This window comes from Citrobacter sp. Marseille-Q3906 (assembly GCF_916618775.1).
Classification (GTDB): domain Bacteria; phylum Pseudomonadota; class Gammaproteobacteria; order Enterobacterales; family Enterobacteriaceae; genus Citrobacter; species Citrobacter murliniae.
The window spans coordinates 230,687-346,029 of the sequence record NZ_CAKAKA010000003.1 but is presented as its reverse complement, the minus strand read 5'-3'; the positions used below and the strand labels follow the sequence as shown (position 1 = coordinate 346,029).

107 protein-coding genes, 1 tRNA gene, 1 other RNA gene, 1 pseudogene and 1 riboswitch (2 of these 111 running past the window's edge) are annotated in these 115,343 nt (G+C 52.2%); of the genes and pseudogenes, 54 read left to right on the top strand and 56 right to left on the bottom strand.

What is annotated here, in order from left to right:
* Positions 1–42 carry the 3' end of an NAAT family transporter YhgN gene (gene yhgN, locus LG384_RS18985; RefSeq protein ID WP_045448493.1) on the top strand. 552 nt of this gene lie to the left of the window's left edge, so 42 of the gene's 594 nt are visible here — the last part of the coding sequence; the start codon falls outside the window, past its left edge; it ends in the stop codon at positions 40–42.
* Between the two features lie 106 nt (positions 43–148).
* Here yhgN and gntU read toward each other — a convergent pair whose 3' ends face one another.
* The 5 genes from gntU to LG384_RS18960 form a co-directional block, all read right to left on the bottom strand.
* Positions 149–1,489, bottom strand: coding sequence for a gluconate transporter (gntU, locus tag LG384_RS18980; RefSeq protein ID WP_225761383.1), 1,341 nt, complete (start codon positions 1,487–1,489; stop codon positions 149–151).
* The gene (gntK, locus tag LG384_RS18975; protein ID WP_225761382.1) at positions 1,489–2,019 is read right to left on the bottom strand and encodes a gluconokinase; all 531 of its coding nucleotides are present in this window, start codon (positions 2,017–2,019) and stop codon (positions 1,489–1,491) included. Before gntK ends, gntU begins: the two co-directional genes overlap by 1 nt.
* Positions 2,020–2,160: 141 nt before the next feature.
* Positions 2,161–3,156 carry a gluconate operon transcriptional repressor GntR gene (gntR, locus tag LG384_RS18970; RefSeq protein WP_045448499.1) on the bottom strand — a complete coding sequence of 332 codons (996 nt, stop codon included), beginning with the start codon at positions 3,154–3,156 and terminating at the stop codon, positions 2,161–2,163.
* A 130-nt stretch (positions 3,157–3,286) separates the two neighbouring features.
* Complete coding sequence (gene yhhW, locus LG384_RS18965) at positions 3,287–3,982, bottom strand: quercetin 2,3-dioxygenase (protein ID WP_045448501.1); 696 nt, start codon at positions 3,980–3,982, stop codon at positions 3,287–3,289.
* Between the two features lie 123 nt (positions 3,983–4,105).
* Positions 4,106–5,143, bottom strand: coding sequence for an oxidoreductase (locus LG384_RS18960; protein WP_225761381.1), 1,038 nt, complete (start codon positions 5,141–5,143; stop codon positions 4,106–4,108).
* A 459-nt stretch (positions 5,144–5,602) separates the two neighbouring features.
* Here LG384_RS18960 and yhhY point away from each other — a divergent pair, with 459 nt between their 5' ends.
* Positions 5,603–6,091, top strand: coding sequence for an N-acetyltransferase (gene yhhY / locus LG384_RS18955; RefSeq protein WP_225761380.1), 489 nt, complete (start codon positions 5,603–5,605; stop codon positions 6,089–6,091).
* Between the two features lie 45 nt (positions 6,092–6,136).
* On the top strand, positions 6,137–7,021 hold the full coding sequence (locus tag LG384_RS18950; protein ID WP_225761379.1) for a hypothetical protein: 885 nt from the start codon (positions 6,137–6,139) through the stop codon (positions 7,019–7,021).
* 47 nt (positions 7,022–7,068) lie between these two features.
* On the opposite strand, the gene ggt is transcribed toward LG384_RS18950, so the two are convergent.
* Positions 7,069–8,814 (bottom strand): gamma-glutamyltransferase, encoded by a 1,746-nt coding sequence (gene ggt / locus LG384_RS18945; RefSeq protein ID WP_225761378.1) that lies wholly within the window; start codon positions 8,812–8,814, stop codon positions 7,069–7,071.
* Positions 8,815–8,931: 117 nt separating this feature from the next.
* On the opposite strand from ggt, the gene LG384_RS18940 reads away from it, so the two are divergent.
* A complete protein-coding gene (locus tag LG384_RS18940; RefSeq protein ID WP_045448511.1) occupies positions 8,932–9,375 on the top strand; it encodes a DUF2756 family protein in 444 nt (147 codons plus the stop codon).
* Here LG384_RS18940 and ugpQ read toward each other — a convergent pair.
* The 10 genes from ugpQ to livK form a co-directional block, all read right to left on the bottom strand.
* On the bottom strand, positions 9,372–10,115 hold the full coding sequence (ugpQ, locus tag LG384_RS18935) for a glycerophosphodiester phosphodiesterase (RefSeq protein WP_048222942.1): 744 nt from the start codon (positions 10,113–10,115) through the stop codon (positions 9,372–9,374). The genes LG384_RS18940 and ugpQ overlap by 4 nt on opposite strands.
* Positions 10,112–11,182: a sn-glycerol-3-phosphate import ATP-binding protein UgpC gene (locus tag LG384_RS18930; protein ID WP_045448515.1), complete on the bottom strand. Its 1,071-nt coding sequence runs from the start codon at positions 11,180–11,182 to the stop codon at positions 10,112–10,114. The genes ugpQ and LG384_RS18930 overlap by 4 nt, the downstream gene beginning before the upstream one ends.
* Before the next feature lie 2 nt (positions 11,183–11,184).
* Positions 11,185–12,030 carry a sn-glycerol-3-phosphate ABC transporter permease UgpE gene (gene ugpE / locus LG384_RS18925; RefSeq protein WP_045448517.1) on the bottom strand — a complete coding sequence of 282 codons (846 nt, stop codon included), beginning with the start codon at positions 12,028–12,030 and terminating at the stop codon, positions 11,185–11,187.
* Positions 12,027–12,914, bottom strand: coding sequence for a sn-glycerol-3-phosphate ABC transporter permease UgpA (gene ugpA / locus LG384_RS18920; protein ID WP_045448518.1), 888 nt, complete (start codon positions 12,912–12,914; stop codon positions 12,027–12,029). Before ugpA ends, ugpE begins: the two co-directional genes overlap by 4 nt.
* Positions 12,915–13,014: 100 nt before the next feature.
* Complete coding sequence (gene ugpB, locus LG384_RS18915) at positions 13,015–14,331, bottom strand: sn-glycerol-3-phosphate ABC transporter substrate-binding protein UgpB (RefSeq protein ID WP_225761377.1); 1,317 nt, start codon at positions 14,329–14,331, stop codon at positions 13,015–13,017.
* 304 nt (positions 14,332–14,635) lie between these two features.
* On the bottom strand, positions 14,636–15,349 hold the full coding sequence (gene livF / locus LG384_RS18910) for a high-affinity branched-chain amino acid ABC transporter ATP-binding protein LivF (protein WP_136345540.1): 714 nt from the start codon (positions 15,347–15,349) through the stop codon (positions 14,636–14,638).
* Between the two features lies 1 nt (position 15,350).
* Positions 15,351–16,118, bottom strand: coding sequence for a high-affinity branched-chain amino acid ABC transporter ATP-binding protein LivG (gene livG, locus LG384_RS18905; protein WP_003023438.1), 768 nt, complete (start codon positions 16,116–16,118; stop codon positions 15,351–15,353).
* Positions 16,115–17,392: a branched chain amino acid ABC transporter permease LivM gene (livM, locus tag LG384_RS18900; protein WP_045448520.1), complete on the bottom strand. Its 1,278-nt coding sequence runs from the start codon at positions 17,390–17,392 to the stop codon at positions 16,115–16,117. Before livM ends, livG begins: the two co-directional genes overlap by 4 nt.
* A complete protein-coding gene (livH, locus tag LG384_RS18895) occupies positions 17,389–18,315 on the bottom strand; it encodes a high-affinity branched-chain amino acid ABC transporter permease LivH (RefSeq protein ID WP_045448521.1) in 927 nt (308 codons plus the stop codon). Before livH ends, livM begins: the two co-directional genes overlap by 4 nt.
* A 104-nt stretch (positions 18,316–18,419) precedes the next feature.
* Positions 18,420–19,529: a high-affinity branched-chain amino acid ABC transporter substrate-binding protein LivK gene (livK, locus tag LG384_RS18890; RefSeq protein ID WP_200013231.1), complete on the bottom strand. Its 1,110-nt coding sequence runs from the start codon at positions 19,527–19,529 to the stop codon at positions 18,420–18,422.
* 616 nt (positions 19,530–20,145) lie between these two features.
* Here livK and panM point away from each other — a divergent pair.
* Complete coding sequence (panM, locus tag LG384_RS18885; RefSeq protein ID WP_045449824.1) at positions 20,146–20,529, top strand: aspartate 1-decarboxylase autocleavage activator PanM; 384 nt, start codon at positions 20,146–20,148, stop codon at positions 20,527–20,529.
* Positions 20,510–20,581, top strand: a pseudogene (locus tag LG384_RS18880) (hypothetical protein); the annotation flags it as partial. The gene panM and the pseudogene LG384_RS18880, both read left to right, overlap by 20 nt.
* A 159-nt stretch (positions 20,582–20,740) precedes the next feature.
* On the opposite strand, the gene livJ reads toward LG384_RS18880, so the two are convergent.
* From livJ to ftsY, 5 genes are all read right to left on the bottom strand, one after another.
* Entirely contained in the window at positions 20,741–21,844 is a 1,104-nt protein-coding gene (gene livJ / locus LG384_RS18875; RefSeq protein ID WP_225761376.1) for a branched chain amino acid ABC transporter substrate-binding protein LivJ, read from the bottom strand.
* A 270-nt stretch (positions 21,845–22,114) separates the two neighbouring features.
* Positions 22,115–22,969: an RNA polymerase sigma factor RpoH gene (gene rpoH, locus LG384_RS18870; protein ID WP_045448525.1), complete on the bottom strand. Its 855-nt coding sequence runs from the start codon at positions 22,967–22,969 to the stop codon at positions 22,115–22,117.
* A gap of 254 nt (positions 22,970–23,223) precedes the next feature.
* Entirely contained in the window at positions 23,224–24,282 is a 1,059-nt protein-coding gene (gene ftsX / locus LG384_RS18865) for a permease-like cell division protein FtsX (protein WP_045448527.1), read from the bottom strand.
* Entirely contained in the window at positions 24,275–24,943 is a 669-nt protein-coding gene (gene ftsE / locus LG384_RS18860; protein WP_006687468.1) for a cell division ATP-binding protein FtsE, read from the bottom strand. Before ftsE ends, ftsX begins: the two co-directional genes overlap by 8 nt.
* Positions 24,944–24,945: 2 nt before the next feature.
* The gene (gene ftsY / locus LG384_RS18855; RefSeq protein WP_048222954.1) at positions 24,946–26,466 is read right to left on the bottom strand and encodes a signal recognition particle-docking protein FtsY; all 1,521 of its coding nucleotides are present in this window, start codon (positions 26,464–26,466) and stop codon (positions 24,946–24,948) included.
* A 151-nt stretch (positions 26,467–26,617) separates the two neighbouring features.
* Here ftsY and rsmD point away from each other — a divergent pair, with 151 nt between their 5' ends.
* Positions 26,618–27,214 (top strand): 16S rRNA (guanine(966)-N(2))-methyltransferase, encoded by a 597-nt coding sequence (gene rsmD / locus LG384_RS18850; RefSeq protein WP_045448532.1) that lies wholly within the window; start codon positions 26,618–26,620, stop codon positions 27,212–27,214.
* Entirely contained in the window at positions 27,204–27,479 is a 276-nt protein-coding gene (locus LG384_RS18845; RefSeq protein ID WP_045448534.1) for a DUF1145 family protein, read from the top strand. Before rsmD ends, LG384_RS18845 begins: the two co-directional genes overlap by 11 nt.
* 44 nt (positions 27,480–27,523) lie before the next feature.
* Here LG384_RS18845 and LG384_RS18840 read toward each other — a convergent pair whose 3' ends face one another.
* Complete coding sequence (locus LG384_RS18840) at positions 27,524–27,883, bottom strand: DUF2500 domain-containing protein (protein ID WP_045448536.1); 360 nt, start codon at positions 27,881–27,883, stop codon at positions 27,524–27,526.
* Between the two features lie 141 nt (positions 27,884–28,024).
* Here LG384_RS18840 and LG384_RS18835 point away from each other — a divergent pair, with 141 nt between their 5' ends.
* Together LG384_RS18835 and zntA are read left to right on the top strand one after the other, a co-directional pair.
* On the top strand, positions 28,025–28,651 hold the full coding sequence (locus LG384_RS18835; protein WP_045448538.1) for a lysoplasmalogenase: 627 nt from the start codon (positions 28,025–28,027) through the stop codon (positions 28,649–28,651).
* Between the two features lie 75 nt (positions 28,652–28,726).
* Positions 28,727–30,925, top strand: a complete 2,199-nt coding sequence (gene zntA, locus LG384_RS18830; RefSeq protein WP_225761375.1) for a Zn(II)/Cd(II)/Pb(II) translocating P-type ATPase ZntA — start codon at positions 28,727–28,729, stop codon at positions 30,923–30,925.
* 50 nt (positions 30,926–30,975) lie between these two features.
* On the opposite strand, the gene tusA is transcribed toward zntA, so the two are convergent.
* The gene (tusA, locus tag LG384_RS18825; RefSeq protein ID WP_003827551.1) at positions 30,976–31,221 is read right to left on the bottom strand and encodes a sulfurtransferase TusA; all 246 of its coding nucleotides are present in this window, start codon (positions 31,219–31,221) and stop codon (positions 30,976–30,978) included.
* 168 nt (positions 31,222–31,389) lie between these two features.
* Between tusA and LG384_RS18820 the strand changes: the two genes are divergently transcribed.
* Together LG384_RS18820 and LG384_RS18815 are read left to right on the top strand one after the other, a co-directional pair.
* Positions 31,390–32,055, top strand: coding sequence for a 7-cyano-7-deazaguanine/7-aminomethyl-7-deazaguanine transporter (locus tag LG384_RS18820; protein WP_045448542.1), 666 nt, complete (start codon positions 31,390–31,392; stop codon positions 32,053–32,055).
* Between the two features lie 72 nt (positions 32,056–32,127).
* Positions 32,128–32,685 carry a DcrB family lipoprotein gene (locus tag LG384_RS18815; protein ID WP_045448544.1) on the top strand — a complete coding sequence of 186 codons (558 nt, stop codon included), beginning with the start codon at positions 32,128–32,130 and terminating at the stop codon, positions 32,683–32,685.
* Between the two features lie 3 nt (positions 32,686–32,688).
* Here the strand turns inward: LG384_RS18815 and LG384_RS18810 are convergent, their stop codons facing one another.
* Positions 32,689–33,906 carry an MFS transporter gene (locus LG384_RS18810; RefSeq protein WP_045448546.1) on the bottom strand — a complete coding sequence of 406 codons (1,218 nt, stop codon included), beginning with the start codon at positions 33,904–33,906 and terminating at the stop codon, positions 32,689–32,691.
* 132 nt (positions 33,907–34,038) lie between these two features.
* Between LG384_RS18810 and LG384_RS18805 the strand changes: the two genes are divergently transcribed.
* From LG384_RS18805 to nikR, 21 genes are all read left to right on the top strand, one after another.
* Positions 34,039–35,085 (top strand): AI-2E family transporter, encoded by a 1,047-nt coding sequence (locus LG384_RS18805; RefSeq protein ID WP_045448548.1) that lies wholly within the window; start codon positions 34,039–34,041, stop codon positions 35,083–35,085.
* Between the two features lie 452 nt (positions 35,086–35,537).
* Complete coding sequence (locus tag LG384_RS18800) at positions 35,538–35,915, top strand: hypothetical protein (RefSeq protein ID WP_144243109.1); 378 nt, start codon at positions 35,538–35,540, stop codon at positions 35,913–35,915.
* 68 nt (positions 35,916–35,983) lie between these two features.
* Positions 35,984–37,045, top strand: coding sequence for a class I SAM-dependent methyltransferase (locus LG384_RS18795; RefSeq protein WP_225761374.1), 1,062 nt, complete (start codon positions 35,984–35,986; stop codon positions 37,043–37,045).
* Between the two features lie 40 nt (positions 37,046–37,085).
* Positions 37,086–37,808, top strand: coding sequence for a beta-ketoacyl synthase chain length factor (locus LG384_RS18790; protein WP_225761373.1), 723 nt, complete (start codon positions 37,086–37,088; stop codon positions 37,806–37,808).
* Positions 37,805–38,620, top strand: coding sequence for a 1-acyl-sn-glycerol-3-phosphate acyltransferase (locus LG384_RS18785; protein ID WP_225761372.1), 816 nt, complete (start codon positions 37,805–37,807; stop codon positions 38,618–38,620). The genes LG384_RS18790 and LG384_RS18785 overlap by 4 nt, the downstream gene beginning before the upstream one ends.
* A complete protein-coding gene (locus LG384_RS18780) occupies positions 38,601–38,858 on the top strand; it encodes a phosphopantetheine-binding protein (protein ID WP_225761599.1) in 258 nt (85 codons plus the stop codon). Before LG384_RS18785 ends, LG384_RS18780 begins: the two co-directional genes overlap by 20 nt.
* A 12-nt stretch (positions 38,859–38,870) precedes the next feature.
* Entirely contained in the window at positions 38,871–39,122 is a 252-nt protein-coding gene (locus tag LG384_RS18775) for an acyl carrier protein (protein WP_005121566.1), read from the top strand.
* A 6-nt stretch (positions 39,123–39,128) separates the two neighbouring features.
* A complete protein-coding gene (locus tag LG384_RS18770; RefSeq protein ID WP_045448560.1) occupies positions 39,129–39,710 on the top strand; it encodes a hypothetical protein in 582 nt (193 codons plus the stop codon).
* Positions 39,707–41,068 carry an AMP-binding protein gene (locus LG384_RS18765; RefSeq protein ID WP_045448562.1) on the top strand — a complete coding sequence of 454 codons (1,362 nt, stop codon included), beginning with the start codon at positions 39,707–39,709 and terminating at the stop codon, positions 41,066–41,068. Before LG384_RS18770 ends, LG384_RS18765 begins: the two co-directional genes overlap by 4 nt.
* Positions 41,055–41,408, top strand: coding sequence for a beta-hydroxyacyl-ACP dehydratase (locus LG384_RS18760; RefSeq protein WP_045448564.1), 354 nt, complete (start codon positions 41,055–41,057; stop codon positions 41,406–41,408). The genes LG384_RS18765 and LG384_RS18760 overlap by 14 nt, the downstream gene beginning before the upstream one ends.
* Positions 41,399–43,090, top strand: coding sequence for a glycosyltransferase (locus LG384_RS18755; protein ID WP_048222967.1), 1,692 nt, complete (start codon positions 41,399–41,401; stop codon positions 43,088–43,090). Before LG384_RS18760 ends, LG384_RS18755 begins: the two co-directional genes overlap by 10 nt.
* 3 nt (positions 43,091–43,093) lie before the next feature.
* Entirely contained in the window at positions 43,094–43,516 is a 423-nt protein-coding gene (locus LG384_RS18750; RefSeq protein WP_045448568.1) for a thioesterase family protein, read from the top strand.
* Entirely contained in the window at positions 43,513–44,118 is a 606-nt protein-coding gene (locus LG384_RS18745) for an outer membrane lipoprotein carrier protein LolA (RefSeq protein ID WP_225761371.1), read from the top strand. The genes LG384_RS18750 and LG384_RS18745 overlap by 4 nt, the downstream gene beginning before the upstream one ends.
* A complete protein-coding gene (locus tag LG384_RS18740) occupies positions 44,087–46,405 on the top strand; it encodes an MMPL family transporter (protein ID WP_225761370.1) in 2,319 nt (772 codons plus the stop codon). The genes LG384_RS18745 and LG384_RS18740 overlap by 32 nt, the downstream gene beginning before the upstream one ends.
* Positions 46,402–46,986 (top strand): DUF3261 domain-containing protein, encoded by a 585-nt coding sequence (locus LG384_RS18735; RefSeq protein WP_048222974.1) that lies wholly within the window; start codon positions 46,402–46,404, stop codon positions 46,984–46,986. Before LG384_RS18740 ends, LG384_RS18735 begins: the two co-directional genes overlap by 4 nt.
* 1 nt (position 46,987) lies before the next feature.
* Positions 46,988–48,157, top strand: coding sequence for a beta-ketoacyl-[acyl-carrier-protein] synthase family protein (locus LG384_RS18730; protein ID WP_045448582.1), 1,170 nt, complete (start codon positions 46,988–46,990; stop codon positions 48,155–48,157).
* Entirely contained in the window at positions 48,154–48,630 is a 477-nt protein-coding gene (locus LG384_RS18725) for a 3-hydroxy-fatty acyl-ACP dehydratase (RefSeq protein WP_045448585.1), read from the top strand. Before LG384_RS18730 ends, LG384_RS18725 begins: the two co-directional genes overlap by 4 nt.
* Entirely contained in the window at positions 48,627–49,358 is a 732-nt protein-coding gene (locus tag LG384_RS18720) for a 3-ketoacyl-ACP reductase FabG2 (RefSeq protein WP_045448588.1), read from the top strand. The genes LG384_RS18725 and LG384_RS18720 overlap by 4 nt, the downstream gene beginning before the upstream one ends.
* A complete protein-coding gene (locus LG384_RS18715; RefSeq protein WP_045448590.1) occupies positions 49,355–50,584 on the top strand; it encodes a beta-ketoacyl-ACP synthase in 1,230 nt (409 codons plus the stop codon). Before LG384_RS18720 ends, LG384_RS18715 begins: the two co-directional genes overlap by 4 nt.
* Position 50,585: 1 nt before the next feature.
* Positions 50,586–51,164 carry a 4'-phosphopantetheinyl transferase AcpT gene (gene acpT, locus LG384_RS18710; protein ID WP_225761369.1) on the top strand — a complete coding sequence of 193 codons (579 nt, stop codon included), beginning with the start codon at positions 50,586–50,588 and terminating at the stop codon, positions 51,162–51,164.
* A gap of 49 nt (positions 51,165–51,213) precedes the next feature.
* Positions 51,214–51,615: a nickel-responsive transcriptional regulator NikR gene (gene nikR, locus LG384_RS18705; RefSeq protein WP_005121550.1), complete on the top strand. Its 402-nt coding sequence runs from the start codon at positions 51,214–51,216 to the stop codon at positions 51,613–51,615.
* Between the two features lie 63 nt (positions 51,616–51,678).
* On the opposite strand, the gene LG384_RS18700 is transcribed toward nikR, so the two are convergent.
* From LG384_RS18700 to LG384_RS18690, 3 genes are read right to left on the bottom strand one after another with little or no spacing between them, the layout of a single operon-like run.
* Complete coding sequence (locus LG384_RS18700; RefSeq protein WP_045448595.1) at positions 51,679–52,803, bottom strand: ABC transporter permease; 1,125 nt, start codon at positions 52,801–52,803, stop codon at positions 51,679–51,681.
* Entirely contained in the window at positions 52,803–55,550 is a 2,748-nt protein-coding gene (rbbA, locus tag LG384_RS18695; protein WP_225761368.1) for a ribosome-associated ATPase/putative transporter RbbA, read from the bottom strand. Before rbbA ends, LG384_RS18700 begins: the two co-directional genes overlap by 1 nt.
* The gene (locus LG384_RS18690; protein WP_048222983.1) at positions 55,547–56,614 is read right to left on the bottom strand and encodes an HlyD family secretion protein; all 1,068 of its coding nucleotides are present in this window, start codon (positions 56,612–56,614) and stop codon (positions 55,547–55,549) included. The genes rbbA and LG384_RS18690 overlap by 4 nt, the downstream gene beginning before the upstream one ends.
* A gap of 411 nt (positions 56,615–57,025) precedes the next feature.
* A riboswitch (M-box (ykoK) riboswitch) is annotated at positions 57,026–57,209 on the top strand.
* Between the two features lie 55 nt (positions 57,210–57,264).
* On the opposite strand from LG384_RS18690, the gene LG384_RS18685 reads away from it, so the two are divergent.
* A complete protein-coding gene (locus tag LG384_RS18685) occupies positions 57,265–58,278 on the top strand; it encodes a magnesium transporter (protein WP_045448601.1) in 1,014 nt (337 codons plus the stop codon).
* Positions 58,279–58,315: 37 nt separating this feature from the next.
* On the opposite strand, the gene LG384_RS18680 is transcribed toward LG384_RS18685, so the two are convergent.
* Positions 58,316–59,509: an NAD(P)/FAD-dependent oxidoreductase gene (locus tag LG384_RS18680; protein WP_045448603.1), complete on the bottom strand. Its 1,194-nt coding sequence runs from the start codon at positions 59,507–59,509 to the stop codon at positions 58,316–58,318.
* A 229-nt stretch (positions 59,510–59,738) separates the two neighbouring features.
* Between LG384_RS18680 and pitA the strand changes: the two genes are divergently transcribed.
* A complete protein-coding gene (gene pitA / locus LG384_RS18675; RefSeq protein ID WP_045448605.1) occupies positions 59,739–61,238 on the top strand; it encodes an inorganic phosphate transporter PitA in 1,500 nt (499 codons plus the stop codon).
* A gap of 72 nt (positions 61,239–61,310) precedes the next feature.
* Here pitA and uspB read toward each other — a convergent pair whose 3' ends face one another.
* Positions 61,311–61,646, bottom strand: a complete 336-nt coding sequence (uspB, locus tag LG384_RS18670) for a universal stress protein UspB (protein ID WP_003023371.1) — start codon at positions 61,644–61,646, stop codon at positions 61,311–61,313.
* A 393-nt stretch (positions 61,647–62,039) separates the two neighbouring features.
* Here uspB and uspA point away from each other — a divergent pair, with 393 nt between their 5' ends.
* Both uspA and dtpB read left to right on the top strand, forming a co-directional pair.
* Entirely contained in the window at positions 62,040–62,477 is a 438-nt protein-coding gene (uspA, locus tag LG384_RS18665) for a universal stress protein UspA (RefSeq protein WP_003023368.1), read from the top strand.
* A 282-nt stretch (positions 62,478–62,759) separates the two neighbouring features.
* Positions 62,760–64,232, top strand: coding sequence for a dipeptide/tripeptide permease DtpB (dtpB, locus tag LG384_RS18660; RefSeq protein ID WP_045448607.1), 1,473 nt, complete (start codon positions 62,760–62,762; stop codon positions 64,230–64,232).
* Positions 64,233–64,319: 87 nt separating this feature from the next.
* On the opposite strand, the gene LG384_RS18655 is transcribed toward dtpB, so the two are convergent.
* On the bottom strand, positions 64,320–64,823 hold the full coding sequence (locus tag LG384_RS18655; protein ID WP_048222991.1) for an Rrf2 family transcriptional regulator: 504 nt from the start codon (positions 64,821–64,823) through the stop codon (positions 64,320–64,322).
* A gap of 230 nt (positions 64,824–65,053) precedes the next feature.
* Here LG384_RS18655 and LG384_RS18650 point away from each other — a divergent pair, with 230 nt between their 5' ends.
* The gene (locus LG384_RS18650; RefSeq protein WP_225761367.1) at positions 65,054–66,253 is read left to right on the top strand and encodes an NAD(P)/FAD-dependent oxidoreductase; all 1,200 of its coding nucleotides are present in this window, start codon (positions 65,054–65,056) and stop codon (positions 66,251–66,253) included.
* A gap of 50 nt (positions 66,254–66,303) precedes the next feature.
* Here the strand turns inward: LG384_RS18650 and rsmJ are convergent, their stop codons facing one another.
* Both rsmJ and prlC read right to left on the bottom strand, forming a co-directional pair.
* Positions 66,304–67,065, bottom strand: a complete 762-nt coding sequence (rsmJ, locus tag LG384_RS18645; RefSeq protein ID WP_225761366.1) for a 16S rRNA (guanine(1516)-N(2))-methyltransferase RsmJ — start codon at positions 67,063–67,065, stop codon at positions 66,304–66,306.
* The gene (prlC, locus tag LG384_RS18640) at positions 67,066–69,108 is read right to left on the bottom strand and encodes an oligopeptidase A (RefSeq protein ID WP_225761365.1); all 2,043 of its coding nucleotides are present in this window, start codon (positions 69,106–69,108) and stop codon (positions 67,066–67,068) included.
* A 295-nt stretch (positions 69,109–69,403) separates the two neighbouring features.
* On the opposite strand from prlC, the gene LG384_RS18635 reads away from it, so the two are divergent.
* Complete coding sequence (locus LG384_RS18635) at positions 69,404–70,246, top strand: 23S rRNA (adenine(2030)-N(6))-methyltransferase RlmJ (RefSeq protein ID WP_045448618.1); 843 nt, start codon at positions 69,404–69,406, stop codon at positions 70,244–70,246.
* A 104-nt stretch (positions 70,247–70,350) separates the two neighbouring features.
* Positions 70,351–71,703: a glutathione-disulfide reductase gene (gene gorA, locus LG384_RS18630; protein WP_200011338.1), complete on the top strand. Its 1,353-nt coding sequence runs from the start codon at positions 70,351–70,353 to the stop codon at positions 71,701–71,703.
* Between the two features lie 139 nt (positions 71,704–71,842).
* On the opposite strand, the gene LG384_RS18625 is transcribed toward gorA, so the two are convergent.
* Both LG384_RS18625 and LG384_RS18620 read right to left on the bottom strand, forming a co-directional pair.
* Positions 71,843–72,400 carry a hypothetical protein gene (locus tag LG384_RS18625; protein WP_136345375.1) on the bottom strand — a complete coding sequence of 186 codons (558 nt, stop codon included), beginning with the start codon at positions 72,398–72,400 and terminating at the stop codon, positions 71,843–71,845.
* 510 nt (positions 72,401–72,910) lie between these two features.
* Positions 72,911–74,305 (bottom strand): cytochrome-c peroxidase, encoded by a 1,395-nt coding sequence (locus tag LG384_RS18620; protein WP_045448622.1) that lies wholly within the window; start codon positions 74,303–74,305, stop codon positions 72,911–72,913.
* 425 nt (positions 74,306–74,730) lie between these two features.
* Between LG384_RS18620 and LG384_RS18615 the strand changes: the two genes are divergently transcribed.
* A complete protein-coding gene (locus LG384_RS18615; RefSeq protein WP_225761364.1) occupies positions 74,731–76,380 on the top strand; it encodes an alpha,alpha-trehalase in 1,650 nt (549 codons plus the stop codon).
* Positions 76,381–76,418: 38 nt separating this feature from the next.
* Here the strand turns inward: LG384_RS18615 and LG384_RS18610 are convergent, their stop codons facing one another.
* Positions 76,419–78,008 carry an STY4199 family HEPN domain-containing protein gene (locus LG384_RS18610; protein ID WP_045448625.1) on the bottom strand — a complete coding sequence of 530 codons (1,590 nt, stop codon included), beginning with the start codon at positions 78,006–78,008 and terminating at the stop codon, positions 76,419–76,421.
* Positions 78,009–78,184: 176 nt separating this feature from the next.
* Here LG384_RS18610 and LG384_RS18605 point away from each other — a divergent pair, with 176 nt between their 5' ends.
* Both LG384_RS18605 and LG384_RS18600 read left to right on the top strand, forming a co-directional pair.
* Positions 78,185–78,724, top strand: coding sequence for a GNAT family N-acetyltransferase (locus LG384_RS18605; protein ID WP_045448627.1), 540 nt, complete (start codon positions 78,185–78,187; stop codon positions 78,722–78,724).
* 90 nt (positions 78,725–78,814) lie between these two features.
* On the top strand, positions 78,815–79,186 hold the full coding sequence (locus LG384_RS18600) for a lysozyme (protein ID WP_045448629.1): 372 nt from the start codon (positions 78,815–78,817) through the stop codon (positions 79,184–79,186).
* Here LG384_RS18600 and LG384_RS18595 read toward each other — a convergent pair.
* Complete coding sequence (locus LG384_RS18595; RefSeq protein ID WP_045448631.1) at positions 79,183–79,785, bottom strand: response regulator transcription factor; 603 nt, start codon at positions 79,783–79,785, stop codon at positions 79,183–79,185. The genes LG384_RS18600 and LG384_RS18595 overlap by 4 nt on opposite strands.
* A 369-nt stretch (positions 79,786–80,154) precedes the next feature.
* On the bottom strand, positions 80,155–80,913 hold the full coding sequence (locus LG384_RS18590) for an SDR family NAD(P)-dependent oxidoreductase (protein WP_225761363.1): 759 nt from the start codon (positions 80,911–80,913) through the stop codon (positions 80,155–80,157).
* Between the two features lie 119 nt (positions 80,914–81,032).
* Between LG384_RS18590 and LG384_RS18585 the strand changes: the two genes are divergently transcribed.
* The 3 genes from LG384_RS18585 to LG384_RS18575 all read left to right on the top strand — a co-directional run bounded on the left by LG384_RS18585 (position 81,033) and on the right by LG384_RS18575 (position 84,657).
* Positions 81,033–81,932, top strand: coding sequence for a LysR family transcriptional regulator (locus LG384_RS18585; protein WP_225761362.1), 900 nt, complete (start codon positions 81,033–81,035; stop codon positions 81,930–81,932).
* 79 nt (positions 81,933–82,011) lie between these two features.
* Positions 82,012–83,013: an inner membrane protein YhjD gene (yhjD, locus tag LG384_RS18580; RefSeq protein ID WP_045448637.1), complete on the top strand. Its 1,002-nt coding sequence runs from the start codon at positions 82,012–82,014 to the stop codon at positions 83,011–83,013.
* Positions 83,014–83,334: 321 nt separating this feature from the next.
* On the top strand, positions 83,335–84,657 hold the full coding sequence (locus LG384_RS18575) for an MFS transporter (protein ID WP_045448639.1): 1,323 nt from the start codon (positions 83,335–83,337) through the stop codon (positions 84,655–84,657).
* A gap of 45 nt (positions 84,658–84,702) precedes the next feature.
* On the opposite strand, the gene LG384_RS18570 is transcribed toward LG384_RS18575, so the two are convergent.
* Positions 84,703–86,763: an AsmA family protein gene (locus tag LG384_RS18570; RefSeq protein ID WP_225761361.1), complete on the bottom strand. Its 2,061-nt coding sequence runs from the start codon at positions 86,761–86,763 to the stop codon at positions 84,703–84,705.
* 77 nt (positions 86,764–86,840) lie between these two features.
* The gene (gene pdeH / locus LG384_RS18565) at positions 86,841–87,608 is read right to left on the bottom strand and encodes a cyclic-guanylate-specific phosphodiesterase (RefSeq protein WP_225761360.1); all 768 of its coding nucleotides are present in this window, start codon (positions 87,606–87,608) and stop codon (positions 86,841–86,843) included.
* 230 nt (positions 87,609–87,838) lie between these two features.
* On the opposite strand from pdeH, the gene LG384_RS18560 reads away from it, so the two are divergent.
* Complete coding sequence (locus LG384_RS18560) at positions 87,839–88,768, top strand: sugar kinase (protein WP_045448645.1); 930 nt, start codon at positions 87,839–87,841, stop codon at positions 88,766–88,768.
* Between the two features lie 54 nt (positions 88,769–88,822).
* Here LG384_RS18560 and LG384_RS18555 read toward each other — a convergent pair whose 3' ends face one another.
* From LG384_RS18555 to LG384_RS18540, 4 genes are all read right to left on the bottom strand, one after another.
* Positions 88,823–90,316 (bottom strand): pitrilysin family protein, encoded by a 1,494-nt coding sequence (locus LG384_RS18555; protein WP_045448650.1) that lies wholly within the window; start codon positions 90,314–90,316, stop codon positions 88,823–88,825.
* 221 nt (positions 90,317–90,537) lie between these two features.
* Positions 90,538–91,824: a C4-dicarboxylate transporter DctC gene (gene dctA, locus LG384_RS18550; RefSeq protein WP_045448651.1), complete on the bottom strand. Its 1,287-nt coding sequence runs from the start codon at positions 91,822–91,824 to the stop codon at positions 90,538–90,540.
* Between the two features lie 157 nt (positions 91,825–91,981).
* Entirely contained in the window at positions 91,982–93,988 is a 2,007-nt protein-coding gene (gene hmsP, locus LG384_RS18545; RefSeq protein WP_071829050.1) for a biofilm formation regulator HmsP, read from the bottom strand.
* A 226-nt stretch (positions 93,989–94,214) separates the two neighbouring features.
* The gene (locus tag LG384_RS18540; RefSeq protein ID WP_200042298.1) at positions 94,215–94,322 is read right to left on the bottom strand and encodes a type I toxin-antitoxin system toxin Ldr family protein; all 108 of its coding nucleotides are present in this window, start codon (positions 94,320–94,322) and stop codon (positions 94,215–94,217) included.
* Positions 94,323–94,751: 429 nt separating this feature from the next.
* Between LG384_RS18540 and megL the strand changes: the two genes are divergently transcribed.
* Together megL and LG384_RS18525 are read left to right on the top strand one after the other, a co-directional pair.
* Complete coding sequence (megL, locus tag LG384_RS18530) at positions 94,752–95,948, top strand: methionine gamma-lyase (RefSeq protein ID WP_045448656.1); 1,197 nt, start codon at positions 94,752–94,754, stop codon at positions 95,946–95,948.
* 117 nt (positions 95,949–96,065) lie between these two features.
* A complete protein-coding gene (locus LG384_RS18525) occupies positions 96,066–97,364 on the top strand; it encodes an amino acid permease (protein ID WP_045448658.1) in 1,299 nt (432 codons plus the stop codon).
* A gap of 33 nt (positions 97,365–97,397) precedes the next feature.
* Here LG384_RS18525 and LG384_RS18520 read toward each other — a convergent pair whose 3' ends face one another.
* The 12 genes from LG384_RS18520 to LG384_RS18465 all read right to left on the bottom strand — a co-directional run bounded on the left by LG384_RS18520 (position 97,398) and on the right by LG384_RS18465 (position 109,439).
* Positions 97,398–98,600 carry a sigma-54-dependent Fis family transcriptional regulator gene (locus tag LG384_RS18520; protein ID WP_225761359.1) on the bottom strand — a complete coding sequence of 401 codons (1,203 nt, stop codon included), beginning with the start codon at positions 98,598–98,600 and terminating at the stop codon, positions 97,398–97,400.
* A 176-nt stretch (positions 98,601–98,776) separates the two neighbouring features.
* Positions 98,777–99,781, bottom strand: coding sequence for a dipeptide ABC transporter ATP-binding subunit DppF (dppF, locus tag LG384_RS18515; protein WP_225761358.1), 1,005 nt, complete (start codon positions 99,779–99,781; stop codon positions 98,777–98,779).
* Positions 99,778–100,761 (bottom strand): dipeptide ABC transporter ATP-binding protein, encoded by a 984-nt coding sequence (gene dppD / locus LG384_RS18510; RefSeq protein WP_045448664.1) that lies wholly within the window; start codon positions 100,759–100,761, stop codon positions 99,778–99,780. Before dppD ends, dppF begins: the two co-directional genes overlap by 4 nt.
* A 10-nt stretch (positions 100,762–100,771) precedes the next feature.
* Complete coding sequence (gene dppC / locus LG384_RS18505) at positions 100,772–101,674, bottom strand: dipeptide ABC transporter permease DppC (protein ID WP_045448666.1); 903 nt, start codon at positions 101,672–101,674, stop codon at positions 100,772–100,774.
* Between the two features lie 9 nt (positions 101,675–101,683).
* Positions 101,684–102,703 carry a dipeptide ABC transporter permease DppB gene (dppB, locus tag LG384_RS18500; RefSeq protein WP_045448668.1) on the bottom strand — a complete coding sequence of 340 codons (1,020 nt, stop codon included), beginning with the start codon at positions 102,701–102,703 and terminating at the stop codon, positions 101,684–101,686.
* Between the two features lie 162 nt (positions 102,704–102,865).
* Positions 102,866–104,473: a dipeptide ABC transporter periplasmic-binding protein DppA gene (gene dppA, locus LG384_RS18495; protein WP_045448670.1), complete on the bottom strand. Its 1,608-nt coding sequence runs from the start codon at positions 104,471–104,473 to the stop codon at positions 102,866–102,868.
* Positions 104,388–104,624, bottom strand: coding sequence for a hypothetical protein (locus LG384_RS18490; RefSeq protein WP_162604169.1), 237 nt, complete (start codon positions 104,622–104,624; stop codon positions 104,388–104,390). Before LG384_RS18490 ends, dppA begins: the two co-directional genes overlap by 86 nt.
* 420 nt (positions 104,625–105,044) lie before the next feature.
* Positions 105,045–105,177: non-coding RNA, RtT sRNA (locus LG384_RS18485), on the bottom strand.
* Between the two features lie 32 nt (positions 105,178–105,209).
* Positions 105,210–105,286, bottom strand: a tRNA-Pro gene (locus tag LG384_RS18480).
* Positions 105,287–105,377: 91 nt separating this feature from the next.
* Positions 105,378–107,069 carry a kdo(2)-lipid A phosphoethanolamine 7''-transferase gene (eptB, locus tag LG384_RS18475; protein WP_045448672.1) on the bottom strand — a complete coding sequence of 564 codons (1,692 nt, stop codon included), beginning with the start codon at positions 107,067–107,069 and terminating at the stop codon, positions 105,378–105,380.
* 212 nt (positions 107,070–107,281) lie between these two features.
* Positions 107,282–108,484 (bottom strand): MFS transporter, encoded by a 1,203-nt coding sequence (locus tag LG384_RS18470; protein WP_045448674.1) that lies wholly within the window; start codon positions 108,482–108,484, stop codon positions 107,282–107,284.
* A 250-nt stretch (positions 108,485–108,734) separates the two neighbouring features.
* Positions 108,735–109,439, bottom strand: coding sequence for an autotransporter outer membrane beta-barrel domain-containing protein (locus LG384_RS18465; RefSeq protein WP_045448676.1), 705 nt, complete (start codon positions 109,437–109,439; stop codon positions 108,735–108,737).
* Between the two features lie 158 nt (positions 109,440–109,597).
* Between LG384_RS18465 and tag the strand changes: the two genes are divergently transcribed.
* Both tag and LG384_RS18455 read left to right on the top strand, forming a co-directional pair.
* Entirely contained in the window at positions 109,598–110,161 is a 564-nt protein-coding gene (tag, locus tag LG384_RS18460; RefSeq protein WP_200011309.1) for a DNA-3-methyladenine glycosylase I, read from the top strand.
* Positions 110,158–110,598 carry an N-acetyltransferase gene (locus LG384_RS18455; protein WP_045448678.1) on the top strand — a complete coding sequence of 147 codons (441 nt, stop codon included), beginning with the start codon at positions 110,158–110,160 and terminating at the stop codon, positions 110,596–110,598. Before tag ends, LG384_RS18455 begins: the two co-directional genes overlap by 4 nt.
* Here the strand turns inward: LG384_RS18455 and LG384_RS18450 are convergent.
* Positions 110,567–112,900, bottom strand: a complete 2,334-nt coding sequence (locus LG384_RS18450; RefSeq protein WP_225761357.1) for a molybdopterin guanine dinucleotide-containing S/N-oxide reductase — start codon at positions 112,898–112,900, stop codon at positions 110,567–110,569. The two genes, LG384_RS18455 and LG384_RS18450, sit on opposite strands and share 32 nt — an antisense overlap.
* Before the next feature lie 161 nt (positions 112,901–113,061).
* Here LG384_RS18450 and LG384_RS18445 point away from each other — a divergent pair, with 161 nt between their 5' ends.
* The 3 genes from LG384_RS18445 to LG384_RS18435 form a co-directional block, all read left to right on the top strand.
* On the top strand, positions 113,062–113,724 hold the full coding sequence (locus tag LG384_RS18445) for an OmpA family lipoprotein (protein WP_045448680.1): 663 nt from the start codon (positions 113,062–113,064) through the stop codon (positions 113,722–113,724).
* Positions 113,725–113,836: 112 nt separating this feature from the next.
* Positions 113,837–114,853, top strand: coding sequence for a LacI family DNA-binding transcriptional regulator (locus LG384_RS18440; protein WP_048223036.1), 1,017 nt, complete (start codon positions 113,837–113,839; stop codon positions 114,851–114,853).
* Positions 114,854–114,953: 100 nt separating this feature from the next.
* On the top strand, positions 114,954–115,343 hold the 5' portion of the coding sequence (locus LG384_RS18435; RefSeq protein WP_048223039.1) for a sugar phosphate isomerase/epimerase. Its footprint extends 360 nt past the window's final position; the window shows 390 of its 750 coding nt (coding positions 1–390); it begins with the start codon at positions 114,954–114,956; its stop codon lies beyond the right edge, outside the window.

Here is a 115,343-nt window from a genome sequence, read left to right as displayed (position 1 = left end):
CAGATGTTCCTGGATGGTGTGCGGATGTGGATGAAGGGGTGATGTACTCGTTTTACGCCGGGAGGCGGCTTCGCCTTACCCGGCCTACGGTGTGGATATGTGCCAGTTTGTAGGCCCGGTAAGCGCAAGCGCCACCGGGCTTTCTAACTCAGCTCAGGAGCTGAAAGGCAATCATACCGACAATTGCACCGACCGTTCCGAGGATAGTTTCCATCATCGTCCAGGTCTTCAGCGTTTGTGCTTCAGTCGCACCGGTGAATTTACCGAACAGCCAGAAACCAGCGTCATTGACGTGGCTGACCACGATAGAACCACCCGCGATGCAAATAGACAGCGCCGCCATCTGCGCCCCGGAGAAGTTCAGCTGTTCAATCACCGGCATCACCAGACCGACCGCCGTTAAGCAGGCCACCGTCGCGGAACCCTGGATGATACGAACCGCAGCCGCCAGCACAAAGCAGGTAATGGCAATTGGCAGCCCCATGCCGGTTAACGCTTCACCCAGTGCCGGACCGACACCAGAATCCACCAGCACCTGCTTGAACACGCCGCCAGCACCAATCACCAGCAGAATAATCCCCGCAGGTTGCAACGCGTGACCACAGATCTCCATCACGCGGTCCTTCGCCATACCCTGACGGATTGCCAGACCATAAATAGCGACCAGGCAGGCGACCAGAATCGCGGTGAACGGGTGACCAATAAACTCAAACCATTCGTAAGCGGTAGAACCGACCGGCACAAAGCGAGCAGCAATGGTTTTCAGGCCAACCAATACCAGCGGCAGCAGGATAAGCGCGAGACTGAAACCAAAGGACGGCATTTTGCCTTCGCCCAGATGCGGCTCGGTAATATCGTCCGGCACATGCAGTTCAACGAAACGACTGATGAAATTGCCCCACAACGGTCCGGCGATAATCATGCCAGGAATTGCCGCACACAGGCCAATCAGGATCATCCAGCCGAAATCGGCGTGCATCTGAGAGGCCAGCAGCATTGGCGCAGGCCCCGGCAGCAGAAACGCTGCAGCCGCCGCCACACCCGCAAACAGCGGGATAACCAGCTTCACGAGGTTGGTGCCCGTATGACGCGCCATAGAGAACGCCACGCTTATCAGCAGCACAATCGCAACTTCAAAGAACAGCGGCAGCGCGCAAATCAGGCCGGCCAGGCCAATCGCATAATGCGCGCGGCTGTGGCCGAAGGACTTCAGCATTTTGACGGCAATCTGATCGACCGCCCCGGTCTCATGCAAAATCTTACCGAACATCGCTCCCAGAGCGACCACAATCGCCAGGAAACCGAGTGTGCCTCCCATCCCTTTTTCCATAGTCGCAGCGATTTTATCGAGCGGCATACCGGAAAAGAGACCTGCACCTATAGAAACCACCATCAAAGCAATGAAGGCGTGCATACGCGCCTTCATCACTAAAAACAGCAGTAATAAAACGGACCCTACTGCTGTTAAAACAAGCGTTAATGTACTCACTACTTACTGCCTTGGTTAATGACCTCAATGGTGCTTGCTACCACACTGTCCAGCGGCTGATCGATATCCACCACCAGAACATCACTTTCGTTTGCACCCGGTTCTTCCAGCGTTTCAAACTGGGTCACCAGCATCTGCGTTTTGAAGAAGTGGCCTTTACGCTCCTTCAGGCGGCTTTCGATAACGTCAAACTCCCCTTTCAGATAGATGAAAGAGAGATTCGGGTTACCTTCACGCAGCAGGTCACGATAGTGTTTTTTCAAGGCAGAACAGACGATAAGCGACACTTTGTTGGTACGCTGCATCGCAAAAGCGGCGTCATTCAGCGCCTGTAACCACGGTTTACGGTCATCATCGTTTAACGGCTCACCGGAAGCCATTTTCATGATGTTGCTGCGTGGATGGAGAAAATCGCCATCAAGAAACGCGGCCTGCAGTTGATGCGCCACTTCGCTGGCGACAGCAGATTTACCGCTGCCCGATACGCCCATCAGAACGTAAACGTGGTGATCATGATTAGTCGTGCTCAAAGCGTTGCCCCCACTGGTACAAGAATCAGGAAATTGTTACGGGTAACTGTTATCGGTAACATTGTCCGACCGGATAAATGGAGAAGCAATATCCATTCGTGTCAGAAGTGTATAAGTGTGAGCTACTTCAAACTTGTTGGGCTAAATAGATCCGCCCGGTGACAAGGTGAAACCTAAATCTAACATTTTAGGGGTAACTGTTTCACCACGGATACGCGCCAGCAGACGTTCTGCGCCAATGCTGCCCATCCGTTCACGCGGCGTGAGCACACTCGCCAGGCGTGGCTCCATCACCTGCCCGATATCGTGACCGTGGAAACCAGCAATCGCCATATCATCAGGGATTTTCAATCCTAACCGCTGGCATTCAAATGCCGCCCCGACAGCCAGGTCATCGTTGGTACAAAAAACACCGTCCAGTTGCGGATATTCACGTCGCGCCTGGCGGATTAGCTCAATACCGGAGGAGTAAGAAGAGGATTGTTCCACCATCACACTGTAAGGCACCAGGTTCGCATCCCGCATTGCCTGTTCGTAGCCTCTTTGTTTGATGATAGTACGTTCATCAAGACGCGCGCCAAGATAAGCAATATGGCGATGTCCGCGAGCAATGATGGCGGCGGTCATCTGGCGAGCAGCCTCGAAGTTGTCAAAACCCACAGCGATATCAAGACACGGAGTCTGGCTATCCATCAGCTCAACCACCGGGATCCCCGCGACTTCAATCATTTTTAACGTGCGGGGAGTATGACTACGTTCGGTGAGGATCAGACCATCGATATTCCACGACAGCATCGATTCCAGACGCTCTTGTTCCATCTCGGGTTTATAGCCATAGTGCGCCAGCATAGTCTGATAACCGTGAGCGTCAGTAACGGCCTCAATACCGCGTAATACTTCAGCAAAAACCTGGTTGGTAAGAGATGGTAACAGTACGCCGATAGCGCGGCTGGTAGCGTTAGAAAGGATATCAGGAGCACGATTGGGAATATAACCCAGCTCATCAAGTGCAGCGGCAATTTTGCCCCGCAGCGCGACGGAGACCTGCTCCGGATTACGCAAAAAGCGGCTGACCGTCATTTTGGTCACACCCACGCGGTCGGCTACATCCTGAAGTACGGGTCTTTTCTTTTTCATCGTCCTGAAGTATTAAAAAGGGGATAGATATCCCCAGTTTACCACGGACGCGCGGAATTAATGACAAACGATGAAAAGCCGGATGTCGACGCTTTCGCGTTTTATCCGGCCTACAAAGGGTTACAGCACGTTAGACTGGCGGCAGGTCAAACAGTAACACTTCACTATCACTGTCGGCATGGATAGAAATCGCCTGCTCGTCCCAGATAGCCAGTCCATCACTGGTGGACGCTTTGGTTCCATTAATAGTCACATTGCCTTTTACCACCTGGATCCAGACGCGGCGTTCAGCGGCAATCTGATGCACTGACTGCTCATCTTTGACCAGCGCCCAACGGTACAGCTCCATATCCTGATAAACCTTAAGCGAACCATCGCGAGCATCCGGCGAAAGCACCAGTTGTTTGCCCTGAGCGGCATCGAAACGACGTTGCTCGTAACGCGGCGTAATACCGTTCTCCTGCGGAATGATCCAAATCTGATACAGATGCAGCTTCTCAGTATCGCTCGGATTGTACTCCGAGTGACGGATCCCCGTCCCGGCGCTCATAATCTGGAATTCACCAGCCGGAACCTGCTCTTTGTTGCCCATGCTGTCCTGATGCTCTACCGCGCCTTCGAGCACGTAGGTCAGGATCTCCATATCTTTATGGGGGTGAGTACCAAAACCCTGACCTGCGTCGATAACGTCGTCGTTAATCACGCGCAGTGCAGAGAACCCCATAAAATTCGGGTCATAGTAGTTGGCAAAAGAGAAGGTATGCCAGGAATCGAGCCAGCCATGATTAGCATGACCACGGTCGTTAGCTTTGCGTAAATAGATCATTGTGTTCACCCCCAGATGTTTTCGATGAAGTAAGTGTGGACTTAATCAGTCTGGGATCATAGAGGGTGAAAATTGACTCCTCTGTTCAAAAAATATGAACAAACCCAGAGGAGTCGGTAAATGCTATTTGGCGAGCGTTATCGTCGCAGGAGATGCCTGTTCAAACGCACGTTCGAGGATTTCCAGGTTGGTAAGAACTTCAGATTCCTTGACGTAATTGGGCGTACCGGATGTCAGTGTCTGGTACAGCGCATCATAGACGCGACCATAGTCTCCCACTTCCGGTTTCACCTCTTCTTTCACCGTCACACCTTCATCATTGACGTACTCCAGCATCCCAATGGAATCGTCGGCGGCAAAACCGGGTTCACCCGGCATGATATTCGCTTTCAGGCTGGTTTCCTGTTGGTCGATACCGTACTTCACAAACGAGCCGTTCGCACCGTGGACGATAAACTTCGGGTAGTCGATTTTCACCAGATGACTGGTTTTGACAATCGCCTTCAGATCACCGTAAAACAGTTGTGCTTCAAAGGTATCATCCGGATTCGCTTTATTGCGCAGACTACGGATGTCATACGCCACATGATCGGGGCGGCCAAACAGCGAAATAATCTGATCCATCGTGTGCACACCCAGACCATAAAACGCACCGTCCTGCGGCAACCCTGGTTTGGTTTCCGCAACAGGTCGGTAGTAGTCGAAATGGCTTTCAACCTCAACAATCTCGCCCAACTTGCCGCTCTCTATCGCTTTTTTGGCGGTAAGGAAGCAGGAGTCAAACCGACGGTTCTGATACGGAGTAACGGTGAGTCCCTTACTTTTCGCCAGTTCGAACAACACTTTCGCTTCAGCCAGCGTCGGGGTGAAAGGTTTCTCGACCAGTACACTTTTCCCTGCTTCCAGCGCACGTTTGGCGTATTCAAAATGGCTATCGGCGTGGGTGCAAACGATCACCAGTTTCACCTGCGGATCGTTTAAGATCTCGTCGAGGTCGCTGGTGAAGTGAATATGTGAATACTGGGGTGCCTGCTCTTCCGGTTTAGCATGACGACGGAAGATATGAGCAACATTCCAGCTCTCTTTACGGTTAAGGACGTATGGCAAATGGTAGCGCGTGGTGCTTTTACCAAAACCAATGAATGCGCAGTGTAAGGTCATGAGACAGTCCTTTTGAAGGTGATTGTCTACACCATAGCGCAAAGTGGGGGGAGACTGAATATTGGATTCTTTGCCAGATGTGGCGCGGCCTTATCCGGCCTACAAAACAAAAAGATCGACCATCGGCGTCGCCGTCAGTTTGTTCACGGCAAGCGCGCAGGGCCAGGAGCGTACACAGAGTATGTGAGGATTGTGAGCACAGTCCGGGATTAAGCTGGCAAGCAAACTAGTCCGAAACCCAGCCCAAAAAAAAGCCAGCGCAAGGCTGGCTAAAGTAATACTGGAAGCAATGTGAGCAATGTCGTGCTTTCAGGTTCTCCGTAGGGTTCCCCTGAACGCAGAGCAATAATAATCATTCTCATTCGCACTTGTCCACTTCTTTTTGCAAAAAAATGCAGTTGACGGCATTTTCAATCTCAGCGAGTGTAAATACACAATTAACCCTGCAGGAGATAAGGAATGAGTGAGATAGTGATACGCCACGCTGAACCGAAAGATTACGACGCAATTCGTCAGATCCATGCCCTGCCGGAGGTGTACCACAACACGCTACAGGTTCCTCATCCTTCTTTGGAGATGTGGCAGGAAAGACTCGCCGAGCGATCTGGAATTAAACAACTGGTCGCCTGTGTTGATGATATTGTCGTTGGGCATCTTTCCATTGAAGTCGCACAGCGCCCGCGCCGTAGCCACGTCGCCGATTTTGGTATCTGTGTAGATGCCCGATGGCAGAACCGCGGCGTTGCCAGCGCGCTAATTCGCACGATGATCGATATGTGCGACAACTGGCTGCGCGTCGATCGTATCGAGCTCACAGTGTTTGTCGATAATGAACCTGCTGTTGCGGTCTATAAGAAGCATGGTTTTGCAATCGAAGGCACAGGCAAGAAATACGGCCTGCGCAACGGTGAATACGTTGATGCTTACTTTATGGCGCGGGTGAAATAATTTTTTGGGCGAGTTATATCGCCCTTTATCTTGAAAGGACGCATTGTGAAAAAGGTTTTTTCGCTGGTTCTGCTGGCAGCAATCTTCCCCGGCTATGCCACGACCGTACAGAATCTGGACTCCGTACCCAGCGCCATTCACCATCCGGAAGGTAAGCAGATCTTCGCCGAACAAATGATGGGTGCGACACCTGCCAAAGGGTTTGGCGAACTTCCGCAAGGGTTGGATGTGGCCCAATGGATTGCCTGGGTTGCGCCGAATGAAGACCCCAAAAACCTGATCATGAGCGGTGCCAAAGCCTGGGGCAAAAACGGGAAATACATTGGTGTTGCCTGTTTTGCAGATAATCAGGCAGAGGCAGAACAAACCAGGAAACGCGCAGATAACGGCTGTCCGGAAAATTACAGCACCAGCCGCGTCAATAAATTATATCTCGGCGTATTTTCCTGGCAGAATCAACAGTTGCAGCCGATCGCACGTTCAGAAAAACCGCTGGACCAGCTCTCAACATGGAATAACGCTGCCGAGAAAGAGAGCAATGATGAATCGGTCAGACCGCTGGCCTATTACACCAAACTGGATCTGGCCCCTTATCGGATCGCACCCGATACCCTGGCATTCGGGGTACGCGGCGGATACTCTGATGCGTATTCCGGCGGCGGTGCCTTCTATGAAGTGCTGGAGCTCTACGCGATCAAAGATAACAGGATAATCAACGTCTTTTCCGACCTTGTTTACCAATATCAGGATCTCGCCGGAGACTGGAATCAGGATGGAACGCGACAGCACGACATCAGCGAAAGTAAATACATCCTGAAAATGCGTTCAGCAAAAACCGAGGGGTTTTATGACCTGGAACGCGTTGATCTACAGGATAAAAGCAGTCACATATTTCGCTGGTCCGAATCGCAGCAACGGTATCTCCCGTAACCGACAGATAAGGCCTACAGCGTTCCAGACGATGTAGGCCACTAACCTTAGAACCCTGCTGTTAAATCATCCACAGAGCGTGGATCGGAAGCTCCGTACAGTGCGCCGTCCGGTCCAACCATGATGCTCTGGGTGCTACCCATAGCCTCTTTCAGCACCACTTTCTGCCCCTTCTGCTCCAGCAGCTTGATAGTATCCGGGCTGAAGCCTTTTTCCACACGCAGTTCATCCGGCAACCACTGGTGGTGGAAGCGCGGCGCATTGGTGGCTTCGGCAACGTTCATTCCAAAGTCGATACTGTTCACCACCATTTGCAGCACAGTGGTGATAATTCGGCTACCGCCGGGGCTGCCAGTGACCAGCCAGGTTTTACCATCTTTGACCACGATGGTCGGTGACATCGACGACAACGGACGTTTCTTCGGACCCACGGCATTGGCATCGCCGCCTACCAATCCGTAGACATTTGGAACTCCTGGCTTGGCAGAAAAATCATCCATCTCGTTATTGAGCAAAATGCCTGTGTTACCCGCGACAATACCAGTACCAAAGGTGGTGTTCAGGGTGTAGGTCACCGCCACAGCATTACCGTCTTTATCCACCACCGAGAAGTGGGTGGTCTGGTTACTTTCATATGGGGCAAGCTTACCTGGCTTAATCTGGCTTGAAGGCCTAGCCTTATTGATATCAATCTGATCGGCAAGGGATTTGGCATAGGCCTTATCGGTGAGTGCCTGCCACGGAACCTTCACAAAATCCGGATCGCCGAGATACTCTGAACGGTCAGCGTAGGCATGTTTCTCCGCTTCCGCCATCACCTGCATGGCATCGGCACTGCCAAATCCGTATTTCTTCATATCGAAGTTTTCGAGAATATTAAGGATCTGCACGATGTGAATACCGCCAGAGGATGGAGGCGGCATCGAGAAAACCTGATACCCACGATAGTCGCCGCTGATTGGCGTACGCTCCACAGCTTTATAGGCGGCTAAGTCCTCTTTGGTCATCAGACCACCGTTCTTCTTCATCTCCGCGGCTATCTGATCGGCAATCGCCCCTTTATAAAACGCATCCGGGCCGTTCTCAGCAATCATTTCCAGGCTTTTCGCCAGGTTTGCCTGTACCAGCTTGTCGCCTTTTTTCAGCGGCTCACCGTCTTTCCAGAAAATGGCTTTGCTGTTCTCGTGGTTTGGGATCACTTCACTGCCGTAGGTCTTTAGATCGTCGGCCAGCGCATCGTTAACCACAAAACCCTCTTCGGCCAGCTTCATCGCCGGGCGCACCACTTTATTCAGCGGCAGAGTGCCATACTTTTCCAGAGCCAGCGAGAAACCCGCCACAGTGCCAGGCGTGCCGGAAGCCAGATGTGAAGTCAGCGACTTTTTCGCATCAGCGTTGCCCTGTTCATCGAGGAACATATCACGGGTTGCGCCAGCAGGCGCCATTTCACGGAAATCAATCGCGGTAGTCTTTCCGTCTTTGGTGCGCAGCAGCATAAACCCACCGCCACCCAGGTTCCCCGCCTGAGGATGCGTCACCGCCAGCGCGTAGCCAACGGCAACGGCGGCGTCTACAGCATTGCCACCCTGCTTAAGGATATCAACGCCAACCTGCGTAGCCAGCGCATCCACGGAGGCCACCATCCCCTGCTGCGCGCGCACAGGATGGAACACATCTTCCTCAACACCGTATGACACCGGTGAGGGTGTCGGCGGTGCGGCGGCAACACTAAAACAACTTCCTGAGAGCAGAGCAGCAATGGCTACCCGGCGTAAAAACGTCGGTTTTATCATCGTTATTCTCCAGATGTATGGGGTCAGCCCCCACTAAGCCTGGTGCATAACTCTGAAATAATCATCGTAACGGTGAATAAGGAGTAAACTTAAGAGATCCCCGGGAGGAGAAAAGCGATGAAACGACTCTTGATATTAGCCATGCTATTGCCGTTTGCAGGCTTTGCACAGCCCATCAACACCATGAATAACCCGAATCAACCTGGTTATCAGATCCCGAGTCAGCAGCGTATGCAGACGCAAATGCAGACACAGCAAATTCAGCAGAAAGGGATGCTCAACCAGCAGTTGCAATCGCAGACGCGTATGCAACAGCAGCATATGGAAAATCAAATCAACACCAACTCCCAGCGAGTACGTCAGTCTCAGCCAGGGGAGTTGAATTCCACCCAACAGCAAATGCTGCCCAACAACAACGGTGGGATGTTAAACGGAGCCCGTAATCCGGACAGCTCGCTGAATAAACAGCAGCAAATGCTTCCGGAGAAAAAGAACGGCGACATGCTGAGACCCTCCAACACGCCGCAGCCTAACGTTCCGTTAAAAACGATTGGGCCTTAATCGGGCTGAAAATCAGGGCCAATCACATCAATAGCATCAGTACAAATGCAGTCCACTCCCCAGCGCAACAGCTCAGCAGCGCGCTGGGGCCGGTTGACGGTATACACCAGAATCCTTAAACCCGCATCTCGCAACGCGTCCACTCTCGCCTCATCCAACAGCTTATGGTTAAGATGAATCGAGATGCAGCCCAGGCGCGCGGTGAGTTCTCGCCAGTCTTCACGCCACTCGTCAAGCAGTAGCCCACGCGGCAGTTCAGGAACAGCCAATTGCGCCGCTTCAAGGGCGTCAATCTCGAATGATGAAAGCAGCGGCGGCGTCATTTCAGCCCATAATTCACGCGCGGCGAGCGCGACGGCTTTCCCCGTGATGGTTCCGCTACCCGTGGTAGGTTTAATCTCTATATTCGCCATCATACCGTGCTGGCGACAGCGCTCAGCCACCTGTGAGAGCAACGGCAACGGCTCGCCTTTGAACTCACCGCTAAACCAACCGCCAGCATCCACACGCAGCAAATCCTGCCAGTTCAGTTCACCGGCAACGCCCCAACCGTTGCTGGTACGCTCGAGGTTGTCGTCGTGCAGTAAAAAGATCTCGCCATCCTTCGACAATTTAGCGTCAAATTCAATCATGGTATGCCCGTATCGCGCCCCCATGTCGATTGCCGCCAGGGTGTTCTCCGGAGCCAGTTTGCCGCCACCACGGTGGGCGACAATATGAGGATAAGGCCAGTTACTCATACGCGTTGTCCTGTTTCGCCATCAAAGAGATGCAAATGATTTTCTGGCAGATGCAGCCATAGCGTACTGCCAGCTGTCGGGCGATGCTGATGTGCCAGTCGCACCACCAACTTTTGCTCACCCCAACGTCCGTGTGCCAGGTTATCTGCTCCCAGCATTTCCAGCGTGTCGACTACCAACGGCACGCCGCCTTCGGCTTGCGAGCTTAGCGCAATATGCTCCGGGCGGATACCCAACGTCATTTTCCGTCCACTATAGCGACGATAGTCATGACCGGCAGGCAACGCCATGCCCCCCTCCAGTTCAAAATGGGTACCCGAGGCGCTGATGTGTCCGTCCATCAGGTTCATGGCCGGGCTACCAATAAAACTCGCCACAAAGCGGCTGGCGGGTTTTTCGTATACCTCGACCGGGGTGCCAATTTGCTCAGCGACACCTTTGTTCATCACCAGCACGCGCTGGGCAAGTGTCATGGCCTCAACCTGATCGTGCGTAACGTATAGCGAGGTGGTTTTCAGTCGGCGGTGCAGATGTTGTAACTCAAGGCGCATCTGCACACGCAGCTTGGCATCAAGGTTAGAAAGCGGTTCATCGAACAGGAATACCGCCGGATCGCGCACAATCGCCCGCCCCATCGCCACACGCTGCCGCTGACCACCGGAAAGCTCACGCGGGCGGCGTTTGAGCAGTTCACCCAGTTCAAGAATACGCGCGGCTTCTTTCACCCTCTCCGCAATATGTTCCTTGCCCATCCCGCGGATTTTTAACCCCCAGGCCATATTTTCTTCCACGCTCATATGCGGGTAGAGCGCGTAGTTTTGAAACACCATGGCAATACCGCGATCCTTTGGCTCCATCTCAGTGACGCGCTTACGATCAATCCAGATGTCACCGCTAGTCACCCGTTCCAGCCCGGCGACCATTCGCAGCAGCGTGGACTTACCGCAGCCCGACGGGCCGACCATCACAATAAATTCCCCGTCCGCAACATCCAGCGTCAGCGGTTGAATAACCTGGGTTTTACCGTCCCAGCTTTTGGTTACTGCCTGTAGTTTTAAACCAGCCATTTTTATTTCTCACTGTCTACTAAACCACGCACAAATGCGCGCTGCATGGCTAACACGATGATTACCGGGGGGATGAGCGTCAGCAGCATGGCTGCCATTACGTGGTTCCACTGCGTGGTGCCTTCGCCAGTGGCGATCATGCCTTTGATGCCTGCCACGGCCGTGCCCAAATTAACGTCGGTAATAATTAACAACGGCCAAAGGTACTGATTCCAGCCGTAGATAAAGGTGATGACAAACAGCGCCGCCAGGTTGGTTTTCGACAACGGCAGCACGATGTCCCGGAAGAAACGCATTGGAGAAGCGCCGTCAATACGCGCCGCTTCGACCAGTTCATCCGGCAGAGTCATAAAGAACTGACGGAACAGGAAGGTGGCGGTAGCCGACGCCATCAGCGGTAGCGTCAGGCCTGCATAACTATCAAGCATCTTCAGGTTGGCGATAACCTCCACCGTTGGAAAGATACGCACCTCAACCGGCAGCATCAGCGTGATAAAGATCATCCAGAAAAACAGGTTACGCAGCGGGAAGCGAAACCAGACAATGGCAAACGCAGAGAGCATGGAAACCGTAATTTTCCCCACCGTAATGCTGAACGCCATGATGAAACTGTTCAGCATCATCAGCCAGAACGGCGCGCTATTGACGCCCACGCCGTTGACCCATATGGTGTACATGTTTTCCAGCAGATGCGTACCAGGAACCAGCGTCATCGGCGTTTCAAACACCGCTTTGTTATCCAGCGTCGCCGCGACGAACGCGACGTACAGTGGAAAAAGGATCACCATAATCCCCAGAATCAACATGGTATGGCTGAATATTGTCAGCCCGCGACGATTCTCAATCATTGGTAACGCACCTTACTTTCGACATAGCGGAACTGCACCACTGTCAAAATAATGACAAGGAACATCAGCACCACTGACTGTGCGGCGGAAGCTGAGAGATCCAGTCCAACAAACCCTTCACGATAGATCTTATAAATCAGCGTAGTGGTCGCCTGTACCGGCCCACCTGCAGTCGCTGCATCGATAACCGGGAAAGTGTCAAAGAAGGCATAAACCAGATTCACCACCAGCAAAAAGAAGCTCACCGGGGCAATTAACGGCAGCGCCAGTTTAAAGAAACGGCGAATCGGCCCTGCACCATCAATTGCAGCGGCTTCTATCAACGAACGAGGGATAGACTGCAAGGCAGCAAAGAAGAACAGGAAGTTGTAACTAATCTGCTTCCAGACGGACGCGAACACCACCAGGAACATCGCCTGGCCACTGTTTTGCGCATGGTTCCAGTCATAGCCAAATTCACCGAGAAAATGCGTAATCAGCCCACGTCCGGGGTTGAACAGGAAGATCCACAGCACGGCAGCGACGGCGGGGGCCACGGCGTAAGGTAATAGCATCAGCGTCTGGTAAAGACGGCTACCACGCACCACATAATCCACCAGTGCGGCAAAAAACAGCGAAACCAGCAGGCCGCTTGCCGTGACCAGCGTACTGAACTTCATCGTTGTCCAGAAAGAGTCGAGGTAGTAGATGTCATGGAACAGAGCGACGAAGTTATCCAGGCCTACAAACTGGCTGGAAAGACCAAACGGATCGACGCTTTGCAGTGAATACCACAGCGCTTCACCTGCGGGCCAGATAAAGAAAATAACGGTGATGACCAACTGCGGGGCAACCAATAAGTAGGGAAGCCAGCGCGAGCGGAACACCGGACGGGATGAGGACATTGAGGTTTGATTCCTGAACAGCGCCGGATGGCGCTACGCTTATCCGGCCTACGCGCATTTGTAGGCCGGGTAAGGCGAAGCCGCCACCCGGCATTTCACATTAAGACTTGGTCGATTGCTCAAAGCGGCGCAGCAACTGATTCCCACGCTCAACAGCGGAATCCAGCGCCTGCTGTGGCGTTTTCTTACCGGTCCATACGCTTTCCAGTTCCTCATCCACGATAGTGCGGATCTGAGGCATATTGCCCAGACGCAGACCTTTGGTAAACGACAACGGCGGTTTGTTCAGCATCTGACGTGTAGCGATATCCGCCCCCGGATTCTTGTCATAGAAACCCTGCTCACGGGTCAGATCGTACGCGGCGGTAGTAATCGGCAGATAACCTGTTTTCTGGTGCCATTCGGCAGCGATTTCAGGTTTCGCCAGGAAGTTGAGGAACTGCGCCACACCCTGGTAGGTTGCTTTGTCTTTACCCTGCATCACCCACAGGCTCGCACCGCCAATAATCGCGTTCTGCGGCGCGCCTTTCACGTCGGCATCGTATGGCATCATGCCTACACCGTAGTTGAATTTAGCGTAGTGACGAATATCAGCCAGAGAACCCGAAGAGGCGGTAGTAATTGCGCAGTCACCGTTGTAGAACTTCTCAGTGGATTCATCTTTGCGCCCGAAGTAGCTGAAATCCCCTTTCTTGTTCAACTCTTCCAACAGAGCAATGTGTTTCACCTGCTCTGGCTTATTGAACTCCAGAACCGCATCGGTACCGTCAAAGCCATTATTTTTTGTTGCAACGGGTAAGCCGTTCCAGGCGCTGAAGTTTTCAATCTGGATCCACCCCTGCCAGCCGCTGGCGTAACCACACTTCATGCCTGCGGCTTTCAACTTCGCGGTGTATTCGGCCAAATCCTGCCAGGTTTTCGGCGGCTGTTCGGGATCTAAACCGGCTTTTTTAAAGGCATCTTTGTTGTAATACAGCACCGGGGTGGAGCTGTTAAACGGCTGAGAGAGTAAGTGCCCGGTTTTAGAGTCGGTGTAATACCCGGACACCGTCGGCACAAACTGGGACTCATCGAAGTTAATTCCGGCCTCTTTAAACACTTCGAAAACTGGCTTAATCGCTTTCGAAGCCATCATCGTCGCCGTACCAACTTCATACACCTGCAGCAGCGCAGGCGCGTTTCCGGTACGGAAGGCGGCAATACCTGCGCTCAGACTCTGCTCGTAATTACCTTTGTACTGCGGAACAATTTTGTAATCGGGGTTGGATTCATTAAAACGTTGCGCCAGTGAATCAACTTCTTTACCCAGTTCGCCTTCCATTGAATGCCAGAATGGGATGGTAGTTACTGCCAGAGCCTGACCTGCAAATGCCAGACTGAGAGCCAGTCCTAAAGCTGTATGTCGTAACGATATCATCGGTTATCTCTCTTGTTGTGCCGGATGCGCGATATCACGCGTTTTATGCTCGCGGGGGTAACATGACATGCTCGAATGACAGAAAAATAACTTTTTTATTACAAAAAAAAGATAGTAAGGCGACAAACAGATGGCAAGGCAGTGAAGGTTATGAGAGGAGAAAGTGGGAGCTAAGACACGTATAGATACGGTGCTGCTTATGAACACTCTGCAGGATGACAACGCTGGTGCGTTTAATCCGGCCTACGATCACGTGTAGGCCGGATTAAGCGTTTACGCTGCCATCCTGTAGTGCCGCAAAGGGCTAACCGCCGAGATACGCGCTGCGTACCGCTTCGTTGGCAAGCAAGGCGTCACCGGTATCGGATAGCACCACATGACCGTTTTCCAGCACGTATCCGCGGTCGGCGAGCTTCAGCGCCTGGTTGGCGTTCTGCTCAACGAGGAAGATTGTCATCCCCTGCTCGCGTAGCTGCTCGATGGTGTTAAAAATCTGCTGAATAATGATCGGTGCCAGCCCCAGGGAAGGCTCATCAAGTAGCAGCAGGCGCGGTTGACTCATCAATGCACGACCAATCGCCAGCATCTGCTGCTCGCCGCCGGACATGGTCCCTGCGCGCTGGATACGGCGCTCATGCAGGCGGGGGAACAGATCATATACCCACTTGATGCGTTCCTGAAACTGGTCACGCTCAGCAAAGAAGCCGCCCATCGCCAGGTTCTCTTCCACCGTCATACGGGAAAACACACGACGTCCTTCCGGAACAATCGCTACCGCTTCACGCATAATTTTCGCCGTCTGCCAGTCGGTAATATCTTTACCGTCAAAGACAATATGCCCGCTTGTCGCACGCGGATCGCCGCACAGCGTACCGAGCAGCGTCGTTTTCCCTGCACCGTTGGCACCAATCAGCGTCACGATTTCACCCTGGTTAATATACAGGCTGACGTCGTGCAGCGCCTGGATCTTGCCGTAGTGGGCACTGACTTTGTCAAAGGACAACATGACTTTTTCCATCTTACGCCTCACCAAGGTATGCGCGGATCACGTCCGGGTTATTACGAATCTGTTCCGGCGTCCCGTTCGCCAGCGGCGTGCCCTGGTTCACCACATAAATACGGTCAGAAATGCCCATCACCAGTTTCATGTCGTGTTCAATCAGCAAAATGGTGGTGTTGTGATGATTACGTAGTTCGGCAATCAGCTCGTCCAGCTCTTTAGTCTCTTTCGGGTTGAGACCCGCAGCGGGTTCGTCGAGCATCAGGATTTCCGGCTGCGTGACCATACAACGGGCTATCTCCAGGCGACGCTGATCACCGTACGCCAGGTTACTGGCCTGACGGTTGGCATGCTCCAGCAGACCAATACGCTCCAGCCAGGTAGCGGCGCGGTCCAGCGCTTCACTCTGTGCACGACGGAACGACGGAGTCTTCAGCAAACCAGAGAACACGCCCGTTTTCAGTTGCTGATGTTGTGCTACCAGCAGGTTTTCAATCACCGTCATTTCACGAAACAGACGCACATGCTGGAAGGTGCGCACCACGCCCATACGGGCGATTTGCTGGCCCGGTAGCCCTTCCAGGTGCTGGTCACGCAACTTGATCGTGCCGCCGGTCGGCTTATAAAAGCCGGTCAGGCAGTTGAAGACCGTAGTTTTTCCCGCGCCGTTTGGCCCGATTAACGAAACGATCTCCTGCGGCCTCAGCTCCAGCTCAACGTTGTTGACCGCCAGCAGTCCACCGAAGCGCATCATCAGGCCGTTAACGGATAATAATGGCTGACTCATGCCTGCTCTCCTTTTGCTTGACCGTTTTTCAGCTTCAACTGTGGACGGGTCATCGGCAGCAAGCCCTGTGGACGCCAGATCATCATCAGTACCATTAAACCACCCAGCATCAACATGCTGTATTCATTGAAATCGCGCATCAGCTCGCGTGATACAACCAGCAGGACAGCCGCCAGGATCACCGCAAACTGCGACCCCATTCCCCCCAGGACGACAATCGCCAGCACAAAGGCGGATTCGGCAAAGGTAAAAGATTCCGGGCTGACAAAGCCCTGGCGCGCGGCAAACAACGTTCCGGCAAAGCCGGCAAACGCAGCGCTGATAGTAAAAGCGGTCAGTTTGATGCGCGTTGGGTTTAGGCCCAGCGAACGACAGGCAATTTCATCTTCACGCAACGCTTCCCATGCGCGACCCAGCGGCATACGTAACAGACGGTTAATGACGAAAAGCGAGAAGACCACCAGCAGCAGCGCCACCAGATAAAGGAAAATCACGCGGTCAGACGGATCATACTTCACGCCAAAGAAGTTGCTGAAGGTATCCCAGCCGCCTTCGCGGGCACTACGACTGAACTCAAGGCCGAAAAAGGTTGGTTTCGGGATCTGGCTGATACCGTTCGGACCACCGGTCACTTCAGTATTGTTGAGCAACAGAATACGAACGATCTCGCCAAAGCCCAGCGTCACAATCGCCAGGTAGTCACCACGCAGGCGCAGCACCGGGAAGCCGAGCATAAAGCCTGCAGCTGCCGAAACCAGCCCTGCCAGTGGCAGGCAGGTCCAGAAACCAAGACCGTAATAGTGGTTCAGCAGCGCGAAGGTGTAAGCGCCAATCGCATAAAAACCACCGTAGCCCAACACTAACAGACCGGAAAGACCAACCACGACGTTTAAGCCCAGACCGAGGATGATATAAATCATCGTCAGCGTGGCGATATCCACCGTCCCACGTGACACCATGAATGGCCATGCCACGGCGATGACCAGCAGCGCCACCAGGAACAGCTTTTGTTTGACAGTTGAGCCGTCAATCGCTGGCAGAATAAACTTCGGTCCGGAGACGCTTTTCAAGCTCTTCTGGAACACCGGACGCAGCAGCTGGAACAGAAAAACGACTCCAGTGCCAATAAACACCCACTGCCAGCGAATATCACTGGCGACATCAACAACCAGCTTAGTGCCATCCAGCTCTAGCTGGACGCCCATAAAGACACCCGCCAGGATGAAAAACATAACGGCAGAGAGCAGCGCCATCGCAAAATGCATTGGTTTCATACTTTCTCTACCTCCGGACGACCCAGAATACCGGTCGGCATCACCAGCAGCACCAGAATCAGCAGTGCGAACGACACCACGTCTTTGTATTCCGTACTCAGATAAGCAGAGGAAAGCGCTTCAGCTACGCCCAGAATCAGGCCGCCGATCATCGCACCAGGAATGCTGCCAATACCGCCGAGAACCGCAGCAGTAAAGGCTTTCATCCCGGCCATAAAGCCAATATACGGATTAATTACGCCGTAGAACTGACCGAGCAGCACACCCGCCACCGCCGCCATCGCCGCACCAATCACAAAGGTCAGCGCAATGACGCGGTCAGTGTTGATACCCAGCAGACTGGCCATTTTCAGGTCTTCCGCACAGGCGCGGCAGGCGCGTCCCATACGTGAATAACGGATAAAAATGGTCAGCGCCAGCATCGCCATGAAGGTCACTATCCAGATAACCAACTGCATGGTAGTGATGGAGGCAGAAAAGTTTTCGCTACTGCCGATAGTCCATTGACCGTTAAACAGGCTTGGCAGCGCCACATCACGCGAGCCTTCCGTCAGGCTGACGTAGTTTTGCAGGAAGATAGACATCCCGATCGCAGAAATCAGCGCAATCAGACGCTTGGAGCTACGCACGGGCCGGTATGCCACGCGCTCGATACTCCAACCGTAGGCGCTGGCAATCACGATAGCACCGATAAATCCGGCCGCCACCAGCAGCCAGCTGGTATCAATGCCCATCATCATCAGCGCGGCGATAATCATAAAGGAGACATAGCTGCCGATCATATACACCTCGCCGTGGGCGAAGTTGATCATGCCGATAATGCCGTACACCATCGTGTAACCGATGGCGATCAGCGCATAGGTGCTTCCCAGCGTGACGCCGTTAAACATCTGCTGCAAAAAATAGAGGAACTGCTCGGACATAAAATAACCTTTCCAAACCCGCCCGGACGGGATATTGAATCCACTCTAAATAATTCGAGTTGCAGCCAACGCACCTGCGATTCGAAGTATAACGAGTGGCTGCCTTATTTGGCGGCGGTGGAAGAACCATCCGCGTGCCACTGGAAGACACCAAACTCAAATCCCTTCAAATCGCCTTTTTCGTCCCAATTCAGCGGCCCAATCACGGTGTCAGCCCCGTGAGCTTTCAGATCTTTCACTAGATCCAGCGGTTCTTTGCTACCGCTACGATCCATAGCTGTCGCCAGCGACTGTACGGCGGCGTAGGTGATCCATACATAAGGTCCGGTTGGATCTTTCTTGTCAGCTTTGAGCGCATCCACGATACCTTTATTCGCCGGATCCTGGTCATAGCGTTTTGGCATCGTAACCAGCATGCCTTCAGCGGCATCACCTGCAATGTTGGACAGTGAGGCATTACCCACACCTTCTGGTCCCATAAACTGAGTTTTCAGACCAACAGAACGGGCCTGGCGCAGCATTTGTCCCATCTCCGGGTAATAGCCACCGTAGTAAACGAAGTCGATGTTCTCTTTTTTCAGGCGAGCAATCAGCGCAGAAAAATCTTTTTCACCCGCGGTGATCCCATCAAAGAAGACAATATTGGCTTTGCCCGCTTTCAGGCTGTCTTGTACCGAACGCGCAAGACCTTCGCCGTACTGCTGTTTATCGTGGATGATGGCGATACGCTGGGGCTTCACCGTCTCCAGAATATATTTCGCGGCGGTCGGTCCCTGGGAGGAGTCCAGACCTGCGGTACGCATGATGTGCGCGTAGCCGCGTTGCGTCAGTTCCGGGTTGGTGGCTCCCGGGGAGATCATCAAAATACCTTCGTCTTCGTAGATATCGGAGGCTGGCTGAGTGGAGGACGAGCACAGGTGACCAATAACATACTGAATGCCGTCGTTAACGATTTTGTTCGCCACAGCCACAGCCTGTTTCGGATCGCAGGCATCGTCATATTCCACGCCCACCAGCTTGTCGCCTTTGATCCCGCCTTTAGCATTGATATCTTTAATTGCCTGACGTGCGCCATTAAATTCCATATCGCCCCACTGCGCGACCGGGCCTGACATCGCTCCGACAACAGCGACCTTAATATCTTCCGCCATGGCAGTGTGCGACATTGCCAGTGCTATCACTCCCGCGATGATTGTTTTCGCATTCCGTTTCATTAACTGAATCCCCATTCGTGATGTGTTTACACTTCATCCTTCAAGCTGCCTCAGTGTTGGCTACCTTCGCTCACCCCAGTCACTTACTTATGTAAGCTCCTGTGGATTTAATGAGGGACATCCCTGTCCCTCACCGAAGGCAGCCTTTGGCTGTTCAAATTCGTTCCAGACGAATTTGTCACTCCCTTGCCGCCTTGATGCAACTTGAATGATTTTGCGTATATATTTTGTATTTATATGGTTAAAAAGCAGACTGTGCTTTTTTTGAACTGCGCTATTTTTACCAGTCTCATTAATGGCTTAGCGCAGATTTTTAAGCATAATCAGGCTAAAATCTCTATTTTTCAGTCGATTAAGAAAAGATAATATTCTGCTTTTCACTATAGATAAACAAAAAAAAGTGCGTTTGTCAGCATAAAATAACGGCATAATGAGCGGAATAAAATGCTGCATTCCAGGGTATTATCCTGCCTGTTTTTCAATCTCTAATGTTTCAAACTGTCATTATCGTTGTTACAAAACTATTAACCTGGTTATTCGCATAAAAAAGAGAAAGCGTCCGGGTGAATTATTTCGGTACACTGATTTCATCTTTTGTGATTTGGACATGCTGTCAATGAAGCTGACCATCATTCGTTTAGAAAACTTTAGCGCTCAGGATCACATCGATCTGGGCAAAATCTGGCCTGAATATTCCGCCTCATCCTTAAGCGTAGATGACGCCCACCGGATCTATGCTGCGCGTTTTAACGAGCGTCTGCTGGGAGCGGTACGTGTGACACTGAGCGGTACGCAAGGCGCGCTGGATTCATTACGTGTTCGTGAAATCACGCGTCGTCGAGGCGTCGGGCAGTATTTAGTTGAGGAGGTTCTCCGGGATAACCCGGACGTTTCATGCTGGTGGATGGCGGATGTTGGCGTCGAGGACCGAAATACCATGGCCGCGTTTATGCATGCGTTAGGGTTTACTGCGCAGGCGGATGGCTGGGAGAAAAGATAAAATAACCACCTCGCAATTTTCCAAGAATTTCGCGTTGCAGGAAGGCGGCAAGGGAGTGACAAATTCGTCTGGAACGAATTTGAACAGCCAAAGGCTGCCTTCGGTGAGGGACAGGGATGTCCCTCATTAAATCCCCGGGAACTTACATAAGTAAGTTCCCGGGGGAGAATAACGCAGCCAACGCCCCTGCAGCGCGAAAGGCGCAGGAAAATTATTTGGCGTCGGTTGCAGTACCGTTAGCGTGCCAGTCGAACACGCCAAACTCGAAGCCTTTCAGATCACCCTTCGAATCCCAGGACAGCGGCCCCATGACGGTTTCCACTGAGTTTGCTTTCAGGTATTTGGCAATTTCAGCTGGATCTTCAGACTGGTTCAGACCGGCCTGCAAAGACTGCAGTGCAGCGTAGGTCGTCCACACGAAGGCTCCGCTCGGATCCTGTTTCTTGGCCTTAATCGCATCTACGATTGGTTTGTTCGCAGGAACCTGATCGTAGTTCTTCGGCTTGGTTACCAGCAACCCTTCAGCAGATTCACCGGCAATGTTAGACAGCGATACGTTCGCAACTCCTTCCGGCCCCATAAACTGCGTTTTCAGACCTGCGGCGCGCGATTGACGTAAAATCTGCCCCATTTCCGGGTGATAACCACCATAGTAAACAAAGTCGATGTTCTCTTTCTTCAGGCGCGCTACCAGGGTAGAGAAGTCTTTTTCACCGGCGGTGATCCCGTCAAAGAATACTACGTTGGCGTTGCCTTTTTTCAGACCGTCCTGCACTGCGCGCGCCAGACCTTCACCATACTGCTGCTTATCGTGGATGATAGCGATGCGCTGCGGCTTCACTTTTTCCAGAATGTATTTCGCGGCGGTTGGCCCCTGATCGGAGTCCAGGCCGGTCGTACGCATAACCAGGTTATAGCCACGCGCAGTCAGTTCCGGTGCCGTAGCCGCCGGGGTGATCATCAGAATACCTTCATCTTCATAAATATCTGATGCTGGCTGAGTGGATGATGAGCAAAGGTGGCCGATAACGTATTTGATCCCGTCGTTGACCACTTTGTTAGCAACCGCTACCGCCTGCTTAGGGTCACAGGCGTCGTCGTATTTCACTACGACCAGTTTGCCACCCTTAACGCCACCTTTTGCGTTGATGTCCGCAATCGCTTGTTCTGCACCGGTAAATTCCTGGTCGCCATACTGCGCCACCGGGCCCGACATCGCGCCGACGACGGCAACCTTAATATCCTTAGCAAACGCCATATTGCTCAAAGACAGGGCGATACATCCTGCCAATAACGCTTTACCCTTCATATTCATCCTGACAATCCCCATTATTGTGGTTATTACGTGTGTTGTGATGTTGTTGTTCAGCACTTTATTTCAATTATTGGATAGCCACCCGTGCTTTAGCAGCATACTCTGCTAAAACATACCCGATTTTTATTATTTTGGAATAGCTAAATTTGACATGCAGATAACAACTTGATGACAAAAAGCATAGACCTCAGGAGAGAGCAGGAGAGATAAAAACAAAAAACCCCGGATTTTCATCCAGGGTTTATAAGCATTTCCAGGTTTACTGGAAGGTTACGCTTCGATTGCCGCGCGCAGTTTTTTCATGGCGTTCTTTTCAAGCTGACGCACACGTTCAGCGGAGACGCCGTAGCGATCGGCCAGTTCCTGCAACGTCGACTTGTTGTCTTCGTCCAGCCAACGGGCACGAATGATGTCCTGGCTACGCTCGTCCAGACCCTGCATTGCGTCGGTCAGTCGGTTAGCCGCCTGCTCTTCCCAGTTGTCATCTTCGATGCCGTCAGCAAAGTTAGACGATTTATCCTGCAGATAAAGCACCGGAGCCATCGGCTGGCTGTCGGACTCGTCGTCCGAAGACATGTCAAACGTCATGTCCTGCGCCGCCATACGGGATTCCATTTCGCGGACGTCTTTGCTGGAAACACCCAGCTCACGAGCAACCATTTCAACTTCATCCTGATTAAACCAGCCCAGACGCTGCTTGGTTTTACGCAGGTTAAAGAACAGCTTACGCTGTGCTTTGGTGGTCGCGACTTTAACGATACGCCAGTTACGCAGAACGTATTCGTGGATCTCAGCTTTGATCCAGTGCACGGCGAAGGAAACCAGGCGCACACCCACTTCCGGGTTGAAACGGCGCACGGCTTTCATCAGGCCGATATTACCTTCCTGAATCAGATCCGCCTGCGGCAGGCCATAGCCCGCATAATTACGAGCAACATGAACAACAAAGCGCAGGTGAGACAGGATCAGCGTTTTAGCTGCTTCCAGATCGCCCTGGTAATGCAGCTTTTCAGCCAGTGCCCGCTCCTCGTCAGCCGACAACATCGGCCACGCGTTCGCAGCCCGGATGTAAGACTCCAGGTTACCAACAGGGGCTAAAGCTAAATTTTGCATTTCTTTGGTCATTCAAATCCTCTCAATCTGTATCATCTGGCGCGATGGAAAACCAATAGCAACAACCATGCCAGAGCTTATGAGCAACGAGAATATCATTCAATCTTTTATCAGACAGTGATTTTATCCACAAGTTCCATGTCGTATTGTGTATAAATTACGCACAAAATGTGACATCACGATGAATGCGCCGGGAAGAGAAAACAGTGACTCTTTCCCTGCAGAGCGAACTACTCAGTGCAGGGAAAGATTATACCAGAGATTTTTTAATCGGGGGTAAAGTGGCGTAAATGTTGAACCGTGGCAAGCCAGGCGGCCACCCAGCCAATCATCGAGCACACCAGCAGAAGCAGCAGGCATTCATCAAATGATAAGCCATTGATATCAAACTTTGTTCCAAAAATCTGCGCCACTTCTGTTACCGCTGACGACAGCCGCATCACCAAAATTTCTGACAAAATCAGTGAAAGAAATGCGCCAGAAAAACCTAACAGCGCCCCACCGTAGAGGAACGGTCGCAGGATAAATCCATCCGTTGCACCAATCAGTTTCTGTACGTTAATGGTATCGCGACGAGCAAAGATACTCAGACGTACACTGTTACCGATGACCAGGAAGACCGCTGCCACCATCAGCACGCCAATCATCGCTGACACACGCCCAACCAGTCCCGTCAGCGCAGCCAGCCGCGCAAACCAGCTGTCATCCATGCGAACTTCATCAATACCATTGATTTGCGTAATACGGTCACGCAGCGTATTCAGCGACTCCGTGCCCTGGAAATCCAGTTTCGGGATCACCACCGCCACAGCCGGAAGCGGGTTCTCTTCCAGCATATCCAGCGCACCACCAAAACCGGACCAGTTGCGGAATTCGCCCAGCGCATCATCGCGGGAAAGATAATTCACTTTCTCCACGCCCTGCTCTGCCTGCAATTGACCCACCACCCGCGCCGCCGCATCGTCATCCAGCGTTTTTTGCAGATAAACAGTGATCTGCGGGGACGGATAATACTGGCTTGCCGCCTGGTTAACGTTCTTATAAACCATGTAGCAGACGCTTGGCAGCGTCAGGGAGATGGCGATTACCATCACCGTCAGGAATGTCGCCAGTGGCTTACTTTTCAGATCCTGTAACGCCCCCTGGAATGCATAGCGCACCTGCTCGTTAAAGACGTTGGTTTTACGCGAGTTCGGCTTCGGCGATGATTTTGCACGCTTTGGCGCGTTGCGACCACCGTCCCCCGGAGCACCGCCCGATTTACGGAAGCGGTCCAGTCGGCCACCAAACTGTTTAATTTGATTGATAGCGTCGCGCCTATTCATGAGCCAGGCCTCCATGCAGATGTCCATCGCTCAGGACAAGCTGACGATATGAACGTCGGGAGATCAGCCCAATATCGTGCGTTGCCATTAATACCGTTACTCCTACGCGGTTAAACTCTTCAAACAAGCGTAAGATCCCTTCCGACAGCGCATCGTCGAGGTTCCCTGTAGGTTCATCCGCCAGAAGTACCGCAGGCTTATTCACCACCGCACGGGCAATCCCCACGCGCTGCTGTTCGCCGCCGGAGAGTTGAATCGGGAAGTTCTTCGCTTTGTCCAACAGCCCGACCTTGTCCAGTGCCGCCGACACGCGGCGACGGATATCGTCCCCGCTGGCACCCGCAATAATGAGCGGGATGGCTACGTTGTCAAAAACGGTTCGGTCCATCAACAGATGGTGATCCTGAAAAATCATCCCGATCTGACGGCGCAGAAACGGCACTTCACGGTTTTTTAAACGGCTAATGTCATGCCCGCTGAAGTAGATTTTCCCGGCGCTGGGCCGCTCAATTCCACAGATCAGCTTCAGCAGGGTACTTTTCCCCGCACCGGAGTGGCCGGTCAGAAACGCCATCTCGCCAGGCTGCATATGGAATGTAACTCCCTGCAGCGCTTGTCTCCCACCGAGATAGGCCTTGCTGACATGTTCAAAGCGAATCATTGTTAATCCTCTCGGGCAAAAAGTGCCTCTATAAAATCGTCCGCTTTAAACGGACGTAAATCCTCGATACGTTCGCCCACGCCGATATAACGGATAGGGATGCCAAACTGGTCGGCAACCGAGAAAATTACTCCACCTTTCGCCGTACCGTCCAGCTTGGTCAGGGTAATACCGGTCAATCCCACCGCTTCATGGAACAGTTTGGCCTGGCTTATTGCATTCTGCCCGGTACTGGCGTCAAGGGTCAGCATAATTTCATGCGGCGCATCCTCGTCCAGCTTCTTCATGACACGAACGATTTTTTTCAATTCTTCCATCAGGTGCGCTTTGTTCTGCAAGCGACCCGCAGTATCAGCGATCAGCACGTCAACGTTACGCGCCTTCGCAGCCTGAATAGCATCAAAGATAACGGATGCTGAATCCGCGCCGGTATGCTGAGCAATCACCGGGATGTTGTTACGCTGACCCCAGACCTGCAGCTGTTCTACCGCCGCAGCACGGAAGGTGTCCCCGGCTGCCAGCATCACCGACTTACCCTGCTGCTCAAACTGGCGCGCCAGCTTACCGATGGTGGTCGTTTTACCCACACCGTTCACACCCACCATTAAAATAACAAATGGCGTTTTACCATCAACATTCAGCGGTTCATCAACCTTTGCCAGAATCTCGCCCATTTCATCTTTCAGCAGACCATACAGCGCTTCTGCATCACGCAGTTGCTTGCGGCTGGCGCCTTCCGTCAGATTGGCGATGATCTTGCGGGTGGTTTCTACACCCACGTCAGCGATCAGTAACTGCTCTTCCAGCTCTTCAAACAGATCATCGTCGATCTTTTTACCACGGAACAGACTGATAAATCCGGAACCGAGGTTTTCTTTTGTTTTCAGCAAGCTGCGTTTAAGACGCGCAAAGAAACCTTCTTTCGTCGGCTTTTCCTGCTCCTGCGCGGCCTCTTCTTCTACCGTTTCCTCTACCAAACCCTCTTCCGCTGGGGTGTCTTCAACCGGTACAACAGTTTCGGCTTCTTCCACCGCCACGGCTGCCAGCGCCTGCGCTTCCAGCTCTTCGTCAGTCAGTTGCGGTTCGTTATCCGCTTCTTCTTCAACCGCCTCCACAATTTCAACGGTTTCCGCTTCGGCCTGCCACTCCTCAGGTGAAGTTTCTTCAGCTTTCACCTCTTCCGGCAGCGGCAACTCTTCGCGTTCAATAACCTCAACGGCGGCCACTGTCGGTTCAGGTGCTTCAACAACCGGCTGAACATGTTCGGCAACGGGCTCTATTTCAGGCTGCAGCTTTTCGATTTCCGCAACCTGTTCCGTGACTTCAACAACTTCAGCAGCAAAAGCTTCTGATTCCGCTTCACTATGCGTTTCCTGCGCGCGAGGTTGTTCCTCTACGACGACAGTTTCTTCGGCAACCGATTGTTGTTCTTCGTTTTTTAATTCTGTCTCGTTTTCCGGTGCCTGCTCTTTTTGACCAAAGCCCAGCCAGGAAAAAAAGCCACGTTTTTTCTCTTTCGCCATTTGCGACTACACTCCCCCGCTGTTGCTTCATGGCACAGCGTCAACGCTATGTACATAGCAGCTATAAAAATGATGAAATAGTCTATCACTTAACTCAACTCACATCACCGCCTGGAACGACATGCTATAGGCGGATTGAGCAATAATCGAAATGAAAAAACCGAATCACTCAGGCAGCGGTCAGATCCGCATTATTGGCGGGCAATGGCGGGGCCGTAAACTCCCGGTTCCGGACAGTCCCGGTTTACGACCGACGACCGACCGAGTCCGCGAAACATTGTTTAACTGGCTGGCCCCGGTGATGGTCGACGCGCGCTGCCTCGACTGCTTCGCCGGAAGCGGCGCGCTGGGGCTGGAAGCCCTCTCCCGCTATGCAGCAGACGCCACGCTGCTGGAGATGGACCGTGCGGTATCGCAGCAGTTACAAAAGAATCTTGCCACACTTAAGGCAAGCCATGCCCGCGTCATCAACACCAACACGCTCGCGTTTCTGGCCCAGGCGGGTACGCCGCATAATGTGGTGTTTGTTGATCCACCTTTTCGCAAAGGTTTACTGGAAGAAACATTAACTCTTCTGGAAACAAACAACTGGCTGGCAAACGAGGCGTATATTTACGTGGAAAGCGAAGTTGAAAACGGTCTGCCTCCGGTTCCTGTTAACTGGTCGTTGTATCGCGAAAAGGTAGCCGGACAGGTCGCCTATCGCCTGTATCAACGCGAAGCCAAAGGAGAGCACAATGCTGATTAATCTGGGACGCTTATTGATGCTGTGCGTCTGGGCCTTTTTACTGCTTAATATTTTTCAGCCGTTTCCACGCCCACTCAACATCTTCGTTAACGTTGCACTGGTGTTTATGGCACTGATGCATGGGATGCAGTTAGCGCTGTTAAAAAGCACGTTGCCAAAAGATGGCCCGCAGATGACCCGCGGTGAGAAAATCCGCATTTTTCTGTTTGGCGTGTTTGAGCTACTGGTCTGGCAGAAGAAAATTAAGACTCAGTTGAAGAAGTAACCGCAATGCCGGATGGCGGTTTACGCCTTATCCGGCCTGCTCAATTACGGTTGTGCGCTAAACCCCTCAAAGCGCGAGCCTTTGTAACTCAGCGTGCCCTTGTCCCCGACCGTTAATGCATGATATTGCTGCGCATCAAGACGAAATGTCTGCTCCAGACCTCCATTTTGCGGCTTGAAGCTCGCTTCATAACGCATGCTGGTGCCCGCCGGAGTCACTTCCTGCTGGCGTGAACGCCTGTCGTTAAGCGGCTTTTCTCGTTTATTACTTACCACCACCTGCTTTTGCACCAGCGGTGCGGCATCATTATCCGCTTTTTCACGTCGCTGCTGAACAAAGCGAAACGATGCGGCGATAACAATTAATACAATGATAACAATGAAAAAAAGTGGTGGTTTACTCATATTATTAACCCATCAGAAAATGCGGAAATAAGCATAACCTGCCTGTTATGGTGTTGTCATCTGGCGCTATCGGCCTCTACACTGGTCAGAAGAGCCGTAGGCACCCCGCTTACGAAAAAATAACGAATTCAAGGAACTAAGATGCTTTGGTCGTTTATCGCTGTCTGTCTTTCCGCATGGCTGTTTGTGGATGCCTCTTATCGTGGCCCCGTCTGGCAACGTTGGGTCTTTAAGCCACTCACATTATTACTCCTGCTGTTACTGGCCTGGCAGGCACCAATGTTTAACGCCGTCAGCTACCTGGTGCTGGCCGGCTTGTTTGCCTCACTACTGGGCGATGCACTGACACTGTTGCCACGTCAACGCCTGTTGTATGCCGTGGGCGCGTTTTTCCTGTCGCATTTGCTGTATACCATTTATTTCGCCAGCCAAATGACACTGTCGTTCTTCTGGCCACTGCCGTTGGTGCTGCTGGTGATGGGAGCCTTACTGATCGCCGTGATCTGGACGCGACTGGAAGAGCTTCGCTTAGCAATATGTACCTTTATCGGCATCACCCTGATGATGGTATGGATGGCCGGTGAGCTCTGGTTCTTCCGCCCAACTGCCCCGGCGCTGTCAGCATTTATGGGGGCCGCGTTACTGTTTGTCGGCAATATTGTCTGGCTGGGAAGTCATTATCGTTGCCGCTTCCGCGCTGATAATGCAATTGCCGCCGCCTGCTACTTTGCCGGACATTTCCTGATTGTTCGTTCGCTGTATCTTTAAAAATGCTTGACTCTGGAGTCGACTCCAGAGTGTATCCTCCGGTTAATACGAAATGATTATCGACCGGAGGATGCCATGTCGACACCAGATGCCAATGGCAAAAAGGCCCCACAGTTTTCTTCATTCAAGCTTGCTCCTGCACCACAGAAGGCAGATGACTGCTGCTGTGAAGGGAGTTGCTCAACCCCACCGCCCGTTTCCGATGCCGTTGAAGGTACTCGCTATTCCTGGAAAGTAGCGGGTATGGATTGCGCTGCTTGCGCCCGTAAAGTTGAAAATGCGGTCCGTCAGGTCAGGGGTGTCAATCACGTTCAGGTGCTGTTCGCGACTGAAAAACTGGTGGTCAATACCGACGCCGATATCCGCCAACAAATTGAAAACGCGGTGCAAAAGGCAGGCTATACCCTGCGCGATGAGCAGGCTCCGCAAGAGGCCCCCGAGTCCCGATTTAAAGAGAACCTGCCGCTGATTACGCTAGTCATCATGATGGCTATCAGTTGGGGACTGGAGCAGTTCAATCACCCCTTTGGTCAGATGGCGTTTATCGCCACCACGCTGGTTGGTCTGTATCCCATTGCCCGTCAGGCCCTGCGCCTGATGAAAACCGGCAGCTACTTCGCCATTGAAACACTGATGAGCGTTGCCGCCATTGGCGCGCTGTTTATTGGTGCCACGGCTGAAGCCGCGATGGTTTTACTGCTGTTCTTAATTGGCGAACGCCTGGAAGGATGGGCAGCCAGCCGCGCCCGTAAAGGCGTCAGCGCCCTGATGGCACTGAAACCAGAAACCGCCACACGCCTGCATAATGGCAAGCGTGAAGAGGTCTCCATTAATACTCTCCAGCCTGGCGACATTATCGAAGTTGCCGCGGGTGGACGTTTACCTGCCGATGGCAAACTGGTCTCCGATTTTGCCAGTTTTGATGAAAGCGCACTCACCGGCGAATCTATCCCGGTTGAACGCGCAACCGGCGAAAAAGTCCCGGCGGGCGCAACCAGCGTCGACCGTCTGGTCACACTTGAAGTTCTCTCTGAACCCGGTGCCAGCGCCATTGACCGCATTCTGAAACTGATTGAAGAAGCCGACGAGCGTCGCGCGCCCATTGAGCGTTTTATTGACCGCTTCAGCCGGATTTACACCCCAGCTATTATGGCGGTTGCCCTGCTGGTCACCCTCGTGCCGCCGCTGCTGTTTGCTGCATCCTGGCAGGAGTGGATTTATAAAGGGCTGACGCTGTTGTTGATTGGTTGTCCATGCGCATTGGTTATCTCTACGCCTGCAGCGATCACCTCCGGTCTGGCAGCAGCGGCACGTCGTGGGGCGCTCATTAAAGGCGGTGCGGCACTGGAACAACTGGGCAGAGTCACTCAGGTGGCGTTTGATAAAACCGGAACGCTGACTGTAGGTAAACCCCGCGTAACAGCCATTCATCCAGCGAGCAATATCAGCGAGTCCGAACTCCTGGCACTGGCGGCGGCGGTAGAACAAGGTGCCACGCATCCACTGGCACAGGCGATTGTTCGCGAAGCACAAACCCGTGAATTGACCATCCCAGGGGCCAAAGCACAGCGTGCGCTGGTTGGTTCAGGCATTGAAGCGCAGGTTAATGGCGAACGCGTGCTGATTTGCGCCGCAGGTAAGCAACCTGCCGAAGCCTTTACCGGGCAGATAAGTGAACTGGAAAGCGCAGGACAAACGGTAGTGCTGGTGCTGCGCAACAATGCCGTGTTGGGTGTAATTGCCTTGCAGGATACGTTGCGTGACGACGCCCGCACCGCCATCAGCGAGCTTCATCAGTTAGGTGTGAAAGGTGTGATCCTCACCGGCGATAATCCACGAGCGGCAGCAGCGATTGCCAGTGAACTGGGTCTGGAGTTCAAAGCCGGGCTACTGCCGGAAGACAAAGTTCGGGTGGTAACCAGCCTGAACCAGCAGTCGCCTCTAGCAATGGTCGGTGACGGAATTAACGACGCTCCGGCAATGAAAGCCGCCACTATCGGCATTGCAATGGGAAGCGGGACCGACGTCGCGCTGGAAACCGCAGACGCCGCCCTGACCCATAACCGTTTGCGTGGTCTGGTACAAATGATTCAACTGGCGCGCGCCACTCACGCCAATATTCGTCAGAATATTGCGATTGCGCTGGGACTGAAGGGAATTTTTCTGATTACCACACTGCTCGGGATCACCGGATTGTGGCTGGCGGTGCTGGCAGATACGGGGGCGACGGTTCTTGTGACTGCCAACGCGTTGCGGCTGTTACGTAAAGGATAACGCGTTTTGTCGGCCGGATGGGACGCTTTAGCGTCGGCATCCGGCAGCGATTACTGACCCTTACGCACTAAATAACGGTACGGCAGAGAGTCGGTCTCTTTTGCCACCAACTCATGCTCCATAAACGTGCAGAAGCCGGGAATATCGCGGGTTGTCGCCGGATCGTCCGCGACAATCAGCAGCGTTTCTCCGGCCTGCATGCCGCGTACGGTTTTACGCACCATCATTACCGGTTCCGGGCAGCGCAGTCCCTGTGCATCAAGGGTATGGTCGGGAGAGGTAAACAAATCGCTCATCATTATCTCGTTCAATAAAAAACGGCGTTATTTTACGCTCTGTTGGTCAGTAAGCCAATCAGGTTAACGATTGCGTGAAAAACAACCATTGCAATGTGCTCTTAAAGCAGTATCATGCGACGGTTTTTTATTGGGTTCCCTCACCCCATCCAACAAAAAGGTCACAATATGACTCCGTTTACACAAACTCAGCGCGTAAAAGCGTTGTTCTGGCTATCGCTATTTCATCTGCTGGTGATCACCTCCAGCAACTATCTGGTGCAGCTTCCGATCTCCATCTTTGGTTTTCATACCACATGGGGTGCTTTTAGCTTTCCGTTTATTTTCCTCGCAACCGACCTGACCGTACGTATTTTTGGCGCGCCGCTGGCACGACGCATCATCTTTGCAGTGATGGTCCCCGCGCTGCTGATCTCATATGTTATTTCAGCACTGTTTTATATGGGATCCTGGCAGGGATTCGGCGCGCTGCTGCACTTTAACCTGTTTGTTGCCCGTATCGCCGCCGCCAGCTTTATGGCCTACGCACTGGGACAAATTCTGGACGTGCATGTCTTCAACCGTCTGCGTCAGAACCGTCGCTGGTGGCTGGCACCCACGGCTTCAACGTTGTTTGGCAATATCAGCGATACGCTGGCCTTCTTCTTTATCGCCTTTTGGCGTAGCCCGGATGCCTTTATGGCAGAGCACTGGATGGAAATCGCGCTTGTTGATTACTGCTTCAAGGTGCTGATCAGTATTATTTTCTTCCTGCCGATGTACGGCGTGCTGTTGAATATGTTACTGAAAAGGCTGGCAGATAAATCCGAAATATCGGCATTGCAGACGAGTTAAAGGTTCATTTTCCGAGTTGTGATAAGATGGACGAATGAGCCGTTATGGCCGTTTATCGAAAGGAAGAAGTCAATGCGCAATCTGGTTAAATATGTCGGTATTGGCCTGCTGGTTATGGGGCTTGCGGCCTGTGATAATAGCGATTCAAAAGCGCCAGCAGAGGGTGCTGCCGCAGAAAGTAGCGCTACCGGACAACCGGTTAGCCTGCTGGATGGCAAACTCAGTTTTTCCCTGCCAGCAGACATGACCGATCAGAGCGGCAAGCTGGGTACTCAGGCCAACAACATGCACGTGTACTCTGATGCTACCGGCCAAAAAGCAGTGATTGTGATTGTCGGCGACGATACCAGCGAAGACCTGGCTGTTCTGGCAAAACGTCTGGAAGATCAGCAGCGCAGCCGTGACCCGCAGTTACAGGTGGTCACTAACAAGTCGATTGAACTGAAAGGTCACACTCTTCAGCAGTTAGACAGCATCATCTCCGCGAAAGGCCAGACTGCTTACTCTTCCGTGGTACTGGGGAAAGTCAACAACCAACTGCTGACTCTGCAAATCACGTTGCCTGCTGACGATCAGCAGAAAGCGCAGACTACCGCAGAAAATATCATTAACACCCTGGTTATCCAGTAATCGTTAAGATGATGATGCGGCCTCCGATGATGCAATCGGGGGCCGTTTTTTTAGCCTCCAGGTCAGCAGGAACGCCACCGCAACCAGCCCGGCTGCCGCCAGATAGATAACTGGCACGTCCGCCCATGTCATCACCAACCCCGCCAGCGGCCCGGTGACCCCTAGCGATAAATCCATAAACACCGTATAAGTTGCCAGCGCAGCACCCTGATTCTGTTGCGGTACAGCTTTTACCGCCACTACGCCCAACGCGGGGAAGACCAGCGAGAATCCCGCACCTGCCAGCAAAACGCCTATTTTCGCCATCCACGGCATGGATGCCATCCCTACCAGCAGCAGCCCAACGATCTCTACGCTGAAGCAGATCATCGCCACATTCAAACCACCTAACCGATTGATACCATTTGGGAATAACAAACGAGTACCGACAAACGTGCAACTGAACAGCGTTAGCGCAAATGCAGCACCGTCCCAACCTTTGGCGTCATAAAACAGCGTAATAAAGGTGGCGATCACCCCAAATCCTGCGGAGGCCAGCGCCAGCGCCATGCCATACAACCAGACGCGTCCGAGTACCGCGCGAAACGGCAGCGGTTTGCCCTTGCTGGCCTTCACTGCCGGGCGAGGGAGTGCCAGCAGTATCGCCAGTAGCGCCACCCCCATGACGGTTAATGCCAGTCCTTGTAATCCGCCCCAGGCATAGCACAGTACGCCTAGTGGTGCGCCTATCGCCATCGCGCCGTAGGTGACGATGCCATTCCACGAAATCACCCGGCCAATGTGTATTGACCCCACTACTCCCACGCCCCACAACGTGGATCCCGTGCCAGCAAAACTTTGCCCAATTCCCAGTATCACGCGTCCCAGACACAGCAGCAGCAAACTCGCCATTGGCCAGCCGCTGGTCGAACCTGCCAGCAAATAGCCCAGACCACTTAAAAAGCAGCCACACAGTCCGAAAACTACGATCTTCTTCGGCCCCAGCAGATCGGCATATCGACCAGCATGGGGACGACTCAGTAGCGTGGCGAAATACTGCAGGCTAATCACCAGTCCGGCCCAGAAGGCGCTAAAGCCCATAACATCATGGACATACCCCGGCAGAACCGCGAGCGGCAAGCCGATAGTCAGGTAGCTGGCGAAGTTAAACATCACCACGGAGACAATGCGCAGATTGAGACGTAATCCGCTAAACGTTGGTTCAGCGACGGGTTCGGGCATGGAGGGTCACCACATTTTTACAACAGTGTTTCATATCTACCATGTTGCAGAAGAGAAATCAGCAGCCAGATTAGGAATATCTGTCGCAAGCCAGCCGCTACACTTAATGCAAAACGTAAAAAGGAAGAATACATGACAACCTCTCCGCCCGATAAAACGGGTTTGCACATTCTGCTCAAACTTGCCGCTCTGGTTGTTATCCTCGCAGGCATACATGCCGCCGCAGATATTATTGTGCAACTACTGCTGGCCCTCTTTTTTGCCATTGTATTGAATCCACTGGTCACCTGGTTTATTCGCCGGGGAGTACGTCGACCGATCGCCATTACGCTGGTAGTGATGGTGATGTTGATCGTTCTCACCGCGCTGGTGGGTGTTCTTGCTTCCTCAGTCAATGAGTTTATCGGCATGCTGCCAAAGTACAACAAGGAGCTAACACGCAAGGTACTGTATCTGCAGGATATGATGCCCTTTCTTAATCTGCATATGTCGCCAGAGCGCATGCTACAACGCATTGATTCTGACAAGCTGATGACCTTTACAACCACGCTGATGACCGGAGTTTCCGGTGCGATGGCAAGCGTCGTCCTGCTGGTAATGACGGTGGTATTTATGCTGTTTGAAGTACGCCATGTCCCCTACAAAATGCGTTTTGCGCTGAATAATCCGCAAATCCATATTGCTGGTCTTCATCGGGCATTAAAGGGCGTCTCTCACTATCTGGCGCTAAAAACGCTACTCAGCCTATGGACAGGAGCTATCATCTGGCTTGGGCTTGCGCTAATGGGTATTCAGTTTGCTCTGATGTGGGGCGTACTGGCATTCCTGTTAAATTACGTACCCAATATTGGTTCCGTCATTTCCGCCGTACCACCGATGATCCAGGCACTGTTGTTCAATGGCATCTACGAATGCGTGCTCGTTGGCGCACTTTTTCTGGCGGTACATATGGTGATTGGTAACATCCTTGAGCCACGCATGATGGGACATCGCTTAGGATTGTCGACGCTGATCGTATTTCTCTCCTTGCTGGTATGGGGATGGCTACTCGGCCCGGTAGGAATGCTGCTCTCCGTACCATTAACCAGCGTGTGCAAAATTTGGATGGAAACCACCACAGGCGGCAGCAAACTGGCTATTTTACTTGGACCAGGCAGACCCAAAAGCCGGCTTCCCTGAAAAAACTACCAACCGGGGTAGTTCTTACACGACCATTAAACTGGTATAAGCGTAGATATATATGCCGATTTGCCATAAATAAGATAATGAAAATGAGTTCATTATCTTATTTAAGTGAATACATTAAATTCATGAATTGAATATACAAAACAATAAATTTCAAAAGTCATTTAACCCAAACCAACCCTCTATATTTAAAGGTTATTTCCATTGATATCGTTTGCTTGACAACCTATACTTATCACCGACAATAGCGACGTAGACTTTCCGTTGCAGAAAAACATAGAATATTATACTCAGGTAATTCCATCACCTTGCTATCAGTCTTGTGAAATAGACCACAAATTTAGCTTAAATAAAATCACAAGGTGATGCGGGTGATCATTATTTCGCAGCTTATTATTTAACACGTATAAACAGTACTTTGATAGGGAGTTTTAATGAAACAGTATATTAAATGGTTTGCGGCAATTGCTGTTGTCGGTGCGCTGGCAGGTTGTGCGCGTACCGCGCCGATTGATCAAGTACACTCCAGCGTTAGCGCAGGGCACACTCAGGATCAGGTTAAAACCGCAATTCTGAAAGCAGGCGTTCAACGCCAGTGGATCATGTCTGAGGTTAGCCCTGGCGTCATCAAAGCACGTCAGCAAACCCGCGATCATGTGGCTGAAGTCCGTATTACCTATACCGCCACCAGCTACGACATCAAATATGACAGCAGCCTCAATCTGCAGGCTTCAGGCGGGAAAATTCACAAAAACTATAACCGCTGGGTGCGCAATCTGGATAAAGACATCCAGATCAATTTGTCAACCGGTGCCAATCTGTAATTATGCCTAAAGTCGGGCCGATAAGGCCCGATACTCTAACTATCTGCCATTTAACAGGTTGTTCCCACATGTACGAACAGGATTCGCTTAGCGCACTGGATGCCATTACTGAAGCACAACGAATCGCATTTGCCCCTATGCTTTTTCAAACCGCGTTGTGCCTGCGAAATGCGGGAGTACTCGCCTGGCTGGACAAGCAAGGTAAACGCGGCGCGACACTCGACGAAATTACTGAAAACAGTACCATCAACGAATATGCCGCCAGCATACTGCTGGATATGGGGTTAAGCGGGCGAATCATTACCTATAAAGAGGGGCATTATTACCTCGCTAAAGTCGGTCATTTTCTTTTACATGACACGATGACGCGTGTGAATATGGATTTCACCCAGGATGTTTGTTATCAGGGTTTGTTCTATCTGGAGAATGCGCTGAAAGAAGGAAAACCCGCTGGATTAAAAATCTTTGGTGACTGGCCAACAATCTATCCCGCTCTGTCGCAATTACCGCCGGCTGCGCGTGAAAGTTGGTTTGCTTTCGATCATTACTATTCAGATGGGGCATTTGACGCCGCACTGCCATATGTATTCGCCAGCGCCCCTGCAACCCTGTACGATATTGGCGGAAATACCGGGAAATGGGCATTACGTTGTTGTCAACATGATGACAATATTGCAGTAACCCTATTAGATTTACCGCAACAAATTGCACTTGCACGTGAAAATATCGAAAATGCAGGATTATCTCATCGCATAAATTTCCATCCTGTGGATATGCTTAGCGATTCGCCTTTACCCGCCGAGGCGGATATCTGGTGGATGAGCCAATTCCTGGATTGTTTTTCTCCGGAACAAATTATCACCATGCTTAGCAATATTGCCCGCGTGATGAAACCCGGCGCAAAGTTGTGCATTATGGAACTGTTTTGGGATGCCCAAAAATTTGAAGCGGCCTCATTTAGCCTGAATGCGTCTTCGCTTTATTTTACCTGTATGGCGAATGGCAACAGCCGTTTCTACAGCGTAGAGAAGTTTTATCACTATCTGAATCAGGCAGGATTTCAGATAGATGAACGCCACGACAACTTAGGTGTTGGACATACTTTATTGATATGTCAGAAGAAAAAATAATAAACAATCGGAACTACCGATTTATCGCGGACGCGCGTTGATGAAATTTGCATTAAACATTATCGACTGGCAGGCCAAGGCGCCAGGGTTAAGCGAAAGGACACAGTGGCATGAATGGTCACGGCTTTCGCACGCTATCGATCCAGCCGCACCACTGGCTAAACTCAGTGAGTTACCGATGATGACGGCTCGCCGCCTCAGTTCCGGCAGCAAGCTGGCCGTCGATTGCGGGCTGGCGATGCTACGCAGCCATGAGATCGATGCCATCCTCTATACCAGCCGCCACGGTGAACTGGAGCGTAACTACCGGATCCTGCACGCCCTGGCGACAGAGCAGGCACTCTCACCGACCGATTTTGCCCTTTCTGTGCATAACTCCGCCGTGGGTAACCTGACTATCGCTGCAAAAAAACCGATCGTCTCTTCCTCACTCTCTGCAGGCAGGGATACATTCCAGCAAGGATTATGCGAAGTCATGAGCCTGTTGCAGGCGGGATATCAGCGCGTGTTAATGGTCGATTTCGACGGTTTTCTGCCTGAGTTTTATCACCCACAACTGCCTCCTGAAATGCCGACATGGCCATTTGCCGTCGCGCTGGTAATTGAATCAGGTGATACCTGGCAATGCAAAACCCGTCCGCATAGCGCCCATAGTGAGACCTCGTTGCCGCAAAGCTTGTTGTTTTTACAGCACTATCTACAGGATATCGATACGTTTACCCTGCCGGGTGAACGCGTGCAGTGGCAGTGGAGTCAGGGATGAACAGGATACTTCTGCGCCTTAATTGGGGATGGCGGCTGGTAATGACCGGATTTTGCTTTGCCTTGTTTGGTCTCGGGGGACTACTGCTTTCTACTATCTGGTTTAACTTATTGTTAGTTGCGATATGGAATAATACCAGACGTCGGCGCATCGCCAGACGCAGCATTGCCGCCAGTTTTCGTTTCTTTTTAACCGTGGCGAAACGACTTGGCGTACTGGATTACCGCATTGAAGGACGAGACATCTTGCGCAAAGAGCGAGGGTGTCTGGTGGTCGCCAATCATCCGACGCTAATCGACTATGTGCTACTGGCCTCGGTTATGCCGGAAACGGACTGCCTGGTGAAAAGCGCGCTCCTGAAGAATCCGTTCCTCGGCGGCGTAGTCCGGGCGGCAGATTACCTGATTAATAGTCAGGCCGATGCGCTATTGCCTGCCTGCCAGCAACGGCTGGAACAAGGCGATACAATTTTAATTTTCCCCGAGGGTACTCGCACACGCCCCGGAGAGGAAATGACGCTACAGCGCGGTGCAGCAAATATCGCTGTGCGCTGCAGCAGCGATTTACGCATAGTGACCATTAACTGCAGCGAACAAATGCTGGATAAAGAAAGCAAATGGTATGACGTCCCATCGGTAAAACCCGTATTTACTATTTCAGTACACGAACGAGTTAAAATCGATCAATTTTACGATGCAAATTCACAAGAACCGGCGCTGGCCGCAAGGCAGTTAAACCGGCATCTTTTGCTTCAATTACAACCAGGTAATTTACCTCTTTCAGGAATTAATGATGCAAGCGCTTTATCTTGAAATCAAAAATCTCATTATAATGACACTGAATCTCGACGAACTGACAGCTGACGATATTGAAACCGAAGCGGCACTCTTTGGTGATGGCTTAGGGCTGGACTCGATCGATGCTCTGGAGCTGGGTCTGGCGGTGAAAAACGAGTATGGCGTGGTGCTCTCTGCTGAGAGTGAAGAGATGCGCCAGCACTTCTTCTCCGTCGCCACGCTGGCATCTTTCATTCACGCGCAACGTGCCTGAGGATAGTCCGTTATGACCGAACAAAAAGCCATTTACGAAGAAGTCTCCTCGCTGCTGGTTAAGTTATTCGAAGTCGACCCACAGGATATCAAGCCTGAGGCACGCCTGTACGAAGATCTGGAGCTCGACAGCATTGATGCCGTCGACATGATCGTGCATCTGCAAAAGAAAACCGGTAAGAAAATCAAGCCGGAAGAGTTCAAAGCAGTACGCACCGTACAAGATGTCGTCGATGCGGTAGAACGCCTTCTCAAAGAAGCGTAACTCACCGTGTCGGGCACTCGCTCGCTGCCAGTCGTACAACTGCTAACAGGTTTACTGCTGTTGGCCTGGCCATTTTTAATCTGGTTTGGCCTGGCGCATAACAGCCTGCACTGGCTGCTGCCGTTGATGGCGCTACTCCTGTTTTTACGCTTTCGCCAGACCCGGCGACAGGCGGGGCCGTTGCGCGTCGTGACACAGGTAGTGGCGGTCGCTGGCATCACACTGTGCATTGCCAGCTATCTGCTCAAAACGCACCAACTGTTGCTGTTTTATCCGGTGGTGGTAAATGGCGTCATGCTGGCGGTATTTGGCGGCTCACTCTGGTCAGCCATGCCAATTGTCGAACGGCTGGCGCGACTGCGTGACCCAAACCTTCCCGAAGCAGGCGTGCGCTACACTCGCCGTGTGACGCAAATCTGGTGCGCCTTTTTCATCCTTAACGGCAGCGTTGCGCTTTTTACCGCACTGTATGGCGATATGTCACTGTGGACGACCTGGAACGGTATGATCTCCTATCTGCTGATGGGAACACTCATGGCGGGTGAGTGGTTAGTTCGCCAACAGATGATAAAACGAGATACCCAATGAAGCAGCCCCTCACTCTTGCTCAATGGCTCAGTGCCCCACGTCCGGACGGAGTGCCTGTGGCGTGGCAGGAAGAGCACACCTGGACACTTGGTCATCTGCGCCATGATGTGGCCCGGTTGATAACGCATCTGCAGCAGCAGGAAGGTGAACGCTGGGCATTGTGCTTCGAGAACAGTTATTTATTTATCGTCGCACTGCTGGCAACGCTCCACGCAGGCAAAATACCGGTGATCCCTGGCCATTGCCGTGTTTCATTATTAAACGAGCAGCATGCGCTGTTTGATGGCGTACTGAGCGATAAAGCACTGGACTGGCAAGGTGCACTGCTGGTTGTCAGTTCTGCCATGAAACCCGCTACCTACGATATTACTTTCCCGGCAATACCCAGCGACGCCTTCGTGGAACTCTTCACCTCCGGCTCCACCGGCCAGCCGAAACGGGTCATCAAGCCAATCAATCGTCTGGATAACGAAGCTGCGCTGCTCGCGACGCGTTTTGCCGATCGCCTGGCAGGTTGTCGGGTGGTCGCGTCAGTGGTGCCACAGCATCTGTATGGTCTGACGTTTCGTATCTTCTTGCCAATGGCCTTAGGTTTACCGTTACATGCTGCAATGCTGTGGTACGCCGAGCAGTTGGCGGCGCTAAGCCATGAACATCGCTATGTGTTTATCAGCAGCCCGGCGTTTCTGAAACGCCTCGACCATCAGCTTACCCCGCCGCCGGTCGAGATGATTCTGTCCGCAGGCGGCATGCTGCCCTGGCAGGACGTCACGCAGGCCGCTGACTGGCTGAACGTATGGCCCGATGAGATCTACGGCAGCACCGAAACCGGTATCCTCGCCTGGCGTTATCGCCAGCGGGATGATGTGGCATGGCAGCCCTTCCCTGGGGTCAGATTCCAGCCAGAAAACGAGGCATTTCGCGTGTTTTCTCCACTTATCGCCGCTGATGATGGCCTGTTGCTGGACGATATTCTGCATTTTACAGAAAGCGGGCAGTTCCGTCTGATGGGTAGACGGGGTCGCGTGGTCAAAATTGAAGAGAAGCGTATTTCACTCAGCGAAGTGGAGCAACGCTTACTGGCTCTGGACGGTATCCGCGAAGTCGCGGCATTGCCCGTCTCACGCGGAGGGCGTCAGGGAGTTGGCGTCCTGTTAGTGCTGGATAACGAGGCGCGTCAACGCTGGCATGAATGCGGGGGGAAACCGCAAGAGCTGAGCTGGAGGCGCTCGCTGCTGCCGTGGCTGGAGCCGGTCGCCGTTCCTCGCTACTGGCGCGTGATTGACGAAATCCCGGTCAACAGTATGAACAAGCGTGTCTATGCGCAATTACAGGAGTTATTTCATGAAACCCCATGAAATCGAGCGCCACCAGGCACAGCCTCAACAGGCTGAGATCGTTTTACATCTCGACCCTTCTTTGTTCTGGTTCAGCGGGCATTTTGCTGTGCAGCCACTGCTGCCTGGCGTTGCACAGCTGGATTGGGTGATGCATTACGCCACCACGCTGCTGATCCCCGGCTGGCGTTTTCACAGTATTCAGAACGTGAAATTCCAGTCACCGCTCCTGCCGGGAACAACCGTAACCCTGAGTCTGAGCTGGCAGGAAGAGCGTCAGATGCTCTCTTTCAGCTACCAGCGTCACGACGGCGAAGCGCGTCATACCGCCAGCAGCGGGAAGATTCGGTTATGTCACTAACCTTTTCCCCTTGCGTGCTGATCCCTTGCTACAACCATGGCGCGATGATGTCGCGCGTACTGGCACGTCTACAGCCGTTTGACCTCCCCTGCATTGTGGTCGACGATGGCAGTGATGACGCCACACGGGATGAACTGGCTCGCCTGGCAGCTGAAAATAGCAATCTGACATTAATCCGCCTGCCTGTAAACGCGGGCAAAGGTGCTGCGGTGCTCCGGGGAATGCAGGCCGCGGCAGACGCAGGGTTCAGCCATGCGGTGCAAGTGGATGCCGACGGACAGCATGACATTGAAGATATTCCCAGACTGCTTGCGCTGGCGAAAGAACATCCGACGGCGCTGATTTCCGGACAACCGATTTACGATGGCTCAATTCCCCGCTCGCGCCTGTACGGACGCTGGGTAACCCACGTCTGGGTGTGGATAGAAACGCTTTCACTGCAGTTAAAAGACAGCATGTGCGGTTTCCGGGTGTATCCGGTTGCGCCAACGCTTCAACTGGCGCAGCGCGTGACGCTTGGCAAGCGAATGGATTTTGACACCGAAGTGATGGTACGCCTCTACTGGCAAGGCAACACCAGCTATTTTATTCCAACCAGGGTTACCTACCCACTGGATGGACTGTCCCATTTCGACGCGCTCAAAGACAACCTGCGCATTTCACGGATGCATACTCGCCTGTTCTTTGGCATGTTGCCGCGCATCCCTTCCCTGCTTCTTCGCCGCTCATCCACACACTGGGCACATCAGCAAGAGGTCAAAGGGCTGTGGGGAATGCGTCTGATGGTGCTGGTCTGGCGTTTTCTGGGACGCAAGGTATTTTCCCTGATGCTATATCCGGTAGTCGGCGTTTACTGGCTCACGGCTTCGGCCGCTCGTAAAGCATCTCAGAGCTGGATTAGCCGCGTACGGGCACAACTGACCGCACGTCAGATGGCAGTGCCGTCAAACCTGACCAGCTATCAACATTTCCTGCGTTTTGGCGACGCAATGTTGGATAAAATTGCCAGTTGGCGCGGTGAACTGCACTTTGGTCGCGATGTGGTTTTCGCGCCAGGCGCAGAAGAGGCGTTAAACGTCAGCGATCCGCGGGGAAAACTACTGCTGGCTTCACATCTGGGCGATGTCGAAGCCTGTAGGGCTCTGGCCCAACTACAGGGCAGCAAAACCATCAATGCACTGGTATTCAGCGAGAACGCCCAGCGTTTCAGGCAAATCATGGAAGAGATGGCCCCACAGGCCGGACTAAACCTGCTTCCGGTGAACGATATCGGCCCGGATACCGCCATTCTGCTCAAAGAGAAACTGGAGCGCGGAGAATGGATCGCCATCGTCGGCGATCGCATCGCGGTAAATACCCAACGTGGCGGCGAATGGCGCGTCTGCTGGAGCCGCTTTATGGGACAAGCTGCTCCCTTCCCGCAGGGGCCGTTTATCCTTGCGTCTATTTTACGCTGCCCGGTCGATCTGATTTTTGCCCTGCGCCAGCAGAATAAACTACGCATTCACTGCGAGCCGTTTGCCGACCCGTTGCTCTTACCGCGCGCCAGCCGGCAACACGCGTTACAGAATGCTATCGATCGCTACGCCGAACGCCTGGAGCACTATGCGCTTCAGTCGCCGCTTGACTGGTTTAACTTTTTCGATTTCTGGCAACTGCCGGATACCAAAGACAAGGAGTAAAGGGTGCTTAACGATCCCCGATTTACGGCTGAAGTCGAGCTGACTATTCCGTTCCATGACGTCGATATGATGGGCGTCGCGTGGCATGGCAACTACTTCCGCTATTTCGAGATTGCCCGTGAGGCACTGCTGAACCAGTTCGATTACGGCTATCGGCAGATGAAAGAATCTGGCTATCTGTGGCCGGTGGTCGATACACGGGTGAAATACCGTAACGCCCTGACCTTCGAACAGCGTATCCGTGTACGTGCTCAGATTAAGGAATTCGAAAATCGTCTGCGTATCGGCTACGAAATTTTCGATGCTGAAACAGGGAAACGCGCCACCACGGGCTACACCATTCAGGTCGCGGTGGACGAAAAAAGTCGCGAGCTATGCTTCGTCAGCCCGGATATTCTGTTTGAACGCATGGGGGTCACACCATGAAATTATGGCCACTGCTGGCGTTACTCATCAGCCCATTCGTCAGCGCCCTGACGCTTGACTCCCTGCAACAGCGTTTTACCGAACAGCCGGTAGTCCGTGCCCACTTCGATCAAACCCGGACGATAAAGGATCTGCCGCAGCCGTTGCGATCTCAGGGCCGGATGCTGATCGCACGCGACCAGGGCTTACTGTGGGATCAAACCGCTCCGTTCCCGATGCAGTTGCTGCTGGATGACAAACGGATGGTTCAGGTGATTAACGGTCAGCCACCACAAACCATCACCGCCGATAACAACCCGCAAATGTTCCAGTTCAATCATCTGCTGCGTGCGTTATTCCAGGCGGATCGTAAAGTGCTGGAGCAGAACTTCCGTGTAGAGTTTGCAGATTTAGGTGAAGGCCGCTGGACACTACGCCTGACGCCTATTACCACACCGCTGGATAAGATTTTTGCGACTATTGATTTAGCCGGAAAAACCTATCTGGAGAGTATTCAGCTCAACGATAAACAGGGCGATCGCACCGATATCGCGCTTTCTCAACACCAACTGACGCCAGCGCGACTGACCGATGACGAACGCCAACGCTTTGCAACCCAGTAAACGTCCCGCGCTGTTATGGGGAATCGCCTGCCTGATACTGCTGGGCGTTTTGCTGACGCTGCTACCTCAGGCGCGTCTCAACAGCAGCGTGCTGGCAATGTTGCCAAAACAGACGTTGGGGACCATACCACCGAGCCTGAACGAAGGTTTCATGCAGCGCCTCGACCGGCAACTGGTCTGGCTGGTGAGTCCCGGTAAACGGCCAGACCCGGCGGTGGCCCGCGGCTGGCTGACGTTGCTGCAAAAATCACACGCGCTGGCACAGGTGAAAGGCCCGATGGATGCCGACAGCCAGCAGGCATGGGGGGCATTCTTCTGGCAAAATCGCAACGGCCTGATAGATAACGACACCCGCGCCCGACTGCAAAACGGCGGTGAAGCGCAGGCCCAGTGGATCCTCTCCCAACTTTACTCAGCCTTTTCCGGCGTCAGTGGTAAAGAGCTGCAAAACGATCCACTGATGCTGATGCGCGGCTCGCAGCTGGCGATGGCCAAAAACGGCCAGCGCTTGCGCCTGATGGATGGCTGGCTGGTTACTCAGGATGAACAAGGCAACTACTGGTATCTGCTGCACGGCGAACTGACCGGTTCATCGTTTGATATGCAACAGACACACCACCTGGTCACCACGCTTACTACGCTGGAAAATGAACTCAAAGCACAATATCCCCAGGCACAACTGTTGTCGCGCGGGACGCTGTTCTATAGCGATTACGCCAGCCAGCAGGCGAAACAAGACATCTCTACCCTCGGTATAGCTACCGTGATCGGGGTGATACTGCTGATTGTGGCGGTGTTTCGCTCGCTGCGCCCGCTGCTGCTATGCCTGATTTCGATTGGCGTTGGCGCGCTGGCGGGTACTGTCGTCACGCTGCTGATTTTCGGTGAACTCCACCTGATGACGCTGGTCATGAGCATGAGCATCATCGGCATTTCCGCTGACTATACGCTCTACTACCTGACCGAGCGGATGGTACACGGTGCGGAAACATCGCCATGGCAAAGTCTCGCCAAAGTGCGTAACGCACTGCTGCTGGCGTTACTCACCACCGTGGCAGCATACCTGATCATGATGCTGGCCCCCTTCCCCGGAATCCGTCAAATGGCGGTATTCGCGGCGGTGGGTCTGAGCGCCTCCTGCCTGACGGTGATTTTCTGGCACCCATGGCTGTGCCGCAGTCTGCCGGTGCGTCCGGTTCCGGCGATGGTGCTGATGTTACGTTGGCTTGCCGCCTGGCGACGCAATAAAAAACTTGCCGTTGGCCTGCCGGTAGCGCTGGCGCTGTTCTCGCTGGCAGGCATGGCGACGCTGCGCGTGGACGATGATATCTCCCAGCTACAGGCGCTGCCGCAGGATATTCTGGCTCAGGAAAAAGCGATTACTGCCCTGACCGGGCAAAGCGTCGATCAGAAGTGGTTTGTGGTGTACGGCAAATCTGCACAACAAACGCTGGAGCGGCTGGAAACCTTTATTCCGGCGCTGGAACAGGCGAAAAAAGAGGGATTACTCGGCGGATATCGCACTATTCCGCTAAATTCGCTCGCCCGACAGCAACAGGATCTCACTCTGCTTAAAGACGCTGCGCCCGCTGTAACGAAAGCCCTGAATCACGCCGGACTGGCAACGGTAAATCCCGACCTTACCGCCATGCCGGTAACAGTCGAAGCCTGGCTTGCCAGTTCAGCCAGCGAAGGCTGGCGGTTACTGTGGCTGACACTGGCTGATGGCGAGAGCAGCGTACTGGTTCCCGTTGAAGGCGTTAAACAAAGTACGGCATTAAACACACTCAGCGCGAAATATCCCGGCGTCGCGTGGGTGGACCGTAAGAGCAGCTTCGACACGCTTTTCGCCCTGTATCGCCATATCCTGACCGGCCTGCTATGCATTGCGCTGGCGGTAATCGCTTGCGGGGCTGTCATCCGACTTGGCTGGCGTAAGGGTTTTATCAGCCTGGTACCCTCAGTGCTGTCTTTAGGTTGTGGTCTGGCGGTACTGGCCCTGAGTGGTCATGCGCTCAACCTGTTCTCACTGCTGGCTCTGGTGCTGGTATTGGGAATCGGCATTAACTACACGCTGTTTTTCAGTAATCCACGCGGCACACCGCTGACATCGCTGCTGGCTATCACTCTGGCGATGATGACCACGCTCCTGACGCTCGGCATGCTGGTATTCAGCGCCACTCAAGCCATCAGCAGTTTTGGCATTGTACTGGTGAGCGGTATTTTCACCGCATTCCTGCTTTCACCACTGGCGATGCCTGGTAAAAAAGAGAAAAAAAGAAAATGATCAAACAGACATTCTGGCGCGCCGCCGCACTGGTCGCTACGTTAATTCTCACCGGATGCAGCCACTCACAGCCGGAACAGGAAGGCCGTCCGCAAGCGTGGCTGGAGCCGGGCACACGCGTGACGCTGCCTGCCCCGGGGATTTCCCCCCAGGTTAATTCACAACAGTTGCTGACCGGTAGTTTTAACGGCAAAACCCAGTCACTGTTGGTAATGCTTAACGCCGACGACAGGAAAATAACGCTTGCCGGGCTGTCGTCGGTCGGCATTCGTCTGTTTCTTGTGACTTACGATGAAAAAGGCTTACATACCGAACAATCAATCATCGTGCCGCAACTGCCGCCCGCCAGCCAGGTGCTGGCTGACGTGATGCTCAGCCATTGGCCAATTAGCGCCTGGCAGCCACAATTGCCGAAAGGCTGGACGCTCATTGATATGGGTGACACACGCGAACTGCGCAACGCCAACGGCAAACTGGTTACGGAAATCACGTATCTGAATCGGAAAGGAAAACGCGAGCCGATCAGTATCGAGCAGCACGTTTTTAAATACCACATCACCATTCAATATCTGGGTGACTGAGATGATCTACATTTCTGCCGTTGGCATGATTAACGCATTGGGCAACGACGCCGATGAAATCGCAGCTAACCTCACACGTGGCATAGCACCCGGAATGCGCGCCCGCACAGACTGGCTGCAAGGGCATCCGTGCGCCGTATTAGCAGGCATTGACGGTGAACTTCCGACCATTCCCGACAATTTTCGCGCCCATCGTTCACGCAATAATCAGTTGCTGCTGGCGGCACTGGCGCAAATCCAGCCACAGGTGGATGACGCCATCGCCCGGTATGGCCGCGATCGGATTGCTATCGTGCTCGGCACCAGTACCTCCGGACTGGATGAAGGTGACGTTCACGTTGATCTCACGCTCAACGGCAAAGAGAGCACCGAATGGCACTATCCGCAGCAGGAGTTGGGCGATCCCTCGCGCTTTCTCAGCCACTGGCTGGCGCTGGATGGTCCGGCCTTTACCCTCTCAACTGCCTGTTCATCCAGCGCGCGCGCTATTATGAGCGGACGTCGCCTGATTGAATCCGGTCTGGCGGACATCGCGATTGTTGGCGGTGCTGATACGCTCAGTCGGATGCCAATCAACGGCTTCCACAGTCTGGAATCCCTCTCCCTGACGCGGTGTCAGCCGTTTGGCCGCGACCGTAGCGGGATCACCATCGGCGAAGGTGCCGCGTTGATGCTATTGACCCGTGAACCACAGCCCATTGCGCTACTGGGCGTCGGTGAATCCAGCGACGCTTACCATATTTCAGCTCCCCATCCACAGGGGGAAGGTGCTATTCGCGCCATAGGCCAGGCGCTTAACGACGCGGGGATTACGCCGGATCAGGTGGGCTATATCAATCTGCACGGTACCGCTACACCGTTAAACGATCAGATTGAGTCCAAAGTCGTGAACGCGATTTTTGGCGAAAATGTCCCGTGCAGTTCGACTAAACACCTGACCGGGCACACGCTGGGCGCGGCCGGGATTACCGAAGCAGCCATCAGTATGTTGATTTTACAACGCGACCTGCCGCTGCCGCCGCAGGATTTTAGCCAGTCGCCACGCGATGAAACGCTGCCGCCCTGCGGCATCATTGAGCAGCCGCAGCCGCTGGCTCGCCCGGTAATCTTGTCTAATTCGTTTGCCTTCGGCGGGAACAATGCCAGTATCCTGCTCGGGAGAATCTCATGAGCCACTATTTATCGCCTGGCGACTATTTACCGCACGATGCGCCGATGCTGCTACTCGAAGAGGTCGCAAGCGTGACGGACGAGACCGCCATCTGCCACGTGACAATATCAGCAAACAGCGTGCTGGCCCCCTTTCTCGATCCAGACGGCAACCTGCCCGGCTGGTTCGCCCTGGAATTAATGGCGCAGACCATCGGCGTCTGGTCTGGCTGGCACCGTCAGCAACAAGGTCAGGAGAGTATTGCTTTAGGCATGGTGCTTGGCGCGCGCGAGTTAGTCTGTGCTGCGGGGGTTCTGCCTGCAGGCAGGATGCTAAGTATCAATGTCAAATTGCTGATGCAGGACGCACGTTTCGGCAGCTTCGAATGCGCCATTCAGGCGGGCGAAGAGACGCTGGCAACCGGTCGCGTCAACACCTTCCAGCCGACATCTGAAGAAATTAACACGCTATTTCAACAAGGAGCGTCCACATGAGTCGTTCAGTTTTAGTTACGGGTGCCAGCAAAGGTATCGGTCGCGCCATTGCCCTACAGTTGGCGGCGGACGGTTTTGTGGTCGGTGTTCACTATCATCGTGATGCGCAAGGTGCGCAAGAAACGCTAGATTCTATCCTCACCGCTGGTGGCGCAGGGCGTCTGCTGACGTTTGATGTTGCTAATCGCGAACAGTGCCGTGAAGTACTGGAGCAGGATATTGACGCACATGGCGCATGGTACGGCATCATCAGCAACGCCGGGGTCACCCGCGATGCCGCTTTCCCTGCGCTCAACGATAATGACTGGGATGCGGTGATCCACACCAACCTCGACAGTTTCTATAACGTCATTCATCCATGCATTATGCCGATGATTAGCGCACGCCAGGGCGGACGTATCATCACGCTGTCCTCGGTTTCCGGCATAATGGGCAATCGCGGCCAGGTCAATTACAGTGCAGCAAAAGCAGGGATTATCGGTGCAACCAAAGCGCTGGCCATTGAGCTGGCAAAACGCAAAATCACCGTAAATTGCATCGCACCGGGACTCATTGATACCGGAATGATCGAGATGGAGGAAGCCGCGCTGAAAGAGGCCATGTCGATGATCCCAATGAAACGGATAGGTCAGGCCGAAGAAGTGGCCGGACTTGCCAGCTATTTAATGTCGGATGTGGCGGGTTATGTGACTCGTCAGGTGATTTCCATCAATGGAGGGATGTTATGACACGTCGTGTCGTGATTACAGGCATGGGCGGCGTCACCGCCTTTGGGGAAAAATGGCAGGATGTCTCCGCCAGGTTACTGGCGTATGAAAATGCGGTACGCAAAATGCCGGAGTGGCAGGTTTATGACGGACTGCACACGCTGCTTGGCGCGCCGATCGACGATTTCACCCTGCCGGAACACTATACCCGCAAGCGTATTCGCGCCATGGGACGCGTGTCGCTGATGTCCACGCGCGCATCCGAACTGGCACTTGAACAAGCAGGGCTGATTGGCGATCAGATACTGACCAACGGTGAAACTGGAATCGCGTACGGTTCCTCCACCGGAAGTACCGGCCCGGTGAGCGAGTTCGCCACCATGCTGACCGAGAAGCACACCAATAACATCACCGGCACAACTTACGTGCAGATGATGCCGCACACCACTGCCGTTAACACCGGTCTGTTTTTCGGCCTGCGCGGGCGGGTAATCCCAACCTCCAGCGCCTGCACCTCTGGTAGCCAGGCGATTGGTTACGCATGGGAAGCTATTCGACACGGTTATCAAACGGTGATGGTCGCAGGTGGCGCAGAAGAACTGTGTCCTTCTGAAGCCGCAGTGTTTGATACACTATTCGCCACCAGCCAGCGCAACGATGCACCGAAAACCACCCCCTCCCCGTTTGATGAAAAACGCGATGGTCTGGTGATTGGTGAGGGCGCGGGCACGCTGGTGCTGGAAGAACTGGAACACGCTAAAGCGCGCGGGGCCACTATTTACGGCGAAATTGTCGGTTTTGCTACCAACTGCGATGCTGCGCATATTACCCAACCACAACGCGAAACGATGCAGATTTGCATGGAAAAATCGCTGAAGATGGCCGGTATTGGTGCCCGGGATATCGGTTATATTTCTGCACATGGTACCGCAACCGATCGTGGTGATATTGCAGAAAGCCAGGCAACCGCCGCAGTTTATGGTGATAATGTACCACTCTCCTCGCTTAAAAGTTATTTTGGGCATACCCTTGGCGCCTGTGGCGCACTGGAAGCCTGGATGAGTCTGCAAATGATGCGTGAAGGTTGGTTTGCGCCTACGCTAAATTTGAGCCAGCCAGATGCCAATTGCGGCGCGCTGGATTACATTATGGGTGAAGCCCGCAAGATTGATTGTGAGTTCCTGCAGAGCAATAACTTTGCGTTTGGCGGCATCAACACTTCCATTATCATCAAACGTTGGCCCTGATATGTACCGGATCGTTCTCGGGAAAGTTTCTACTTTAAGCGCTGGCACATTGCCTCCCGCGCTCTTCGAGCAGGCACCGCAGGGTGCTCGCCGTGAACGCTGGCTGGCGGGCCGCGCGCTGCTTTCCCATACCCTTTCGCCATTGCCTGACATCATCTACGGCGAGCAAGGAAAACCGGCTTTTACAGCCGACACGCCGCTATGGTTCAACCTTAGCCACAGCGGCGATGACATCGCTCTGCTGCTCAGCGACGAAGGGGAAGTGGGCTGCGATATTGAAGTCGTACGCCCACGCGACAACTGGCAGACGCTGGCAAATACGGTGTTCAGCCTGAGAGAACATGCCGAAATAGAAGCAGAACATCCAGACCAACAGCTGGCGGCTTTCTGGCGTATCTGGACGCGTAAAGAAGCCATCATTAAACAGCGAGGCGGTAGCGCCTGGCAAATTGTCAGCGTCGACAGCACCACGCTGACATCCTCGCTCTCTGTTAGCCAGTGTCAGCTCGATACGCTGAGCCTGGCAGTGTGTACTCCGACACCATTTACCCTGACAGCCGACGCCGTTCAGAGGCTGTAACTCCCGCATTCCCTGTGCGCCGACGCACCATATGAAAGGTTAACTGCAGATGCAACGAGTCACCATTACTCTCGATGACGATTTACTGGAAACGCTGGATAGCCTGAGCCAGCGCCGTGGCTACAACAACCGCTCCGAAGCGATCCGTGACATTCTGCGCGGTGCGCTGGCACAAGAGACCACCCAGGAGCACGGCACTCAGGGTTTCGCCGTGCTGTCCTATGTTTACGAACATGAGAAACGCGACTTAGCCAGCCGCATTGTTTCAACCCAACATCATCACCATGATTTGTCAGTCGCCACGCTACATGTTCACATCAACCATGACGACTGCCTTGAAATCGCCGTTCTGAAAGGCGACATGGGCGATGTCCAGCATTTTGCTGACGACGTCATTTCCCAGCGCGGCGTACGCCATGGCCATTTGCAGTGTTTGCCAAAAGAAGAGTAATTTCCCGTTACGTTGCCGGGGGCGCTTAGCTTGCCCGGCCTACGTCGGTTCTGTTTTCCGGCACTACGCCATTGTGCCAATCGTCTTTCTGAAACGCAGCAGTGCTATCAGGAAGAACGCGCAGCCGATCGCCAGTAACGTCAGGAATTGCGGCCAGACGATGCTGAACCCTGCGCCACGATAGAGTATCGCCTGTGCGAGACTGACAAAGTGGGTGGTCGGCATGGTCAGCATGATATCCTGCACCGCCTGCGGCATGCTTTCGCGCGGCGTAGAACCTCCAGAGAGCATCTGTAATGGCAGCAGCACCAGAATCATCAGCAACCCCAGTTGTGGCATTGAACGCGCCAGCGTGCCCATAAAAATGCCAATGGACGTTGTGGCAAACAGGCTCAGCGCCACGCCGAGCATAAACAATGGTATGGAGCCTTCAATCGGCACGCCGAGAACGCCTTTCACCATCAGCATCAACGACAGGCCAGAAACCACCAACACCACCAGCCCCATCGACCAGATTTTTGCCATCATTATCTCAAACGGCGTCACCGGCATCACCAACAGGTGCTCAATGGTCCCGTGTTCGCGCTCGCGGATCAGCGCCGACCCGGTGAGTACAATCGCCAGCATGGTGATATTGTTGATGATTGCCATTACCGCCCCGAAACGCGCGGGTTCCAGATTCGGGTTGAAGCGCATACGGATCTCCAGCCCGACCGGCGTCATACTGTTATCACGATAACGAGCAACAAAGCTGTTCACCTCACCACTGATAATATTCTGGATATAGCTGTTGCCAGTAAATGCCTGGCTCATACGCGTGGCATCCACATTAACCTGTAGCTCTGGTTGCCGCCCTGCCAGCACATCACGCTGAAAGTTGGGGGGAATATTCACCGCAAAGGTATAACGTCCGGCATCAAGGCCAGCATCCATTTCATCCGCGGTGATCATTTCCGGCGGTAAAAACCATGGGCGATAAAAACTGTTCACGATACGGTTCGACAGTTGTGACTGGTCCATATCGGCAATAGCAATCGGCGCAAGATGCAGAGAACCCGGCAGAACCGTTGCAGAAGAGTAAACCGAAATGGTGAAGGCGAAGACAATCAGTGCCAGCATCGCCTTATCACCCAGCAGGCTGCGCAACTCTTTGACTCCGAGGTTATAAATATTGCGTAATCGGCGCATCACCCCTCCTGTTTTTTCAGCAGCAACACGCTCAGGCCAATCACCACCGGAATAGCGATCACCAGCGGGATAAACAACTGCCAGAGATCCATCAAATCCAGCGCTTTCGAAAACGTGCCGCGCGCAATGGTCAGAAAGTGGCTGGTCGGGTAAATTTCACCGATCCAGCGCCCCGGTCCTTCCAGCGACGCCACCGGATCGATCATCCCGGAAAACTGCGTTGCCGGGATCAGCGTAATAATCGCCGTACCGAAGATGGCCGCAATCTGGCTTTTCATAAACGTGGAGATCAGCAATCCCAGACCGGTAGCGATAGTGACATACAGCAACGCAGCAAGCGTCAGCGTCAAAAAACTCCCCTTATGTGGCACGCCAAAAACAAATACCGATAGCGCACACAACAGCAGAAAGTTCAGCATCCCCAGTACGATGTAAGGCAGTTGTTTACCGAGTAAAAACTCACTGCGGGTAGTGGGCGTGACATACAGGTTGATAATCGACCCCAGCTCTTTCTCGCGCACCACGCTCAGGGCGCTAAGCATCGAAGGGATCATCATCAACAGTAATGGGATCACGGCAGGAACAATCGCAGGCAGGCTCTTCACATCCGGGTTATAGCGATAGCGTGTTTCAATGGTCATCAGTCCGTTCTGCCCGCTGGCGTTTGGTTGACGCGCCATCACGTCTTGTAGCCAGGCCTGGTGCATCGCCTGTACGTAACCCCTCACCGTTTCGGCACGGCTGGGCATCGCGCCATCCACCCAGACACCAAGCTGCACCGGCGTGCCGCGTGCAATGTCACGACCAAAATTAGGTGGAATTTCTATTGCTACCGCCACCTCACCCGAGCGCATCCGTTTGTCCAGTTCGTCATAACTGGTAAGCGGCGGCTGCTCGATAAAATAGCGGGAACCAGACAGATTCAGCGACCAAGCCTGGCTACTGACGGTTTGGTCACGATCGAGCACCGCAAAACGCAGGTTTTCCACATCCATGCTAATGCCGTAGCCCATAATCAACATCAGGATCACCGTACCCATCAATGCCAGTGTTGAGCGGACCGGATCGCGCCGTAGTTCGAGTGCTTCACGGCGGCTGTAACTGAACAGACGCCGCAGGCTAAATCCCTGACGTGGCGGCAAGCTACTCTCATGCTCAACCGGAGCATCTGCTGGCGGTAACTGAGTTTCAGGGGCCGGCCCTGCTGCTTCCTGTAACCAGGAGATAAATGCCTCCTCCAGACTGGCTGCACCACGCTGCTTCACCAGTTCCCGAGGCGTACCACTGGCGAGCACTTTTCCGGCGTGCATCAGCGACATACGGTCGCAGCGCTCCGCCTCATTCATAAAGTGGGTGGATATAAAAATGGTTACTTTATCCTGACGAGACAAATCAACCATCAGTTGCCAGAACATATCCCTGGCCACCGGGTCAACGCCGGAGGTAGGCTCATCAAGAATTAACATTTCCGGGCGATGAATCACCGCCACCGCCAGCGACAGGCGCTGACGTATCCCCAGTGGTAACGCGCCAGGCAGTACATCTTCGACACCGGCCAGCGTAAAGCGCTCACTCATCTCTTTTACGCGCTCAGGGATCTCCGCTTCCGGAATGTGAAAGAGACGTGCGTGTAGTTCCAGGTTTTGCCGCACGGTCAGTTCGCTGTAGAGCGAAAAAGCCTGCGACATATAGCCCACCCGACGACGAGTGTCGATATTCTTCGGATCAACCGCTTGTCCGAACAACCACGCCTCACCCTCACTGGCTGGTAGCAGCCCGGTGAGCATCTTCATAGTGGTGGATTTACCGCAGCCGTTCGAGCCGAGAAAACCAAAGATCTCTCCGCGTGGTATGCGAAAATTAACGTGATCAACGGCAACAAAATTACCGAAGCGCATGGTCAGATCCCGCGCTTCGATGGCTATCTCTTCTTGTTCTGCGTGATAAGGCGGGATCACGACCGGTTTGTGCGCCTGACGCTGGGCTTCAGGTAACAGTGCGATAAACGCCTGCTCCAGCGTGTCGCTGTTGGTTTTTTCGCGCAGGTGCTGTGCACTACCTGTGGCTAATACCTCACCCGCGTTCATCGCTACCAGCCAGTCAAAACGCTCGGCCTCTTCCATATAGGCAGTCGCGACCAGCACGCTCATGTTGGTCTGACGCTGGCGAATGCTGTTAATCAACTCCCAAAACTGGGCGCGGGAGAGCGGATCCACCCCGGTGGTAGGTTCATCAAGGATTAATAATTCCGGGTCATGGATCAACGCACAGCACAACCCCAGCTTTTGTTTCATCCCACCCGAGAGTTTCCCGGCAGGACGATCGCGAAACGGCGCCAGACCTGTGCTATCCAGCAGCTCTGTTATTCGCGCCTCGCGCTCTGCTTTATCATGGCCAAACAGGCGTGCGAAAAAATCGACGTTCTCATACACCGACAGCGTGTGGTACAAGTTTTTCCCCAACCCCTGAGGCATCCAGGCTATGCGCGGGCAGACATCGCGGCGGTGCTTCGGGTCACGCATGTCGCCGCCCAGCACCATCACGTTGCCGCGTTCAATAACCCGAGCGCCGGAGATGAGGGACAGTAAGCTCGACTTACCCACACCGTCCGGGCCAATCAACCCCACCATGCAGCGGGCGGGGATATCCAGCGTGATATTGTTCAGCGCTACCGTTGCCCCGTAATGCTGACTCACGCCGTCAAGGTGCGCCACGGGAGGAACGGGAACCAGCGCCAGTTGCGTCATTGCGGTAACCTCACCACCAGATCATCCGGCCAGGCACGACTTTCATCAAGACGTACCCAGGCCATGCCCGGCAGCCCGGTTTTGACGTATTCCAGATGCTGCTGTAACAGCTCCGGTGGGATGCGGGCTTTTACACGAAACATGAGTTTCAGCCGTTCATCGCTGGTTTCGACCGTTTTTGGCGTAAATTGCGCCACGCTGGCAACAAAGCTGATGGTTGCCGGAATACGCAGATCGGGCGCGGCATCCAGTACCAGACGCGCTTCACCACCAATTTTTAGCAGACCAGCCTGTTCAGTAGGCAGGAAAAACGTCATGTAGACATCGCTGAGATCGACCATATTCAGCACCCGCCCACCGGCTGAAAGCACTTCACCCGGTTCAGCTACGCGGTACTGCACGCGACCATCGCGCGGAGCCTTAAGCTCGCTATCATCGATATCTGCCGCAATCCGTCGTTCGGTTGCCTGCGCAGCTTCAACACGAGTTTGCGCCTGAATAATGCTGGTGCGGGCTGCTTCAATAGCCGCTTTCGCCGCAGAGACCTGTGCCTTTGATGATTCCAGCGCAGCCCGCGCGCTTTCGGCAGCGGCACGATCGTCATCCAGTTGTTGCTCAGACACCGCTCCACGTTGTGAAAGCGAACGGGAACGAATATGACGTTTAGAGACCGACTGCAGTTCCGCCTCGCGCTGCTTTACTACCGACTGCGCGGCGCGCATTTCACTTTGCCGCTGTTCCAGCAACGCGCGCGCCGCCGCAACGGCACTTTCTGCCTCTTTGATTTGCGCGACCGCTTCCAGCCGCTGCTCGTGTAGCACGCGGGTATCCATTTTCGCCAGCACCTCGCCCTGGCGAACGAACTGCCCTTCCGACACGAGGATCGTGTCAATACGCCCGGCAATCTTAGTGGCTATATCTACTTCGGTAGCTTCAATTCTGCCATTACTGGCAGCAAATCCTTCCGGTACTCCCGCCGGACGTAGCATCCACCATACTATCGCGGCGGCCACCACCAGGAGGCCTGCCCCCCACCACACCAGATGACGCTTAATTTTATCCATATTCGACCCGCTATAATCCCTGTTACCAAACGATGCGTGTCACAAAGACCACTGAACAGCTATTCAGCGGGAGATTCCATCCGGGATGAGAAGGAATGAAAAGTAAAGGCCAGACGGTGGGCAGGCGTCACGACAACGCTCACCGCAAAGGAAGTGAATGACGAAGATGCTGTGAAATCGGGTAGTAATGTTGTCATCATCAGCGTTCCTGGCCGGAAATGAAACACGCATACTCATAACTGCTATCTATTGAATACTAACACCTGGATTCGATATGTCTATTCGGTTGTAGTTTCCAGTTCTGCTCTACCGCGCTCCGACTCAGAAAATATTCCGTATATCAACGATTGATAAACAAACGTAACTATAAACATAATCAATAATTAGACATCCCTATAATAGCGGCTCATTTACCGATCTCGTTATGGCGAGGCTCCTGCACAAATATAAGTTACCGCCCTGCTGGTATCGAGAGAGACCACTCAGGGAAATACAGGCATCCATCGAATCAAGGTGTTGCCAAGGTAACTTCTGACGATCTCACCATCGGACAGATACGTTGTTCAGTGCTAAAACCAGGACGTAGGGATCTGCCTGTGCTAATCCTGTCTTGTTCGCCCCTATGAGAGCTTTTTATAGGGAATTACACCATGTCATCTATGCAACTCTGCGCCGCCCATCTTCCTGAGCCGGATTTTAATGGCGATGCCATCGCGCAATATATGCGTACCGATTTTATTACCCTGCCGGATCATCTCAGCGTGAACGGCGCCCGCGAATACTTTGTCTCACAGCTCACGACGGATGATATTCCTGGTCAGGTTTTTGTGGTTGCAGGGAAAGCGCTACGCGGGGTGTTATCCGTCAAGCGCCTGCTGCAGGAAAAAGATACGTCGCTGAACATCAACCATATTATGGACAGCTGTCTGTTCCATGTTAAGCCTGATGATGAACGGGCAATGGTCGTTGCCGAGCTAGCCGAGCGTGAACTCGATCTGGTTGCTGTAGTTGAGAAAGGCGATCTGGTCGGCTGTCTGATGGAAAAAGAGATAGCCCATCTACAGGAGGATGATGTTACCGAAGACGTACAGCTTCAGGGAGCGACACTGCCGCTGGAGAAACCCTATCTGGAAATTAGTCCGTGGACATTGTGGAAAAAACGTTCGGTCTGGCTCCTGCTGCTGTTTGTCGCGGAAGCCTACACAAGTAGTGTAATTCAGCACTTCGAAGAGGCGCTGGAATCAGCGATCGCGCTGGCCTTTTTTATTCCGTTGCTAATTGGTACCGGCGGAAACAGCGGTACACAGATCACTTCGACGCTGGTACGTTCAATGGCGCTGGGAGAAGTGCGGCTACGGGATATGGGCCGGGTGATCCGCAAAGAGGTTTCAACTTCCTTGCTGATCGCCCTGACGCTAGGTCTGGCAGGCTGCATACGCGCCTGGATGATGGGCATCGGCATGGAAATCACACTGATCGTCAGCCTGACACTGGTCTGCATTACGCTGTGGAGCGCCGTGGTGTCATCAGTGATCCCAATGTTGCTCAAGCGTATTGGCATTGACCCGGCCGTCGTATCCGCGCCGTTTATCGCCACGCTTATCGACGGTACCGGGTTGATTATCTACTTTAAAATTGCCCAGTATTTTCTTGGCCTGAACTAATATAGCGCCCGGTAACTCAGGTTATCGGGCATCACATTCACGCAGACGCCAAATCCTGCGCACACGCCCAGGCGCTCGACCATGCCCACTGGAAGTTATACCCGCCCAGCCAACCAGTGACGTCCATCACTTCACCGATAAAATAGAGACCTGGTACTTTACGCGCTTCCATCGTACGTGATGACAGCTCATTGGTATCCACGCCGCCCAGCGTGACTTCCGCCGTGCGATACCCTTCTGTGCCGTTTGGCTGCACGCGCCATTCGGTCAGGGTTTCCACCAGTGCCTGCTGATCGCGCACGTTAAGCTGTTTCAGCGTCACATCCGGAAGTTGCCCTAACTGCTGCAAACACTCCACCAGACGTTTGGGCAACTGCATCGCCAGTGTGTTCTTCAGGCTCTGATTAGGGTGTGCGCTACGCTGTTCGTCGAGGAAAGCCTCAAGGTCTACATCGGGCAACAAATTAATGCTGACAAATTCACCTGGCTGCCAGAAACTGGAAATCTGTAAAACCGCCGGACCTGAAAGGCCACGGTGCGTAAAGAGCAGGTTTTCACGAAACACAGTGCCGTCTTCAGCGGTGATAACGGAAGGTACAGACACGCCAGAGAGCACCTGAAGCTGCTCCAATAGCGGCTTGTGCAGCGTAAAAGGCACCAAACCTGCACGCGTCGGCAGCACGTTCAGACCGAACTGTTCAGCAATTTTATAACCAAACGGCGAAGCGCCAAGACCCGGCATGGATAGCCCTCCGCTCGCAATAACCAGCTTTTTCGCACTGACCGTCATGCCGTTCAGCAAAATCTGGAAGCCGTCATCATCACGCGCTACGCTCAGGACTTCGCTACGTAACCGCATTGTAACGTTACCTTTTTCGCATTCTGTCACCAGCATATCGACAATTTGCTGAGCAGAGTCGTCGCAGAACAACTGACCGAGCGTTTTTTCATGCCAGGCAATGCCGTGTTTGCCGACCAGATCGATAAAATCCCACTGCGTATAGCGAGCCAGCGCTGATTTGCAAAAATGCGGGTTTTGACTCAAATAAGCCGCCGGCTCCACATAAAGATTGGTAAAGTTACAGCGCCCCCCGCCAGACATGAGGATCTTGCGCCCAGGCTTTTTACCATTATCAATCAGCAGTACGCGACTACCTGCTTGTCCTGCCTGCGCGGCACAGAACATACCCGCTGCGCCAGCGCCTATAATAACGGTATCAAACCTTTCCACGTTGCGATCCTCTCTAAAAAGCGGGCGTGAATTGTAAAGATTCCTCAGTGGTCGCACCAGCACCAAACTATCAATAATAGGTATTTATCTGAATTCTATAGGATAATTCTTTAGTGGTGTAAAACAAAGCAGGAGATATATCAAAAAAACTCTATATTTCACTTTGCCCGCGCCGCCAAAGTCACTGATAATGCGCCGCGTTCATGTCCTCAAAATGGCGTAACGTCCTATGCTACATTTGTTTGCTGGCCTGGATTTACATACCGGGCTTTTACTATTGCTTGCTCTGGCTTTTGTGCTGTTCTACGAAGCAATTAACGGCTTCCATGACACAGCAAATGCTGTCGCAACCGTGATCTATACCCGTGCAATGCGTTCGCAATTGGCGGTTATCATGGCTGCGGTATTCAACTTCTTTGGTGTTTTGCTGGGTGGTCTCAGCGTAGCTTATGCCATCGTGCATATGCTGCCAACGGATCTGCTGCTCAACATGGGTTCCTCACATGGCCTCGCCATGGTGTTCTCTATGCTACTGGCGGCAATTATCTGGAACCTCGGTACCTGGTACTTTGGTTTGCCAGCATCCAGCTCCCACACGCTGATTGGCGCGATCATCGGTATTGGTTTAACCAATGCGCTGATGAACGGCACTTCGGTGGTGGACGCACTTAACATCCCGAAAGTTATCGGTATCTTTGCCTCGCTTATCGTCTCGCCGATTGTCGGTCTGGTGGTTGCAGGCGGCCTCATTTTCATTCTGCGTCGTTACTGGAGCGGTACTAAAAAACGTGCCCGTATCCACCTGACGCCAGCGGAACGTGAAAAGAAAGACGGTAAGAAAAAACCACCTTTCTGGACGCGTATCGCACTGATCCTCTCTGCTATCGGCGTGGCGTTCTCTCATGGCGCGAACGACGGACAGAAAGGCATTGGTCTGGTGATGTTGGTACTGATTGGCGTAGCGCCTGCAGGTTTCGTAGTGAATATGAACGCCTCCGGTTACGAAATTACTCGTACCCGCGATGCTATCAATAACGTCGAAACCTTCTTCCAGCAGCGTCCTGATCTGCTGAAGCAAGCCACTGGCGTAGATCAGCTCATTCCGTCGCCGGAAGCTGGCGTGCCAACGCAAGCTAACGAGTTCCATTGCCACCCGGCAAATACCATCAACGCGCTTGAGCGTGCAAAAGGTATGCTGGCGAATCTGGAAACTTACGACAAGTTAAGCGTTGAGCAGCGCGGACAACTGCGCCGCATTATGCTGTGCATCTCCGATACCACCGATAAAGTGGTTAAGCTGCCTGGCGTAAGCGCTGACGACCAGCGTCTGCTGAAGAAACTGAAAACCGACATGCTGAGCACCATCGAGTATGCGCCTATCTGGATCATTATGGCCGTTGCTCTGGCTCTGGGCTGCGGTACGATGATTGGCTGGCGTCGTGTGGCGACCACTATCGGTGAGAAAATTGGTAAGAAAGGCATGACCTATGCTCAGGGGATGTCGGCGCAGATGACCGCCGCTGTCTCTATCGGTCTCGCCAGTTATACCGGTATGCCTGTTTCCACCACCCACGTTCTCTCCTCTTCTGTTGCGGGCACGATGGTTGTTGACGGTGGCGGCTTACAGCGTAAAACAGTGACCAGCATTCTGATGGCCTGGGTCTTTACCCTGCCTGCGGCGATTATTCTTTCTGGGGTGCTGTACTGGCTCTCCCTGAAGCTTATCTAAGCGAATGCACAGTAAAAAAGCGGGCCAGGAAACTGACCCGCTTTTTTTATATCTGCCGTAGAGTGACGTGGCTTAGTGCCAGATTATCAACGCAACCATACTGATTAATACCAGGCCGCATAACGCGCTGGTGAGAATGAACTGACCGCGAACCCGCTCACAGCGGCGTATAAATTCATCATCATGATGATCACGGTAGCGCTGCGCGTAGATATACCACACCAGCCGCATCTGCTTATTGGGTTGCCCATGCGAGGTAAAAAAGCCGCCTCCATCTACATACTGGTAGAGCAATGGATCGCAACCACGAAGTACGACTAACAGTGCGCGCAGCGAAGAAAAATAGCGCGCCATATTAACAATGCAAACGACACATAAAGCCCAGAATAATGCAATGGTGCTTATCATATCCCCTCCCCGGCGACCCGCCCACGGAACTCCTCTCCGGGGCTACCGCTACCCGATACCCTGCCAAACCATTCAGTGAAGAGTGCTACCGAAACCGCTCGTGTTTGTATCTCGTATCCGAACGCCTCTCTAGATAGTGTAGGAGATTAGTTAATTTTTTTGCCAGAAGGTTAATCACTATCAATGCAATTAGCTGAAAAATTTGTTTAACTAATTGGCAATCAAGGCGGATTGACGGATTATCCCGGTCGCTATAATGTAAGGATAGTCCTTAAATGGTACGTCTTTACGACTGGGCTAGCCCCGCGCACAACGTTCGCAGGACGCGGATGACGCGGCGGCAAATGAACGCCAGAAGGCTAGTCATCGACAACTTATGGAAGGAGTAACACTATGGCTTATAAACACATTCTTATCGCGGTTGATCTTTCTCCGGAAAGTAAAGTTCTGGTTGAAAAAGCGGTCTCTATGGCGCGGCCTTACAATGCAAAAGTCTCCCTTATCCACGTTGACGTAAACTATTCCGATCTGTACACCGGGTTAATCGACGTGAATCTGGGTGATATGCAGAAACGTATTTCTGAAGAAACTCATCACGCGTTAACCGAGCTGTCCACCAATGCTGGCTACCCTATCACCGAAACCCTGAGCGGTAGCGGCGACCTGGGTCAGGTTCTGGTTGATGCCATTAAAAAATACGACATGGACCTGGTCGTTTGTGGTCATCACCAGGATTTCTGGAGCAAGCTGATGTCCTCCGCACGTCAACTGATCAACACCGTTCACGTCGACATGTTGATTGTTCCGCTGCGTGACGATGAAGAAGCATAAAATGCTTGCCGCCGGGAAGTAACCCGGCCTGCTGCAAACATTTACGCCTGTAAGCGCCCGCCTCTGCGGGCGTTTTTGTTTTTATCCCTTCGGCACTTATCAGTACATCAACCCAACAAATAAATCATAATTAGTGTGATCAACTGATTGGATCGAAAACTATCTCTATAATAATCTACTCTCGCGGCTAATCTCCGCAGTCTATAACAAAATAAGACTTTTTCGGCGCGTTTTAGCATACGCGTTCATACTTTTCGGGATGGCTTTGAAAGGCGAAGGAATATGAATACAAGTGCACCTACGGGCTTGCTGCAGCAACCTCGTCCGTTCTTCATGATCTTTTTTGTAGAATTATGGGAACGATTTGGCTATTACGGCGTTCAGGGCATCCTGGCGGTTTTTTTTGTTAAGCAACTCGGGTTCTCCCAGGAACAGGCGTTTATCACCTTCGGTGCGTTTGCCGCATTGGTGTATGGCCTAATCTCCATTGGCGGCTATGTCGGCGACCACCTGTTAGGGACAAAACGCACGCTGGTTCTCGGTGCTATTGTGCTGGCAATTGGCTACTTCATGACCGGGATGTCACTACTCAAACCCGATCTGATCTTTATCGCGCTGGGTACTATTGCCGTAGGCAACGGGCTGTTTAAAGCTAATCCGGCAAGTTTGCTGTCAAAATGCTATCCCCCAAAAGATGCCCGACTGGACGGCGCCTTCACCCTGTTTTATATGTCGATTAACATCGGTTCGTTGCTGTCGCTGTCGCTGGCACCGGTAATTGCCGATAAGTTTGGTTACGCCGTTACCTATAACCTGTGTGGTGCCGGACTTATCGTCGCGCTGCTGGTCTACTTTGCCTGCCGCGGGATGGTGAAAGACATTGGTTCTGAGCCAGACCATAAGCCGCTGGTATTCCGCAACCTGCTCTATGTGCTGGCCGGTACAGTGGTAATGGTGTTTATCTGCGCGTGGCTGATGCACAACGTTAAAATCGCTAACCTGGTACTGATCGTTCTGTCGATTGTTGTGACTATTATCTTCTTCCGCCAGGCATTCAAACTGGATAAAACCGGACGCAACAAGATGTTTGTGGCCTTTATTCTGATGTTGGAAGCGGTGGTGTTCTACGTTCTGTATGCGCAGATGCCGACGTCACTGAACTTCTTTGCCATCAATAACGTACACCACGAAATCCTGGGATTCGCCATCAACCCGGTTAGCTTCCAGGCGCTGAACCCGTTCTGGGTCGTTCTTGCCAGCCCGGTACTGGCAGCGATTTATACCCGTCTGGGTAACAAAGGCAAAGACCTGACCATGCCGATGAAGTTTACTCTCGGTATGTTCTTGTGCTCACTGGGATTCCTGACCGCCGCCGCCGCCGGCATGTGGTTTGCTGATGCACAGGGCCTGACATCGCCGTGGTTTATCGTACTGGTGTACCTGTTCCAGAGCCTGGGTGAGTTGCTGATTAGCGCCCTGGGACTGGCAATGGTCGCCGCACTGGTGCCGCAACATCTGATGGGCTTTATTCTTGGGATGTGGTTCCTGACGCAGGCAGCAGCCTTCCTGATGGGGGGTTACGTTGCGACGTTCACCGCAGTACCGGAAAACATCACCGACCCGTTACAGACATTACCTATCTACACCAACGTGTTCAGTAATATCGGTCTGGTAACGCTGGCAGTCACAGTGGTGATGGCGATTATGGTGCCGTGGTTGAACCGGATGATTAATACGCCAAGCACCGAACAATAATACTCAGTGCCGGATGGCGGCTATCGCTTGATCCGGCCTGTATTCAACATGCCCGATACACCTTTCGCTATCGGGCATTTCCAACCGTTATCCTTTGCGCGCATCAATCCACTCCTGCACTTCAATGACAAAAGTGTCCGGCGCTTTGCGGTACATCTTGCGGGCCAAATCCAGAATTGTGTGCTGGCCGAGCGCTTCTTCCATCCGCTGCTGAGCCATATCCATCACTGAACGCACACCGCAGATCCCTTCACATGCCCACTCTGGCGGTTGCTCGTCAAATACCGCCAGTCTTTGGCGTATTTCACGGCATTCAAAAATGCGCTTATCGCCATCAATCGCGTTTACCACATCCAGCACCGTAATATGTTCAGCTGGTTTGGCGAGCTGAAAACCGCCGCCCTTACCCTCGATACTGCGCACCAGGCCCGCTTTCGACAGGCGGGTAAATATCTTGGCCAGATAGTCATACGGCACACTTTGCAATTCAGCAATTTCCCGAACGCTCATATCCCGCGCGTCGCCTCTACTGTCGACCATACACATCAGGCTATGAATGCCGTACTCAACCCCGGAACTGTAGAATGCCATTATCTTATCTCAGCCAAAATCAATCTGAGTTATTGTAGCTTTTTCAACTGAATCTTGCCATAGACCGCGTACACACGCGCTGAAACTAAAAAATAAATAATATAAATATCAAATAAATAGTTGCATTTAAGTACCTTGTTCCCTTCATATTTTGCAAATCGCATTGCATTTAATAACTACGACCAATAAAATCCGAGTAAATAAATCGTGATGACCAGTGAGAAAACCGAATGCGTAAACAAATTCTGATCGTAGGCGCCGGCTTTGCCGGTATGTGGGCAGCGCTGAGTGCCGCGCGCCTGGCAGATAAACACCAGCAATCCATTGATATAACAGTTATTGCACCCCAGCCAGAGCTGCGTGTTCGCCCCCGTTTTTATGAAAACAACGTCCAGACGCTGGTCGCACCTCTGCAACCGCTGTTTGACGTAACTGGCGTAAAATTCCTCAGCGGCACAGTATCTCAGTTGCTTGTGCAATCAAAAGAGGTGAGCTGGACAGATGCGGCTGGCAACACGCAACTGCTCGGCTACGACCGATTGATTCTGGCAAGTGGCAGCCAGGTAAACCGTTCAATGGTCGCTGGAGCGGCTCAGCACGCTTTTGACCTCGACCAGCTGGAAAGCGCAGCCGTACTGGAGCAACACCTGAATGATCTGGCACATCAGCCAGAAAGTGAGGCACGCAATACCGTAGTAGTGTGCGGTGGCGGTTTTACCGGCATCGAAATGGCGCTGGAGTTACCTGGCCGTCTGCGAGAAATTCTTGGTGCCGATGCTAAGACCAGAGTTGTCGTAGTTGAACGAGGCGCACAACCAGGCGCACGCTGGAGCAAAGCGTTGCGCGATGTGATTGCTGAAGCCTCCGCTGAGCTGGGTGTAGAGTGGCTGGTAAATGCAGAGGTCGAAAGTGTGGATGCTTCTGGTGTCACACTGAAAGACGGGCAAACTATCGGTTCACACACCGTTATCTGGACGGTCGGTGTGCAGGCAAACGGTTTGACGGCGCAAATTGACGCCCCGCGCGATCGCCAGGGTCGTCTGCACGTAAATGCAAATTTGCAGGTGGTGGGACATGACGATATTTATGCCACTGGCGATGTGGCGTACGCCGCCACCGATGACAAAGGCAATCATGCCTTAATGACCTGTCAGCATGCCATTCTGCTGGGCAAATTTGCCGGTAACAATGCCGCAGCAAGCCTGCTCGACGTGACGCCGCTGCCGTACCGCCAGGAAAACTACGTCACCTGCCTGGATCTTGGCGCATGGGGTGCGGTGTATACCGAAGGTTGGGATCAGCAAGTGAAACTGACCCGCGCAGAGGCGAAGAAGTTAAAACTGTCGATCGTCAGCGAGCTGATTTATCCGCCGAAGGCTGATAAAGCGGTCGCGTTTGAGATTGCCGATCCGCTGGCACCGTTTGTGTAATCGGAATTGCCGGATGCGGCTAACAACCTTATCCGGCCTCTACACGCTACTTAACCATGAATTGACGGCGTTCCGGCGTAAATATCAAACCGGTGTCCTTTGGTCACCACTGCGTTGGGAGTTGCGACATCTGCAAGCGGTGGGGCGTAATCCGGGCGCTTCACCACCACGCGTTTGGTGGCAAGCTGGCGAGCAGGCTCCAGCAGGCCATCAGCGTCTAAATCCGGGCCCACCAGCGACTGAAACACGCGCATCTCTTTTTTGACCAGCGCGCTTTTCTGCTTATGCGGGAACATCGGGTCAAGATACACCACCTGCGGACGTGGAGCGATATCGGTTAGCGCCGTCAGACTGGATGCGTGGATCAACTGCAACCGTTCCTGCAGCCATGGACCAATCTCGGCATCGGCATAGCCACGCGTTAGACCATCGTCGAGCAGCGCCGCAACAACCGGATTGCGCTCCAGCATCCGCACACGACAGCCAACAGATGCCAGCACAAAAGCATCACGTCCCAGCCCCGCCGTGGCATCCACCACATCCGGCAAATAATCACCTTTAATGCCGACCGCCTTTGCCACCGCTTCGCCGCGTCCCCCGCCAAATTTGCGCCGATGGGCCATCGCCCCACCGACAAAATCCACGAAGATGCCGCCAAGTTTTGGCTCATCACGTTTGCGCAGCTCCAGATGCGACGTCGTCATCACCAGCGCCATCAGATTGTCTTCATCCTGCTCCAGTCCCCAGCGGGTAGCCAGAACAGATAAGGCGCCGTTTCCGGCGCCCGTCTCATCAATTAAGCAGATCTTCACTTACGCTTTAATACCATAGTGTTCAAGCATCGCATCCAGCTCCGGCTCGCGGCCACGGAAGCGTTTGAACAGCTCCATCGGTTCTTCAGAGCCGCCACGAGTCAGAATATTATCGAGGAACGACTGACCGGTTTCACGGTTGAAGATCCCCTCCTCTTCAAAACGAGAGAAAGCATCTGCTGCCAGTACGTCTGCCCACAGATAGCTGTAGTAGCCCGCCGCATAACCACCCGCGAAAATATGACTGAAGGCGTGCGGGAAACGACCCCAGGCAGGCCCCGGAACAACGGCAACCTGCTTTTTGATCTCTGCCAAGGTTTCGAGAATTTTCGCCCCTTGCTGCGGATTAAACTCGGCGTGCAGGCGGAAATCGAACAAACCGAACTCCAGTTGGCGCAGAATGAACAACGCCGCCTGGTAGTTTTTCGCCGCCAGCATTTTATCCAGCAGCTCTTTCGGCAGCGGTTCGCCGGTTTCATAATGGCCGGAGATAAACGCCAGCGCTTCCGGCTCCCAACACCAGTTTTCCATAAACTGGCTCGGCAGTTCGACCGCATCCCACGGCACACCGTTAATACCGGAAACACCCGCAGTTTCGATGCGGGTCAGCATATGGTGCAAGCCGTGACCGAACTCGTGGAACAGGGTAATCACTTCATCGTGAGTAAACAGCGCCGGTTTGCCATTAACCGGACGGTTGAAGTTACAGGTCAGGTAAGCGACCGGTTTTTGCAGCGTGCCGTCGGTTTTACGCATCTGGCCAACGCAGTCGTCCATCCACGCCCCGCCACGTTTGTTTTCTCGCGCGTAGAGATCAAGATAGAAGCTGCCGCGTAGCTCATTGTTTTCGTCATACAGTTCGAAGAAGCGCACTTCCGGATGCCAGACATCGACGTCTGAGCGCTCTTTAGCGGTAATGCCGTAAATGCGCTTAACCACCTCGAACAGGCCGTTAACGGCTTTGTTTTCCGGGAAGTACGGGCGCAGTTGCTCATCGCTGATGCTGTAAAGGTGCTGCTTCTGCTTCTCGCTGTAGTACGCGATATCCCACGGTTGCAGCACCTCAACGCCAAATTCAGCTTTGGCAAAAGCACGCAACTGGGCCAGCTCTTTTTCACCCTGGGGACGCGCGCGTTTCGCGAGATCTGTCAGGAAGTCGAGCACCTGCTGCGGGTTTTCCGCCATTTTGGTGGCGAGTGATTTATAGGCGTAGCTGTCAAAACCCAACAGTTGAGCCAACTCGTGACGCAACGCGAGGATCTCTTCCATGATCGGGCTGTTGTCCCATTTACCCGCATTTGGCCCCTGGTCAGAAGCGCGGGTTACATAGGCGCGGTACATCTCTTCGCGCAACCCCTGGTTGTCACAGTAGGTCATCACCGGCAGGTAGCTCGGGATATCCAGCGTCAGCAAATATCCTTCCTGCTCTTTGGCTTCTGCCTGCGCTTTCGCGGCAGCCAGCGCACTTTCAGGCATTCCTGCCAGTGCTGTTTCGTCGGTAACAAGTTTCGTCCAGCCCATGGTGGCGTCGAGAACGTTGTTGCTGTACTGGTTGCCCAACTCAGACAGACGCGTGGCTATTTCGCCATAACGCTGCTGTTTTTCCTTCGGTAAACCGATACCAGAAAGCTCGAAATCACGCAGCGCGTTATCGACAGCTTTTTTCTGTGCAGTATTCAGAGAGGCGTAATGAGCGCCATCTCGCAAATCACGGTACGCTTTGTACAGACCTTCGTGTTGCCCAACCCAGGTGCTGTATTCGGACAACAGTGGTAGCGTCTGTTCGTAGGCTTCACGCAGTTCCGGGCTGTTTTTCACCGAGTTCAGATGGCTTACCGGAGAGAAGATACGCCCCAGTACATCGTCCACTTCCGCCAGTTTTTGGCAGAGATTTTCCCAGGTGTACGGTGCACCCTGCGCAACCACTCGCTCAACGTTTTCACGGCAATCATTCAGTGCCTTAGTCACTGCAGGCACAACATGCTCAGGCTGAATTTTGGAAAACGGCGGCAGTTCGAAGGGCGTCAGTAATGGATTTGTCATATGCACAGTCCTGGTTAAAAAAAGGAAACGAAACGCTCAGGCGTTTTCGCGGGATGACGACGCCAAAGCATCTTATCCGACCTACAGGTATCACCATTTGTAGACCGGATAAGGCGTCAGCCGCCTTCCGGCGCGTAATACTCAGTAGAATGGGGTTAAGTGTAGAGGATTTCAATGCCGGGCGTGGCGGAAAAACGCCCGCTGGCGCTTAGCGATCGGGCCTGCGGGTAATCTGTACCGTTCTACTGTAAACTGTGGCAAATCGTTTATTATATTACCTGGAATACGTTTACCCATGCTCAGTTATCGCCATAGCTATCACGCTGGCAACCACGCCGACGTCCTTAAACACACGGTTCAGAGTCTGATTATCGAGTCACTCAAAGAGAAAGAAAAACCGTTTCTCTATCTGGACACCCATGCTGGCGCTGGCCGTTATCAGCTGAGCGGTGAACATGCCGAGCGTACCGGCGAGTATCTGGAAGGCATCGCCCGTATCTGGCAACAGGACTCCCTCCCGGCTGAACTCGAACCCTATATTTCCGTCGTGCAACATTTCAACCGTAGCGGTCAGTTGCGCTATTACCCAGGATCTCCGCTGATTGCCCGCCAGTTGCTGCGCGAACAAGACAGCCTGCAATTAACTGAACTGCACCCGAGTGATTTTCCGCTGCTGCGCTCCGAATTCCAGAAAGACGAGCGTGCCCGCGTAGCCAAAGCTGACGGCTACCAGCAGTTAAAGGCAAAATTACCGCCGGTTTCCCGTCGCGGGTTGATCCTTATCGATCCACCGTACGAAATTAAAACCGACTATCAGGCCGTGGTTACCGGCATCAATGAAGGCTATAAGCGTTTCGCAACCGGCACCTATGCACTGTGGTATCCAGTGGTCCTGCGCCAGCAAATCAAGCGTATGGTGCACGATCTGGAAGCCACCGGCATCCGCCGCATCCTGCAGATTGAACTGGCGGTTCTCCCGGACAGCGATCGGCGCGGTATGACGGCTTCCGGCATGATTGTGATTAACCCGCCGTGGAAGCTGGAGCAGCAGATGAACAGCGTGCTACCGTGGCTGCACAGCAAACTGGTTCCGGCAGGAACCGGGCATACTTCGGTAAGCTGGATCGTGCCGGAGTAATCGCAGCCATCGGTGGAACCTTTCGATTTCAGGTATACAATCGCGAATATTTTGGCGGATGGCGAAACGCTTCTCCGCCCTACAATGAACATGAAGGAGCGGTCATGACCAAACACTATGATTACATCGCTATCGGCGGCGGCAGCGGCGGAATTGCCTCCATTAACCGCGCGGCAATGTACGGCCAAAAATGCGCATTGATTGAAGCCAAAGAACTGGGCGGCACCTGCGTCAACGTTGGCTGTGTACCGAAGAAAGTGATGTGGCATGCTGCTCAAATCCGGGAAGCGATCCATATGTATGGCCCGGACTACGGTTTCGATACCACCATCAACAAATTCGACTGGGACAAACTGATCGCCAGCCGCACCGCTTATATCGACCGTATTCACACCTCTTACGACAACGTGCTGGGTAAAAATAACGTTGATGTGATCAAAGGCTTCGCCCGCTTCGTTGATGCTAAAACCATTGAAGTAAACGGTGAAACCATCACTGCCGACCATATTTTGATTGCAACCGGTGGTCGCCCGAGCCACCCGAATATTCCCGGTGTGGAATACGGCATTGATTCAGATGGCTTCTTTGAACTGCCAGCCCTGCCGAAGCGCGTTGCGGTTGTCGGTGCGGGTTACATCGCCGTTGAGCTGGCTGGCGTAATTAACGGCCTGGGTGCAGAAACACACCTGTTCGTGCGTAAACATGCGCCGTTGCGCAGTTTTGACCCGATGATTGTTGAAACCTTGGTTGAAGTGATGAACGCCGAAGGCCCGACTCTGCATACGCATGCCATCCCGAAAGCAGTGGTTAAAAACGCAGACGGCAGCCTGACCCTGGAGCTAGAAGATGGTCGCAGCGAAACTGTGGATTGTCTGATTTGGGCAATCGGTCGCGAACCGGCAACCGATAATTTAAACCTGGCGGCAACGGGCGTGAAAACCAATGAAAAAGGTTATATCGTCGTTGATAAATTCCAGAATACTAACGTAAAAGGCATTTACGCTGTCGGTGATAACACGGGTGCCGTTGAACTGACACCTGTTGCCGTTGCCGCAGGTCGCCGTCTGTCCGAACGTCTGTTTAACAACAAACCGGACGAACATCTGGACTACAGCAACATCCCGACCGTGGTCTTCAGCCACCCGCCGATTGGTACTGTAGGCTTGACCGAACAGCAGGCTCGCGAACAGCATGGCGATGACCAGGTAAAAGTGTATAAATCATCGTTTACCGCGATGTACACCGCGGTGACAACTCATCGTCAGCCGTGCCGTATGAAGCTGGTTTGTGTAGGGCCGGAAGAGAAGATTGTCGGTATCCACGGCATCGGCTTTGGTATGGATGAAATGTTGCAGGGCTTCGCGGTCGCACTGAAAATGGGCGCAACCAAGAAAGACTTCGACAATACCGTTGCAATACACCCGACCGCAGCGGAAGAGTTTGTCACGATGCGTTAATATTGAAAACGCAGCTATACATGTTCTCAGCTCTGGAAAACTGGTTGTAAAAGGCCAGTTTTCCTTACTGAATAGTGTGTATATGTAAGCCCCCAGAATCATTGGGCCATTCACATTTGAAAGATCCATTCTCTATCAGTCATGACAAGGCGATATGACTGGCCGCAATGTATTCTGAAAGAAATAAAGTGTGAATGCTTACGTTCTCGATGCCTACAGTTTTAATAAGAGCCCGGTGATGACTGTGAGCGGCCTGGTGTGAAATACTGCGTGCTCTTACCCAGCGCATATAACGCTCCAGCCCCGCCGCAGCCATGCTCATACGCGCACGACCTGACAGCGTAGTATTTTCCGGGCAACTCCTGCTGAAATATCTGGCAACCTGCGCCGATCGCTCACGAAAACTTTTCGCTGATATTCTGGCGGGCCAGAAACAGGGCAACAATTTCGTTCCACTGCGGTAACGCAAACCGGGCAGAAAAAAAATAAGGTTGCAGTTCGTCTGCTTCAAATAACAGCACAGACGGCGATGCAACACCCTGTTCCGGACGAAAATATAGCAATCGCCACTATTGATCCCTGGGTTCTGATTTAGCAGTTCCTCAGGAGAAACAATGATTGCTTGCTGATGCTTTATTAACGCAGCAGCACCAAGCGCGAAATACTGATTATCTGAAATAATATATACAGCCTTCATTTTGAACATCCTATAAAAAAGCCGTCAACTACAGACTTGAGAACTATTTCGCAACTACCGTAATCTGGTAACGATAAAAAATTATAAGTAATAAAAATGAAACGCTTTTATATATTACAGGATATCTTCCACCCCAAATATAAGCTATATAATAATCAGGTCATGGTATAAAAAGACAACAAATAACAATTTATAAACAAATACATATAATCCGACGTAGCGGTATTTTTTCTTATTTCTGTACGTCTTCATCGTTTAAAATAAGTGTTACAAATAATTCGGGGCCGAGAGTATTGAAGATGAACCGAAAAATATACAGTTTTATTGATGTATGAGATGGTAGGCTTGTTGAAGTGTCGTCGAGTTGGCAGTCGCCAGAAATGAATTCGTTCCCCTACTGACCGTCGAATAGTAACAGTGACATGCGTCGGCGTTACGCTTACCAGGCCTAAAAGTCACGGCAATCAGTAGGCCGGATAGGGCATCAGCCGCCATCCGGCATTGTATTGATTACTTACTCTGCATATACGGCGTATAAACCCCGTTAAGGCTTTCAAGGAACGCAACGATATCGTCGATATCTTCCTGCGGGAGTTCTTTGCCAACCTGATAGCGCAGCATCAGTTTGACAGCACCGTCGAGCGTTGGAACATCACCCCGGTGGAAATAAGGTGCCGTCAGTGCAACGTTACGCAATCCCGGTACTTTCTGGCGCAGTTTGTCACGTAATTCATTGGTAACATTCATACGGCCAATATCAGCGGCTGTCACTTCACCGAAATTAAAGTCCTTTTTCAAACCCAATGGTTCAAATGAACGTCCACCCAGAATAATACCGCCATGACAGGTCGCGCACTTATTATCCTTAAACAACTGATAACCATGCTTTTGCTGGGCAGTTAACGCCGCTTCATCACCGCGTAACCACTTATCGAACGGCGAATTTGGCGTAATCAGCGTTTTCTCAAACTCAGCAATGGCATCGGTAATATTATCGCCGCTGAATCCCTGGGGGTAGACCGCGGTAAACTCTTGTTTCAGTAGCGGATCTTTATCCAGTTTCTGGATAATTTCATCCCAGGATTTCGATGCCATTTCAATCGGGTTCAACGGTGGACCGCCCGCCTGAGCCTGCAATGTCGGCGCACGACCATCCCAGAATTGTTCAACGTTAAAGACCGAGTTAAATACCGTCGGCGCATTAATAGGACCGACTGCACCACCCACACCAATTGACGTTTTTCTGCCATCCACGCCGCCCGCATTCAGGGCATGGCAGTGGGCACAAGAGATCGTACTGTCTCCGGATATACGCGGATCATGATAAAGCGTAAATCCAAGGGCCACTTTTTGGGCGTCAGTCGGGATGCTTTCCGGTATCGGCTGAACAGGTTCATTACGATGTTGAGGTGCGGTATCACGACTGGCGTAGTACTGCTCACGTTGTTTCGCGATCCAGCCAAGGATCTCTTCGCGCTCCGCATCACTCACCTTACCGGCCCAGTGCAGCGCGGTGTAGCGCGTCGGCGGCATGGTGTCATACTGCATTACCCATTCGATTTTATTCAGATCGCTTTGAGAGACAGGTTTATCCGCGACCAGCGCAGCACGAACAGCTTCAAGATTGAAAGATTTATATCCCAGTTGGATGTCGTAATTCATCAACTGTTTAGCGACAGGAAAAGAAGAATAAAAAGGCAATTCTGCCGAAGGCGTGTGGCAATAATCGCATCCTTTTTCGCGTAAAAAACCTAAAACTTTATTATTGGCTTCCAGTGTAGAGGCCTGAACATCAGCCTGTTTACTTCGTTGATTATCGTGGTACCACACATAACCGGATAATCCAAAATAACCGATCACGATGCCTGCTATAGCAATCGCGGTAAGACGGGTAATGATTTTCATTATTTTACCCTCACCGTTGTGAGTTATTGTGACCCAGAAAATTAAAATAATTAATGCGCAGTCTTTGTCAGACCTGACCATCATAGGAAATGAGGGGGATATTATTTTGATAAGTATCAATCAATTACATGGAGCAGAACTATCAATAGAATAGCCTGTGCCTATTATAAGCAGGAGCCACTACGTATTTCTGTTCACATATCGTTGCAATCGAATGTTCCGAAAATGAAATATATCCATTTTCGCATAATTAAAAATTACCCATTGTTATCATTGAGATACATTTATTCATTGATTCCTGAAAACCATAAAAGTGTGATTGAGCGCACGCTTTATCCATCAAATACCGAAGCGAATGTCTACGCTTAACAGACAGCCGGGCAATAGCCTTACCCTTTCCACATCCACCGGAGGTCTTTCTCATTATGCTCAACCAGAAACTATCCCACGCCCCTTCAGAAGAACTCACGATCGATGTCGATCTGCTTTATGAAATGGATCCGTGCGAGTTAAAGCTGGATGAAATGATTGAGGCAGAGCCCGAGCCAGAGATGATTGAAGGGCTACCCGCCTCTGATGCCCTGACGCCAGCCGATCGCTACCTTGAACTGTTTGAGCACGTCCAGTCGTCAAAACTGTTTGCCGACAGTAAAACATTCCCCGACTGCGCGCCCAAAATGGATCCGCTGGATATTCTTATCCGCTATCGCAAAGTCAGACGACATCGTGACTTTGATCTGAAACGCTTCGTCGAGAACCATTTCTGGCTACCGGAAACGCCCTCCAGTGAATACGTTTCCGACCCGGATAGCTCGCTGAAAGAGCATATCGACCAACTGTGGCCAGTACTAACGCGCGAGCCGCAGGATCACATTCCCTGGTCTTCGCTGCTGGCGTTGCCACAGTCGTATATTGTACCAGGCGGACGGTTTAGCGAAACCTACTATTGGGACTCCTACTTCACCATGCTGGGCCTGGCGGAGAGCGGCCGGGAAGATCTTCTGAAGTGTATGGCGGATAACTTTGCCTGTTTGATTAAAAACTATGGCCACATCCCAAACGGTAATCGCACTTACTATCTGAGTCGCTCTCAACCGCCGGTATTTGCGCTGATGGTGGAATTGTTTGAAGAGGATGGCGTGCGCGGTGCGCGTCGTTACCTGGATCACCTAAAAATGGAGTATGCGTTCTGGATGGATGGTGCCGACTCCCTGGTACTAAACCAGGCCTACCGCCACGTCATCAGAATGCCGGACGGTTCATTGCTCAACCGTTACTGGGACGATCGCGATACTCCTCGCGATGAATCCTGGCTCGAAGACGTAGAGACCGCCAAACATTCAGGTCGTCCCCCCAATGAGGTCTACCGAGATCTGCGTGCTGGCGCTGCCTCCGGTTGGGATTACTCCTCACGCTGGCTTCGCGATGCAGGTCGCCTTGCCAGTATACGCACCACCCAGTTCATCCCTATTGACCTGAACGCATTCCTGTACAAGCTGGAAAGTACCATTGCCAATATTTCCGCGCTAAAAGGCGATCGAGAAACCGAAGCGTTGTTCCGACAGAAAGCGGGTGACCGCCGTACCGCCGTGAACCGCTATTTGTGGGACGATGAAAATGGCTGTTATCGTGATTACGACTGGCGCCGCGAACAAATGGCTCTCTTTTCTGCAGCCAGTATTGTGCCACTGTATGTAGGTATGGCGACCCATGAGCAAGCCGACCGACTCGCCAACGCAGTACGTAGCCGCCTGCTAACACCCGGTGGAATTATGGCGACGGAATATGAAACTGGCGAGCAGTGGGATAAACCTAATGGCTGGGCGCCGTTGCAGTGGATGGCAATTCAGGGGTTCAAACTGTATGGTGATGACCACCTGGGGGATGAAATCGCCCGCAACTGGCTGAAAACAGTTAATATTTTTTACCAGGAGCATCACAAACTCATCGAGAAATACCACATCGCGGACGGCACGCCGCGAGAAGGCGGCGGCGGGGAATATCCGTTACAGGATGGCTTTGGCTGGACCAATGGTGTGGTCCGTCGCTTAATCGGCCTGTATGGGGAACCATAGTCGCCTGACTGCCTGATAATGCAATACTTGTCAGGCAGTTAGTTAATCGCATCATAAAGCGCTGCGTGAATTTTCTGCCATTTTTTGTTCTCTGCGCTTGGCTCTGCGGCCACACGCAACTGAGCTTGTTCGGCGTTATATTGTTGACGTGCGACAACGTCCGGTACCGAGCAAAAACTTTTTAAATAGCTTTTATGCAGCGACGTTAAGGATGCTCCATTCGACATTGCGTGGCTTAGCGTACTCATAAACTGCTGACAAGGTTTAGCCTCATCCATCTGCGAGGGATAACGTAAAAGCAGTTTCAGAACATCGGTATTGCCTGTCGAGAACGCCTGCTCCGTCCATGCCAGTTTCCAGTCCATACCGCCCTGCAAAAACAGTGACGTGACGCGAGTATCGTTGCGATCGATGGCAGCCCGCATATTGAATGAATCCCAGGAGATCCCCATTCGGGTCACCGTTTCCCGGGCTGAAGGCGCATCACGCCGCGGTTCTTCCTGCACAATTTCAACGGACTTCCCGGCGGACGCAAGCGGAGCAGGTGTACTGAAGAGCCAGAATGCCCCCAGCGATATCACCAGCACCATCACACCAACAGCAACCCACAGCATGCCTGAAATGAGCTGCTCGCGTTCTTCTGCCGTACGCTTTGCCCGTTTATCCGGCGGATCGATACTGTCGGCGATTTCCTGTTTATCTCCCCCGGCCTGCTCATCTTTTTGCCTTGCCGTTTCCCAGAACTGGCGGACGAGGTCCTCATCTGATTCCAGATACGACGAGGGATTAGTACGGATACGCCGCTCTTCAAACGCCCGCTGCACAGGGTGCGTAATTTGCCCGTACTGGTGATTTAACAGCATCAATTGTACTGATGTCAGCGGCTGCTGAGCGATAACGCAGTTTCGTGCCTGACGGCAGTCATCCAGAAACATACGCAGCGTTAAGCGCGGTTCGACAAACAGTGTGAGCACCGAAGTATCATTAAAAATCTGGGTAAAGTGACGAACAAACAGCTTCTTATCAACAACCATCAGCGCCAGTTCGCTAAACATCATACCGTCCAGCGCATCACGCCCTTCACCCAGCTTTAGCCAGCGGCGCAGACGATCGGCGCCAAAATGCTGTTTCAGAAAACTGTTTAGCGGGTGTTGATCCGGCCATACCCGGGCGACGAGGGATTTTAGCGTTAACTCTATTGCACGTAGCTGGCGCTGGGCCTTTACCTGTGCGTCCTGACTCCCTGTGTCAAACTCGGTTTGATAGTTCAGCAGCGGCTGCTGCTGGCGCAAATGTTCCAGGGAGGCCACAAAGCGCAGCGCAGAAATCAGCTGATTTTCACTGACATCCTGACCACTTTCATACTGAGGCACATTCTGTTGAAGATGGCGCAATCGCAGGGTGAACTGGCTCAGTTGCGCATCATTCATCTGAAGCCGTCTGGCCACAATCCCCCAACCGCCTAAATTCAGCCGGGCCTGATCGAGTTGCTCCAGAAACCAGCGTGGATCCTTGCCCTCAGCGACGTGTACGCCTAACAGCAGTAAGATTTCCACCGATGCCTGGCGGATGATCCCCAAACAGTGTTCAAATGGCGTACATGTCGCCTGTAACGCGCTATTGGTCATTATCATCCCTAAAAGAGCCGCGAAAATGCGACTTCACAATGTATTTATTTATCTTTTTATAAAGCGGCACTCCACAGATGTGTGCCGTTGTAGACTAAAACATATTCATATACCAAATAGATACGTTTTACAGTGATAACCGCGTAATCGTTGAAAATTATTCAGGAGATAAGCCTGTGCCGGTATTAAAAACATCACGTCTTACCTGTCGCCCACTGGATCAAGGCGATTGGGCGTTCTTTTTAAAATTACAGCAAAACCCTGATGTGATGCGATTTGTCTCCGACGCACGCACTGAAGAAGATGTGCTGACGGTATTCAACTCACGTTTACCCGAGTGGTCTCCAGGAAGCCCACACTGGCTATGTCTGGTGGTTTGCGACAACGACACAGGGTTACCGCTTGGCGTCACTGGATATATTCATGAAAACAATGAATGTGCCGAAGTCGGTTTTTTGTTCGCGCCAGAAGCACAAGGTAAAGGATATGGCGCAGAATCCCTGCGTGCCATCTGCGACTTCGCGTTTACAATTGGAGGCCTACGCCGGTTGACGGCCTGCGTCACCGCAGGCAACCATGCTTCACGACATGTGCTGGAAAAGGTGGGATTCATTCATGAAGGCACGCTACGCGAAAGTTACTGGCTGCATCAAACCTGGCATGACGACTGGATTTTCGGCTTGTTAAAGCGTGAATACCTCTCACCAATGCCATAAGGCGTTTTACTGAAAAAACCGGCTGAATGGCAACTACTATAGCGAGCAGTTCTCTTTAGAATGATGATCTTTACATGAAGAGAGATCGGTATGCAGCTCCATTCAGCACATTTTACGCCGACCTGTATCGCATTTATTAAACAATGGCAGGGTCTGTCACTGGAAAAGTATCAGGACAAAAAGGGTATATGGGTCATTGGTTACGGGCATGAAATCACTGCAGATGAATACTTCGATAAACCTATTTCAGTCATGCAGGCAGATAAACTGCTGCTCGATGATTTGTATGCCTGCGAGGCATTAATACGGACGAAGTTGCCACAACTTAACGATCTGTTTCAGCAGGAAGCGCTTATTGCGTGGATACTCAGCATTGGGATGAAGCAATTTTGTACTTCAGAAATGGGGTCGCTCATATTTCACAGCCAGACACTTTCTGACTGTGAAATAAGTACCCGTTAGTATGATTCGTTTAACATCATTGCTGCCTGAGTACGGTTTTTTACCTCCAGCCGCTGATAAAGCGATTCAAGATGTGCTTTTACCGTCCCGGTACTGATATTTAACGCCCGACCAATTTGTTTATTAGATTCTCCGGCTGCCAGCATAGTCAGGATCTCTCGCTGACGTGCGCTTAACGCTTTTATATTCTGGTTACCGTTCTCTGATACCGCTAAGTAATCTCTGGGTAAAAACATCATACCCATCGCTACACTGTTGATCGCCAGCGTGAACGTTTCCGCGTCAGAATCGCGCGGGACAACCGCCAGTACGTTTAACTGAGTGACTTCCTGCAGCCATTTTTTTCGGCAATCTGTTGCCGTTATCAACACTTTTACCGCCGAAAATAGCTCCGCTATTCGCTGCAGTATTCCACGGCAGAATTCGCCATCAAGATCGCCGTCAAGCATCACCAGCGCATCAGGATTTTCTTCCAGTTTTCGCCAAAGGTCATCTGCCTGACTGACACCCTGAACATCCACTCCTGGAATACGTTGTTGTAAACTTACATTCATTCCATGAATAAATATTGACTGCCTGTCAAACATTATTACCTGCATTATTTCTCTCCGTCCAAATAAGATATTAGCCTTAACACGCGAAGGGTATTACCTACGGGGTAAAATAAGAACTCACCATTTGGCAGAGGCCATTCTACCGATGACAGGATAGGAAAGAAGCAGAAATTATAAATAGTTACAGCTCACAAAAAAGGATTACATAAAGCGTTTAAAATTACGTCAAAGCTTAAGGAACTTCTTATTTTTAGCGTTCAAAAATACCTTTGCAAATATTAATTTCCAAGAGTCTATAACGTTGGCTAAAAATAAGGAACCACGGATGATCGGAGAATATGTTACAAAACACAATATAGCATTAAGTGCTTACTCAGCAGGTACCGCGACCTACTGAATAAGCACCCTGCAGATTTACAGGAACATCCCGCCAGATACCTCGATACGCTGCGCTGTCATCCAGGCCAGGTCATCGCTGAGTAGTGCAGCAATGGCATCACCAATATCATCCGGTAATCCAACACGCCCCAGCGCCGTTTGCGAGGCGATATAGGCATTCAGCTGTGCATTGTCCCGTACGTTCCCACCGCTAAAATCAGTTTCTATCGCCCCTGGCGCAATAATATTTGCAGTAATCCCGCGCTCACCTAGCTCTTTGGCCTGGTAACGGGTTAACACTTCCATCGCCCCTTTCATGGCAGCATATGCACTGTAGCCTGGCAGGGCAAAACGCGATAATCCGGTCGAGACATTGAGGATCCTGCCCCCCTTTTTCATCAGCGGTAAAAGGCTCTGCGTCAGGAAAAAAGGCCCTTTAAAATGGATGTTCAAAAGTTGGTCAAATTGCGATTCGGTGAATGCCGAATACGGCGCGTTAATGCCGATCCCGGCATTGTTCAATAAATAATCAAACCCATCGCTTTGCCACTGCGTCTGTAATGCTTCCTGCATCTGTTCAACAAACAGAGGGAAAGCGGAAATATCTCCGACATTCAACGACAATGCTGCTGCTTTGCCACCAGATTGCCTGATTTCATGCACAACCTGCTGCGCTTCTTTTTCATTGCTGTTCCACGTCAGAATAATACCAATTCCTTTGTTCGCCAGCTTCAGCGCCGCGTTTTTACCGAGTCCACGACCGCCACCGGTCACCAATGCGATACGTTGCGTCATAAGAAACCTCATTTCAGGTGTTGTGAAGATTGAGACAGAGCTTATTAGGTGTTAAAAAAACAATAAATATCGCTGATTACGCATTACTGTTTCATCCAGAACAACAATAAGGTATGGCAATGGATAAAATTCACGCAATGCAGTTGTTCATCCGCGTCGCAGAACTGGAAAGCTTTTCTCGCGCAGCGGAAACGCTCGGACTCCCTAAAGGTAGCGTATCGCGCCAGATACAGGCCCTGGAAAACTCGCTGGGTACGCAGCTTCTTCACCGCACCACCCGACGCGTACAGCTTACCCAGGACGGTATGATCTATTACGAACGTGCTAAAGATCTGCTGAGCAATCTGGATGAACTGGACGGGTTATTTCATCACGATCCGGCCAGCATCAGCGGTAAGCTGCGGGTTGATATGCCGGTTGGCGTCGCAAAGAATCTGGTAATACCCCGCCTGCCGGATTTTTTACATCAATACCCAGGTCTTGAAATTGAACTGAGCAGCAGCGATCGCCTGGTAGATTTGATTCGTGAAGGTTTCGACTGTGTGGTGCGTGTTGGTACGTTAAAAGATTCCGGGCTAATTGCTCGCCCGCTGGGAAAACTAACGCAGGTTAACTGTGCCAGCCCACAATACCTGGCCCGTTTTGGCTATCCGGAAAGTCTGGAAGATTTGGCTTCACATGCGGTGGTGCATTACTCAGTGAATTTAGGCTCGCGTTCACAGGGTTTCGAGGTGGCGACAGAAAACGGCACAGAATGGGTGAAAACCGGCGGCATGCTGACGGTGAATAGCACCGAAACATACCATGCGGCATGCCTTGCCGGGTTAGGCATTATTCAGGTACCACGCATAGGTGTACGTGAGGCATTACGCGCCAGAACGCTGGTCGAAGTGTTGCCGCAGTATCGCCCAGAGCCTATGCCGGTTTCTTTATTGTATCCGCACCGTCGCAATCTCTCCCGTCGGGTACATCTGTTTATGGAATGGTTAACCGGCGTGATGAAAGACTATGTGGATTAGTCTGTTAGACCGATTTTCGGGATTCTGGCTTGAGCAGGCTATAATGACTTGAGTGCACAAAATAAGGACTACCGACCGGATGACGCAGGAACACGATGCAAAACACCCTACGCATACACAAGAACCAACTCCCACAACGCCTGAGAGCAACGCGAAGGCGAACCAGGCTCTGAAAACGGCCATAACCCTGGCGGAAAAGGTCCAGCGCCAACCTGTTATCGCCCACCTCATCCGCGCCACGGAGCGTTTTAATGACCGAATGGGGAATCAGTTTGGCGCAGCCATCACCTATTTCTCGTTCCTGTCGATGATTCCCATCCTGATGGTGTCGTTTGCCGCTGCCGGTTTTATTCTCGCGTCACATCCCACGTTGTTGCAGGATATCTTCAATAAAATCCTGATGAACGTCAGCGATCCTACCCTTGCGTCCACGCTGAAAAACACCATCAATACCGCCGTTCAACAACGTACCACCGTCGGTTTGGTGGGGCTTGGGATCGCGCTCTATTCCGGTATTAACTGGATGGGAAATCTACGTGAAGCTATTCGCGCCCAGTCGCGGGATGTCTGGGAGCGCACACCGCAGGATCAGGAAAAAATCTGGATAAAATACCTGCGCGATTTTGTCTCATTGATTGGTTTGCTGATTGCGCTGATCGTTACCCTCTCCATTACGTCTATCGCCGGTTCCGCTCAGCAGATGATTATCTCTGCACTTTATCTCGACGGTATCGAATGGCTGAAGCCAGCCTGGCGACTGATCGGCCTGGCCATCTCAATTTTTGCCAACTATTTGTTGTTCTTCTGGATATTCTGGCGATTGCCGCGCCACCGTCCGCGTAAGAGAGCGCTTATTCGCGGCACATTTATTGCGGCGCTTGGGTTTGAAGCGATTAAAATTATTATGACGTATATGCTGCCGTCGCTGGTGCAATCACCATCAGGTGCGGCGTTTGGCTCCGTGCTAGGGCTGATGGCATTCTTCTATTTCTTCGCCCGCCTGACCTTATTCTGCGCGGCCTGGATAGCAACAGCTGAATACAAAGATGACCCGCGCATGCCGGGGAAAACTCACCGCTAATTCTCATCCCAACAGCGGATTCGTGAGCCGCCTCCGGCTTACGTTCCGCAAGGATCTGTAGGCCAGATAAGATACCTGTATCGTCATCCGGTACTCTTTTTAGAATATAAATCCAGTACGTAACTTTTATTTAACCAAAAACCAGTTTTATTATCCAAGTTTTAAATTATGTGAAGCATTTCATGGAAGAGAAATCTTCAGCCTAAAAATTATCCCCTTTTTGACATATTTTTGACCAGACTCAACGCTTGTTACAGATTGAAATGTCTCTTTTGCTGTGCGTAATATGACCTTTCGTTCGACCAAAAATAAGAAAATATTATGCAAGCAACAGCCACAACGCTCGACAATGAACAGGAACACACGCCGGTCAACTCGCGCAATAAAGTCGTCGTCGCCTCACTTATTGGCACTGCCATTGAGTTCTTTGACTTCTATATATACGCGACCGCTGCAGTGATCGTGTTCCCCCATATCTTCTTCCCGCAGGGCGACCCAGCAGCGGCAACGCTTCAGTCTCTCGCGACCTTTGCCATCGCCTTTGTCGCACGGCCAATTGGTTCTGCCGTGTTCGGACATTTCGGTGACCGCGTAGGGCGCAAAGTGACACTGGTTGCGTCACTGCTCACCATGGGGATTTCTACGGTCGTCATTGGTCTGCTGCCGGGTTATGAAACTATCGGTATTTTTGCACCACTACTGCTGGCACTGGCACGTTTTGGTCAGGGTTTGGGACTTGGTGGCGAATGGGGCGGCGCAGCGTTGCTGGCAACGGAAAACGCCCCTCCGCGTAAACGCGCGTTGTACGGCTCGTTCCCACAGCTGGGCGCACCTATCGGCTTCTTCTTTGCCAACGGCACGTTCCTGTTGCTCTCCTGGCTGCTTACCGATGAGCAGTTTATGAGCTGGGGCTGGCGCATACCGTTTATCTTTTCTGCTGTGCTGGTGATCATCGGCCTGTACGTTCGTGTTTCGCTGCATGAGTCGCCAGTTTTCGCTAAAGTGGCTGCGGCGAAAAAGCAGGTTAAAATCCCGCTGGGTACCTTGCTGACAAAACATGTACGCGTAACGATCCTCGGTACGTTTATCATGCTGGCAACCTATACACTGTTCTATATCATGACCGTCTATTCAATGACGTTCAGTACCGCAGCTGCCCCGGTGGGTCTAGGCTTGCCGCGTAATGAAGTGTTGTGGATGTTGATGATGGCGGTGATTGGCTTTGGCGTAATGGTTCCCGTGGCGGGACTGTTGGCCGACGCGTTTGGTCGTCGCAAGAGTATGCTTATCATCACGACGCTTATCATTTTGTTCGCGCTGTTCGCCTTTAAACCGTTGCTGGGTTCCGGCAATCCGGCGCTGGTATTCGCTTTCTTGTTGCTGGGGTTAAGCCTGATGGGGCTGACATTCGGCCCGATGGGCGCGCTGCTACCAGAGCTCTTCCCGACCGAGGTCCGCTACACTGGCGCATCATTTTCGTATAACGTTTCGTCAATCCTTGGTGCTTCCGTTGCTCCGTATATTGCCGCCTGGTTGCAGGGAAACTATGGTCTGCCAGCGGTCGGCATTTACCTGGCGTCAATGGCGACATTAACGCTGATAGCACTGTTGTTAACCCACGAAACACGTCACCAGTCGTTATAATTTGCTTGCCGGATAGCACCGCTATCCGGCAATTCTCTTCTGCAATCACTTCTTCATCTGAGACAAAATAGTCCTGCACTGGTTGGCCTCACCTTCAGAGGGTGAAATCAGCGCCAGCAGGGCAGCCGCAGGTGTGACTAAGGTTGCCAGCGCTGCGGCAACCGCGCCACGCGCAATCAGCGGCCCGGCTTTCACCCCTGCCTGTGGATCCTTGAATGTCCCGCGAACATACAGCGGTGAACGCAGGGTGATAATACGGATACCTTTACTCTCGGGATCAATGGTTAAATCCAGCTGTTCAGAGGCAAAGCTCGCGGTTCCGGTCACATTGATGACCGCATTTTCGGTATCGAACGCAAAAATCTGCGGACGCGCAACACCATTGACGATATCCAGATTCGCCGCCGCACAGTTCACCCGGACCTCGTCATCACCGAATATCTGCCCGACGATATAGTTACCCAGATTCAGTCCAACAATTTCCATCAGATTTCGACTGATAAGACCATCATTCATCAGCAGCTTCAGATTGCCATTACTGTTACCAAGCAGTGCCGCCACTGAATTCCCGCTACCGCTAAATCTGGCGTCTCCGTTCATTTCGCCCAACGTTTTCTGCATCAGTTCCACATCCGGCATTAGCTCTTTCAGCTTCAGGCGGCGAGCCTGTATATCCGCACTTCCTTGCATCGGCTTTTTATTCCCTTGCAAATGGATACTTGAAACAATGCTGCCCCCCGCCAGACCAAATTTCAGCGGCTGCAACCGCAAGTCAGCATTTTTCAGGATGATATGAGTGGAGAGATCGCTGATGGGCAGGCTACTGCCGTGCTCAATACGTCGTCCTTTAAAACGCACGTCAGCGTCCATCACGTTCCATTTATCGGTTTCGAAGCGGTCGTATGGCAACACTTTACCCGCAGGCTGAACGCTTTTTTCACCTTTGCGTTGTTCAGATTTTTTCGCCCGCTCCGCACCTTTCCCGGAGTCGACGCCAATCAGTGGTCCCAAATCAGCTAACCGCAACTGGCGCGACTCAACATCGCCTTCCAGCTTCGGACGCGGCTCACCAGTGGTATAGGCGAGCGTGCCGTGAATATCGCTGTCGCCAATGCGGCCATTAAAATCACGATAATTAAAAACTGAAGATTTGCCGGTATCGATTTTTGCCACCAAGCGCCCGTCAGTTTCAAATGGTGGGGTGTCCGGCAGAAGTACCCCCGTCAAATCGTACAAATCCCCTAATGAATCACCTGAGAATTTAAGCTGGAGATCCACGCCCCCCATCTTCATCGGATCCTTCACCGTCCCTGTAAATGCCACACGCGTGTTATCCGAACGGAAATCGGCCTGTACCGGGAAAGGCGTACCTTCCCCCCGTAATGCCAGCATTCCACCTATTTTCCCAGTACCGGTTAGCGGTTCGCCGTTATATCGCCCTTGCGCTTTCAGACCAAAAACGTAGTCACCGACGCTGGCGCTACTCTCTTTGCTTTTCGTTCCGGTCACTTCACTAAAGGGAAGCGGCTTGCCCAACGGATCGACCAGAATTTCAATCTCAGAGCGAGTCACCTTATCGTTGATGGCTATGCGCCCCTGATCGAACAGAATGTTATCCAGACGGAAAGACCAGGCAGACGGCGAAGTATTGGGTTCGCGATTGTCATCTCCCGCCAGGGTAAAGGTCCAGTTGTTGTTTTTCTCCGACAGGCGGATAAGTCGTGCATCCGGTTTCACCAGCTTGATCCACGGTAGCCAGACGGTTTTCGTCAACAAAGCCAATGGGGCAAGCGTCGCTTCAACACGGGGAAGATGTACCATCGTGACATCAGGAATATCTGGCGGGTTGCCGAGGATGATATCTTCAGCATGAACATGCGGCCACGGAATCCAGCTTCGCCAGCCGGTCTCCTGCTTCTGGCGCTCCCAGACAACGCCTAAATCACCCCGAATGGCGAATGGTCGGTTAAGTTCAGTAGAGACTTTCTGGTTGATGGTCGGTTTGAGCCGGTTCCAGTCAAATGTCGCAATCACCATGATGAGTACGACGATCAACAACAAGAAAACCCCTGATACTATGGCGGTTATTTTGCCTGCTTTCGTCATATATTACGTCCTCGTTTCCATCCTTGCCTGTCCTAAAGATAGTCCAGCAGGGCAAAAGGAGACACTCTACGACTATATCAAAGCGACAAGATCACCTCTTCAAGGGTATCCAGTGGGACCGGGCGAGAGAGGAAATAGCCCTGTGCGGCGAAAGCCGGTGAGTTTTGCACATCACGCCACTCTTCCAGCGTTTCTACACCTTCGACGATCACGCCACGGCAATAGCGGTTCATTAACTGTAATAACAGCGTGAACAGGTTCCGACCTTCCGGCGTCTGGCGCAGCATAACAAACAGGTCCCGCGCCACTTTAATGTAGTCATAACTGACTTCGCTGAGGGCCGAAAAATTCGCCATTCCGGTACCAAAATCATCCAGCCAGAGTGGCCCGAACTCGCACATAGAGGCGAAAGACGATCCCTTCGGCAGGCGAATATGCTCCACCAGCTCGAATCGCAGCCAGGGCAGGCATTCGATGATTTTCAGTATTTCAGCATCCTGGCGCATCGCAATTAACGTCGGTCCATCAACATTCACTGACGCCAGCAGACCGTGGACCCTGAAAAATTCGCCTTTTAACTGCAACTGGTGAAGCTGCTCTTTCACCACGTCAACCCGGTGTCGAACGGCCACTTCAGCAAAATAACGATCCGGCGCAATACGGTGGGAAGGGTTATCAGGATGGCTCACGACAGTCAGCAGCTCAACGGCCATCAGTCGCCCATTGGTCTGGTAAATCGGCTGATAGGTGTAAGCACGCTCGCACTGCAGCCAATAGCGTCGCTCAAGCAAGCTTTCGATACTCGCATCAGGCGTAATTAGCTGCTGGGTAACCTGCTTTATCATCTGAGGTGTCCTGTAAATAAGAGTGTGACTGACCGGACTCGTCAAAGGTTATCGGCGCTCGGGCGCAGAACTTTACGTTCAGCGCAACGCAAAATAAAAAACTAAGCGGCAAAAATCACACAGAACACGTGCTGGCTCAAAAAATTAATGGAACGATGTTTTAATATAGTTGACCACATACTACCCACAGCGCACACTAACGCTAATTTTTTTCAGAGCAGGTTACGACTATGTCCAGAAAGATTGCCGTGATTGGCGAATGCATGATTGAGCTGTCACAGAAAGGTGCTGATGTTCAGCGCGGATTCGGTGGCGACACGTTGAATACATCCGTTTATATCGCCCGTCAGGTCGATTCTGCGGCACTTTCCGTACACTATGTGACGGCGCTGGGCACTGACAGTTTCAGCCAACAAATGCTGGAATCCTGGCACAGCGAAAACGTCGATACCTCTTTAACGCAGCGTATGGAAAATCGCCTCCCAGGTCTCTATTACATTGAGACAGACAACACCGGTGAACGCACCTTCTATTACTGGCGTAATGAAGCTGCGGCAAAATTCTGGCTGGAGAGTGAACAGTCTGCCGCCATTTGCGAAGAACTGGCCACATTCGACTACCTGTATCTGAGTGGAATAAGCCTGGCGATATTAAGCCCATCCAGCCGTGAGAAGCTGCTATCGCTGCTCCGCGAATGCCGCGCCAACGGTGGAAAAGTCATATTTGACAACAACTACCGTCCACGTCTGTGGAGCAGTAAAGAAGAGACACAGCAGGTGTATCAGCAGATGCTGGAATGCACCAATATCGCGTTCCTGACGCTGGATGATGAAGACGCATTGTGGGGCGAAAAACCCGTTACCGAGGTGATTGCCCGCACTCACGCAGCTGGTGTGCAGGAAGTGGTTGTGAAGCGTGGCGCAGACTCTTGCCTGGTTTCCATCGCTGGCGAAGAACTCATTGATGTACCGGCTGTAAAATTACCGAAAGAGAAGGTCATTGATACCACGGCTGCAGGAGACTCCTTCAGCGCAGGATATCTGGCAGTACGCTTAACCGGTGGCGATGCCGCAGAAGCCGCCAAACGCGGCCACCTGACAGCAAGCACTGTTATTCAGCATCGTGGGGCGATTATTCCACGCGACGCAATGCCACAATAGAATGTCACACTAGTTTTATTCCCCCTCTCCCGACCGGGAGAGGGAAATTCCTGCTTATTGCACCGGCGGAATATCCGTCACTTCAGGATGAGCCTCATCCGTTTCGACAGCAGTCGCCGCGGTTGTCACAGGTGCCATGATTTGATCCCACGTAGCCTGCAAGTCCTTCATATTGAATTCAGGTTCACCTTTCGGCTGGAGCAGAATTAACGCCATCTCTTGCGATAATTGCTGGCGCAGGTTCTGGTTCAACATTTCGACGGTCAGGCCGTTGAGGAAGTTCTGGCGTAAACGCTGGTACTGCTCTGGCGCGATATCCACTACCTGATTTTGCAGCGAACGCAGGCGCTGGCTGATCAAAATATCGGTATCGGTACGACCATAGGTGGCAAACAGTTTCTGCAGCTCCAGATTCTTTTGCGCCACCAGCGCATTGAACTCTTCTTCCGGTAGACCTTTATCACGCACTTTCGCCAGTTCACGCGCGACCATGCCCAAATTCGCGTTCAGTTTATCGTTCGGAGACTCAACGTTAATGGCGCACTGCGCGCGCAGGAACAGAACCCGACAGTCAAAACCAAGGCCGATATCTTTCGCGTTATTTTTGGTTAGCGTTTGCTGAATATGCCAGAACAGCGCCTCACGGGCTAAATCAGCACGCCAGTAGCGCAACAGCGCGGAGGATTCGCGGATAGGCTGCCACGGTGTATCCCACATGATGGAAAGGCGATCCTGACGCACTGCATCGGTCATAATGCTAACCGCTTCGGCACGCAGTGGAGAGAGCGTAGGTACTGGTGCCGGCGTTTCGCGTTTTCCTTTTAACTCACCAAAGGTTTTATTGATTTGCTCAGCCACGCTGCGCGCATCAACGTTACCGACGATAATCAGCGTCATGGCATCCGGGGTATACCATTTCTGATAGAACGACTGAATTTTCGCCGCATCAATTGGTGTTTTCAGCGGATCGGCGGGATCATGTCCCAACAGCGTCGATCCCTTCAGACGATAACGCCACCACCCTTCTTTGGTATCCATAGGCCAGGTCGCAACCATATCTTCGCTATTCAGCGCATGATTGACCGTTTCAGGCGTGATGGTCAGCTTGCCGGAAATGTTCGCCAGATAAGATAACGACTCTTTCAGCAGGTCATTGCGGCTGTTAGGCAAACTGAGGTTATACAGTGTGGAATCATAGGAAACGATAACGGGCGGCATGGGACGTTTTGGATCGAACCCCTGCTGCCACAATGAACGGGCTTGCGCGGCATCCAGACCACCGCTTTGCGTCAGCGCAATGCGAGGGATCGCATGGCTGAAACCACTCTGTTGCGTACTTTCGGTGAGTGAACCGGTATTAACCAGCAGGCGAACCTCTATGCGGTCGCTGGGACGCTGGGGCGTGGCGAGAACTTGCCACTGTAAGCCATTTGCCAGCGTGCCCTGTTGCCACGCCGGGTCAGGCTGGAGCGCATCTGCCTGCACATAGCCGGCAGAGGCCATCATCAGCAAGCCGCCCGCTAAAAGTCGAATTTTTGTGCCCTGCATGTGAACCCCTGATCAACAATCCTGGTAATAAAAAGACAGTCCTGAAAGGACTCTCTGAATATGACGTTAAAAACACTTCGTGTTAGACCGCGAGAACATAAAAATGTCACGGAAGAAGTGAAAAAATCCCAAAGCCATCGTATTGATGAATTCGGGCACAGGGGTCAATTATGCGCAGGAGCCCGTAGCCCTACAAGGGACTACGGGCATAAGTGACGAGATTAAGAGGATAATTCGTGCGTTTTGCCATCCGGCGCACGATTATTCAGCACATCATCCAGCTTTTTGTGGTCCAGTTCTTTCACCCATTTAGCAACGACAACCGTTGCCACACCGTTACCAACCAGGTTGGTCAGCGCGCGGGCTTCAGACATGAATCGGTCAATACCAAGAATCAACGCCAGACCGGCAACCGGCAAATGACCCACGGCGGAGATAGTCGCAGCCAGAACAATAAAGCCGCTTCCGGTAACACCCGCAGCCCCTTTCGAGGAGAGCAGCAGCACCACCAGCAGAGTTATCTGATGGAAGATATCCATATGACTGTTCGTTGCCTGCGCGATAAATACCGCCGCCATCGTCAGATAGATCGACGTACCATCAAGGTTAAACGAGTAGCCTGTAGGGATAACCAGTCCGACCACCGACTTCCGACAGCCCAGCTTTTCCATCTTATCGAGCATACGCGGCAGCGCCGACTCGGAAGAAGATGTGCCCAGAACGATCAACAGTTCTTCACGGATATAGCGGATGAACTTGAAGATGCTAAAGCCGGTTGCACGGGCAATCGATCCCAGCACCACCACCACAAACAGAATACAGGTGATGTAGAAGCAGATAATCAGCTGACCCAACTGTACCAGCGTTCCGACGCCATATTTACCGATGGTAAAGGCCATGGCACCGAAAGCACCGATTGGCGCCAGGCGCATGATCATGTTGATGATGCCGAAAATGACCTGCGAGAAGCTTTCAATTACGTTGAAAATCATCTGGCCTTTGCTGCCCAGACGATGCAGAGCAAAACCAAACATTACCGCAAACAGCAATACCTGCAGGATGTTGCCACTGGCGAACGCCCCAATGACGCTACCCGGGATAATATCCATCAGGAAGCCCACAATCCCCTGGTCTTTTGCCTGTTCAGCGTAAATCGCTACTGCTTTAGCATCCAGCGTCGCCGGATCGACGTTCATCCCGGCACCAGGTTGCACCACGTTGACGATGATAAGACCGATGATCAGTGCAATTGTACTGACCACTTCAAAATAAAGCAGTGCAACCGCACCGGTGCGGCCTACTGCTTTCATACTTTCCATACCTGCAATGCCGGTGACGACAGTACAGAAGATGACAGGTGCGATGACCATCTTAATAAGCTTAACGAACGCGTCGCCAAGCGGTTTCATTTGGGCGCCTAATTCAGGGTAGTAATGGCCAAGGAGAATACCAATGGCAATTGCTGTCAGGACCTGAAAGTAAAGGCTTTTGAAGATAGAGGTTTTCATAGGGTGTCCTTAAAGTAAAAACCACAGGTCTTGTAAGGTTTTATTTAACCTGCGGCCTTAAAGTAACACCCACACAACATCACAGAAATGTACAAAGATCATAATTGATACAAAAATGTTAAAAAATTTGAGCTGGCTCGCACAAGCGCTACCTTTTTTAACTTTTGTAATCAGGCCATTCCTTCGTTAAATAACGTTCTTCGAAGATATCTGCCGGAACCGGACGGGCAAACAGGAATCCCTGGGCCACTTCCACTCCCGCCTGCGATAACCACTCTCGCTGCGCTTCGGTTTCGACACCTTCGGCGATCATCTGCAAATCGAGGCTGTGGGCCAACTGAATAATTGCAGTGATCATGCTGCTGTCTTCCGGTAATCCTTCAACAAACATCTTATCGATTTTGAGCACATCTACCGGCAGCGACTTCATGTGTTGCAGCTGTCGAAGCCCCGCATAGCCCATGCCAAAGTCATCCAACGCGATACGTACACCCGCATTACGCAGTGGCCGCAAAATAGCCACAGCGGCGTTCGGATCATCGATATGTCGGCTTTCGGTCACTTCCAGAATCAATGTGCCTGGCTTAATACGATAGCGGTTTAGCAGTTCCAGCAGGTCAGACACCATACTCGGGTGCATCAGTTGCAACGCCGAAAGATTCACCGACAGCGGCAACATCAGGCCGCGCTCCTGCCAGGCGGAAAGCTGGCGACAGGACTCTTCAAGTATCCAGTAGCCGACCGTTATCATCAGACCGCAGGATTCAATCCTGTCGATTAACCCTTCCGGCAGCTCCCAGCTTCCGTCCGGTTGTTGGATCCGCAATAACGCTTCTGCACTCAACATCTTACCGCTGGATATCTCTACCTGTGGCTGTATCCAAAGCGCAAACTGCTGATTATCCAGTGCGGTGAGAATGTCATTCTCTTCCGTTAAACGCTGCTGTGCTTCTTCCATTTGCTGCGGGTCAAAGAACTGAATTTGGTTTTTACCTCTGCGACGCGAGGTTAATGCTGCCGAGAGTGCGCGACTGTATAGCTGTTCAGCACTCAAGTCACCGTAATACATCGCCACTCCAATGTTGCAGTTTGGACGTAGCTGAATGCTTTGAATAGGCAGCCGCTCATTCATGATAGTGAGTACTTGCTGACCTAATGTAATCGCATGCCAGGGTTCCTTCACACCGTGTGCAATAATGGCAAAGTCATAGCCACTCACCTGGGTCAGCACCATTCTGGGCGCCAGCACCGATTTCAGTTTCTCGACCAGCGTTAGCAACAGGATCTCCCGCTGGGTTTCGGTCAATACACCCGCGGTATCACGCAGGGTCTCACAGGTGACAATCATTAGCGCCGTGGTTTGCTGGCGGGTAACGACCTGCTCCAGTAGCCCCATCAGAAAGGTCTTGTTGGGTAGATCAGAAACCGGGAACCGCATCGAATGGTCGTTTTGTTCTTCAGTGTAGCGCTGCACCATCTGCTGATTCAGGTTATAGCTGCGCACCAGCATGCCAATCTCATCATCCTGATGCAGGCGTGGTAACGCCAGTTGGTAGCCAATCAGCTGCTGTTGAGGAATATCGTTCAACTCGCGAGCAATTTTGCGTAACGGATGCACAATCAAACGGTTAATGCACCAGGAGATTGCCACCGTCAATATTAAGGACAAAAGTAAGTAAATGGTCACTAACGTTGAGAGCGTGCTCATAACGAATTTGTACATGCGATACGAATCCGCCTGCAGAACCAGATACGCCAGAGGCTGCGGGTTGGCGGAGCGCTCAAGAGAATAGACCGGCAATGAAATCTGTACCGGCAGTTCAAACAGGCGAGTCACCATCACCGGGACGGGGCGTTCGGGAATAAAGCTCATCCGTAATGCCTGAAACTGATTAGGCAGGACAACATCAGCGCGGCTGACCACACCCGCGGGCTGAATTCGGCTTAAAATCGTTTCCGCTTCGGGGATATCCGCTTTCAGAATAGAGGCCGACAGAGGTTCACGGACGGAGCGAGCGATGCTTTCAAGTTGCGTAGCCGTGTTGTAGCGATTCTGCTGTACCAGATGAAACAGCAAAACGGTGCAAAAAATAAAAACAAACACCATGACAACGGCCGCAACCATCGCCATCTGCTTAATTGTTAACGAGCGACTGACACGCAAACTGACTCTCCACGGATAGACGAAACTGCCGTCAGAGTATACCCGATCGTAGCCGTATTAAGAGAGGCGCTATCTGAAAACTTCCCCGCACGCATTATCGCAGCAGGTTAGCCACATAGCGATGGAACTTACCTGCAATAAAGACGAAAAAGGCCGCAAGGTTTATCCCTGCGGCCTGGTCCGGGCGCATATTTCCATTACAGCAGGCTGACGCCCATAAGCCCTGTCACTTTCTGTTACGCAGCCAGTTCACAATCAGACTGGCAGTAATGCCAGCGATGACCGGAGCAACCAGACCGTGCCAGAAGGGAATGCCTAACTGCGCGAACGTCATATAACCGCCTGTATTGCAATGGCAACTTTTCGCGGCTATTCTTGAATTGTCTGGATTCAAGTTAGCCCTCGTTATGTTGCCGGTTTATACCAAACAACGTGCGGGGGTTTTCTCTTTCCAGCAACCTATGCCGCCAGGGATCAAGCCCCCGCAACATTGCGCCTCACCGGACGAGTCCGGCTTGACGCGGATTCTATGTCAACAATTACGGCCTATCACCCCACCATAACTCAGTCTGCGTGAAGCTTCGCAATCAGACTTGTACGCGCACATCCTTCATGGCTGGAAAATTTTTTGCCAGATGGCAACTTTCCTGACAGCTTACTAAACAGCGATTTATCTAATGCATTGATATCCATAGGTTCATTTTATGGCACAGCGATTGCTATTTGAGTGTGAGCTGTTCTGTTCCGAATTAAAGGAGATATCATGTCTGACTGTCGTACTTACGGATTCAATACTCAGATCGTTCACGCGGGGCAACAACCCGATCCTTCCACTGGCGCGCTTAGTACGCCTATTTTCCAGACTTCAACGTTTGTTTTTGACAGCGCCGAACAAGGTGCCGCCCGCTTTGCGCTCGAGGAGTCCGGGTACATTTATACCCGTTTGGGTAACCCCACCACCGACGCGCTGGAGAAAAAGTTGGCGGTACTGGAAAAAGGCGACGCCGCATTGGCAACCGCATCCGGTATCTCAGCCATCACAACGTCACTGCTGACCCTGTGCCAGCAGGGCGATCATATCGTTTCCGCCAGTGCAATTTACGGCTGTACTCATGCTTTTCTGTCCCACAGCATGCCGAAGTTCGGTATTAACGTGAGCTTCGTTGACGCCGCAAAACCCGATGAAATCCGTGCTGCCATGCGCCCGGAAACTAAAGTGGTATATATCGAAACGCCAGCCAACCCAACGCTCTCACTGGTCGATATTGAAACGGTGGCTGGCATAGCCCATCAACAAGGTGCATTGCTGGTCGTGGATAACACCTTTATGTCGCCATACTGTCAGCAGCCTCTGCAGTTAGGTGCCGACATCGTGGTGCACAGTGTGACCAAATATATCAACGGTCACGGAGACGTGATTGGCGGCATCATTGTTGGCAAGCAGGATTTTATCGACCAGGCACGATTCGTCGGGCTGAAGGATATCACCGGCGGCTGTATGAGCCCCTTCAACGCCTGGCTGACGCTGCGTGGTGTTAAAACGCTGGGCATTCGTATGGAACGCCACTGTGAAAACGCGTTAAAAATTGCTCGCTTCCTGGAAGGTCATCCGTCTATTACCCGAGTTTATTATCCTGGCCTGCCTTCACACCCGCAGTATGAGCTGGGTAAACGCCAGATGAGTCTGCCGGGAGGAATTATCAGCTTCGAAATCGCCGGAGGCCTGGAGGCTGGCAGACGGATGATCAATTCTGTAGAATTGTGCCTCCTCGCGGTCAGTCTCGGTGATACCGAAACCCTCATTCAGCACCCAGCGTCTATGACACATTCGCCCGTTGCGCCAGAGGAACGGCTTAAAGCAGGTATTACCGACGGACTTATCCGTCTTTCTGTAGGTCTTGAAGATCCAGAAGATATTATTAACGACCTTGAACACGCCATCAGAAAGGCAACATTCTGACCATTACGACCTGAACCGACGCCGCTCGGTTCAGGTCGTTGAGAATCAAGGCACAACAGCCTGGTTATACGCACAATCCTTTTTCAGGGAGAGTGGGTATTTTGGGCAGGGGGTTCTATGCAGGACAACACATTACAATTAAGCAACAATACAGCAACCGCCGTACCATTCTCACAAAAAATACCGTTCACGAAATACGATTTTGGCTGGGTGCTACTCTGCATCGGCATGGCAATTGGTGCCGGAACGGTACTGATGCCAGTACAAATTGGCCTGACAGGTATTTGGGTATTTATTGTCGCATTTATTATTGCCTACCCAGCAACCTATATTGTGCAGGATATTTATTTAAAAACATTATCAGAAAGCGAAACCTGCAATGACTACACCGATATTATTAGTCATTACCTGGGAAAAAACTGGGGAGTGTTTCTCGGTGTTATTTATTTCCTGATGATTATCCATGGTATATTTATATATTCATTATCCGTTGTTTTTGACAGCGCTTCATATATAAAAACCTTCGGGCTGACTGATGCCGATCTTTCACAATCGATCATCTATAAAGTAGCTATTTTTGCTGTACTGGTTGCTATTGCCTCCGGTGGGGAGAAGCTGCTATTCAAAATCTCCGGTCCAATGGTAGTGGTGAAAGTGGGTATCATCGTTGTGTTTGGTTTTGCGATGGTTCCACACTGGAATTTTAGCAATATCAGTGCGTTCCCAGAGGCGTCAGTGTTCTTTCGTGACGTACTGCTGACCATCCCATTCTGCTTCTTTTCGGCGGTGTTTATTCAGGTGCTGAACCCAATGAACATCGCCTACCGCAAACGGGTGTCTGACAGAATACTGGCTACACGCATGGCCATTCGCACCCATCGAATCAGTTACATTACGCTGATTGCGGTGATCCTGTTCTTCTCGTTTTCATTTACCTTTTCCATTAGCCATGAAGAAGCTGTATCGGCCTTCGAGCAGAATATTTCTGCGTTGGCACTGGCGGCTCAGGTTATTCCAGGACAAATCATCCATATTACCTCAACGGTATTAAATATCTTTGCCGTGTTGACTGCATTCTTCGGTATTTATCTGGGGTTCCATGAAGCGATTAAGGGCATTATTCTTAACGTACTAGGGCGCGTAATCGACGTTGAGAAAATTAACCCGCTGGTTTTAACTCTGGGTATTTGCGCGTTTATCGTAACAACACTGGTTATTTGGGTGTCATTCCGCGTGTCGGTGTTGGTATTCTTCCAGATGGGCAGCCCACTTTACGGTATCGTTTCGTGCATTATTCCGTTTTTCCTGATCTATAAAGTGACGCAACTGGAAAAACTACGCGGGCTGAAAACCTGGCTTATCCTGCTGTACGGAATTTTGCTGTGTCTGTCGCCGCTATTGAAACTGATTGAATAGTCCGCATTGTGCGCCGTCAAATCCTGGCGGCGCTTAACTCACACTCTCCAGTTGATAGCTGCGGATTTTATTCAGTACCGTGGTATGAGATACCCCCAACGCTTTGGCAATATGCCGCGACGAGACATTTTCTTCAACCATCTGCTCGATTAGCTGACGCTCAGCGTACTGAACTTGCTCTTTAAAAGGGCGCTCGGCATGGACCTGCTTAGCCGATGGCATATTTGTCATCCCCAAATCCTCTCTGGTAATAACATCGGATTCCGCCATCAGCATCAGACGAATAATAGTGTTTTCCAGCTCGCGAACGTTTCCCGGCCAGGCGTGATGATGCAATGCCTCAAAACAGGCTTTATCCAGAATCAGACGTCGCTGGAATTCCTTTGCGTATTTCTGCACAAAATGGCGAATAAGTTGGCTGATATCCTGCGGGCGCTCCCGTAAAGGAGGAATGGTGAGGGAAAGCACGTTAATACGATAATAAAGATCGGCCCGTAGCAGGCGTTGTTCGACCATTTCCTCCAGATTTGCGTTGGTTGCCACAATAATGCGCACATTTACTGGAATAATTTCTGCCCCACCAACGCGACGTATCCCGCCATCCTGAAGAACACGCAGCAATTTAGCCTGTAAACTCAACGGCATTTCACCAAATTCATCCAGAAACAGGGTGCCTTTATCAGCCATTTCAAACAGCCCCTTTTTACCTTTGCAGTCAGCACCGCTGAAGGCCCCTCTTTCATAGCCGAAGAATTCACTTTCCATCAGCGCCTCTGGTAACGCTGAGCAGTTAACAGGAATAAACGGGTAAAAGCGCCGATGCCCGGAATTATGGATAGCCCGGGCCAGCAGCTCTTTTCCGGTACCGGTTTCACCCCGGATTAAAACGGTATATTTGCTATCCGCGATTCTGATCGCCTTTTCAATCAGCAACTGCATGCTCTGGCTGCTGCAAATAATGTCTGAAAAATAACGCGGGCGAGTCAGATCCGGTGACGATAGCCCTGCAATCTCTTCAGAAAGCCAGGCAACGTTAATAATATCAGTACGCTGGTTTAAACGAGATTCAACGCCAGAAATATCCTGCAGTTGACGACACCACGACTTAATCAGGATCCTGCCCGTCGTCACTTTCATTGAAATGATATTAATGTCACAGAAAGAGAACTCCTTAAGAACGTCCTCAACCATAGACAGGCGGTCAATTGTTTTAATATCCCAGCGTATCGTAACCACATTTGCTCCAAATAGTTAGCAACTGCGAAGTAGATATTTCTGTGATGCTTACAGTACTGAACACATTCTAGCCGACACGGCAGAATGTTCTGCCAATAACCTCACACTGTGGGGATAAAAACAAAGATATAAAAAACCGGAGCACAAGGCTCCGGTTATCAGGTCATAACCCACGTTTATTGCTGTGGGTTCTCATCCTGGTCGACGGCAAAGCATGCCACCAACTGACCACCATAGTCTTTAAGCTGGGGTTGTAGCTGAGTACAAGGACCAAAACGACGGCGGCAACGGGCATTAAACGCGCAGCCCGGCGGTGGGTTCAATGGGCTTGGCAGCTCGCCGGTCAGCTTAATACGCTCCCGGCGGTCATCCGGGTTCAGCCGTGGCGTCGCGGAGAGCAAAGCCTGCGTATAAGGATGACGCGGATTATTGAAGATTTGATCCTTGGTTCCTTTCTCCACACAGCGGCCGAGGTACATCACCATGACTTCATCGGCAATATGTTCCACTACCGACAAATCGTGGGAGATAAAGACATAGGACAGCCCCAGATCCTGCTGCAGATCCATCATCAGATTCAGTACCTGTGCGCGTACGGATACGTCGAGCGCGGAAACAGGTTCATCGGCAATCACCACGTCCGGATCAAGCATCAGACCACGGGCAATCGCGATGCGCTGACGTTGACCGCCGGAGAACATATGCGGGTAGCGGTCATAGTGCTCAGTTTTGAGACCCACTTTCGCCATCATCGCCAGCGCTTTTTCACGACGCTGTTCTTTGCTGAGCGAGGTGTTGATCAGCAACGGCTCCTCCAGAATCTGCCCCACTTTTTTACGCGGATTCAGAGAACCGTACGGGTTCTGGAACACAATCTGGATTTTCTGTCGACGCAGTTTTTGCGCCTGCGGGTCGTGTTTAAGCAGATCCTGTCCCTGGTAATACAGCTCACCGCCGGTTGGAACTTCAATCATCGTCAGCAGGCGACCGAGCGTCGATTTCCCGCAGCCTGACTCTCCGACCACTGCCAGCGTTTTACCGCGTTCAAGGGTAAAAGACACACCGTCCAGCGCTTTCACCAGGCGCTCCGGAGCGAACATGCCCTTCTTCACCGGATAATATTTTTTCAGGTCAATTGCCTGCAACAATGGTTGTTGCGAGGTGGCATCATGCGTACTCATAGCCCAGGCCTCCCGGCATCATCGAGTGGGTAATGGCATTTCGACTGGCGACCGTCGCCCAATATGTTCAGCTCCGGTTCAACGCTACGGCACTTATCCGTTGCATACGGGCAGCGCGGGTTCAGCAGACAGCCGTTCGGACGATCGTACTTACCCGGAACCACGCCCGACAGCGATGCCAGGCGCGCTTTATCCTGGGCAAACTCCGGTAGCGCACGCAACAATGCCTGAGTGTACGGATGCCGAGGAGCGCGGAAAATATCGTGCGCAGCCCCGGTTTCCACCACCTGGCCGGCATACATCACAATGATTTTGTGCGCCGACTCAGCCACCAGCGCCAGATCGTGAGTAATCAACACCAGCGCCATATTTTCTTTCTGCTGTAGCTCCAGCAGCAACTCAATGATTTGCGCCTGGATGGTCACATCCAGCGCCGTTGTCGGTTCATCGGCAATCAGCAACTTCGGACGGCAGGCAATCGCCATCGCGATCATCACACGCTGGCTCATACCACCGGAAAGCTGGTGCGGATAAACATCCAGACGCGAGGCGGGATCGGGGATGCCCACCAGCGTCAGCAGGTCAATCGCCCGCTGAATGCGGGTTTTCTTGTTACCACCCTGATGTACCTTTATGGCTTCCATAATCTGGTAGCCAACGGTATAGCATGGGTTCAGGCTGGTCATCGGATCCTGGAAGATCATCGCCACTTCTGCGCCCACCAACTGACGGCGCTCTTTCTCAGAGATACGCTTCAGGTCGCGACCGTTAAACTCCAGCGCCTCAGCCATTACGCGGCCAGGGTAGTCAATCAGCCCCATAATCGCCAGCGAGCTGACGGATTTACCCGAGCCGGATTCCCCCACAATGCCAACCACTTCACCCTGGTTTACACTGTAGCTAATGCGGTCTACAGCGCGGAATTCGGAACCCACATCGCCGAAGTGCACTGATAATTTATCTACATTTAATAACGCCATCTCGAACCTCTTACTGCTTCAGTTTGGGATCGAGCGCGTCACGCAGACCGTCACCCATCAGGTTAAATGCCAGCACCGTCAGCAGGATCGCCAGACCCGGGAAGGTCACGACCCACCATGCACTTTGCGCGAACTGCAACACGTCGGAGAGCATGGTGCCCCACTCCGGCGTCGGCGGTTGCGCACCCATGCCAAGGAAGCCAAGCGCGGCCATATCGAGAATGGCGTTAGAGAAGCCGAGCGACGCCTGAACAATCAGCGGCGCAAGACAGTTAGGAAGAATATTAACGAACATCTGGCGCATCGCTCCGGCCCCCGCCACACGGGAAGCGGTAACATAGTCGCGGTTGACTTCCACCAGTACGGCGGCGCGCGTCAGACGCACATAGTGTGGCAATGCCACAAACGTCAGCGCCAGCGCGGCGTTACCGATAGACGGACCAAATACCGCTACCAGCACCAACGCCAGTAACAGGCTCGGCAGCGCCAGCATGATATCCACTACGCGCATGATGATGTTATCAACAATACCGCCGAAGTAGCCCGCAACCAGCCCCAGGACCACTCCCATCATCAAGGAGAGTACTACCACCAGACAGCCGACCAGCAGCGACAGACGAGCACCGTACATCAGGCGAGACAACACATCGCGCCCTACGTCATCCGTACCAAACAAATGCGCCATCGTACCGCCTTCCTGCCATGCAGGCGGAGCCAGCAGCGTATCGCGGAACTGATCAGCCGGGTTGTACGGCGCGAGGACGTTTGCAAAGACCGCAATCAGGATCATCACAACAACGTATACCAACCCAACAACCGCACCTTTGTTGCGTTTGAAATAGTGCCAGAACTCCTGCAACGGGGTCATGGGCACCGGTGCAGTAATAACTTTATTTTCAGTAACCTGTGACATGATGGCCCCTTACTTCTTATGCCGAATACGCGGGTTCACCACGCCGTACAGCAGGTCTACCAGCAGGTTGACGAGAATAATCATCGTCGCCACCAGCAATACGCCGCCCTGCACAACCGGATAATCGCGGCGTTGCAACGCATCAATCAGCCAGCGCCCCAGACCCGGCCACGAAAATATGGTTTCGGTCAGGATTGCCCCTGCCAGCAGCGTACCGACCTGCAGGCCGATAACGGTCACGACGGGCAGCATGGCATTGCGCAGCGCATGAATGATGATTACACGCATCCGCGTCAAACCTTTGGCGCGCGCAGTGCGAATATAATCTTCACCCAACACCTCCAGCATTGACGAACGGGTCATACGCACTATCACCGCCAGCGGAATTGTCCCCAGCACCATCGCAGGCAGGATCATATGCACCACGGCATCAATGAAGTTGCCCTCTTCACCCCAGATGGCGGTGTCGATCAGCATGAAACCGGTGAGTGGATTGGAATCATCAAGGAACACCATGTCGCTTACCCGCCCGGAAACAGGCGTCAGATTCCACTGCACGGAGACCAGCATGATCAGCATCATGCCCCACCAGAAGATAGGCATGGAGTAACCGGTCAGCGCCAGGCCAACTGCGGTATGGTCGAAAATGGAACCACGCTTAACAGCAGCGAGTACGCCGACTGGAATTCCCACTGCGGTAGCAAAAATCATGGCGCAGACGCCTAACTCCAGCGTCGCTTTAAAGCGAGGCACAAACTCTTCCCACACCGGTAAACGGCTTTTCAGTGAGATACCCAAATCGCCATGCATCACCCCCCAAATATAATGGAGGTATTGTTGCCACATCGGCTTATCCAGACCGAGTTCAGCTAAGAGTTGAGCATGGCGCTCAGGGGAGATACCACGTTCACCTGCCATGATCATCACCGGATCACCGGGGATCATATGGACGAAGGCAAAGGTGAGAAGAGTGATACCGATAAACGTGGGGATGACGAGTCCCAAACGTCGGAGAATGAACTGCAACATAACCCGGATTCTCTCTAATGACGTGCAGCCTGGTGACAGCACGTCTGTATTGCTCACAAATCTTATCTCCCCCTCAAGCGAGAAGGAGATAAAGCATTACTGCCAGATCGCGTTACGCGGGTCCGACTTAACGGTACGTAACGCGGCCTGGCTTGCTTTTAATTATTCGACAGAGACATTTTCGAAGTGGTGTTTGCCTAATGGATCAACCACATAGCCTTTGACTTCTTTACGCACCGGCTCATATACGGTGGAGTGAGCGATAATCAGTGCCGGAGCCTGGTCATGCATCACCACCTGGGCCTGTTTGTAGAGTTCAATACGCTTATTGTGATCGTCGGTCGCACGCGCCGGCTGAATCAAATCTTCAAACGGCTTGTAGCACCAGCGAGAGTAGTTGGAACCATCTTTCGCTGCTGCACAGCTGAACAGCGTAGCGAAGAAGTTATCCGGATCCCCGTTGTCGCCGGTCCAGCCCATCATAACGGCCTGGTGCTCACCAGATTTGGCGCGCTTGAGGTACTCGCCCCACTCGTAGGTGACAATCTTGGCCTGAACGCCAATTTTCGCCCAGTCAGCCTGGATCATCTCAGCCATACGGCGTGCGTTCGGGTTGTACGGACGCTGTACCGGCATTGCCCACAGCTCAACAGTGAAGCCTTTGTCCTGACCCGCTTCTTTCAGCAGCGCTTTGGCTTTCTCTGGATCGTAGCTGTAGTCTTTAACGTCATCGTTGTAGCCCCACATAGTTGGTGGGATCAGGTTTTTCGCAGCAACACCTGCACCCTGATAAACGGCTTTGATGATTGCTTCTTTGTTCACCGCGTAGGTCAGCGCCTGACGGACTTTCACGTCATCAAACGGTTTCTTCTCGGTGTTGAAAGAGAGATAGCCAACGTTCAGACCCGCCTGCTCCATCAGATTGATGTTTTTATCCTGCTTCATACGTGCGATATCAGCCGGATTCGGGTATGGCATTACCTGGCACTCATTCTTCTGCAGTTTGGCATAACGCACAGAAGCGTCAGGCGTAATGGAGAAGACCAGACGGTCGATCTGCGGTTTGGTGCCCCAGTAGCCTTCGAATGCTTTATACAGAATACGGGAGTCTTTCTGGTACTGCTGCAGCTGGAACGGACCGGTACCGATTGGGTTCAGATCCACTTTCTCCGGGGAGCCCGCTTTCAGCATGTTGTCAGCATATTCTTTGGAAAGAATAGAGGCGAAGTCCATAGCCAGGTCCGCAAGGAACGGCGCTTCAGGACGCGTCAGCACGAACTGAACGGTTTTATCGTCAACTTTCTTCACTTCGCTTATCAGGTCTGGCAGGCCCATTCCTTCGAAGTATTCATAGCTGCCGCCAGACACTTTATGGTACGGGTTCTGAGCATTTTTCTGACGATCGAAAGAGAACACCACGTCATCGGCGTTAAAATCACGCGTTGGTTTAAATTCTTTATTGTCCTGCCACTTCACACCCTGACGCAGGTGGAAGGTATATGTTTTACCGTCTTCGCTGATTTCCCACTTCTCAGCAAGGCCCGGAATAACTTCAGTCGTACCAGTTTTGAATTCAACCAGGCGGTTATAAATCGGCACTGAGCTGGCGTCATAAGTGGTACCAGAGGTGAAAAGCTGTGGGTTAAAGCCTTCAGGAGATCCTTCTGAACAATAAACCAGAGTTTTAGCCTGTACGCTTGCTGCGACGGTCATAGCCACCAGGCTCAGACCAAGCTTCAGCATCCCTGACTTCTTCAAGGAAATACTCATTCTTCTGCTCCAAATGTGATGTTTGTTGTTTTACCCTTTGCAGTGGGTTTGCACCGCCTGGCCTTTTTTGTTTTTTACCCGGCCGGGTCGGCGTTAAGAGGATAGGGATTCCGTTCACATAAGCGACTGAGTTGCAGTGCGGATTCTCCATGAAATGCCCCTCATGCCCTACAATCTGTCAACAGAATGTGAAAACGTCAATACAGGTAACCGTGATTTACACCAAGGGTGAGAATTCGCAAACAAAGATTAAAAAAAGTGCAGACTGATATTTTCAGCAGGGAAATTTGTGCTACGCGCACTATGCCAGAATAAATATCTTCATATTTAGCAACATTTGGTGATTAACATTTATGCAGATTATGAAAAATTTCTAAATTAATGCTGCATATCTGAGCGATTAATACCATGAACGTTAAAACGCACAGCGGAAAATGCTAGGTTCAGCCATAAGTAACGCAAAAAAAGATTCAAGCTAATATAAAAAAAGACAATGGAATATGTCACAGAATCGTTAACTGTCAGTGGGAAGTGGTGCACAATTTTTGCAGATGAAATGAAGGTAAGTTATTAGTCGGTGATAGAGGACTACTCGCCACTTCGTGCCTCGCCCTGCGGACCGTTGCTGTTGCAACGTTCTCTCGCGCTGCTCGAGTCGAACCTCTTACCCCCGGAGGTTCTCATCCTCACGGCTACAAATGCAAAAAACCCTGCTCGTTGAGCAGGGTTTTAAATTTGGTCGGTGATAGAGGATTCGAACCTCCGACCCCTTCGTCCCGAACGAAGTGCGCTACCAGGCTGCGCCAATCACCGAATGCGGGGCGCATCTTACTGCGCAGGTGCGCGCCCGTCAATCCCTACGTCACAAAATGGCATTCGATCGGCGAGAAAGTCAGCAGCCCCGTTACTGAGCCGTAGCCTTCTGTTCGTCCGGGATACGACACCAGTTATTGTTCTCGTTAATACCACCATTTGGCGAGGTATAACCAAGGCAACCTAAAATGGTGTCATACAGTTCCACATGGCGACGCGGCACCTTCATATCGGCCTCTTGCTTCAGGTGGGCAAACGCCTTCGCATGCTCGGGATCTTCCAGATACTTGTCAGACATCCACACCAGCATGGGAACGCGGAACTGCTCTGGCGGAGCCATTTTACGCGGCGTACCGTGCAAATGCTCACGCTCGTTAATCGACTCACCGTGATCCGCGGCGTAGAACACTATCGCTTTCTTATCTCGCAACTGGTCATACACTTTGGTAATAAAGTGATCAACATAGGTCACCGAGTTATCAAACGAGTTGATCATCTGCGCCTTCGAGCAGCCGCTATCAACATCGACACACTCTGGCTTCCATTGGGCATAATCGCGGGTGTAGCGCTGCGTGTAGTTAAAGTGCGATCCTTTGGTATGCAGAATAATCAGATGCTTGCCATTATCATCCTGCTTTAAGGATTGCTGCATCTCATCAATCAGCAGCATATCGTCAACCGTTTTGCCACGGTTCCGTGGTTCAGCGCCAATCTGCTCACGATAGGCGATGTTTTCCGCCATCGTATTGCTGTAGAACCACATCTCACTTTGCATCGCGTAAAGATCGGTACTAAACCCTAACTGACTGAGAACGGAAAAGATGTTTTGTTCTTTCAGAGTACGCTGCGGGTTATCGTCTGCCCCACCCTCACGTACGAACATACAGCGCAGTGAAAGCTTGGTTGCGGTATCACACGAATAGCCACGGAATGCCGCGAGGTTTTTTTCCTGAGCCAGTCTTGGGGTGGTATTTCGCTCGTAACCAAAAATACCCATGTGATCCCAGCGCGTCGTTTCACCGATAATAAAGACGACATAGGTATCATCGATATTCTTTGGTGCAACGTAGGTAAACTTCTTCGCCGGATTCATCAACGATTTGTTATCTGAAGACTCATCAACCTGTGCCCAGGCATACAATCCAAGCGCGGAAAGCCAGTTTGAAGGCAGATAGGAGTTCGCCACTACGCCGCCGTAGCTGGGTAAATCAATTCCCGTTTCGCGTTCAACCGTTTTCTGCTGCATACCAAGCAGACGAATCGGCGCCCACACCATCAGGCCAGCCAGCACGACCACGGCCACGCTACGCCACCTTTGTCCTGGCGTACGAACCTGTTTTAACAGGGTGTAACGACAGCGATTACTCCAGATCAGGAGCAAAGGAAAAACGCTGACAGAAACCAGCCAGGCGATGAAATGCCAGCCCACAACTTCCTTCGATAAATCAATATCTGTGGTTATTACCGAGGCAATAATGCCGTAACCAATCACCACATTCAGGAAGGTCATGTAATAGCTTGCACCTGCGGAGCAAAGCACTACAAAGGTGGCCAGTACACGCCAGACGCGTCGACCAAATAAAGAGAGAACACGAAGTAAAAAGAAGGTCGCCAGCACCGCGCCAGCTAATTCAACGACCGCAGAGATTCCTTTCCAGGCGGTAAATTCCTGCGCAAAGCTGCCGAATCGGCGATAAAAAACTGCGCAGTTCATAAACAGACCGATATAGAGCGCAAGCAAGAAGCTAAGCTTTTGCTGCGTCATCGACTTAATATATCTCATGCAAAAAAACCCTGGAAATCGGGATAAAAACACCCTGTGCAACGGTCAATCAGACCAGACAGGTGAAAGATGCGACAACAGCAGAGATGAAATGTCTACAAGCGCGGGTAAGTAGACCACAGGAGGGAGCAAAAGTGCTTATGGAGAATGCAAACAGCGCACATATTTTTGTAAATATATGCGCCGTGTATTAATCAGACGACTAGATAAGATTAGGCGTGCGCCTCGGTAAATACGCTTCGCTGTGGCTGACGAATGGTGGTAGACAGCGCCAGTGAGATGATAAGCAGCGCGAAGATAACACAGAAGGTCACATAGAAGCCGCCAAACAGCGAGGCGATGATTGAACCGCAAATGCTGCCGATCCCAAAGCCAAGGTAGATAACACCATAGTTTTTCGCCAGATTATTCAGGCCGAAGAACTCACTTACCAGTGACGGGAACACGGTAATGGTGCCACCAAAGTTAAACGCCACACAGGCAATCGCTGCAAAAAAGGTCGTGCTATTAAGCGGAGCGAAAAGCAGTGCCGCCATACCGACCAGAGAAACAACCTGACCAATGGTGATAACACGAATACGGGAAATTTTGTCAGACAGAATACCCAGCACCAGACGACCTGACAGGTTAGCGATAGAAATCACCGTTACCGCATTGGCCGCCGTCGCCACATCCATATGCGCCAGGCTTTGTGCGATATCTTTCGCCACACCAATCACATACAGACCACTCATACACGCTGTCAGGAACATCACTGCCAACATCCAGTACTGTGGTTTACGCATGGACTGTGCCAGGGTGTAGTCGTTCTCAACAACGCCATTTACTGACTTCACTTCCTGATTTGGTGCATCTTTCATCAGCGTGGAGCCAAAGACAATCATCACCAACGCAATTGCACCCCAGATGATGAACGTTTTTTCCAGTCCAACGGTGGCCAGCAAATGGGTGTCGATAAATTTAAACCCGAGGCTGCCCAGACCATAAGAGCCGATAGCAAAGGCGGAAATCAGCCCTTTACGCTCAGGGAACCATTTTACGCAATTAGAAAGCGTTAACAGATATCCAGCGCCGTCCGCCAGGCCGACCAATACCCCTGCGCTCAGCCACAACATAATCAGGCTGTCTGAGTGTGCCGTTAAGAAAAAGCCCACGCCCAGCAGGATACCGGATGCCATGGTGACGCGTTTCACGCCAAAACGTTCCTGAAGTTTACCGGCGACAGAAGAAGAAATCGCCAGGCCCAGGCTCAGCAAGCCAAAGGAAAATGCGACCTGGCTGACAGGCGCATCCAGCTTAGAGGAGAGCGCGCCATTAAACAGGCTCCAGGTATAAACAGAACCTAAGGCAAATTGGGTAATGATAGTGCCGATAAGTGTTAGCCAGCGGGTACGCTGATAATCAGAAGTTTTCATGGCAGTCTTCCTGCATAAACAAAAGGGAAATTCTCTGCTGACAACCATAACGAAGTGCAGTTTATGCAGGGAGAAAAAGGCATGAGATGCCATCAGGACGGAATGAAATGCCTGGATTGCGGAATGAATGACAAGACAAAAAGTCGGGGGACTGAGTTTTCTCGCATGAGTTAGTACACACTATCGCTGGAAGGCGTGCGATTATTGATCTAAATATGTAAAAAAGTTGTTTTGGTTACGCATCATCTGGTTAAAATTTGGCACTCACCCCCATGGTGTACATATAGTCACTATTATTTGTACTTTTTTCCGCCTGAGAGAGCGCTGCATAAGCAGCCATGTGCGGGTTGAGCAGCATATCTGCCCCCACGGTGACATCCAGCCAGTTACCGTCCTGGCTCGCTGCCGTCATACGGCTGAGGCCAGACTGCGCCTTCCAGATATTCTCGCCAAACTGCTGGTTATAGCTGATTTGCGCCCACGGTCTAACATCGCCAAACTGCGAATCTACCCGCCAGCCAACTGTACTCACGCTGGCATGCCACAGCGGATCGATTTGTGTCACAGAGGTCGCGCTGTCACCAAACTCGTTATAGGTAGAGGTTGTTGAACCGTCATAATGCAGGGCAGCAACCGGACCAGTAGTTACCTGCCTGGCCAGGGGAAAATTCCAGCCCATGCTCATACCGCTGGTTGCATCCAGAGTCTTTTGGTCCGCCATATTCATCACCGGTCCTGCTACGTTCTGAGTGGAGCGAATGCGCTCTTCCAGTACGTCGTTATAACGCGGTTGGTGATCGCTGTCCCATGTATAACGTTCAGCCGTATGACCTGACATAGCATCAACGATATATTCTTGTTGCCAGCCATATGCGGTATTGGTGGACAATGCACATACTACGACGCTCACCAGAAAGCTTAACCTCTGGCGACCACTACTGTTTCTTATAATCATCAACGCGACTCCAGAAAAGAGCCGAATTCGGCGATATTATTGTCATTGTGTGAAGGATATCGGGCACATCAGCCCTGTATTAAATATTGTCTTTTTAGCGGGCGCGTCAAGGCGGGCCGAATGAAATTTTTACGCCAGTAAAAACAGCGAGGAAGAATATGCAGCGTTGCGGCTGGGTCAGTCAGGATCCACTTTACATTGCCTATCACGACAAGGAATGGGGCGTCCCCGAAAACGATAGCAAAAAGCTGTTCGAGATGATCTGTCTGGAGGGACAGCAGGCTGGATTGTCGTGGATCACCGTATTGAAGAAGCGGGAAAACTATCGCCACGCTTTTCACCACTTCGAGCCAGCAACCGTTGCAGCAATGACCGAAGATGACGTAGAAAGGCTGGTACTGGATGCCGGCATTATTCGCCATCGCGGAAAAATTCAGGCCATTATTGGCAACGCGCGTGCATACCTGGCGATGGAGAAAAACGGTGAACCCTTTAACGAGTTCGTCTGGTCATTCGTCAATAATCAACCGCAGGTGACGCGCGCCGCCAGTCTGAGCGAAATTCCCACCTCCACCCCTGCGTCTGACGCACTCTCTAAGGCATTAAAAAAACGCGGGTTCAAGTTTGTTGGCACCACTATTTGTTATTCCTTTATGCAGGCCTGCGGCCTGGTTAACGACCATGTCACCGGTTGTATTTGTTACCCGGGAGGATCTACATGATTCGCGAATCAAAGGCTGACGATCTTGCACCGATTCTGGCGCTATGGATGGAAAGCACTATTTATGCCCACCCCTTTATCGATGAACGCTACTGGCGCGAAAGTGAGTCCGTTGTACGCGATGTCTATTTGCCAGCCGCACAAACCTGGGTATGGGAGGAAAACGGTGTGCTAAAAGGCTTCGCCAGCGTGATTGAAGAACGCTTTTTGGGCGCACTGTTTGTTGAGCCTGCCGCCATCAGAAGTGGGATCGGCAAAGCGCTGGTGCAGTATGTGCAACAGCGCTTTTCATTACTCAGCCTGGAGGTCTACCAGAAGAATCAATCTGCGGTGAATTTCTACCATGCGCTGGGTTTTCGAATAGAAGACAGCGCATGGCAGGAAGAGACTCACCATCCAACATGGATTATGAGCTGGCAGGCGGATCAAACGCCGTAAGCGCAAGCGCAGGCCCGCTGTACTTTTCGAGCCACGCCAGCGCGGTATTACCCGCGCAGCCGTTCCCCAGCTTTGAGCTGGGGAGATCTTTGGTCAGTACATTCACCGCACCATTTTTACAGATCCCCCCGGCAGACAGATCTAAATCAGGCCAGGCACCTTCGTGAATACAAATGACTCCAGCTTTAATGCCTTCAGTCACCACCGCACCGGCCAGAATATGGCCGCGATGATTCCACACTCTGACCGTATCGCCATCCACGATGCCACGCGCTTGCGCATCCTGTGGGTGAATTGTCACTGGCTCCCGATCTGCTACCGCATACTTCTCACGTAGCGCACTGTAATTCAGCTGGCTGTGCAAACGGTGTGCCGGATGGGCTGAAAGCACCTGCAACTGGTCGGGTTCAGCATTCCCGAACCATTCATCCGGCTCCAGCCACATAGGGTGTCCCAAACAATCTGCATAGCCGTAACCCGCAATCTTCTGCGAGTAAATTTCGATCTTTCCGCTCTCCGTTTTCAATGGATACTTATGCGGGTCTCGGCGAAAATCGGCAAAACGGATAAACTGCGCATTGGCTGATTCTTCCGGCATTTCGATGAGTGTATTTCCCTGCCAGAATTCGGTGAATGGTGGCAACGTCACCTGCTGGCTGACACCGCGTTGCCCGGCAATGTTGTAAAAAGTCTCCAGCCACTCCAGCTCGCTTTTGCCTTCCGTAAACCGTTCGTAACCGCCTTGCTCCCAGCGCTCGCTCAGTTCGGCAAAAACATCAAAATCATTGCGTGCTTCATCACGCGGCGCAACAACCTGTTTCATCGGCACCAGATGCTGATTGCTGTAATCCCCGGTCATGGTTAAATCGTTGCGCTCAAAAGAGGTCGTTGCGGGTAATACAATATCGGCGTGCCGGGCTGCCGCAGTCCAGAAACACTCCGAGATAACCACCAGCTCTGGCTTTTGCCAGGCACGGATCAGGCGATTCGTGTCCTGGTGATGGGTGAAGTTTGCTCCGCCCGCCCACCAGAGAAAACGGATGTCGGGAAAATGTCTGTCCATACCGTTGTGCTGATAGAAACCTCCGGGGTTCTCCAGCGCTTCGACAATACGCGCCACCGGAATTTTATCTACCGCATCGGTGCCGCCTTTTACGCTCCCCTGCATCGAGGCCAGGACAGCAGCGCGACGTGTCGGATTACCGCCATTAGCAAAATGGTACGAGAGGCCAAACCCTCCGCCAGGAGTGCCAATTTGGCCGAGCATGGCGGCAAGTGTGACAATCATCCAGTGCTTTTGCTCACCATACTGCTGGCGTTGCATACCCCATCCAGCCATCAACATAGTGGTATTTTGGTGAAATATTTCGGCAATTTCGCGTATTTTCACCGCCTGAATTCCACAAATATCCGCTGCCCACTCTGCTGTTTTGGCCATATCATCGGTTTTTCCCAGTAGATAATCAGCAAACCGTTCATAACCGGTAGTGCAGCGAGCCAGGAAGGCCTCGTCATGCCAGCCGTTCTCCACCAGCGTATGCGCAATCCCCAGCATCAGCGCAACGTCGGTCCCCATATGTGGGGCTATCCATTCCATCTTGTCACCGAAGAAATCGACGCTTTCTGATCGCATTGGATCAATGCAGATCAACCGCTTGCCGCTGTTTCGCAATGCCTCAAAGTACGCCAGCCCTTGTTCGTCAGAGGCATTCCAGGCAATCTTCAGAGTGTTGAGCGGATTAGCGCTCCATAACACCACCACATCGCTGTGTTCCAGCACCACCGGCCAGCTGGTCTGCTGCTGGTAAACTTCGTTTCCACCCACCACATACGGCATGATGGCCTGTGCAGCCCCGGTAGAGTAATCCCCCAGATGCCCGGTATACCCCCCTGCCAGCGCCATGTAACGCTGCAACAAAGTTGATGCTTTGTGTAACACACCGTTTGAACGCCAGCCATACGAGCCGGCAAAAATCGAAGCAGGTCCGTAGCTCTCACGGATGCGTTTATGCTGCGTATGAATAAGATTCAGCGCGTCATCCCAGCTTACGCGGACAAACTCATCCTGCCCACGCACACCCAGCGGAGCCTCTGGCGAGACGAGAAACCCTTTACGTACCATGGGAAAACGCACCCGCGTTTTGCTGTGTACCTGATCGCATACAACGGTTTGCAAAGAGTTGGGGTGGGATGTGGGCAGTGCGCCACGGGAGGAGAACACGGTATCGCCATCTGTCTCCACGAGAATGGGTCCCCAGTGTGCGGCGGTTAATACCGAGTAACGTGCGGGTGAATTAGCCAAGATGGCACTCCTGAATGCGATGTGACGGGGATATTTATTATGCCGTTCAATGTTACTTACAAATTTCAGAGTCTTCCCTGGAATTTTCTTCATGTTCACACGTCATAATCATCCGCCACGGTCGCTGTGGTAAAGAAGAAAAAAGTCATTAAGGAATTGAGATGAAGAAACGTGTATTTGTGATTGCTGCCATCGTGAGCGGCGCCCTGGCAGTTTCTGGCTGCACAACAAACCCATATACCGGTGAGCGCGAAGCGGGTAAATCCGGCATGGGTGCGGGCATTGGTTCGCTTGTTGGCGCTGGCATTGGCGCGCTCTCCTCGTCGAAGAAAGATCGCGGCAAAGGCGCGCTGATTGGTGCAGCAGCAGGCGCTGCTGTTGGTGGTGGCATTGGTTATTACATGGATGTGCAGGAAGCGAAACTACGCGAAAAAATGCAGGGAACTGGCGTAAGCGTGACGCGCAGTGGCGATAACATCATTCTGAATATGCCAAATAACGTCACCTTCGACAGCAGTAGCGCTAACCTGAAACCAGCAGGGGCAAACACCCTTACCGGCGTGGCAATGGTGCTGAAAGAGTACAATAAAACCGCAGTAAACGTATTAGGCTTTACTGACAGCACCGGCAGCCAGGATCTGAATATGCGCCTGTCACAACAGCGTGCTGACTCTGTAGCCAGTGCCCTGATCACTCAGGGTGTGGAAGCAAACCGTATTCGCACCCGTGGTATGGGCCCGGCGAACCCGATCGCCAGCAACAGCACCGCCGAAGGCAAAGCACAGAACCGTCGTGTAGAGATCACCTTAAGCCCAATCCAGTAAACGTATGCGCCGGGTGGAGGCTCCGCCTTGCCCGGCCTACGTCCGGCAGGAAGCACTTGCCATCGTCAATTTTCGCGTTAAGGTGTTCTCACTTTCTGGCGAGGGAACCTTAATGGCAAAATCAGCACGCCCAACCATCAGCGATGTGGCAAAAGCCGCTAAAACGGGTAAGACCAGCATTTCACGTTACCTTAACGGTGAGAAACATCTGCTATCCGACGCGCTGTTGGCCCGTATTGAACAAGCCATTGCCGATCTCGACTATCGCCCCAGCCTGATGGCGCGAGGTCTGAAACATGGCCGTACCCGTCTGATCGGACTGATTATCGCCGATATTACCAATCCCTACTCCGTTAATGTCCTGAGCGGTATTGAAGCGGCCTGTCGCGAAAAAGGTTTTACCCCTCTGGTCTGTAACACCAACAACGAAGTGGATCAGGAACTGCATTATCTCGACCTGCTGCGAAGCTACCAGGTTGAAGGAATTGTGGTGAATGCTGTAGGCATGCGTGAAGAGGGGTTAAACCGCCTGCAACAGTCCGCACTACCGATGGTGCTAATTGACCGTAAAATCCCTGATTTCGCCTGCGATATGGTCGGGCTCGATAACACTCAGGCAGCAACGGTCGCCACTGAGCACCTGGTCGAACAAGGTTTTGAAGCTATTCTGTTTCTCAGCGAACCTTTAGGCATGGTTAATACTCGCCGCGAGCGCCTGAGTGCCTTTCGCGCGACGCTGGCACAATACCCTGGCGTCATCGCAGAAAATGCCGAAGTCCCGTTGGCGGAAAATATGCAACTGGATGACACGCTGCGCCAGTTTCACCAACAACATCGGGGAATGCGCAAAGCTGTTATCTCAGCCAACGGCGCCCTCACGCTACAGGTTGCCCGCGCACTGAAGCGGATTGGCCTCAATTGGGGCAGCGACATCGGCCTGCTCGGTTTTGATGAGCTGGAATGGGCCGAGCTGGCAGGCGTGGGCATTACTACTTTGAAACAGCCGACGTGGCAGATTGGTTATACCGCCGTAGAGCAGGTTGTGCGCCGGATTAATGGTGGATCCGATGCCATTCAGGAGCAGGTTTTCTCCGGTGAACTGATCGTTCGCGGCTCCACCGCCCGCTAAATTTCCTTCGTGATGGTGATCATAAATTCGGCATCATGCCCTTTTCTTTGGAACCGGTTCCATCTAGCGTTATAGCAAGAGCGATAGTTTTGGAGTTTCCATGAACAGAAAAATTATGGTGGTCACCGCCGCCTACGGCTATGACCAGGTACGCGCAGCCGGTGGGCAAACCGCGATATTGCCCGTCATTGCAGAAGCTGGCGCGGACGGCGTCGAAATTCGCCGCGAAATGTTAACCAACACCGAGCTCAACACGCTGTCAACCATGGCGTCAGCTATTGAAATTTTTGGTCTGCTGGCCTGCTACTCCGCACCAGAGCCGCTGTTCCTTGAAGATGGTAGTCTCAATCCCCGGATCCCATCACTGCTTCAGGAAGCACAGGTCCTGCAGGCTCTGTGGTTAAAAGTATCCCTCGGACATTTTTCCCATACAGATCAGTTCGACACATTGCGTAACTGGCTGGATACAAGTGGTATGGAGCTGGTCGTC

Coding starts and splice junctions, on each gene's coding strand:
- LG384_RS18620 (WP_045448622.1), bottom strand. CDS start 74,305: ATGAAAATCATTACCCGTCTTACCGCGATTGCTATAGCAGGCATCGTG.
- LG384_RS18465 (WP_045448676.1), bottom strand. CDS start 109,439: ATGATTATAAGAAACAGTAGTGGTCGCCAGAGGTTAAGCTTTCTGGTG.
- LG384_RS18690 (WP_048222983.1), bottom strand. CDS start 56,614: ATGGATAAAATTAAGCGTCATCTGGTGTGGTGGGGGGCAGGCCTCCTG.
- rpoH (WP_045448525.1), bottom strand. CDS start 22,969: ATGACCAAAGAAATGCAAAATTTAGCTTTAGCCCCTGTTGGTAACCTG.
- LG384_RS18590 (WP_225761363.1), bottom strand. CDS start 80,913: ATGACGCAACGTATCGCATTGGTGACCGGTGGCGGTCGTGGACTCGGT.
- LG384_RS18735 (WP_048222974.1), top strand. CDS start 46,402: ATGATCAAACAGACATTCTGGCGCGCCGCCGCACTGGTCGCTACGTTA.
- ftsX (WP_045448527.1), bottom strand. CDS start 24,282: ATGAATAGGCGCGACGCTATCAATCAAATTAAACAGTTTGGTGGCCGA.
- ugpB (WP_225761377.1), bottom strand. CDS start 14,331: ATGATATCGTTACGACATACAGCTTTAGGACTGGCTCTCAGTCTGGCA.
- dppD (WP_045448664.1), bottom strand. CDS start 100,761: ATGGCGTTATTAAATGTAGATAAATTATCAGTGCACTTCGGCGATGTG.
- LG384_RS18765 (WP_045448562.1), top strand. CDS start 39,707: ATGAAGCAGCCCCTCACTCTTGCTCAATGGCTCAGTGCCCCACGTCCG.
- LG384_RS18625 (WP_136345375.1), bottom strand. CDS start 72,400: ATGAAGGCTGTATATATTATTTCAGATAATCAGTATTTCGCGCTTGGT.
- LG384_RS18610 (WP_045448625.1), bottom strand. CDS start 78,008: ATGACCAATAGCGCGTTACAGGCGACATGTACGCCATTTGAACACTGT.
- LG384_RS18845 (WP_045448534.1), top strand. CDS start 27,204: ATGCTGATTAATCTGGGACGCTTATTGATGCTGTGCGTCTGGGCCTTT.
- livH (WP_045448521.1), bottom strand. CDS start 18,315: ATGTCCGAGCAGTTCCTCTATTTTTTGCAGCAGATGTTTAACGGCGTC.
- pdeH (WP_225761360.1), bottom strand. CDS start 87,608: ATGATAAAGCAGGTTACCCAGCAGCTAATTACGCCTGATGCGAGTATC.
- LG384_RS18720 (WP_045448588.1), top strand. CDS start 48,627: ATGAGTCGTTCAGTTTTAGTTACGGGTGCCAGCAAAGGTATCGGTCGC.
- livJ (WP_225761376.1), bottom strand. CDS start 21,844: ATGAATATGAAGGGTAAAGCGTTATTGGCAGGATGTATCGCCCTGTCT.
- rbbA (WP_225761368.1), bottom strand. CDS start 55,550: ATGACGCAACTGGCGCTGGTTCCCGTTCCTCCCGTGGCGCACCTTGAC.
- uspA (WP_003023368.1), top strand. CDS start 62,040: ATGGCTTATAAACACATTCTTATCGCGGTTGATCTTTCTCCGGAAAGT.
- gntR (WP_045448499.1), bottom strand. CDS start 3,156: ATGAAAAAGAAAAGACCCGTACTTCAGGATGTAGCCGACCGCGTGGGT.
- rsmD (WP_045448532.1), top strand. CDS start 26,618: ATGAAAAAACCGAATCACTCAGGCAGCGGTCAGATCCGCATTATTGGC.
- LG384_RS18960 (WP_225761381.1), bottom strand. CDS start 5,143: ATGACCTTACACTGCGCATTCATTGGTTTTGGTAAAAGCACCACGCGC.
- dppB (WP_045448668.1), bottom strand. CDS start 102,703: ATGTTGCAGTTCATTCTCCGACGTTTGGGACTCGTCATCCCCACGTTT.
- LG384_RS18780 (WP_225761599.1), top strand. CDS start 38,601: ATGCAAGCGCTTTATCTTGAAATCAAAAATCTCATTATAATGACACTG.
- ftsE (WP_006687468.1), bottom strand. CDS start 24,943: ATGATTCGCTTTGAACATGTCAGCAAGGCCTATCTCGGTGGGAGACAA.
- pitA (WP_045448605.1), top strand. CDS start 59,739: ATGCTACATTTGTTTGCTGGCCTGGATTTACATACCGGGCTTTTACTA.
- yhjD (WP_045448637.1), top strand. CDS start 82,012: ATGACGCAGGAACACGATGCAAAACACCCTACGCATACACAAGAACCA.
- LG384_RS18795 (WP_225761374.1), top strand. CDS start 35,984: ATGTACGAACAGGATTCGCTTAGCGCACTGGATGCCATTACTGAAGCA.
- livK (WP_200013231.1), bottom strand. CDS start 19,529: ATGAAACGGAATGCGAAAACAATCATCGCGGGAGTGATAGCACTGGCA.
- LG384_RS18595 (WP_045448631.1), bottom strand. CDS start 79,785: ATGCAGGTAATAATGTTTGACAGGCAGTCAATATTTATTCATGGAATG.
- LG384_RS18740 (WP_225761370.1), top strand. CDS start 44,087: ATGACGAACGCCAACGCTTTGCAACCCAGTAAACGTCCCGCGCTGTTA.
- LG384_RS18840 (WP_045448536.1), bottom strand. CDS start 27,883: ATGAGTAAACCACCACTTTTTTTCATTGTTATCATTGTATTAATTGTT.
- tusA (WP_003827551.1), bottom strand. CDS start 31,221: ATGAGCGATTTGTTTACCTCTCCCGACCATACCCTTGATGCACAGGGA.
- ugpE (WP_045448517.1), bottom strand. CDS start 12,030: ATGATTGAGAATCGTCGCGGGCTGACAATATTCAGCCATACCATGTTG.
- gorA (WP_200011338.1), top strand. CDS start 70,351: ATGACCAAACACTATGATTACATCGCTATCGGCGGCGGCAGCGGCGGA.
- nikR (WP_005121550.1), top strand. CDS start 51,214: ATGCAACGAGTCACCATTACTCTCGATGACGATTTACTGGAAACGCTG.
- LG384_RS18650 (WP_225761367.1), top strand. CDS start 65,054: ATGCGTAAACAAATTCTGATCGTAGGCGCCGGCTTTGCCGGTATGTGG.
- livM (WP_045448520.1), bottom strand. CDS start 17,392: ATGAAACCAATGCATTTTGCGATGGCGCTGCTCTCTGCCGTTATGTTT.
- LG384_RS18555 (WP_045448650.1), bottom strand. CDS start 90,316: ATGCAGGGCACAAAAATTCGACTTTTAGCGGGCGGCTTGCTGATGATG.
- LG384_RS18570 (WP_225761361.1), bottom strand. CDS start 86,763: ATGACGAAAGCAGGCAAAATAACCGCCATAGTATCAGGGGTTTTCTTG.
- dtpB (WP_045448607.1), top strand. CDS start 62,760: ATGAATACAAGTGCACCTACGGGCTTGCTGCAGCAACCTCGTCCGTTC.
- ugpQ (WP_048222942.1), bottom strand. CDS start 10,115: ATGAGTAACTGGCCTTATCCTCATATTGTCGCCCACCGTGGTGGCGGC.
- yhhW (WP_045448501.1), bottom strand. CDS start 3,982: ATGATCTATTTACGCAAAGCTAACGACCGTGGTCATGCTAATCATGGC.
- tag (WP_200011309.1), top strand. CDS start 109,598: ATGCAGCGTTGCGGCTGGGTCAGTCAGGATCCACTTTACATTGCCTAT.
- dppF (WP_225761358.1), bottom strand. CDS start 99,781: ATGAGTACGCATGATGCCACCTCGCAACAACCATTGTTGCAGGCAATT.
- livF (WP_136345540.1), bottom strand. CDS start 15,349: ATGGAAAAAGTCATGTTGTCCTTTGACAAAGTCAGTGCCCACTACGGC.
- LG384_RS18440 (WP_048223036.1), top strand. CDS start 113,837: ATGGCAAAATCAGCACGCCCAACCATCAGCGATGTGGCAAAAGCCGCT.
- LG384_RS18715 (WP_045448590.1), top strand. CDS start 49,355: ATGACACGTCGTGTCGTGATTACAGGCATGGGCGGCGTCACCGCCTTT.
- LG384_RS18685 (WP_045448601.1), top strand. CDS start 57,265: ATGTCATCTATGCAACTCTGCGCCGCCCATCTTCCTGAGCCGGATTTT.
- LG384_RS18455 (WP_045448678.1), top strand. CDS start 110,158: ATGATTCGCGAATCAAAGGCTGACGATCTTGCACCGATTCTGGCGCTA.
- LG384_RS18615 (WP_225761364.1), top strand. CDS start 74,731: ATGCTCAACCAGAAACTATCCCACGCCCCTTCAGAAGAACTCACGATC.
- ugpA (WP_045448518.1), bottom strand. CDS start 12,914: ATGTCCTCATCCCGTCCGGTGTTCCGCTCGCGCTGGCTTCCCTACTTA.
- LG384_RS18490 (WP_162604169.1), bottom strand. CDS start 104,624: ATGGAGAATCCGCACTGCAACTCAGTCGCTTATGTGAACGGAATCCCT.
- ftsY (WP_048222954.1), bottom strand. CDS start 26,466: ATGGCGAAAGAGAAAAAACGTGGCTTTTTTTCCTGGCTGGGCTTTGGT.
- prlC (WP_225761365.1), bottom strand. CDS start 69,108: ATGACAAATCCATTACTGACGCCCTTCGAACTGCCGCCGTTTTCCAAA.
- LG384_RS18700 (WP_045448595.1), bottom strand. CDS start 52,803: ATGCGCCGATTACGCAATATTTATAACCTCGGAGTCAAAGAGTTGCGC.
- LG384_RS18805 (WP_045448548.1), top strand. CDS start 34,039: ATGACAACCTCTCCGCCCGATAAAACGGGTTTGCACATTCTGCTCAAA.
- LG384_RS18790 (WP_225761373.1), top strand. CDS start 37,086: ATGAAATTTGCATTAAACATTATCGACTGGCAGGCCAAGGCGCCAGGG.
- LG384_RS18745 (WP_225761371.1), top strand. CDS start 43,513: ATGAAATTATGGCCACTGCTGGCGTTACTCATCAGCCCATTCGTCAGC.
- LG384_RS18940 (WP_045448511.1), top strand. CDS start 8,932: ATGAAACGACTCTTGATATTAGCCATGCTATTGCCGTTTGCAGGCTTT.
- ggt (WP_225761378.1), bottom strand. CDS start 8,814: ATGATAAAACCGACGTTTTTACGCCGGGTAGCCATTGCTGCTCTGCTC.
- LG384_RS18585 (WP_225761362.1), top strand. CDS start 81,033: ATGGATAAAATTCACGCAATGCAGTTGTTCATCCGCGTCGCAGAACTG.
- yhhY (WP_225761380.1), top strand. CDS start 5,603: ATGAGTGAGATAGTGATACGCCACGCTGAACCGAAAGATTACGACGCA.
- LG384_RS18655 (WP_048222991.1), bottom strand. CDS start 64,823: ATGGCATTCTACAGTTCCGGGGTTGAGTACGGCATTCATAGCCTGATG.
- dctA (WP_045448651.1), bottom strand. CDS start 91,824: ATGAAAACCTCTATCTTCAAAAGCCTTTACTTTCAGGTCCTGACAGCA.
- LG384_RS18930 (WP_045448515.1), bottom strand. CDS start 11,182: ATGGCTGGTTTAAAACTACAGGCAGTAACCAAAAGCTGGGACGGTAAA.
- dppA (WP_045448670.1), bottom strand. CDS start 104,473: ATGAGTATTTCCTTGAAGAAGTCAGGGATGCTGAAGCTTGGTCTGAGC.
- LG384_RS18725 (WP_045448585.1), top strand. CDS start 48,154: ATGAGCCACTATTTATCGCCTGGCGACTATTTACCGCACGATGCGCCG.
- panM (WP_045449824.1), top strand. CDS start 20,146: ATGAAGCTGACCATCATTCGTTTAGAAAACTTTAGCGCTCAGGATCAC.
- megL (WP_045448656.1), top strand. CDS start 94,752: ATGTCTGACTGTCGTACTTACGGATTCAATACTCAGATCGTTCACGCG.
- LG384_RS18775 (WP_005121566.1), top strand. CDS start 38,871: ATGACCGAACAAAAAGCCATTTACGAAGAAGTCTCCTCGCTGCTGGTT.
- uspB (WP_003023371.1), bottom strand. CDS start 61,646: ATGATAAGCACCATTGCATTATTCTGGGCTTTATGTGTCGTTTGCATT.
- LG384_RS18445 (WP_045448680.1), top strand. CDS start 113,062: ATGAAGAAACGTGTATTTGTGATTGCTGCCATCGTGAGCGGCGCCCTG.
- LG384_RS18820 (WP_045448542.1), top strand. CDS start 31,390: ATGACTCCGTTTACACAAACTCAGCGCGTAAAAGCGTTGTTCTGGCTA.
- LG384_RS18815 (WP_045448544.1), top strand. CDS start 32,128: ATGCGCAATCTGGTTAAATATGTCGGTATTGGCCTGCTGGTTATGGGG.
- LG384_RS18600 (WP_045448629.1), top strand. CDS start 78,815: ATGCAGCTCCATTCAGCACATTTTACGCCGACCTGTATCGCATTTATT.
- LG384_RS18470 (WP_045448674.1), bottom strand. CDS start 108,484: ATGAAAACTTCTGATTATCAGCGTACCCGCTGGCTAACACTTATCGGC.
- livG (WP_003023438.1), bottom strand. CDS start 16,118: ATGAGTCAGCCATTATTATCCGTTAACGGCCTGATGATGCGCTTCGGT.
- eptB (WP_045448672.1), bottom strand. CDS start 107,069: ATGAGATATATTAAGTCGATGACGCAGCAAAAGCTTAGCTTCTTGCTT.
- LG384_RS18835 (WP_045448538.1), top strand. CDS start 28,025: ATGCTTTGGTCGTTTATCGCTGTCTGTCTTTCCGCATGGCTGTTTGTG.
- LG384_RS18560 (WP_045448645.1), top strand. CDS start 87,839: ATGTCCAGAAAGATTGCCGTGATTGGCGAATGCATGATTGAGCTGTCA.
- LG384_RS18760 (WP_045448564.1), top strand. CDS start 41,055: ATGAAACCCCATGAAATCGAGCGCCACCAGGCACAGCCTCAACAGGCT.
- LG384_RS18810 (WP_045448546.1), bottom strand. CDS start 33,906: ATGCCCGAACCCGTCGCTGAACCAACGTTTAGCGGATTACGTCTCAAT.
- zntA (WP_225761375.1), top strand. CDS start 28,727: ATGTCGACACCAGATGCCAATGGCAAAAAGGCCCCACAGTTTTCTTCA.
- LG384_RS18785 (WP_225761372.1), top strand. CDS start 37,805: ATGAACAGGATACTTCTGCGCCTTAATTGGGGATGGCGGCTGGTAATG.
- dppC (WP_045448666.1), bottom strand. CDS start 101,674: ATGTCACAGGTTACTGAAAATAAAGTTATTACTGCACCGGTGCCCATG.
- LG384_RS18730 (WP_045448582.1), top strand. CDS start 46,988: ATGATCTACATTTCTGCCGTTGGCATGATTAACGCATTGGGCAACGAC.
- LG384_RS18525 (WP_045448658.1), top strand. CDS start 96,066: ATGCAGGACAACACATTACAATTAAGCAACAATACAGCAACCGCCGTA.
- acpT (WP_225761369.1), top strand. CDS start 50,586: ATGTACCGGATCGTTCTCGGGAAAGTTTCTACTTTAAGCGCTGGCACA.
- LG384_RS18540 (WP_200042298.1), bottom strand. CDS start 94,322: ATGACGTTCGCGCAGTTAGGCATTCCCTTCTGGCACGGTCTGGTTGCT.
- LG384_RS18635 (WP_045448618.1), top strand. CDS start 69,404: ATGCTCAGTTATCGCCATAGCTATCACGCTGGCAACCACGCCGACGTC.
- LG384_RS18755 (WP_048222967.1), top strand. CDS start 41,399: ATGTCACTAACCTTTTCCCCTTGCGTGCTGATCCCTTGCTACAACCAT.
- LG384_RS18575 (WP_045448639.1), top strand. CDS start 83,335: ATGCAAGCAACAGCCACAACGCTCGACAATGAACAGGAACACACGCCG.